Raw genomic sequence first — 115,343 nt, 5'->3', positions numbered from 1 at the left:
GCGCGCGGTGCGCGCCGCGTGGCGGAACGCCTCGTCGATGGCCGCGAGCAACGCGGCGCGCTCGAACGGCTTTTCGAGGAATTCCAGCGCCCCGGCCTTGATCGCCTGGACGGCCAGCGTCACGTCGCCGTGCCCGGTGAGCATGATCACCGGCAGCCCGATCCCCTGCGACGACAGCCGGCTCTGGACCTCGAGCCCGTCGATCCCGGGCATGCGGACGTCGAGCAGGATGCAGCCCTGCGTCTCGCGGTCGACCGTTCGCAGGAACTCGGTACCCGATGCATAGGTCTTCACGACATGGCCCGCCTTGCGCAGCAGGAAGCCGATCGACTGGCGGATGGCGTCGTCGTCGTCGACGATATGAACGATGGTGGGCGTATCGGTCATTGGTCTTCCCCAGCGAACGGAACGGTGAAGTGGAAGACGGTGCCCCCGGCCGGACCCGCCTCTGCCCATATCCGACCACCATGCGCCTCGATGATGGTCCTGCATATCGAGAGGCCAAGGCCCATGCCGCTCTCCTTGGTGGTCGCGAACGCCTCGAACAGCCGTTCGCGAACCGCGGCATCGATGCCGGCCCCGGTGTCGCCCACGCTAACCCGCGCACAGCCGTCGCGATCGGGCGCGGTGGCGATCGTCAGATGCCTGGTCGGTGCCGTCGCCATCGCCTGGATCGCGTTGCGGATCAGGTTGACCAGCACCTGCTGGATCTGGATGCGATCGACGAAGACCTGGCCCAGGCCCGCGTCGATCGTCATCGTGACGGATATCCCGGCCTCGCGTACCCCGAGCAGGCCGAGACTGGTCGCCTCGTTCACCAGCGCGTCGAGCCGTTCCAGCCGGAACCCGGTGTCGCCGCCGTCGACGAACGAGCGCAGCCGGCGGATGATCTCCCCGGCGCGCAGCGTCTGCGCCGCGGCAAGCTGCAGCGCCTCCGATATCTCGACGAGCAGGCCGTCCTTGCTGTCGCCGATCATGTCGCGCGTGGTCTCGAGATAGGCCGCGATCGCGGTCAGCGGCTGGTTGATCTCGTGCGCGAGCATCGACGCCATCGTTCCCATCGCACTGACGCGCGAGACGTGGACCAGCCTGGACTGAAGCTCGCGCATCTTGCGGTCGTCCTCGCGGCGCGAGGTCAGGTCGCGGATGAAGCCCGTGAAGATCCGCTCGCCCCCGATCGAGACCTCGCCGACGGCAAGCTCGATCGGGAATTCCTCGCCGTCAGAGCGCCGCGCCGTGGTCACGCGGATGCTGCCGATGACGTGGCGCACGCCGGTTTCCAGATAGGTGCGCAGGTGGCCGGCGTGCATCGCGCGTTCGGACTCCGGCATCAGCATGCCGACATTGCGACCGAGGACCTCGGCCTCGCGGTAGCCGAACATCGTCTCGGCGGTGCTGCTGAACGACGATATCGTGCCACTGCCGTTCATCACGATCATCGCCTCGGGCACGGTCGCGAGGATCGAGCGCAGGTGATGCTCGCGACGCGACACCGCCGCGGCGGCGGCCTTCTGGTCGGTGATGTCGCGGATCACCTTGCCGAAGCCGCGCAGCGCGCCATTGCCGCTGCGCAGCGCGGTGATCGTCACGCTGGCGAGGAATTCCGACCCATCCTTGCGGATCCGCCAGCTTTCCTCCTCGATGCTGCCCGCGAGGCTGGCACGCTCCAGGTCGCGCCGTGGCTTGCCCGCCGCGACGTCGCTGGGCGAATAGAAGATCGAGAAGTCCTGGCCGATGATCTCGGCTTCGTTCCAGCCCTTGATCTTCTGCGCGCCGCAGTTCCAGATCGTCACCCGGCCTTCGGGATCGAGCATGTAGATCGCGTAATTGGTGGCGCCGTCGATCAGCAGGCCAAGCTCTTCGAGCATCTCGGCATTCTTCCTGTCGGACTGCTCAGCGCTTGCCGGGGGCAGGGAAGCGTCCCCGGTCACCGGGGAAGGGCCCGGGATGGGCGCGATGCCCATGCGGGCGCGCCACAAGCGGAGTCCGATGGCGTTGCATTGCTGCAATGCTGCCCCGCGTGCCGCCTCGCCATTGTGGTTTCACACATCGGGAACTCCTTGTCGCTGGGATGAGCTGCGTAGTTCCCGAGCTTTGTCGCCGGTGGACCGCATCGATAAGACCGGCGTGGAGATCGCGGTCGGTCGTCGTGACGGACGGTCGCCTCGCTTATGCTCTGGAGATTTCCGTATGGTCCCATCGGCCGGACATTACGAGCGGCACGCGACGCAGGACGTCGGATGGCTGCGGGCGGCCGTGCTGGGCGCGAACGACGGGATCCTGTCCACCGCGAGCCTGATCCTGGGTGTGGCGGCCGCACACGGTACGCGCCAGGCCGTCCTGACCGCGGGAGCGGCAGGACTGGTCGCCGGCGCGATGTCGATGGCGGCGGGGGAATATGTCTCCGTCCATTCGCAGGCGGATGCCGAGAAGGCCGATCTGCGGCGGGAACGCGCCGAGCTTGCCGCGGACGCGGTCGGCGAACGGGGTGAACTCGCGGCGATCTATGTGGGCCGCGGCCTCGACCCGGTTCTGGCCGCGACGGTGGCGGATCAGTTGAGCGCGCACGACGCGCTCGGCGCGCATGCCCGCGACGAGCTCGGGCTCTCCGACGCGTTGCGCGCCCGGCCGATCCAGGCGGCGCTCGCCTCGGCGGCAAGCTTTGCGGCCGGGGCGGGGCTTCCCGTGCTGGTCGTTCACTTTGCCGCCGGCGCTAACCTCATCGCGTTCGTCGCGCTGACCTCGCTGCTGTCGCTGGCGCTGCTGGGCGCGCTGGCGGCGCAGGCCGGCGGCGCGCCGGTCGTGATCGGCGCCGTGCGGGTGACCTTCTGGGGGGCACTGGCGATGGCGGTGACCGCCGGCGTCGGCGCGCTGTTCGGAACAGCGGTCTGACGCGCACCCCCGGCCGGCGTGCCCGCACGAGCCGTACGTAGTTCCCGACGCTTCGCCCGGCACCTTATCCTCGTCACATGCGGCGACCCCGTGGTCGGCGACAGCGCGGCACGCAGGTCCCTCGTTCCGCGATCCTCCCTCCCGTCAGGTGCGTATCCCATGAGCCATTATTATTTCGTCGGCAGCGGCATCGCGGCGCTCGCGGGGGCGGTCTTCCTCATCCGGGACGGCGGCGTGTCGGGCAAGGACATCGTGATCTTCGAGGAGAGCCACGCATTCGGCGGCGCCTTCGACGCGCATGGCGATGCCGAGCACGGCTATTTCATGAGCGGCAGCCGCATGTTCGAATCGATGTACCAATGTACCTTCGACCTGCTGGCGTCGATCCCGTCGGCGACCAACCCGAACATCTCGGTCAAGGAGGAAACCGACCAGGCCAACGCCAAATGGCCGTGGCACAACAAGGTCCGGCTGGTCGACCGCGACGGTCGCGTCCCGGATTTCCACACGATGGGGTTCAGCGAACGCGACCGGATCCAGCTCGTCGCGCTCATCGCCGAGCCCGAGGCGCTGCTCGACGGCAAGCGTATCACCGACTGTTTCGGCGAGCATTTCTTCGAGACCAATTTCTGGTTCGAATGGTGCACGCTGTTCGCGTTCGAACGCTGGCACAGCGCGATCGAGTTCCGGCGGTATCTGCGGCGCTTCGTCCACCATTTCTCGACGATCGACACGCAGGACGGCATCTACCGGAGCCTCTACAATCAATATGACAGCTTTGCCGTACCGCTGAAGACCTGGCTGACCGATCGCGGCGTCCGCTTCCACTTCGGCGTGCGGGTCGACGACCTGGGCTTCGCGTCGGGAAGCGATGCGATCACCGTCACCGGGCTGGTCACCAGCCGGGGCGGCGTCACCGAGCGTATCCCGGTCAGGACCGGCGATCTGGTGTTCGTCACCAACGGCTCGATGACCGCGGACAAGCGGTTCGGTTCGATGACCGAAGCACCGGGTATCGAGCGATACGGGGCATCGGGCGCATGGCGTCTCTGGGAGAAGCTGGCGCAGGCGCGCCCGCAGTTCGGCAACCCCGCGGCGTTCAACGGCGTGATCGCGGAATCGTCCTGGATTTCCTACACGGTCACGGTCCGCGATCCGCTGTTCCTCGACCTGATGGAAGCCTTCAGCGGGCAGCCGGCCGGCATGGGCGGCCTGATCACGTTCAAGGATTCCAACTGGCTGATCACGATCTCGATCTACCACCAGCCGTTCTTCCCCGACCAACCGCAGGGCGTCGCGGTGTGGTGGGGCTATGGGCTGTTCCACGATCGTCCGGGCAATTTCGTCAGGAAACCGATGGCCGACTGTAGCGGCGCGGAGATCCTCGAGGAGGTGCTCGGCCATCTGCATTTCGCGCAGGCCGACCAGGACACCATCATCGCCGCGTCGACCTGCATCCCGTGCACCATGCCCTATATCACCAGCCAGTTCATGGTCCGGTCGGGCGGCGACCGGCCGCTGGTGGTACCCGACGGTTCGACCAATCTCGCCTTTCTCGGCCAATTTGCCGAACAGCCCGACGACGTGGTGTTCACGGTCGAATATTCGGTGCGGAGCGCGATGACCGCGGTCTACGGCTTGCTCAAGCTGAACAAGGCGCCCCCCCCCGTCTACCAGGGGCTGCACAGCCCGCAGGTGATCGTCGACGCGATCCGGACGCTGCACCGGTAGCGGCCGATCGCGCCCGATGCCCATCGGAAACTACGCAACTACACGGTGCGCGATGGGCGCTAACCGAGGCCGAGGCACAGCCGCATCCGCAGGGTCCCTTGCCGGGTGTTCGGGCGGGCAGACCGGGAAGACCCACATGGACGACTGGAACCGACACCTGACGACGCGCACCGGCTTCCGGATCCATGTCCGCCCCGCGCAGCCGGCGGACACCGCGACGGTCGCCGAGTTCTTCACGCACGTGACCCGAGAGGATCTCCGGTTCCGGTTCCTGACCGGGCTGAACGTCGTGGGTGAAAGCCAGATCACCGCGCTGACGCATGTCGACCATCGCCAGACCGAGGATTTCCTGGCCTTCACCGCGGACGGCGCGACGATGGTCGGGACCGCCATGCTCGCGTGCGATGCCGCGATGGCGCGCGGCGAAGTGGCGATCGCGCTCCACAAGGACTTCAAGAACAAGGGGCTGGGGTGGACCCTGCTCGACCATATCGCGCGCTATGCCGCGGCGAAGGGCATCCGGACGCTGCAATCGATCGAGAGCCGCGAGAACCACGGCGCGCTCGCGGTCGAGCGCGACATGGGGTTCACGGTATCGACCGACCCCGACGACCCCTCGAACGTCATCGTCACCCGCACCCTGACACCCGCCTCCGGATCCGATCCGGCCATTCCGGACTGGGCGTGAGGCCGGGGGCGGGACCGCGCGGAATCGCTTCGGAGTGGCCGAAACCGATCTTCCAAGGGGGAGCACGAGGTCGTCGGCCAACCCTCGCCTGACAAATCTCCGGGAAACGCCAAGCGTCCGGCGCGTTCGGTAGCATTACCCCTATCGCCGGAGATTTCATGAGCATCGCATCCGCCCTCGGGCTGACCAGGAAAGTCCGCTACGCCGTCGTTGGCGCCGGCGACATCGCGCAGCGGGCGATGATGCCGGGCATCGCGCACACGGGCAATTCGGAGCTGACCGCGATCGTCACCAGCGACCCCGAAAAGGCGCGCGTGCTGGGCAAGCGCTACGGCGTCGCGCACACCTATGCCTACGAGCAGTTCGACGCGTTGCTGGCGTCGGGCGAGATCGATGCGGTGTATCTCGCCACGCCCAACTGGCGCCACGCCGAGTTCGCGATCCCCGCGCTCGCCGCCGGGATCCATGTGCTGAGCGAGAAGCCGCTCGAGATCTCGGTCGCGCTGGCGGAGAAGATCCGCGTCGCGGCGGAGGCGTCGTCGGCCAAGCTGATGGTCGCGTACCGGCTGCACTTCGAACCCGGCACGCTCGACGCGATCGCGCGGATCCGCGCCGGCGAACTGGGCGAGCTGATCGCCTTCACCTCGTGCTTCACGCAGAAGGTCGATCCCGCCAACCACCGCGCGCAGAACGGCATCCAGGCCGGCCCGCTGTTCGACATGGCGCCGTACCCGATCAACGCGATCCGCTATCTGTTCGGCGCGGAGCCGCTCGCGGTCGAATCGGCGGTCGGCGTGCGGCACGCGGACTCGGGGCTGGGCGATTTCGACGACACCATCGCGGTGACGCTGCGGATGCCGGGCGACAAGCTGGCGCAGTTCACGGTCTCCTATTACGCCAACAATGTCGACAGCCTGACCATCGCGGGCACCAAGGGCAGCATCCACATGGACCCGGCCTACGGGTTCGGCGACGGCATCGCCCAGACCCGCCGGATCGGCGAGAAGACCTCGCAGGAGACGTTCAAGGCGACCGACCAGTTCGGCGGCGAGATGCGCTATTTCTCCGACTGCATCCTCGACGATCGCGACCCCGAGCCCGATGCGGAGGAAGGCGTCGCCGACCTGCGTGTGATCGAGGGGATCGTCCGCGCGCTGAAGAGCGGCACACGCGAGGCCTTGCCGCCGTTCGTCCGGACGCGCCGGATCGACCCTGACGCACAGCGCCAGACGCTGCGCGCGGTCTCGCCGCCCGACGACGTCAACGCCGCGAGCCCGACCGGAAAGTAGCACGCGTCAGCGGTCGTCGAGCCAGCGCTTGACGACCGCCAGGAACGCAGGCGCCGCATCGATCGCGCCTGCCATCTGCAGGAAGGCGTGGATCATCCCCGGCACGCGGTGATGCTCGACCGCGACTCCGGCCTCGCGCAGTCGCCGTGCGTAAAGCTCGCCCTCGTCGCGTAGCGGATCGTTCTCGCAGGTCGCGATCAGCGTAGGGGGCAGGTCCGCGAGCCTGTCCGCGAGCAGCGGCGAGGCGGCGGGATCGTCGCGGTCGGCAGGCGATCCGACATACAGCGCGATCTGCCGCTCGAGGTCGTCGCGCGCGATGATCCGTCCGTCCTCGCTGCGCCGCGACGGATAGTCCGCGCCGCGCCGCAGGTCGGTGTTCGGGTAGAACAGCAGCTGCCCGGCCAGCATTGATCCACCGGAGTCGCGCACGCGCATCGCCAGCGCAGTTGCAAGCGTCGCGCCGATGCTGTCCCCCGACACGACGATCCGCCGCGCCGGCACCTGTGCCTGCGCGGCGAGGAGGGCCGCGTGGCAATCGTCGAGCTGCGCCGGGAAGCGGTGCTCGGGCGCCAGCCGATAGTCGGGCGCCATGACGGTCCAGCCGGTCCGCGCCGCGAGCAGCCGCAGCATCGGGTCATGCCCGTCGAGCGACCCGGCGATCCCGCCCCCGCCATGGATGTGGAACAGCAGCCTGCCGTCGGCCGGGCCAGGGCGAAAGACGCGGACCGGCACCCCGCCGAGCGTGTCGAGCGTGATCGCGGCCATCGGCTCGGGCGCACCGCCGAAACCGCGCAGCAAGGCCGTCTGGTAGCGGAACGCGGCAAGCCACGCCGCGTCGTCGGCATCCGGCGTCGTCTCCGGCGCGAGCGCGTCGAGCGTGTCGAGTACAGAATGCGCCTGCTTGTCCATCGTCGCTCCTTGCCGCCTTGCCGTGGCTGCGCATGATAACGCCCATGTCCGGGCATGGCTGCGGAACCCCAGGCCGTGCCGGCTCTTCTTGTGCCGAACGCAGGAGACACGGCATGGATTTCGGCATCAAGGGGCGCATTGCGCTGATCAGCGGCGCGGATTCGGGTATGGGCAAGGAGACCGCGCGGCTGCTGCTCGCGGAAGGTGTGCGCGTCGCGATCACCGACAAGCCCGGCGGCGACCTGGCGAAGAGCCTCGCCGACCTGTCCTCGCTGGGCGAGGTGATCGCGATCGAGGCCGACGTGACCAAGCTCGACGACGTTCGCCGGCTGTTCGCCGAGCTCGAGGAGCGGATGGGCGCGCCCGACATCTACGTCAATTCCGCGGGCGTCACCGGCGCGACCGGCGATTTCCTCGAGGTCGACGATGCCGGCTGGCAGGAGACGCTCGACATCAACCTGATGGGCGCGGTGCGGATGTGCCGCGAGGCGATCCCGGCGATGCGCGCAAGGGGATGGGGGCGGATCGTGCTGCTGGCATCCGAGGACGCGGTGCAGCCCTATGTCGACGAGCTCGCCTATTGCGCCTCCAAGGCCGGGATCCTCAACCTCGCGAAGGGCCTGTCCAAGGCCTATGGCTGCGACAACGTGCTGGTCAACAGCGTCTCGCCGGCGTTCATCGAGACGCCGATGACCGATGCGATGATGGAAAAGCGCGCGGCGGAAAACGGCACGTCGATGGACGAGGCGATCGAAAGCTTTCTCGAGGAAGAGCGCCCCGGCATGACGCTCAAGCGCCGCGGCCGCGCGGACGAGGTCGCCGCCGCGATCGTGTTCCTGTGTTCGGAGCAGGCGAGCTTCATCAACGGCGCCGGGCTGCGCGTCGATTCGGGCTCGGTGATGACCGTCGCGACGTAAACTCGCGCCGTGCGCCGCTATCGCTTTGCCTTGCTCGGCTTGGGCAGCGGTAGCGCCGCGGCGGTGAGGCGGACGAGTTCGCCCAGCCAGTCGCTATCGTCCCATCGGTCGGGATCGATCACCAGGCACGGCTTCGCGCCGGGATAGGGCGATGCCTCCTCGACCGCGCCCGCAAACGCGCGCCCGGCGTCGGTCGGCTTGAGAAACAGCCGGTCGTCGCACACCATCGCGACCATCCGGCCGTCGCAATACAGGCCATATTCGCCGAACATCGGTTTTGCGGAAACGCCGGCCGATGCCAGCTGGTCGACGATGAAGCCGACGGTGCGCGTGTCCGATGCCATGCCACAGCATGCCGCATCCAGACGATGCTCGCCAGTCGAAGATTCAAGGGGGCGGGGCCGCGACAATCGCCGCGAAATTCAGCATCAGGCGGGCGCTGCGCGACCTGATGCAAATGGTGCCCGGAAGAGGACTCGAACCTCCACGACCTTGCGATCGCCAGCACCTGAAGCTGGTGCGTCTACCAATTCCGCCATCCGGGCACGGGGTAGGAGGGCGCCTCTAGGGGAGGGTCTCTATGCTTGTCAACACGCCGTTCGCTCGGCAAGGGAGCGAAACGGTCAAGGGACGGCCAAGAGGACGAGTACGATGAACGACAAGCTGGTGACGCTGATCGGTGGCGGAGGCTTTTTGGGCCGATACGTCGCACAGGCCCTGCTCAAGCGCGGCGCCCGCGTGCGGATCGCGCAGCGCGATCCCAGACAGGCGGTGTATCTCAAGCCGCTGGGTGGCCTGGGGCAGACGCAGTTCGTCGGCGTCGACGTGACCAAGCCCGATACGATCGCACGCGCGGTGCAGGGCTCCGACGCGGTCGTGAACCTCGTCGGCGTGCTCGCGGGCAATTTCCAGGGCGTCCATGTCGATGGCGCCGCCGCGGTGGCGAAGGCGGCCGCGGCGGCCGGCGTCGAGGCGCTCGTCCATATTTCCGCGATCGGTGCCGATTCGCGTTCGGCGTCGGCCTATGGCCGCTCCAAGGGCGACGGCGAGGCGGCGGTGCGCGCGGCGTTCCCCGCAGCGACGATCCTGCGCCCGTCGATCGTGTTCGGGCAGGAGGATGCGTTCCTCAACCGCTTCGCCGGGATGATCGCGAAATCGCCGGTCGTTCCCGTGCTGCGCGCCTCGGCGAAATTCCAGCCGGTGTTCGCCGCCGACGTCGCCGATGCGATTGCCGCCGCGATCGCCACGCCCGAGGCCTATGCGGGCGAGACCTTCGACCTCGGTGGTCCCGACGTCATCACCATGGGCGCGCTCAACCGCTGGCTCGCCAAGACGATCGGCCGCGACGTGTCGATCGTCGAGATCCCCGACGCGGTCGGCGCGCTGATCGCGCGCGCGGGCTTCCTGCCCGGCGCACCGATCACCTGGGACCAGTGGCAGATGCTGCAGGCCGACAATGTCGCGGCGCCCGGCGCGCGCGGGCTCGAGGCGTTCGGCATCACCGCGACACCGCTCGACGCGGTCGCGCCCGGCTGGCTGGTGCGGTTCCGCAAGGCCGGGCGGTTCGGCCGTCGCGCAGAGACGCACGCGGCGTGAGCGAACTCCTCACGATCATCCTGCTCGGCATCGTCGAGGGGGTGACCGAATTCCTGCCCGTCTCGTCGACCGGCCACCTGATCCTCGCGACGCGCCTGCTCGGCTATGACGCTGGGCGCTGGGAGGTGTTCAACGTCGTCATCCAGCTGGGTGCGATCCTCGCCATCGTCGTGCTCTACTGGCGGACCTTCTGGGCGGTCGCGATGGGGCTGGTGAAGCGCGAGCCCAAATCCTGGCTGTTCCTGCGCAACCTGGTCGTCGCGTTCATCCCCGCCGCGGTCATCGGCCTCGCGCTCCATAAATATATCGAGGCCTTGCTCGGCAATGCCGAGGTCGTCGCGATCGCGCTGGTCGTCGGCGGCTTCGCGATCCTCGCGGTCGAGCGGTTCGCGCCGCGCAGCGACGTCAGCGGCGTGGCGGACCTGCCGCTCAGGACCGTGGTCGGCATCGGTTTCCTGCAATGCCTGGCGATGGTCCCCGGCGTCAGCCGCTCGGGCGCGACGATCCTCGGCGCGCTGGCGCTCGGCGTCGAGCGGCGCACCGCGGCGGAATTCAGCTTCTTCCTCGCCATCCCGACGATGCTCGGGGCCAGTGCGCTCGAACTGATCAAGAACCGCGACACGCTCGCGAGCGGGCAGGGCGTCGGCGTCCTCGGCATCGCAGTCGGCTTCGCGGTCGCGTTCGTCGTCGCGCTGCTCGTGGTGAAATGGTTCGTGGGGATCGTGACGAAGCACGGGTTCGTACCGTTCGCCTGGTACCGAATTGCGGCCGGGTCGGCAGCCCTGGTCTGGCTCCTCACCAAGTAGGTCCGGCACGGTATCAATATAGTGGATCATATTTGGATCGAAGCAAGACCAACCCGCTTCACCAATTAAATATGTCAGTAATAGTTACGTAAATGCCGTTTTCCGCCGTGACAAAGCCTCCAGCGCGCAATATTGGCGCAGGTGGAGGCGCACATGGCGAACGAATCTATGTTGAAATTCGTCGGGCGGGAGCAATCCTACCCCGGCAAGCGGGAAGCTGAGATCCGGGCGGAGGATTTCCGCGAGATCGCCGATCGCTATGCCGTCGTGCAGGCGGAGGACCAGGCCGGGCGCTGTTCGCAATGCGGCGTCCCCTATTGCTCGGTGCACTGCCCGCTCCACAACCATATCCCCGACTGGCTCCGGCTCACCGCCGAAGGGCGCCTGCGCGAAGCCTATGAGCTGAGCAACGCGACCTCGACGATGCCCGAGATCTGCGGCCGCATCTGCCCGCAGGACCGGCTGTGCGAGGGCAATTGCGTCATCGAATTCACCGGCCACGGCGCGGTGACGATCGGATCGGTCGAGAAGTTCATCACCGACACCGCGTGGGAGAATGGCTGGGTCGAGCCGCTGGTCCCCGGCACCTCGCGCGGCCAGTCGGTCGGCGTGATCGGCGCGGGGCCTGCAGGCCTGACTGCGGCGGAATATCTGCGCGGGCATGGCTACGACGTCCATGTCTATGACCGCTACGACCGGGCGGGCGGGCTGCTCACTTATGGCATCCCCGGCTTCAAGCTCGAAAAGCCGATCGTCATGCGCCGCGTCGAGCGACTGAAGGCGGCGGGCATCGTCTTCCACGAAGGCTTCGCGGTCGGCGACGATGCCAGCCTCGACGATCTGCGCCAGCGCCACGATGCGATCCTGATCGCGACCGGCGTGTACAAGGCGCGCGCGATGGACCTGCCGGGTGCGGGCTCGAACGGCGTGGTCGCGGCGCTCGACTTCCTCGTCGCGTCGAACCGCAAGGGCTTCGGCGATGCCGTCCCCGCGTTCGACGACGGCAGCCTCAATGCCGAGGGCAAGGACGTTGTCGTGATCGGCGGCGGGGACACCGCGATGGACTGCGTCCGCACCGCGATCCGCCAGGGCGCCAAGTCGGTGAAATGCCTCTATCGCCGCGACCGCGCGAACATGCCCGGTTCGCAGCGCGAGGTCGCCAACGCCGAGGAAGAGGGCGTCGAGTTCGTCTGGCTGTCGGGCCCACAGAGCTTCGACGGTGGCGACACGGTGTCGAGCGTCACGGTCCGCAAGATGCGCCTCGGCGCCCCCGACGCCAGCGGCCGCCGCGCCCCCGAACCCGATCCCGCAGGCGACTACGCGGTCGATGCCGATCTGGTCATCAAGGCGCTCGGCTTCGACGCCGAGGACCTGCCGACGCTGTTCGCGACGCCCGAACTGGGTGTGAGCCGCTGGGGCACCGTGCTGGTCGACGGCAAGACGCTGATGACCTCGCTCGACGGCGTGTTCGCCGCCGGCGACATCGTCCGCGGCGCGAGCCTCGTCGTCTGGGCGATCCGCGACGGCCGCGACGTTGCGGCAACGATGCACAAATGGCTGAAGGCGAAGGCGGCGAGCGCAAGGCACGCGGCGTGAGGCTCAAACCCGAAGAGGTCGATGCGATCAAGGAGACCGCCGCGGAAACGTTCGGCGACTCTGCGGTCGTGCGCCTGTTCGGAAGCCGAATCGACGACGCCGGACGCGGCGGCGATATCGACCTCCACATCGAGGTCGATGCGATCGCCGACGAAGGGCATGTCCGTTGGCTATTCGAGCACAGGCTGTTCCAACGGATCGACCCGCAAAAGGTCGATGTCGTGCTCACGATCCGTGGCGGTACGCCGCGCGGGTTCGAACGGATCGCCTACCGTGACGGTATCGTGCTGTGACGACGCCCGAAGACGATATCCTGGCGGTCATCTGTGACCGCGTGCAGGCACTTACTGTCGCCCTCGACGAGGATATGCGGCTGCTCGGTACCGTGCCAACCGATCTGACCGCGTTCGAAGCTATGACGGAACACGGGCGTGTCGGATCACGCGCTTTGCTGAAAACGGTCGAGCAGCTCGAAGACCAGTTGATGCGGCTGTTCCGGACCATCCTTCAGGCGCGCGCCGTGAATACCAAGGACATGTACGCCCGCGATGTCGCCAACCGGATGGAATCGCTGCGGATCATCGACAGCGCCGACGACTGGATGATGGTCGTCAAACTCCGCAATCGTCTGGTCCATGATTATCCGCTGACCAGCGAAGCGCGGTTCGCCAAGCTGGTCGAGGCGGCCCATTCGACCCAGATTCTCCGCGCCGCCACACAGCGCGCGCTCCAATACGTCGACAAGAAGGAATGGTTGGCATGACCAACGAAACCGAACGCGCCCGTCTCGCCGAACACGGCATGTACCGCCCCGAATACGAGGGCGATGCGTGCGGCGTCGGCCTCGTCGCCGCCACCGACGGCCGCGCCTCGCGCCGCGTCGTGCAGTCGGCGGTCGATGCGTTGAAGGCGGTCTGGCATCGCGGCGCAGTCGATGCCGACGGCAAGACCGGCGACGGCGCCGGGCTCCATATCGACCTGCCCGTGCGTTTCTTCGACGATGCGATCGCGGCGTCGGGGCACAAGGTGCGTCAGAACCGCCTCGCGGTCGGCATGATCTTCCTGCCGCGCACCGATCTCGGCGCACAGGAGGCGTGCCGGACGATCGTCGAGAGCGCGATCATCGAGGAGGGGTACACCATCTATGGCTGGCGCCAGGTGCCGGTCGACGTGTCGGTGATCGGCCAGAAGGCGCAGGCGACGCGTCCCGAGATCGAGCAGATCATGATCGCCGGGCCGATGCCCGAGGAGCAGGACGCCGCCGAGTTCGAAAAGACGCTCTACCTCGTCCGCCGGCGGATCGAGAAGCGCGTGATCGCCGCGCAGATCCAGGGATTCTACATCTGCAGCCTGTCGTGCCGCTCGATCGTCTACAAGGGGCTGTTCCTCGCCGAATCGCTGTCGGTGTTCTTCCCCGACCTGACCGACCAGCGCTTCGAATCGCGCGTCGCGATCTTCCACCAGCGCTATTCGACCAACACCTTCCCGCAATGGTGGCTGGCGCAGCCGTTCCGCTGCCTCGCGCACAATGGCGAGATCAACACGATCCGCGGCAACAAGAACTGGATGCTCTCCCACGAGATCCGGATGGCGAGCCTCGCGTTCGGCGACAATTCGGAGGACATCAAGCCGGTGATCCCGGCGGGCGCGTCCGACACCGCCGCACTCGACGCGGTGTTCGAGGCGATCTGCCGGTCGGGCCGCGACGCGCCGACCGCCAAGCTGATGCTCGTCCCCGAGGCGGTGCAGCCCGGCGGCGACGCACAACATGCCGCGATGTACCAGTATCTCGCCAGCGTCATGGAGCCGTGGGACGGTCCCGCCGCGCTCGCAATGACCGACGGCCGCTGGGCGGTCGCCGGCATGGACCGCAACGCACTGCGTCCGCTCCGCTACACGCTGACCTCCGACAAGCTGCTGATCGTCGGCTCCGAGAGCGGGATGGTCGTCGTCCCCGAATCCACCATCGTCGCCAAGGGGCGTCTGGGACCCGGCGAGATGATCGCGGTCGACCTCGACGAGGGCGTCCTGCTCCAGGACCGCGCGGTCAAGGATCGCATCGCGGGCGAGGCCGACTATGCCGCGATGATCGGCGAATTCCACACGCTCGCCGACCTGCCGGTCGTCGAGGAAAGCGTCGTCCGCTACGACCGCGCCGAGCTCGCGCGCCGCCAGGTCGCCGCCGGCCAGACGCTCGAGGACATGGAGCTGATCCTGTCGCCGATGGTCGAGATGGCCAAGGAGGCGATCGGATCGATGGGCGACGACACCCCCCTCGCGGTCATCTCCGACAAGCCGCGCCTCATCAGCCAGTTCTTCCGCCAGAATTTCTCTCAGGTCACCAACCCGCCGATCGATCCGTTGCGCGAGCGTCACGTGATGTCGCTGCGCACCCGCTTCGGCAACCTCGCCAACATCCTCGACGTGCGCGACCAGCGCGAGCGCGTGCTCGTCCTCGATTCCCCCGTGCTCACCGGCGAGCATTGGTCGCGGCTGAAGGCGCATTTCGGGTCGGCGGTCGCCGAGATCGACTGCACCTTCGACGCCGGCGGTGGCCCGGAAAAGCTGCGCGCCGCGATCCAGCGGATCCGCAACGAGGCCGAGCAGGCCGTCCGCCAGGGCAAGAGCGAGATCTTCCTCACCGACGAGGCGATCAGCGAGGACCGCGTCGCCATCGCCGGCGTGCTCGCGGTCGCTGCCGTCCACACGCATCTCGTCCGCCGCGGCCTGCGCTCCTACGCGTCGATCAACGTGCGCACCGCCGAATGCCTCGACACGCATTATTACGCGGTGCTGATCGGCGTCGGCGCGACCACTGTGAACGCCTATCTGGCCGAAGCTGCAATCGTCGATCGTCAGGCGCGCGGGCTGTTCGGCGACCTCGACCTCGCCGAATGCCTGCGTCGCCACCGCACCGCGGTGGAGGAGGGGCTGCTCAAGATCATGTCGAAGATGGGCATCGCGGTCATCTCGTCCTACCGCGGCGGCTACAACTTCGAGGCGGTCGGCCTCAGCCGCAGCCTGGTCAACGACCTGTTCCCCGGCATGCCCGCGAAGATCTCGGGCGAGGGCTATGCCTCGCTCCACGTCAATGCGACGCAGCGCCACGAGGCGGCGTTCGACCATGCGCTCGTCACGCTGCCGATCGGCGGCTTCTACCGCCAGCGCCACACCGGCGAGACGCATGCCTATTCGGCGCAGCTGATGCACCTGCTGCAGACCGCGGTCGCGACCGACAGCTATACGAGCTATCTGCAATTCTCGCGCGGCGTCGCCGACCTGCCGCCGGTCTATCTGCGCGACCTGCTGCAGTTCAACTTCCCCGCAGAAGGCGTGCCGGTCGACCAGGTCGAGGCGATCACCGAGATCCGCAAGCGCTTCGTCACCCCGGGCATGTCCTTGGGCGCACTGTCGCCCGAAGCGCACGAGACGCTCGCGATCGCGATGAACCGCATCGGCGCGAAGGCGGTGTCGGGCGAGGGCGGCGAGGACAAGTCGCGTTTCAAGCCCTATGCGAACGGCGACAACGCCAACTCGACGATCAAGCAGATTGCGTCCGGCCGGTTCGGCGTCACCGCCGAATATCTGAATGCCTGCGAAGAGATCGAGGTCAAGGTCGCCCAGGGCGCCAAGCCCGGCGAGGGCGGTCAGCTGCCCGGCTTCAAGGTCACCGAATTCATCGCCAAGCTGCGCCACGCGACGCCCGGCGTGACGCTGATCTCGCCGCCGCCGCACCACGACATCTATTCGATCGAGGATCTCGCGCAGCTCATCTACGACCTCAAGCAGATCAATCCGCGTGCGCGCGTCTGCGTCAAGCTCGTCAGTTCGGCGGGCATCGGCACGGTCGCGGCAGGTGTGGCGAAGGCGCATGCCGACGTCATCCTGATCGCCGGCCATGTCGGCGGCACCGGGGCGTCCCCGCAGACCAGCATCAAATATGCCGGCACGCCGTGGGAAATGGGGCTGTCGGAGGTCAACCAGACGCTCACGCTCAACGGCCTGCGCGGCCGCATCAAGCTGCGCACCGACGGCGGGCTCAAGACCGGCCGTGACATCGTCATCGCCGCGATCCTCGGCGCGGAAGAGTTCGGGATCGGCACGCTCAGCCTCGTGGCGATGGGCTGCATCATGGTGCGCCAGTGCCATTCGAACACCTGTCCGGTCGGCATCTGCACGCAGAACGACGCGCTGCGGCAGAAATTCGTCGGCACTCCCGAAAAGGTCATCAACCTGATGACCTTCATCGCAGAGGAAGTCCGCGACATCCTCGCGCGCCTCGGGTTCAAGAGCCTCGACGAGGTGATCGGCCGCACCGAGCTGCTCCGCCAGGTCAGCCGCGGCGCCGAGCATCTCGACGATCTCGACCTCAACCCGATCCTCGCCAAGGTCGATGCGACCGATGCCGAGCGCCGCTTCTCGCTCTCGACCTTCCGGAACGAAGTCCCCGACAGCCTCGACGCGCAGGTCATCAAGGATGCCGCCGCCGTGTTCAGCCGCGGCGAGAAGATGCAGCTGACCTATTCGGTGCGCAACACGCACCGCGCGGTGGGCACGCGTCTGTCGTCCGAGATCACGCGGAAGTTCGGCATGTCGACGCTCGCCGACGGCCACGTCACGATCCGCCTGCGCGGCTCGGCTGGGCAGAGTCTCGGCGCGTTCCTGTGCAAGGGCATCACGCTCGAAGTGTTCGGCGACGCCAACGATTATGTCGGCAAGGGGCTGTCGGGCGGCATCATCGTCGTCCGCCCCGCGGTGTCGTCGCCGCTCGCGAGCCAGGACAACACGATCGTCGGCAACACCGTGCTCTACGGCGCGACCTCGGGCAAATTGCTCGCGGCGGGGCAGGCGGGCGAGCGGTTCGCGGTGCGCAATTCGGGCGCGACCGTGGTCGTCGAGGGCTGCGGCGCGAACGGCTGCGAATACATGACCAACGGTGTCGCGGTGATCCTCGGCGAGATCGGCACCAATTTCGGCGCGGGCATGACCGGAGGGATGGCGTTCGTCTACGATCCCGCGGGCGTCTTCCCGAGCAAGGCCAATCCGGAGAACATCACCTGGGCGCGCGTCCGCTCGCTGCACTGGGCCGACACGCTGCTCGACCTCGTCCGCGACCATGCCGATGCGACCGACAGCAAATGGTCGAAGGGCCTGCTCGAGGACTGGGACCGCGTCGCCGGCGATTTCTGGCAGATCGTGCCGAAGGAAATGCTCACCCGCTTGCCCCACCCCCTCGACGACAGCGCCGAACTGGTCGCCGCGGAATAACGACTGCTCCCCTCCCTGAAAGGGAGGGGCTGGGGGTGGGTTCGCCTGGGGCAGGCGCTAGGGATTCCAACGAGCCGACCCACCCCCGACCCCTCCCTTCCAGGGAGAGGAGGCGCATGGCACACTCCCACGTCGTCGTGCGGCCGTGAGCGTTGAGAGGGTTCACGCGGAGGCGCGGAGACGCGGAGGTGGCGCGCTCGTCGCGAAGCGACCTTCACCCAATGCACGTTGCAAGGAGGAACGCCCGTTCCGGGCGAACCCTCCTCCGCGTCTCCGCGCCTCCGCGTGAACCAAATCACCCCATCCGCGAACGCACCGCATGGACACCCGCACCCCCCACCGCCTAAACGTGCGCCATGTGGCAGCTCTATCAATTCCCCCTGTGTCCCTTCTCGCGCAAAGTCCGCCTGCTGCTCGGCGAGAAGGGCGTCGGCTATGAACTCGTCCGCGAATCGCCCTGGGAGCACCGCGACGAATTCCTCGACATGAACCCCGCCGGCCAGACCCCGGTGATGGTCGACAAGGCGCGCGGCGTAGCACCACTGATCGATTCGATGGCGATCTGCGAATTCTTCGAGGAAACCGTCGAAAAGGCGGCGATGATCAACGGCACCGCGACCAACCGCGCCGAGACGCGCCGTCTGGTCACCTGGTTCGACACCAATTTCTACCGCGACGTCACCGGGCCGCTGCTCCACGAACGGATGGTCAAGCGCCTCGCGCACCGCACCGCGCCCGACGCCAAGGGCCTGCGCGAGGCGATGAAGGCCGCGGTCGGCCATCTCGATTACATCGATTACCTGCTCGACCATCGCAACTGGCTGGGTGGCGCGACGATGACGCTCGCCGATCTCGCCGCGGCCGCACAGATCTCGGTCACCGACTATCTCGGCGGGATCGACTGGAAGGGGCACGAGCAGACCGCCCGCTGGTATCGCGGCCTGAAGAGCCGCCCGAGCTTCCGCCCTTTGCTCAGCGAGCGGATGGAGATGATCAACCCGCCGGCGCATTACGACAATGTCGATTTCTGAGGGGATCGCTGCGCAGATCGTCTTCGACGACTTCGCGCGCGTCGACATCCGCGTCGGCACGATCGTCGAGGCCGAACCCTTTCCAGAGGCGCGCAAGCCCGCGTTCAAGCTGCGGATCGATTTCGGCCCCGAGATCGGCGTGAAGCGATCCTCCGCGCAGATCACCGAGCATTACACGCCCGACACGCTGGTCGGCCGCCAGGTCGCCGCAGTGGTCAATTTCCCCCCGCGCCAGATCGGCCCGGTCAAGTCCGAGGTCCTGACGCTGGGGTTTCCGGACGAGAACGGCAAGGTGGTATTGATCGGGCCGAGCGTGCCCGTCCCGAACGGCGGAAGGTTGTTCTGATTCTGCTCCCCTCCCTGAAAGGGAGGGGCTGGGGGTGGGTAGGCTCGGGGCTGGCGCTGCGTTTTGCAACGGGCCAACCCACCCCCGACCCCTCCCTTCCAGGGAGGGGAGGTTTGCCTCGACGTGGCTACCCCTCCAGGCTCTTCGACGCCTGCTCGAACACATCCTTCGACAGCCCCGGCGTCGCCACGATCCGCTCCAGCTCGGCGCGCATCAGCCCCGACCGCGCCGCGTCGAACCTCCGCCGGCGCCCCAGCGGCGGCAACAGCTTCGCGGCGGTCTGCGGGTTGAGCCGGTCGAGCGCGATCAGCTGGTCCGCGAGCAGTCGGTACCCGCTGCCGTCGGCCGCATGGAAGGCGCGCTGGTTCGCCGAGAACGCCCCCACCAGCGCCCGCGCCCGGTTCGGGTTCGCCAGCGTGAAGTCCGGGTGCCGCGTCAGCGCCGCCACCACCGCGCCGGTGTCGTCGCGCGACGCCAGCGCCTGCACCTGGAACCATTTGTCGAGCACCAGCGCGTTGTCGCTGTACCGATTGTAGAAGATGTCGAGCGCCGCGATCCGCAGGTCCGACGTCCCGCTGACGAGCGTCGTCAGCGCCCCCTGGCGGTCGGTCATGTTGTCCGCCGCCTCGAACTGCGCGAAGGCGAGCTCGGCCGCGTCCGCCGCGCCGCTCGCCGCGATATAGCCGAGCGCCACGCTGCGCAGCCGCCGGAACCCCTTCGCCTCGGGCGTGTAGGCATAGGGCGCGACGCCCTGCGCCAGCGCGCGCCGCCACTGCGCATCGAGCCGCCGGCCGAGATCGCGGCGGAGTGCCTCGCGCGCGCGGAAGATCGCGTCGGGGTCGACCACCGCCATCTGGTCGCCGATGAAGCTCTCGGACGGCAACAGCACCGCCTCCGCGACGAACGCCGGATCGAGCCCGGCATCGTCGAGCGTGTTCGCGACCGCCGCGATCACGCCTTCGTGATCCGCGCGGCCGTGCACCGCGCTCGCCACCAGCGTGTCGAGCATCAGCTGCTGCATCGCCTCGTACCGCGCGAACGGATCGTCGTCATGCGCGCTCAGGAAGGCGAGGTCCGCCGCCGACCGGTCGCTCTCGACGATCACCGGCGCGGAGAAGCCGCGATTGATCGACAGCACCGGCCGCTCGGCCAGCCCCTCGAAAATGATCGTGTCGCGCGCGCGGTCGAACAGCACCAGCCGCTCCTCGGTCAGCGCGGTGCCGCTCTCCGCCCCGAACAGCTTGACGCGCAACGGGAGCACCATCGGCGCCTTGTCGCTCTGGCCCGGCGTCGGCGGCACGTGCTGCTCGAGCGTCAGCGTGGCGCGGCTGCCGACGGAATCGAGCGTCGCCGACACCCGCGGCGTCCCCGCCTGCGCATACCAGAGCCGGAACTGCGTCAGGTCGACGTCGCCCGCCTCCTCCATGCACGCGACATAATCCTCGCAGGTCGCCGCCGTCCCGTCGAACCGGTCGAAATACAGGTCGGTCGCCGCGCGGAATGTCTCCGGCCCCAGGATCGACGCCATCATCCGGATCAGCTCGGCGCCCTTGTTGTAGATCGTCGCGGTGTAGAAGTTCGAGATCTCCTGGTAGGATTCGGGTCGCACCGGGTGCGCGAGCGGCCCCGCATCCTCGGGGAACTGCGCCGCGCGCAGGCCCCGGACATCCTCGATCCGCTTGACCGCACGGCTGCCCTGGTCGGCGGAAAATCCCTGGTCGCGATAGACCGTGAAGCCTTCCTTGAGGCTCAGCTGGAACCAGTCGCGGCAGGTGATGCGGTTGCCCGACCAGTTGTGGAAATATTCGTGCGCGACCACCGCGGCAATCGCGTCGTAATCGTAATCGGTCGCGGTATCCGGGTCGGCCAGGATGTAGCGCGAGTTGAAGATGTTAAGCCCCTTGTTCTCCATCGCGCCGAAGTTGAAATCGTCCACCGCGACGATGTTGAACACGTCGAGGTCGTATTCGCGCCCATAGACGCGCTCGTCCCATTCCATCGCGAGTTTCAGCGCGTGGAGCGCATGATCGGTCTTGGCCAAATCGCTCTCGCGCACCCAGATGCCGAGCTCGACGACGCGCCCCGACATCGTCGTGAAGCTGCCGCGGTTGACCGCCAGGTTGCCCGCGACCAGCGCGAACAGATAGGAGGGCTTGGGGAACGGATCGTGCCACGTCGCCCAGTGCCGCCCGTCCGCCAGCTCGCCGCTCTCGACCGGGTCGCCGTTCGCCAGCAGCACCGGGTACAGCGCCTTGTCCGCGGTCATCCGCACCGAATAGACGCTCAGCACGTCGGGCCGGTCGGGGAAGAAGGTGATCCGCCGAAACCCCTCCGCCTCGCACTGCGTGCACAGGTTTCCGCCCGACGCGTACAGCCCCATCAGCTGCGTGTTGCGCTCGGGCGCGATCTCGACTTCGGTCTCGATCACATGCGCGGCGCCGGTCAGCGGCACGACCAGTTCCTCGCCCTCGATCCGCCAGTCGTTGACCGCGACCCCGTCGACGCTCACCGACAGCGGCCGCTGCCCCGCGCCGTCCAAGCGCAGCGGCCGGTCGTGCGCGCCGTTCCGCGTCACCGACAGCCGCGCCCGCACCCGCGTCGCGGCGGCGGCCAGCGCGAAATCGAGCGCGACCTCGGGGACCAGCCAGTCGGGCGCCGCATAGGCCTCGCGACGGATGACGATCGGCTGGGCGAGGCTGGTCTGGATATCGAGCATAGCGTCCGAATATAGGCGCGATTGCCGTTGTCGCCAGCAAAGCTTGCGGAGGCAGGCCGGTCTGCTAGTCCGCCCCCACTCCGCCATCCTGACGAACGTCAGGATCCAGAGCCACGAGCACCCCGCGGGGTAACCCTGGATCCTGGGTCGAGCCCAGGATGACGGAAAGACAAGGAACCGCCATGTCCCGACCCCGCGCCCGATGAGCCGGCTCCTCATCCTCGGCCTCGGCTACACCAGCGGGCGCCTCGCCGCGCGGCTGGCGGGCGAGGGCTGGCACGTCGTCGGCACCACGCGCGACGGTCGCGACGGCACGCTGCGCTTCGACGACGGCCCCGCCGTGCTCGCTGAGATCGCCGCGGCGACGCACATCCTGTCCTCGGTCCCTCCCGAGGGCGAGTCCGACCCCGTGCTGGCCCGCTACGGCCCGGCACTCCTGCGCAGCCGGGCATGGCGCGGCTATCTGTCCTCGACCGGCGTGTACGGCGACGCCGGCGGCGCGTGGATCGACGAGACCGCGCCGACCGGCGGCCGCCGCCCGCCGCGCACCCGCGCCGATGCCGACTGGCTGGCACTCGGCGCGCACGTCTTCCGCCTGCCCGGGATCTACGGCCCCGGCCGCTCCGCGCTCGACCGCGTCGCCGAGGGCAAGGCGCACCGCATCGACCTGCCCGACCAGGTGTTCAGCCGCGTCCATGTCGACGATATCGTCGCGGGCGTCATCGCCGCGTTCGATGTGCCTGCGGGCGCATACAATCTCGCCGACGACCGCCCCGCCTCGCAGAACGACGTCGCCGCGTTCGCCGCCTCGTTGCTGAAGCTGCCGCCGCCGCCGTTCGTCGCGCTCGAGACGCTGTCGCCGATGGGGCGCAGCTTCTATGCCGAGAACCGCCGCGTCGCGAACGGCAAGGCCAGGCGCGTGCTGCGCTGGACCCCCGCCTTCGCCGACTACCGCGCCGGCCTGCGCGCCCTCAGCGCGATGACCAGCCCGATCCCCGCCAGCACCGCGCCCGCCGCCGCCAGCGTCGACCAGCGATAGCCCTCGAACACCGTCGACAACAGCATCGCGATCACCGGGGTCAGCACGCCCGAATAGGCCGCCTTGGCGGGCCCGATCACGCGGATCACGCTGAAATACAGCGTGAACGCGATCGCCGACGCGAACACGCCGAGATACAGCACGCCGACGAGATAGCCGAGGCGCATCTCGATCACCGGCGGCCCCGCCGTGCCCCAGGCATAGGCCGCGTCCATCGCCGCGCCGATCAGCATCGCCACCGCCAGCATCGTCGCCATCGGGTAGCGCCGCGCGCTCTCGGTCCCCTGCATGACGTTGGCGGTCGACGCCGACAGCACCGCGCACAGCGTGAAGCCGATCCCGATCAGGGCTGAGGTCGATCCATGCGGATCCACCCGCGCCTCGTTAACGAACAGCAGCGCGACGCCGGCCATCGCCACGGTCGACCCGACGATGAACTGCCGCCCGACCTTCTGCGCCAGGAAGATCCGCCCGAAGATCGCGTTGGGCACCACCAGCAGCGCGAACACCACCGCGACGAGTCCCGAGGTCACATGCGCTTCGGCACGGTAGACGAAGTTGAAATTGCACACGAACTGCGCGGCGGCCAGGATCGCGGCGAAGCGCCAGCCGCGCGCATCCATCCGCAACCGCTCGCCCTTGGCCAGCGCGAAGGCGAGCATCGTCAGCCCCGCCACCAGGAAGCGATAGCTGACCGACCAGCTGGCCGGCACCACGCCGATCTGGTCGCGGATCACCAGCCAGGTCGACCCCCAGATCAGCGTCACGATCCCGAGCGGGATCAGGATCGCCGGGCGCGTCGAATTGGGCGCCCCATAGGCGGCCGGGCCCGGGGTCACGACCGGTCCGTCAAAGCGCGGCGATCGCATCCGCGAGCGCGTCGACCGCCTCGGCCGGGCTGTCCCACGCGGTCACCAGCCGGATTTCACCCTCGGCCCAGTCGTAGAAGTCGAACCCGCGCGCGCGCAACGTCGCGGCCTCTTCGGGCGTCGCGCGCAGGAAGACCTCGTTCGCCTCGACCGCATGGATCACGCGGTCGCCACCCGCCGCCGCGAGCTTGGCCGCCGCGGCATTGGCGGCACGGCCGTTCGCGATCCATAGATCATCGTCGAGCATCGCCAGGATCTGCGCCGCCAAATACCGCCCCTTCGACAGCAACAGCCCCGCGCGCTTGCGCCGATACTGCGTCACCGCGGCGAGTTCGGGCTTGAAGAACACCAGCGCCTCCGCGCTCATCGCGCCGTTCTTGACGAACCCGAAGCTCAGCGCGTCGACGCCCGCGCGCCAGGTGATGTCGGCGGGCGAGCAGCCCAGATGCGCGACCGCATTGGCGAACCGCGCACCGTCCATGTGTAGCCCGAGCCCGCGTGTCCGGGCGAGCGCCCCGATCGCCGCGACCTCGGCGACGGTGTAGACCCGGCCATATTCGGTCGCGTTGGTGATCGAGATCGCATGCGGCTGGACGCGGTGGACGTCGTTGGCGATCGCGTCGATGACGCCGCGGATGGTGTCCGGCGTCATCTTCGCGCCGTTGCCCTCCGCCAGGAACAGTTTCGCGCCATGCGTGTAGAATTCGGGCGCGCCGCCCTCGTCGTTCTGGATATGCGCGTCGCGGTGGCAGACGATCCCGCCATGCGGCGGACACAGCGCGGCGAGCGCCAGGCAGTTCGCCGCGGTGCCGGTCGGCACCCACAGCACCGCCACCTCGGTCTCGAACAGCGCCGACAATCGCGCGTCGAGCTGCTTCGACCATGCGTCGCCGGCATAGGCGGTATCGAGCACATCGGCGGCGGCGATCGCGGCCATCACCTGCGGGTGGACGCGTGCGGCATTGTCGGAGAAAAATCGCATGCCGGTTCAATGCTGCGCCGCGGTGCGGCGGTCAACCGACACGCGCCGACCAGCCACAACGAACGCCCCTTCCTGGAAGGGGGGGCAGGGGGTGGGTTCGCCCAGGGCAGGCGCAACGATCCCTCGCGGGCCAACCCACCCCCAACCCCTCCCTTCCAGGGAGGGGCGAGAGATTGCCGCGCCGCCACGCGCCCTCCATTCGTCACCCCAGCGCAGGCTGGGGTCTCCCGTTGGGAAGCGTTGCGCCCGCCCCGGGGAGATCCCAGCCTACGCTGGGATGACGAATTGGCGGGGGGCACTACCCCACCCGTCACCCCAGCAAGGCTGGGGTCTCCCCGTTGGGATACGCAGCACGCGCTCCGGGAAGATTCCAGTCTTCATTGAGGAACGGATCGGTGCCAGGATCCTCCCCCGCCAGGGGGAGGTGGCACGCGTAGCGTGACGGAGGGGGCGGATACGAGGCGGTCTTTTTTGGAGCGCGGCGCTTACCTCCCCCTCCGTCGCCTTCGGCGCCACCTCCCCCTTGCGGGTGAGGATTTGTCGCTGCCCCTAATTCTCCTCGCCCGGCCCTTCGTCCTCGGGCAGCCGCCGATCCTCGCGCTCCAGCGCCCGTCGGTCCTCGCGCTCGATCGGCGGGCGTTCCTCGCGGTCCCGCGACGGGCCGACTGTGATCGTCCCGTCCGGGCCCATCTTCAGGTTCAGCCCCATTCCGTCGATCTCGCCCTCGGGCAGCGCGAAATTGCCGTCCTCGCCCTCGGGGAGCGCATCGGGATCGACCGCCTCGACCACCGGCTCTGGCGCCACCACCGGTGCGATCCCCAGCGCCGACTGCATGAAGTCGCGCCAGATCCGCGCCGGGATGCCGCCACCCGACAGCCCCGGGTTCGAACTGTTGTCGTCGTTGCCGACCCAGACGCCCACCACCAGGTCCTTGGCGAACCCGACGAACAGCGCGTCCTTGTTGTTCGAGGTCGTGCCCGTCTTGCCGTACGCGTCGACCGTGATCCCCGCGCCGCGCCCGGTGCCGTGGATCGATGCGGACAACAGGTCGAGCATCTCGTCGTGCACGCTGTTCGGCATCTTGGTCGCGCCGCCGGTCAGCGACTGGTACCAGCCCTTCTCGCGCACATCGGCGAGACCGCGCGGCTGGACCGGATATTGCGCGCGGGAAATCGCCGCATAGGCCGCGGTCAGCTCGAGCAGCGACACCGTCGACGTCCCGAGCCCGATCGTCGCCTCGTTGGCGATCGGCGTCGATATCCCCAGGTCGCGCGCCGCCTTGATCACCGCCTTGACGCCGACCTGCTGCGTCAGCCGTGCCGCGGCGACGTTGGACGACCGCGCGAACGCTTGGCGCAGCGTGATCGTCCCCTGATAGCGGCCGTCGCTGTTCTTGGGCTTCCAGTCGCCGATCGTGACCGGCGTGTCCTCGATCGTCGAATCGGGCGTCATTCCCGCGCGCATTGCCGCGAGGTAGACGAACAGCTTGAACGTCGATCCCGGCTGGCGCCGTGCCTGCGTCGCGCGGTTGAACGGGCTCTTCGCATAGTTCTTGCCGCCGACCATCGCGACGACGCGGCCATCGGGCCGCATCGCCACCAGAGCGACCTGCGCCTGGCGCAGGCCGGCGCGCGCCACGACGCGCTCCGCCGCGCGCTGCAGGCGACGGTCGAGCGTGGTCTGCACGGTCGTCTCGGTCTTGACCTCGCCCGCCTGGTCGCGCGCCTCGGGCAGCACCCAGTCGGCGAAATAGGTGCCGTTCGGCAGTTGCGCGGGCGCGCTCGACAGCACGCGCTGCGGCTTGACCATGTCGCCCTCGCGCGGGGTCAGGAACCCGGCCGAGACCATCGCGCCGACCACCACCGCCTCGCGGCGCCGCGCACCGTCCAGGTTGCTCGTCGGGGCGAGCCGCGACGGCGCCTTGACCAGGCCCGCCAGCATCGCCGCCTGGCCGATGCTCAGGTCCTTGGGCTTGCGCCCGAAATAATGCTTCGACGCCGCGGTCAGGCCGTAGCAATTGTCGCCGAAATAGACGTTCGACAGATAGCGCGAGAGGATCTCGTCCTTCGACAGCCACGCCTCCAGCCACAGCGCGATCATCGCCTCGCGGATCTTCCGCGCGGCGGTGCGGTCCGAATCGAGGAACGCGTTCTTCGCGAGCTGCTGCGTGATCGTGCTGCCGCCCTGGCGCACGCCGCCCGATCCCATGTTCGCCCAGGCCGCGCGTGCGATCCCGCGCGGGTCGATGCCCCAATGCGAATAGAAGCGGCGGTCCTCGATCGCCAGGAACGCCTGCACGACATGCGGCGGCAGCGTGGCCGCATCGACCGGCGCGCCGATGATCGCGCCGCGCCGGGCGATCGGCGTGCCGTCGTCCGCGGTCAGCGTGATCGAGGGCGGGGTGGGCGGCAGCAGCGACTTCGACAGCGGCGCGGTGATCGCCAGCCACGCGATCGCGATTATCAGCAGCACGATTCCGACGCCCAGGCCGCGCACGATCCAGCGGCCGACGGACGTCTTCCGACGCGGTTTCGGCTCGGGCGCGAGGTCGTCGAGGTCCTGCGACACCAGCCGCTCGACACGGTCCGCGTCATACGCCGCGCGCAACCGGTCGCGTTCGCTCGATGACGCGGAAGGCGGGGCTGGATCGGAGGAGGGGCGGGGAGTCCAGCGGTCGGCCATCAGCTGTGTTACTTCACTAGAACAGTCGGTACAAGCCAGCGATAGCGCATCTTGCCGCAACCTTCACAATCTTTCGCGTCGCTGCCGGTTGTCATCGGCGCGCGAAACGGGAAAGAGCGTGCGGGCAGCAACCGGGGTATTCGCGTGGCACTTCCTCTCGTCGTCGGCATCGGCGGTACCATCGGCGGCGTCTCCTCGACCGAACGCGCACTGCGCATCACGCTCGATGCGGTCGAGGCCGAGGGCTATCGCACCCGGATGTTCGGCGGCGCCGACATGGCGCGGCTTCCGCTCTACGATCCCAAGGCGACGACGCGCACGCCCGACGAACGCGCCTTCGTCGATGCGATCCGCGAGGCCTCGGCGGTTATCATCGCGAGTCCCGGCTATCACGGCAGCATCTCGGGCGTGGTCAAAAACGCGCTCGACCTGCTCGAGGAGACCGCCCGCGACGAGGGGCGCGCCTATCTGGCGGACATGCCGGTCGGGCTGATCGCCACCGCCTATGGCTGGCAGGCGACCGGCAGCACGATCGCCGCGCTGCGCTCGATCGTCCACGCGCTGCGCGGCTGGCCGACGCCGTTCGCCGCCGCGATCAACACGCAGGTGACCAAGTTCGACGACGAAGGCGGCGCCAACGACCCCGCCGTGCTCGAACAGCTCCGCCTCGTCGGCCGCCAGGTCGCGCGATTCGCACCGCTCAGCGAACCCGCCAACTGACCCACTATCCTCCCCCGCCAGGGGGAGGTGGCAGGCGCAGCCTGACGGAGGGGGAGGAAGAGGCAACCGCGGTTCCGTGTCCTCCCCCTCCGTAACCTCCGGCGACACCTCCCCCTGGCGGGGGAGGATTTCGTCGGCGCCCTACTTCAACCCGCCGCCTAGCGCGCGGTACAGCTCCACCGCATTGGTATCGTGCGTCAGCCGCGTCGCGAGCAGGCTCTGCTGCGCGGTGTACAGCGACCGCTGCGAATCGAGCGTGTTGAGGAACGGGTCGATCCCGGCGCGGAAGCGCAGCTGCGACAGGTTGAACGCGCCTGCCGCATTGTCGCGCAGCGACGTCTGCGCGCTCAGCTGCGCGCCGATCGTGCCGCGCCGCGCCAGCGCATCGGCGACCTCGCGGAACCCCGTCTGCACGGTGCGCTCATAGGTCGCGACCAGTTCGTCGCGTTGTGCCTGCGCCAACCGCAGATTGCCCTTGTTGCGGCCGAAGTCGAACAGCGTCTGGCTGACCGACGGCGCCACCGACCAGGTCTGGCTGCCGCTGCCGAACAGGTTCGACAGCCCGAGGCTCAGCGTCCCGAACGCCGCGGTCAGCGAGATGTTCGGGAAGAACGCCGCGCGCGCCGCACCGATATTGGCGTTGGCACCCCTCAGCTGATGCTCGGCCGCCGCGATGTCCGGGCGCCGCAGCAGCACCTCGGACGGCAGGTTCGCCGGCAGCGTGTCGAGCGTCGCTGGCCGGTCGAGCGCCGCCGGCAGCACCGCGTCCTCCAGCGTCGTGCCCGCGAGCAGGTTGAGCGCGTTGCGATCCTGCGCGATCAGAGTCGTCGCGTCGGCGATGTCGGAGCGCGCCTGGTCATAGGTGGTGCGCGCCTGCCGCACCTCCAGCTCGGACGAGATGCCGACCCGGAAGCGCTGCTGGGTCAGCTCGACGGTCTGGCCGAACGCCGCGGCGGTATCGCGCGCGATCTTCAGCCGGTCCTGGTCCGCCGCCATCGTCAGCCACGCGGTCGCGACCTCGGCGATCAGCGCGACCTGCGCCGCGTTGCGGTTCTCCTGCGCGGCGAAATAGGATTCCTGCTGCGCCTGGGTCAGGTTGCGGACCCGACCGAACAGGTCGATCTCCCACGCCGAGATGCCGAGGTTTGCGGAGTAGATGTCGGTGCGGCCGCTGGCGACCGCGCCGCCCCCGACGCCGGTTCCGCCACCCGTCCCGGTGCCGCCCCCGCCGACGCCCCCGCCAACACCGCCCCCGGTGCCGGTCCCGCCGGTCACCTGGCCGAAGGGCGACTTCTGGTAGCTCGCGCTACCCGTGGCGCCGAGCGTCGGGAACAGGTCGGCACGCTGCACGCGGTACTGCGCGCGGGCCTGCGCGACGCGCGCGACCGAGATGCGCAGGTCGCGGTTGTTGGCGAGCGTGGTGCGGATCACACCGCGCAGCCGGTCGTCGGTGAAGAACGTCTCCCACGCGGTGTCGGCGGGGATGATCGCCCCCACCGCGTCGGTGGCGGCATAGGCCGGCCCCGACGGAGTCGCCGGCGGTACCGGCAGCTCGGGACGCACATATTTCGGCGCCAGGTTGCAACCGGCGAGCGTCAGCCCGGCCGCGAAGGTGAGGGCGATTTTCCGGGGGAACATTCTCAAGCCTCCTGCGGCCGCTGCGGGCCGGGCGCGTCGGTCTCGACGGCACGATTATGGTCGGTCGGGGCGTGCGCCTTGTCCTGCTTGAACAGGCGCTTCACCAGCAGGAAGAACATCGGCACGAAGAAGATCGCGAGGATCGTCGCCGTGAACATCCCGCCGACCACCGCGCGGCCGATGGCATTCTGTCCGCCGGCACCGGCCCCCGTCGAGATCGCCAGCGGGAACACGCCGAAGATGAACGCGAGGCTGGTCATCAGGATCGGCCGCAGTCTGAGCTTGGCCGCCGCGAGTGCCGCGTCGAACGCATTCATGCCCTCGGCCATCCGTTCCTCCGCGAACTCCACGATCAGGATCGCGTTCTTCGCCGACACGCCGATCGTCGTGATCAGCCCGACCTGCAGGTAGATGTCGTTGCCGAGCCCGGTCAGCATTGCGGCGAGCAGCGCGCCGACCACGCCCAGCGGCACCACCAGCAGCACCGACACCGGGATCGACCAGCTCTCGTACAGCGCGGCGAGGCACAGGAACACGATCAGCAGCGACAGCCCGTACAGCGCCGGCGCCTGACCACCCGACAGACGTTCCTCATAGCTGAGGCCGGTCCATTCGAGCTCGGTGCCCGGCGGCAGCTTCTTGTGGATCGCCTCCATCGCCGCCATCGCGTCGCCCGACGACACGCCCGCTGCGGGCGTCCCCAGGATTTCCATCGACGGCTGGCCGTTATAGCGCGTCAACTGCGTCGGCGCCTGCGCCCAGCTGAGCGTGGTGAAGGCGTTGTAGGGCGCCATCGTGCCGGTCGCACCGCGGACGAAGAAGTTGCCGATGTCCTCGGGCGCCTGGCGATAGGGCTCGTCCGCCTGGATATAGACGCGCTTGACGCGTCCGCGGTCGATGAAGTCGTTGATGTACGACCCACCCCAGGCGGTGCTGATCGTCTGGTTCACGCTGGCGAGGTCGAGACCGAGCGCCCGCGCCTTGTCCTGATCGACCGTCACCTTCAGCTGCGGCGCGTCGTCGAGCGAGTTGGGACGCACGCCCGCGAGCGACTTGTCCTGCGCCGCCATCCCCAGCATCATGTTGCGCGCCTCGAGCAGCTTGGCATGCCCGATCCCCGTGGTGTCGACGAGCTGGAGGTCGAAGCCGGTCGCATTGCCGAGCTCCGCCACCGCCGGCGGCACCACCGCGAAGATCATCGCATCCTTGAACTGCGACAGCGCACCCATCGCGCGGCCGGCGACCGCCTGGGCCTTGTTCTCGGCGCCCTTGCGGTCTTCCCAGTCCTTGAGCGGCATGAACGCGATGCCGCTGTTCTGGCCGGTGCCGGTGAAGCTGAAGCCGTTGATCGTGTAGACGCCCTTCACGTTCTTGCCCTCGGCGCCGAGGAAGTGGTCGCGAACCGCGTCGAGACCCTTTTGCGTGCGCGCGCTGGTCGAGCCCGCAGGCCCCTGGACCAGCGCGATCATGATGCCCTGGTCCTCGTCGGGCAGGAAGCCCGTCGGCAGCCGCACGAACAGCACGGCCATCCCGATCACGATCAGCGCATAGACCAGCACCGACCGCTTCCAGCCGTTGACGGTATGGCGCACGCCGTTCTCGTAGCGCGCCTGGCCACGGTCGAACTTGTCGTTGAACCAGCGGAAGAAGCGCGCGAACAGGCCGTTGCCCTCGGTCTTGTCCGGATTGTGCGGCTTGAGGATGGTCGCGCACAGCGCCGGCGTCAGGATCAACGCGACCAGCACCGAGAGCACCATCGCCGAGACGATCGTGATCGAGAACTGGCGATAGATCACGCCGGTCGAGCCGCCGAAGAACGCCATCGGCAGGAACACCGCGGACAGCACCAGGCCGATGCCAACCAGCGCGCCGCTGATCTCGGACATCGACTTGCGCGCGGCGTCCTTGGGACTGAGATGCTCGGTCTGGATCAGGCGTTCGACGTTCTCGACGACGACGATCGCGTCATCGACGAGCAACCCGATCGCCAGCACCATGCCGAACAGCGTCAGCGTGTTGATCGAATAGCCCGCGAGCGCGAGCACGCCGAACGTGCCGAGCAGCACGACCGGCACCGCGATCGTCGGGATCAGCGTGGCACGGAAGTTCTGCAGGAACAGGAACATCACCAGGAAGACGAGCACGACGGCCTCGACCAGCGTCTCGATCACCTGCGTGATCGACAGGCGCACGAACGGCGAGGTGTCGTACGGGAAGATGACCTTCACGTCGGGCGGGAACGTCTTGGCGATCTCGGTGACGCGCGCCTTGACCGCGGTCACGGTGTCGAGCGCGTTGGCACCCGGCGCCAGCTTGATGCCCAGGCCCGAACCCGGCTTGCCGTTCCACTGCGTCGAGAAGCCGTAGTTCTCGGCACCGATCTCGACCCGCGCGACGTCCTTCAGGCGGACGATCGAACCGTCCGCGTTGCTCTTGAGGCTGATATTGGCGAACTGGTCCGGGGTGGTCAGGCGCGACGAGACCGAGACGGTCGCGTTGAGCATCTGCTCCTTGGGAGCCGGCTGCGCGCCGATCTGCCCGGCGGAAACCTGTGCGTTCTGCGCGGTCACCGCCGCGGTGATGTCCGCCATCGTCAGCGCGTAGTTGTTGAGCTTCAGCGGATCGACCCAGATGCGCATCGCGTATTGCGACCCGATCACCAGCGTGTCGCCGACCCCGTTGACGCGGCTCAGCGGATCCTGGAGCTTCGACACGATATAGTCGGACAGGTCGTCGCCGTTATGCGCGCCGTTCTCCGAATACAGGCCGACGAACAGCAGGAAGTTGGCGGTCGCCTTGGCGACCTGGATGCCCTGCTGCTGGACTTCCTGCGGCAGCAGGGGCGTCGCCGCCTGCAGCTTGTTCTGGACCTGGACCTGCGCGATGTCGGGGTCGGTGCCCTGCTCGAAGGTCAGCGTGATCGTGACCGTGCCGGCCGAACTCGACGCCGCCGAGAAGTAGCGAAGGTGGTCGAGCCCCTTCATCTGCTGCTCGATCAGCTGCGTGGTGGTCGCCTCCAGCGTGGCGGCGTCCGCACCCGGATAGGTCGCGGTGATCGAGATGGAGGGCGGCGCGATCGCCGGGAACTGCGCGATCGGCAGCGTCCGGATCGCCAGGACGCCCGCGAGCATCAGGATGATCGCGATCACCCAGGCAAAGATCGGCCGTTCGATGAAATAGCGTGACATAAGCGGTTACTTACCCTGTGCCGGGGCGCTGGCGGCTGCCGGCTTCGCATTGGGGTTCCACGGGGTCGCCTTCACCACCGCGCCGGGACGCAGCATCATGCCGCCCTCGACGATGATCCTGTCGCCGGGCTTGACGCCGCTGGTGACGATCCAGTTGTCGCCCTGCGTTCGGTCGGTCTTCAGCACGCGCGGTGCGACCTTGTTGTCGGCACCGACGACCATCACGGTCGGGTTGCCGCGCTCGTCGCGGCTGACCGCGCGCTGCGGAACCAGGATCGCCTTGGACTGCGTACCCTCGACCAGCTTCGCGCGGACGTACATGCCCGGCAGCAACATGCCCGTGGGGTTGGGGAAGCTCGCGCGCAGCGTCACCGCGCCGGTGGTCTGGTCGACCGTGACTTCGGCGAACTGCAGGCGACCCTCGATCGGATAGGTCTGGCCGTTGGGCAGGATCAGCTGGACGCGTGCGCCCTGGCCGCCGCCGGTGACCTCGCCCGACTGCATCGCCGCCTTTAGGTCGAGCAGCTGGGCGGCCGACTGGGTGACGTCGACATAGACGGTGTCGGTGCGCTGGATCGTCGCCAGCGGGTCGGCCTGGCCGGTCTGGACCAGCGCGCCCGCGGTGAACAGCGATCGGCCGATGCGGCCCGAGATCGGCGCCTTGATCCGCGTGAAGTTCAGGTTGACGCGAGCAGCCTCGACCGCACTACGCTGCGCTGCAACATTGGCGCGCGCCTGTGCGGCGGAGCCGGTCGCGTTGTCCGCTTCCTGCTTCGACACCGCGTTCACGCGGACGAGTTCGCTATAGCGCTGGGCCTGCAGGCGGGTCGCGTTGATCTGGGCCTGCGCGGCGCCAAGCTGGCCCTGCGCGGTGCCGAGCGCGGCGCGATAGGGGGCGTCCTCGATCTCGTACAGCGTCTGTCCGGCGCGCACCATCGATCCCTCGGCGAACAGCCGGCGACGGATGACGCCGCTGATCTGCGGACGCACTTCGGACGTCTCCACCGCGGTAATCCGCCCCGGAAGCTCGCTCGACAGAGTCACCGACTGCTCGGTCACCTGGACCACCCCGACCTGCGGAGTCGGCGGCGGCGCCGGTGCCGGCTTGCTGCACGCGGCCACCAGGACGAACGCGCCCAGAGCCATGGATCCTGTGATGTCCGATCGACGCATAGTTTGCTTTCCAACGCCCCGCGGCCAAAGCGGCCGCGCGGAATGAACGTTCATTCCGCTTGCGCCGCCGCTACGAACGTGCAACCGGTCCGTCAACAAGAAACGTGTCTGGAGATGTATTTTGGCTGCAGTGCAGCATGACCTGTGCAGCCGCGATCGGATCGTCGCCACGGCTCGTCATCTCTTTTCGACTCAGGGGTTTCACAAGACCGCGATGTCCGAACTGGCGCAGTCGGCGGACGTCAGCGTCGGCCAGATCTATCGCCTGTTCACGGGCAAGGACGCGATCATCCAGGCGATCGTCCTCGAGGACGCCGCCGCCAAGGAACTGGAACTCAGCAAGATCTGCGAAGACGCGACCGCGGGGCGGATCACGATCGAGGTCGCGTTCGTCGAACTCGCGCGTCGCGCTTTGTCGAAGGGCGACGAGGCGCTGTCGTTCGAGATCATGGCAGAGGCGCATCGCAACCCCGGAGTCGCCGATTCCATCGGCGGGCTGTGCCAGGGGTTTCGCGACGTGATCAGCGAACTCGCCTGCGTCGCCAATCCCGACCTCACCGCGACTCAGCTGGAAGGCGCCGAGGAACTCGTCCTCGCCTTCATGTTCGGCCTCGGCCACCGCACGCTATCGCGCCCCCAACTCTCGGAGGACGAGACGGCGCGGCTGACCGGCCGGATGATGGTGGCGGCGGTACGGGCGCTCTGAGGGAAGGAACAATCCTCCCCCGCCAGGGGGAGGTGGCAGGCGCAGCCTGACGGAGGGGGCGGGAAGGGTAACGTCGGTTCCGTGTCGGCCCCCTCCGTCGCCTTCGGCGCCACCTCCCCCTGGCGGGGGAGGATCGGGTAGCGTCTACGCCGCTTTCCGCAACTCCAACCGGCCCCAGATCTCGACCAGCGCGTCGGTCAGCTCGCGCATCATCGCCTCGGTATGCGCCGGCCCCGGGGTGAAGCGCAGCCGCTCGGTCCCGCGCGGCACGGTCGGGTAGTTGATCGGCTGCACGTACACGCCGTATTCGGCGAGCAGCACGTCGGAAATCTTCTTCGCCTTGACGGGATCGCCGACCATCAGCGGCACGATATGCGTGTCGCCGATCATCACCGGCAGCCCGGCGTCCTTCAGCATCGCCTTGAGCATCGCGGCCGAGGCCTGCTGCCCGTCGCGCTCGACGCTCGACGCCTTGAGGTGGCGGACGCTCGCCAGCACGCCCGCGACCAGCACCGGCGACAGGCTCGTGGTGAAGATGAACCCCGGCGCGTAGCTGCGGATCACGTCGACGATCGTGCGGTCCGCGGCGATGTAGCCGCCCATCACGCCGAACGCCTTGCCGAGCGTCCCTTCGAGGATCGTGATCCGGTGCGCCACCTCGTCGCGCTCCGAAATCCCGCCGCCGCGCGCGCCGTACATCCCGACCGCATGGACTTCGTCGCAATAGGTCAGCGCGTTGTAGCGGTCGGCGAGGTCGCAGATGTCCGATATCGGCGCGATGTCGCCTTCCATCGAATAGACGCTCTCGAACGCGATCAGCTTCGGCGCGGTCGGGTCTTCGGCGGCCAGCAGTTCCTCGAGATGCGCGAGGTCGTTGTGGCGAAAGACGCGCTTCTCGCACCCCGAATTGCGGATCCCCGCGATCATCGACGCGTGGTTCAGCTCGTCCGAAAAGATGATGCACCCCGGCAGCACTTTCGCGAGCGTTGCCAGCGTCGCCTCGTTCGAGACGTAGCCGCTGGTGAACAGCAACGCGGCTTCCTTGCCGTGCAGGTCGGCGAGCTCGCCCTCCAGGTCGACATGGTAATGCGTGTTGCCGCCGATGTTGCGCGTGCCGCCCGAACCGGCGCCGACGTCGTGCAGCGCCTCTTCCATCGCCGCGATCACCTTGGGGTGCTGGCCCATCGCGAGATAGTCGTTCGAGCACCACACCGTGATCGGCTTGGGCCCGTTATGCCCGGCGAAGCAGCGCGCATTGGGGAACGCGCCCTTGTTGCGCAGGATGTCGATGAAGACGCGGTAGCGTCCCTCGGCGTGCAGCCGGTCGATCGCCTGCGTGAAGACGCGCGAATAATCGACTCGGGGTTGCAGGGTCTGGGGGCTGTCGGTGCCGTGCACCGGCATGGGGCCGTCCGTGTTCATGGGGTAGCCCACTACGCTTCGCTTCCACTTCATTCCAGCGCAATCCCGCGATGACGGTGATCGCTTCCCTCGTCCTGGCGCTACATTGCCACAGCGGGCGCAGCATTCAACCGGACAGATTGTCCCGGGGTCACAGCTGCTCGAGCTGCGCGAACCCGCGCGCGGCAAGCGCCGGCGCCAGCGCGCGCTCGTCCTCGCCCAGCCGCGTGAACACCGCGGTCCCCGGTGCCGGCGACTCGGGCCACACCGCGCCCGCGGTCAGGTGCGCGATTCGCCGCGCGATGCCGGGTCCGCCATCGACGAACCGCACGCCGGGCGCGGCGGCGGCAAGCTCGGCCTCGACCAGCGGGAAATGCGTGCAGGCGTTGACGATCACGTCGATCCGCTCGCCCCCCGGCTGCCCGAACAACCCCTCCAGCACCGCGGCGTAGCGCTCGGGCGCGACGTCGCGTCCGTGCAGCGCCGCCTCCGCCAGCTCGACCAGCTCGGCCGATCCGTGACGCAGCACGCTGCAGTCGCCCGCGAACCGCGCGGCGAGATCGTCGACATAGGCCTGCCGCACCGTCGCCTGCGTCCCCAGCACGCCGATCGTCCGCGTCCGCGACAGCAGCGCGGCGGGTCTGATCGCGGGCACCGTGCCGACCACCGGCAGGTCGAGCGCCGCGCGCACCACCGGCAGCGCGATCGTCGAGGCAGTGTTGCACGCGATCACGATCAGGCTCGGGCGATAGCGCTCGGCGAGCCGCCCCAGCAGCACCGGCACCCGCGCCGCGATCTCCGTCTCGGACTTGGTGCCATAGGGAAACCCCGCCGAGTCGGCCGCATAGACGAACGGCGCGGTCGGCAGCAGCGCGCGCGCCGGCGCGACGATCGACAGACCGCCCACGCCCGAATCGAAGAACAGGATCGGACCGGTCGTCATCGCACGGGCCTTAGCGCAGCCGGAAGGCAAATTGCACGGTCTCCCTCGTCCCTCCGGTCCGTCATCCTGACGAACGTCAGGATCCAGAGCCCAGCAGCGCTACGTCCGTAACCCTGGATCCTGACGTTCGTCAGGATGACGGAGATGAGGACGGGAGAGGGGAATGACGGGAGGGCACCCCGACACAGGTGTTGGCGCGCCCACCGCGACCGCGTATATCCGGTTCGAACGGGGGTATCTTGAAGACTGAAATTCTCTGGGTCGCGCCGACGCTGTCGCTCGTCCTCGGCTATCTGCTGGGGTCGATCCCGTTCGGCGTCATCCTGACGCGGCTCGCGGGTGCGGGCGACCTGCGCACGATCGGGTCGGGCAATATCGGCGCGACCAACGTGCTGCGCACCGGCCGCAAGGGCCTCGCCGCTGCGACGTTGCTGCTCGATCTCGCCAAGGGCGCGGTCGCGGTGCTGCTGGTCGACCGGCTGTTCCCGGGCAACGCGCCCCTCGCCGCCGCGGGGGCGTTCCTCGGCCATTGCTATCCGGTCTGGCTCGGCTTTCGCGGCGGCAAGGGCGTCGCGATCCTGATGGGAATCGTCCTCGCGCTCCACTGGCCGCTCGGTCTCGTCTTCGCGGTCGTGTGGCTCGGCCTGCTCGCCGGCCTGCGGATCTCGTCGGTCGCCGGCATGGCCGCCGCGGTCAGCGCCCCCGTCGGCGCCGCGTTGCTGGGCCGGTTCGACCTCGTCCTCCTGCTGCTCGCGCTCGCGCTGATCGTGCTGTGGAAGCACCGCGAGAACGTCGCCCGGCTGTTGTCGGGCACCGAGCCGCGCATCGGCCGATCGCGTGGCTGACCCCCTCTCGCGGCTGCGTCTGGTGCGCACCGCGGGAATCGGTCCGGTCACCTATCGCCAGTTGATCGCGCGCTTCGGCGACGCCGACGCCGCGCTCGCCGCGCTGCCGATGCTCGCCGCCCGCGGCGGGGGGCGCGCGCCGCCGGTCGCCGATCGCGCGATGATCGACCGAGAGATTGCCGCGACGGCCAGGATCGGCGGCCGCTATCTCTTCCTCGACGATGCCGGCTACCCGCCGTTGCTCGCCGCCACCGACACCGCACCGCCCGCGCTCATCCTGCGCGGCGACTCCGCGCATCTCCGCCGCCCCTGCGTCGCGATCGTCGGCGCGCGCAACGCCTCGGCCGCCGCCTGCCGCTTCGCGCGCCAGCTCGGGCTGGAGATGGCGGAGGCCGGGACCAGCGTCGTCTCGGGCCTGGCGCGCGGCATCGACACCGCCGCGCATGTCGGCGCGCTCGGTTCGCGGGGCGGCAGCAGCACGATCGGCGTGATCGCCAGCGGCATCGACATCGCCTTCCCCCCTGAAAACGCCGCGCTGCAGGAGGATATCGCACAGCGCGGCCTGCTGATCGCCGAACAGCCGCCCGGCACCGAGCCGCGCGCGCGCAACTTCCCGTCGCGCAACCGGATCATCGCCGGGCTCGCGATCGGCACCGTGGTGGTCGAGGCGGTGCCGCGCTCGGGCTCGCTGATCACCGCCAGGCTCGCCGCCGAGGCCGGGCGCGAGGTGATGGCGGTGCCCGGCAGCCCGCTCGATCCACGCGCCCAGGGTTGCAATTTGCTGATCCGGGACGGCGCGATCCTGGTCCAGTCCGCCGCCGACGTGCTCGAACAGATCCGCCCGTTCGACCCGCGCTCGGTCCGCGCGCCTATCGACCGCTTCGTCGGCCCGCCGCCGGAGGACGCGACCGACGGCGACCGCCGCCGGCTCGTCGCGCTGCTCGGCCCGGTCCCGGTCGGGATCGACGAACTCGTCCGCCAGTCCGACCTGCCGCCCGCGATCGTGCAGACCGTTCTGCTCGAACTGGAACTCGCCGGCCGGCTCGCTCGTCACGCCGGCGGCAGGGTGAGTCTCTAAGCCGTCATCCTGCCCCGCCAAGGGCAAGGATCACTCGGTCCTTTGCCCCAGCCGATTGCTTGACTAACGCGCTGCGACCCCGCCACCCTCGCATGCGTACACGTAAGGACCGACTTTCCCCATGCAGCTTGTCATCGTCGAATCGCCCGCCAAGGCGAAGACCATCGAGAAATATCTCGGCAGCGATTACCGCGTGCTGGCCAGCTACGGCCATGTCCGCGATCTGCCGCCCAAGGACGGCTCGGTCGATCCCGACGATGCGTTCGCGATGACGTGGGAGAATTACGCGGACAAGTCGAAGCAGCTGAAGGCGATCACCGATCTCGCCAAGACCGCCGACCGGCTGATCCTCGCGACCGATCCGGATCGCGAGGGCGAGGCGATCAGCTGGCACGTCCGCGAAGTGCTGCGTGCGCGCAAAGCGCTGCCGAAGGAGGTCGAGCGCGTCACCTTCAACGCGATCACCAAGGCGACGGTGACCGAGGCGATGAAGAACCCGCGCGAGCTCGACGACGACCTGATCGACGCCTATCGCGCCCGCCGCGCGCTCGATTACCTCGTCGGCTTCACGCTCTCGCCGGTGCTGTGGCGCAAGCTGCCCGGCGCCAAGTCGGCCGGCCGCGTCCAGTCCGTCTCGCTCCGTCTGATCGTCCAGCGCGAGCGCGAGATCGACGTCTTCAAGCCGCAGGAATATTGGTCGGTCACCGCCGACATGGAGCATGACGGCACTGCCTTCACCGCGCGGCTGACGCAGTTCGAGGGCGCCAAGCTCGACCGCCTGTCGATCGGCAACGAAGGCGATGCGCTGCGGGCGAAGCAGGCGGTGCTCGACGGCAATTTCTCGGTCCAGTCGGTCGAGACCAAGCCGGCCGGCCGCAACCCGCCGCCGCCGTTCACGACGTCCACCCTGCAGCAGGAGGCGTCGCGCAAACTGGGCTTCTCCGCCGACCACACGATGAGGATCGCGCAGGGCCTCTACGAGGACGGCGCGATCACCTACATGCGTACCGACGGCGTGCAGATGGATTCGAGCGCGATCTCGGCCGCGCGCCTCGCCGTCGCGAACCGCTTCGACGCGAGCTACGTCCCCGACAAGCCGCGCCAGTACCAGTCCAAGGCGAAGAATGCGCAGGAAGCGCACGAGGCGATCCGCCCCACCGACTTCTCGAAGGACAAGGCCGGCGGCGGCGATCACGCCCGCCTCTACGACCTGATCTTCAAGCGCGCGCTCGCCAGCCAGATGGCGTCGGCCCGCATGGAGCGCACCACGGTCGAGATGGCCGACGGTACCGGCCGCAACATCCTGCGCGCCACCGGCCAGGTCGTCCTCTTCCCCGGCTATCTCGCGCTCTACGAGGAAGGCTCGGACGATTCGGCCGACGAGGATTCGCGTCGCCTGCCGCGGATGCGCGAGGGCGATTCGCCTGCCAAGAAGAAGGTCGACGCCGAACAGCATTTCACCCAGCCGCCCCCGCGCTTCTCCGAAGCCTCGCTGGTCAAGCGGATGGAGGAACTCGGCATCGGCCGCCCGTCCACCTATGCCTCGATCATCAAGACGCTCAAGGACCGCGCGTACGTCCGGATCGAGAAGAACCGCTTCTTCGCCGAGGAATCCGGCCGCCTGGTGACCGCGTTCCTCGAACGCTTCTTCGAGAAATATGTCGGCTATGATTACACCGCCGAGCTCGAGGAGGAACTCGACGACGTCTCGGGCGGCCGCGCGCAGTGGCAGTCGGTGCTCGACGCGTTCTGGCGCGACTTTAAGCCGCGCACCTCCGAGGTGATGGAGCAGCAGCCATCGGCGATCACCGCCGAACTCGACACCTTCCTCGCGCCCTATCTCTTCCCCGAGCGCGCCGACGGCGGCGATCCCCGCCTCTGCCCCAATTGCGGCGAGGGCCAGCTCGCGCTGCGCGGCGGCAAGTTCGGCGCGTTCATCGCGTGCTCCAACTATCCCGAGTGCAAGTTCACGCGCCGCTTCGCGCAGCCGGGCGGGGAGGGCGACGACACGGGTCCCTCGACGCTCGGCGTCGATCCCGACACCAACCTGCCGGTCGAGCGCAAGTCGGGGCGGTTCGGCCCGTACATCCAGATCGGCGAGGGCGAGACCCGGAAGATGGCGTCGATCCCGAAGGACATCGGCGAGCTAGACCTCGAATGGGCGTTGAAACTGCTCAGCCTCCCGCGCACCGTTGGCACGCACCCCGAGACGGGCGAACCGATCCTCGCCGCGATCGGCAAGTTCGGGCCGTATCTGAAGCACGCCGGCAAATATGCGCGCCTCAGCTCGACGCAGGACGTGTTCGAGACGGGGATGAACGCCGCGGTCGTCAAGCTCGCCGAAGCCGCGGCCGGCGGCGGTCGCCAGCAGCGCGGCGCCCAGGCCCCGCTCAAGATCCTCGGCGCGCATCCGCGGACCGAGGCGGAAATCAAGCTGATGGAGGGCCGCTACGGTCCCTACGTCACCGACGGCACGACCAACGCGACGCTGCCCAAATCGATCGAGAAGGACCAGCTGACGCTCGAGGAAGCCGCCTCGCTGATCGACGCCCGGGCGGCGGCAGCGCCCGCGACGAAGAAGAAGAAGGCGGTCAAGAAGCCGGCCGCCAAGAAGGCCCCGGCCAAGGATGCGGCCGAGAAGGCACCGGCGAAAAAGGCCGCAGCGAAAAAGCCGGCGGCCAAGAAGCCCGCAGCAAAGAAGGCCCCCGCGGAAAAGGCCCCCGCGAAAAAGGCCGAAGCCTAATCCCCCCGTCATGCTGAACTCGTTTCAGCATCCACCGTGCCACAGGCGCCCCGCTCCCCCCGTGGGCGAAGCGTCTGCCGCACGGTGGATCCTGAACCAAGTTCAGGATGACGAAGAGGCGTTTAAGCCGGGCCCCCCGCAACCTCATTCCCGTCATGCTGAACTCGTTTCAGCATCCACCGTGCCGCAGACGCCCCGCTCCCCCCTGGGCGAAGCGTCTGCCGCGCGGTGGATCCTGAACCAAGTTCAGGATGACGAAGAGGCGGATAAGCCGCCCCGCCGCCTCACCCCCCCCCGTCATGCTGAACTCGTTTCAGCATCCACCGCGCCGCAAGCGCCCCGCTCCCCCCTTGGACGAAGCGTCTGCCGCACGGTGGATCCCGAACCAAGTTCAGGACGACGGCGAGTAGACGAAGCCGCGCCTACGCCGCCCTACGCTGCGTCATGCCGAGCCAGTCCCTGGCCGCCCGCTGCGCGACCGAGATCTCGCGTGCGGTCATGTCCTCCGCGATCTCCGCGCGGCATTCCTGCGCGGCGACGTTGCCCGCGACCGCGGCGAGGTTGAACCATTTGTGCGCCTCGATCAGGTCGACGCCGATCCCCGAGGCCCCGGTCGAATAGACCATCCCCAGATCGTAATAGGCCCGGTCGTCGCCCCGCGCTGCGGCTGCGAGCCGGCTCTCGACGACGAAATTTCCACTCTTCACTCTGCTTGCCATGGTCTGCCCCCAATGATCGTGGAGGCAGCCTGCACCGAGTCGGGCTACGAAATGGTTAATGGGTTAACGGCAGGTCAGACGGGGCCGACCGGGTCGATCGCGATATTGTCGATCAGCCGCGTGCCGCCCATCCGCGCTGCCGCCAGCAGGCGCCGCGGCCGATCCGCCGCCGGATGTTCGGTCAGCGTCTCGGCGTCGGCGAGCGCGACATAGTCGATCTCGAACCCCGCGGCCGCCAGCATGGTGCGCGCATCGTCGAGCACCGGCTCGACATCCTCGCCGCGCGCGATCGCCCGTGCCGCGACGCCCAGCGCGCGGGGCAGCGTGATCGCCTGGCGGCGCTGTTCGTCGTCGAGATAGATGTTGCGCGACGACATCGCGAGCCCGTCGTCGTCGCGCTGCGTCGGTACCCCGACGATATCGATCGCGAAGTTCAGGTCGGCGACGAAGCGGCGGACGACCGCGAGCTGCTGATAGTCCTTCTCGCCGAAATAGGCGGCATCGGGCTCGACCTGGCCGAACAGTTTCGAGACCACGGTCGCGACGCCGTCGAAATGCCCCGGTCGCGACGCGCCGTCGAAGCCGTCGCTGACGCCCGTCACGCGCACGCTCGTCGCGAAGCCGTCGGGGTACATCGTCTCGACCGACGGCAGCCAGAGCAGGTCGCAGCCCGCTTCGGTCAGCATCCGGATATCGGCCATCTCGCGCCGGGGATAGCGCGACAGGTCCTCGTTCGGTCCGAACTGCGTCGGGTTGACGAAGATCGACGCGACGACCCTGGTCCCCGGCCGCTTCGCCGCCTCGATCAGCGCGACATGGCCCGCGTGCAGCGCGCCCATCGTCGGCACCAGCGCGATGCGCGTGTCCCCGCCGCGCAGGGCGGCGACGCTTGCGCGCAAGGCATTCAGGTCCCGGACGACGTCCACGGCAAACTCCTACTCGATAAAGGCGGTCGCGGCTTCTATGAAGGGGGCAACCGACTATCAACCCATCTTCGTCGCAGAAGGAACCACGAATTGCCCACGGCTCCCGACCAGAGCTCTGCACAGAGTCCCGCCCAGGCGCCCCACGTCATCGTGTTCGCCAATGAAAAGGGTGGGACGGGCAAGTCGACGACTGCGGTCCACGTCGCGATCGCGCTCGCCGCGCGGGGCGCGCGCGTCGCCTGCCTCGACCTCGATCACCGCCAGCGCACCGTCGGCCGCTATCTCGACAACCGCGCCGAGACCGTCCGCCGCAACGGCGCGCCGCTGCCAATGCCGATCCACGCGACGTTGTCCGACCAGTCCGAGGACCAGTTCGAGGATCTGTGGCACGGGCTGTCCGAACAGGCCGATTTCCTGGTGGTGGACACCCCCGGCCGCGACGATCCGTTCGCGCGGACCGCGGCCGCGCTCGCCAACACGCTCGTCACGCCGATGAACGACAGCTTCGTCGATTTCGACCTGATCGGACAGGTCGATCCCGAGACCTATCAGGTGACGCGCCCCAGCTTCTATTCGGAGCTGATCTGGGATGCGCGCAAGCAGCGCGCGCGCGCCGACGGCACCACGATCGACTGGGTCGTGTTGCGCAACCGCCTCCAGCATATCGAGGCACGCAACATGCGCCGCGTCTCGGACGCGCTCGCGCAACTCGCCAAACGCGTCGGCTTCCGCATCATTCCAGGTCTGGGCGAACGCGTCATCTACCGCGAGATGTTCCCCGCCGGGCTGACGATGATCGATTCGAAGCAGTTCGGCGCGATGGGCCTGGGTCACGTCGCCGCGCGTCAGGAACTGCGCGAGATGATGGCTGCGCTTCAACTCCCCGAGATCGCCGCCGAGCAACCCGGCGTCGCCGCGTGAGGGCGGCTGCGTGAAGTGGATCGTCGCCGGCCTCTTCATCTGGCTCGCCTGGTATTATCTCCGCCCGAAACCGAAGCCCCGCGGCGTCACCGACGAGGCTGAGGCGCGCGCGATTCTCGGACTCGACCGCGGCGCCGACGCGGACGCGATCCGCACCGCGCACCGCCGGCTCGTGGCGAGCGTCCATCCCGATCGCGGCGGCTCGGCGGACCTCGCGCGGCGCGTCAACGCGGCGCGCGATCTGCTGCTGAAGCGGCTCTGACCCGTCCGCCCCCTTCCGTTCGTCCTGAGCGAAGTCGAAGGACAGGTTCGTGGCACTGTCCTTCGACTACGCTCAGGACGAACGGGGGGAGGGGCACGTTGAGATCTGAACACGGCGACGACAGCATGACCCATCACTTCGCCCCTGAAATCCTCCGCGAATACGACATCCGCGGCATCGTCGGTCCGTCGCTCGGCCCCGCCGACGCGCACGCGACCGGCCGCGGCTTCGCGACGCGCGTCCGCCGCGCGGGCGGGACCCGAGTCGCGGTCGGCTATGACGGCCGGCTCTCGTCCCCCGACCTCGAAGCCGCGCTGGTCGCCGGCCTCGTGGCGAGCGGCGTCGACGTCGTCCGGATCGGTCTCGGCCCGACCCCGATGCTCTATTTCGCCGAGGCGATCTTAGAGGTGGACGGCGGCATCCAGGTAACCGGCAGCCACAATCCCGGCGACTATAACGGCTTCAAGCTGGTGCACGCCCACGCGCCATTTTCGGGCGACGACATCCAGGACCTCGCCCGCCTCGCCGCCATCGGCGACTGGGAGGCGGGGGCAGGGGCCGTCACCGAAGCCGACGTCCAGGACGCCTATGTCGACCGGCTCATGCTCGGCTATGCGGGCGGGACCTACCGGATCGGCTGGGACACCGGCAACGGCGCGTCGGGCCCGGTCGTCGAGCAACTCGTCCAGCGCCTGCCGGGTGAGCATCACGTGATCTTCGCCGATGTCGACGGCCATTTTCCCAATCATCATCCCGATCCCAGCGTCGAGGCCAACCTGGCCGACCTGAAGCGCCTGGTCGTCGACAAGAACCTCCATTTCGGTATCGCCTTCGACGGCGATGGCGACCGGATCGGCGCGGTCGACGCGCAGGGGCGGGTGCTGTGGGGCGACCAGATCCTCTCCATTCTGGTCGAACCCCAGCTGCGTGAGACGCCGGGCGCGACGATCGTCGCCGACGTCAAGTCGAGCCAGGGCCTGTTCGACCGGATCGTCGCGCTCGGCGGCACCCCCAGCATGGCCGCGACGGGGCACAGCCTGATGAAGGCGCGGATGGTCGAGACCGGCGCTCCGCTCGGCGGCGAGCTCAGCGGGCATGTGTTTCTCGCCGGCGACTATTACGGGTTCGACGACGCGCATTATGCCGCGATCCGGCTGATCCGCGCGGTGCATCTGTCGGGCGGCACGCTGACCGACCTGCTCGACGCGATGCCGCGCTTCGTCAACACGCCCGACCTGCGCTTTCCGGTCGCGGAACAGCGGAAATTCGCGGTGGTCGACGAAGTGCTGGCGCGGCTCGTCGCGGAGGGAGCGACCGTCGACCATATCGACGGCGCGCGCGTCACCACGCCCGATGGCTGGTGGCTGCTCCGCGCCTCGAACACGCAGGCGATGCTGACAGCGCGGGCCGAGGCGCGCGACCAGGCCGGGCTCGACGCGCTGCTCGCACAGGTCGATGCGCAGCTCGCGCAAAGCGGCGTCGTGCGAGCCGATTGACAGCCCGACGGGCATGCGTACCGTGCCCGCTTTCCAAGGAGTTGTACGCGTGGAACGTCCCGTCGACGAGTTCCGGTCCAGCACCGCACGCTGGCTGCTCGGCAGCTTCGCCGGCTGGGGGACGTTGCTCACCTGTCTCGTTGGAATCGGCTTCGTGCTGATCGGCGTCCGCTGGCTCAAGAACCGCGCCGCCAGCTACGAGGTCACCGACCAGCGCCTGATCGTGAAGCGCGGCATCCTGTTCAAGACGATCGACGAGATCGAGCTCTACCGGATCAAGGACGTCCGGCTCGGCTATTCGTTGCTCAACCAGATGGTCGACATCGGCACCATCGTCCTGACCTCGAGCGACCGCACCACGATGGGCGGCGAGTTCGTGCTGCGCGACGTCCCCATGGCGCGCGACCGCCGCGAGGGCCTGCGCAAGCTCGTCGACCGCGCCCGCAGCCGCCGCGGCGTGCGCGAGATGGATGTCGACCACGAGGATGCGTATCTGGACTGACGCTGTCCCGCCGTCAGTCTTCCCCACCCCCCATCCCCCATCCCCCATCCGTCACCCCAGCGAAGGCTGGGGTCTCCCGTTGGGAAGCGCGGCACTCGCCCCGGGAAGATCCCAGCCTTCGCTGGGATGACGATGTGTGGCCAGGGTTGGGCGCGCCGCGTCGCGACGTCGAGCGGGCTCGGAAAAACTGGCAATTCTCCACCCGAACGCCCACCTAGCTCCCGATGCCTCCCAAGCCCCAGCCCCAGATCATCCGCGTCGTCGACCTCGAGACGACCGGGTCCGCCCCGCCCGCGCACGGGGTCTGCGAGATCGGCTGGCAGGACGTCGCGCTCGGCGAGGACGGCCGCTGGGAGCTGGACGGCGAGGGCGGCAGCATCCTCGTCAATCCGGGCCGGCCGATCCCGCCGGTGACGCAGGCGATCCACCATATCCTCGACGATCAGGTCGCCGACGCGCCGTTCTGGCACGACGTCGCACGCCGCGTGCTCGATCCCTGGCCGCGCCGCGTCGCGCTCGCCGCGCACCGCGCCGATTTCGAACAGCAATTCTGCACGCCCACGCTGACCAAGGGCGCCGACTGGATCTGCACCTGGAAGTGCGCGCTCCGGCTCTGGCCCGATTCGCCGAGCTTCTCCAACCAGGTGCTGCGCTACTGGCGCCGCCCGTACGGCATCGACCACGAACGCGGGCTGCCTGCGCACCGCGCGTTTCCCGACGCGTACGTCACGGCGTTCCACCTGCGCGACCAGCTCAACGAGGCGAGCGTCGCGCAGCTGATCGAATGGTCGACCAACCCCGGTCTGATCCCGCGCGTCCGCTACGGTCCCGACCGCGGCAAGGGCTGGCGCGAGATCGACCATGATTCGCTGATGGGCTTCCTCACCGACCGGGATCCCGACATCCGCTTCACTGCCAATGCCGAGATGGACCGTCGCAGCGGCGGCGGCGCGGTCGGGCGCCCCAGCGCCCAGGACCTGCTGCTCTAGCGCGCCTGCTGCATCGCCTGCGCCGATGCCCGGAACGAAATCCGAACACCGCTGGCAATCTCCCCGGCAGAGCGCTAGCACGCGCGGATGCGCCAGACCCGGATCAAGCTCGTCGCGAACACCCGGCCGATCGGTCGCGTCCTGCTCGCCTGCATGGTCCTCGGGTTCGCCAGCCTGATCGCTGCGGGCATCGCCGCCGCCTGGCTGACCGGCCGCAACCAGGAGCATGTCCGCTGGGTCAACCACACCTATGAGGTCGAGCTCGCGATCGCGCAGGCCAGCATTGCGATCGAGCAGGGCGAGACCCCGCGCCGCGGCTATCTGATCACCCGCGCGCCGATCTACCTCGACACCTACCTCGCAAACCGCGCGAAGCAGCCCGCGACGCTGGCCCGCGTCAGCACGCTGACCGCCGACAATCCGCGCCAACGTGCCAGCTACGCCAGGCTGGTCGCGCTCGTCGCCGATCTCCAGCGCCAGCGCGACCTGACCGTCTCGCTGGTCCGCGAAGGTCGCGGGCGCGAGGCAATCGCGCTGTTCTTCGCCGAAACCGATGCGAAGCGGATGATGACGATCCGCCGGCTCGCCGCGCACATGGCGCAAGAGGAACGCCGCCTGCTGAAGATCCGCGACGCCGACCAGGTCCGCAGCGTCCGCGCGTTCTACATCGTGCTCGGCATCGCCGGGCTGATCCTGCTGGTCGTCGCGATCCTCTCGGTGACGACGGTGATGCGCTACACCCGCGACCTCACCCGCTCGCGCGACAGCCTCAACACGCTCAACGAGACGCTCGAGGAGCAGGTCGCCGAACGCACTGCGGACCTCAGCCTGGCGAACGACGAGATCCAGCGCTTCGCCTATATCGTCAGCCACGACCTGCGCTCGCCCTTGGTCAACGTGATGGGCTTCACCGCCGAGCTCGCCGCTACCGTCGCCCCGCTCGAGGAACTGCTCGAACGCGCCGAGGCGACCGCGCCCGAGATCGTCACCGAGGATGCGCGGCTCGCGGTGCGCGAGGACCTGCCCGAGGCGGTCGGCTTCATCCGCACCTCGACGCAGAAGATGGACCGGCTGATCAACGCGATCCTCAAGCTGTCGCGCGAAGGCCGCCGCGTGATTGCGCCCGAGCGGCTCGACGTGGCCGAGATCGTCGCCAATATCTGCGGATCGATGCAGCACATCATCGACGATCGCGGGGCAACGGTCAGCGTCGAAGGCACGATCCCGGGGCTCGTCAGCGACCGCCTCGCGATCGAGCAGATCCTGTCGAACCTGATCGAGAATGCGACCAAGTATCTGAAGCCCGGCCGTCCCGGCGTCATTACCGTCTCGGGCCACGAAGAGCGCGGCCGCGTGGTGCTGTCGGTCGCCGACAATGGCCGCGGCATCGATACCCGCGACCATGCCCGCGTGTTCGACCTGTTCCGCCGCTCGGGCGCGCAGGACCAGCCGGGCGAGGGGATCGGGCTCGCGCATGTGCGTGCGCTGGCCTATCGCCTTGGCGGCACTATCGACCTGGCCTCCGAACTGGGCGAGGGTGCGACCTTCCGCCTCAACCTTCCCAAGACTTTGACCGTGCAGGACCCGAAAGCATGAGCGAACACCAGACCGTCGGCATCGTGATGATCGAGGATGACGAGGGCCATGCCCGCCTCATCGAGAAGAACATCCGCCGCGCGGGCATCTCCAACGCGATCCGCCATTTCACCGACGGCGGCACCGCGCTCGACTTCCTGTTCAACGCGCCCGACGGCCCCGCGCTCAACGGCCCGGCGCTCATCCTGCTCGACCTCAACCTGCCCGACATGAGCGGCACCGACATCCTGCTGCGGATCAAGGCGGAGGGCAGTCCGCTGCGCCGCACGCCCGTCGTCGTGCTGACCACGACCGACGACAAGGTCGAGATCCAGCGCTGCTACGATCTCGGCTGCAACGTCTACATCACCAAGCCGGTGAACTACGAAAGCTTCGCCACCGCGATTCGCCAGCTCGGGCTGTTCCTCTCGGTGATCCAGGTCCCCGAGATCGAGGCCTGACGCTAGGTGACCCGCGTCCTCTATATCGACGACGATGCGGGTATCCGCCGGCTGGCCGCGCGTGCGCTCGGCCGGCGCGGCTATGACGTGACCGTGGCCGAGGGCGGCGCGGAGGGCTGTGTGCGCGCTGCCGCCGACCATTTCGACCTGATCGCGGTCGATCACTACATGCCCGGTATGGACGGGCTGGAGACGATCGCCGAGCTGGCGAAACTGCCCGACACGCCGCCGATCGTCTATGTGACCGGATCGGAAGAGGGCCGCATCGCCGTCGCCGCGCTGAAAGCCGGGGCGGCCGACTATGTCGTGAAGACCGTCGGCAATGATTTCTTCGACCTGCTCGCCGCCGCGTTCGAACAGGTCCGCGCGCGCGCCACGCTGGAACAGGCCAAGGCGACCGCGGAGGCCGAACTGCGCGCGACCAATGCGCGGCTCGAGGCGCTGCTCAGCGAGGTCAACCACCGTGTCGCCAATTCGCTGCAGCTGGTCTCGGCGATGGTCCGGCTGCAGTCGACCGCGCTCGTCGACCCGGCGGCACGCGAGGCGCTGGAGGACACGCAGCGCCGGATCCAGGCGATCGCGCAGGTCCACCGCCGGCTCTACACCACCAACGACGTCGAGAGCGTCGACATGCGCGAATATCTCGGCGCGCTGGTCGAGGAACTGGCCGAGACCTGGTCGACCGACGCATTGCCGCGCGCGCTCAGCATCGTCGCCGAACCGATCCGGCTGTCGACCGATCGGGCGGTGTCGCTCGGCATCATCGTCACCGAACTCGTCACCAACGCGTGCAAATACGCCTATCCGCTCGGCGCCGGCGAAGTCCGCGTCGCGCTCCGGGCGGATGGCGATGCGTTCCTGCTCGCGGTCGAGGACGATGGCTGCGGCATGCCCGCCGACGCCACCCCGCGCGGCACCGGCCTCGGCACCAAGCTCATCCGCGCGATGGCGCAGAGCCTGCAGTCGATCGTCGAATACGACGCCACCCACACCGGCGTCCGCGCCACCCTGCGCGCCACGGTCCACTAGACCTGGCATCCGTCATCCCGGCGAAGGCTGGGGGTCACGCCTCCCCACCCGTCATCCCAGCGCAGGCTGGGATTTCCGTGGGGCGGACGCTCCGCTCACCAATCGGAAGACCCCAGCCTACGCTGGGGTGACGGCAAGGCGGCGGTACGCGCCCTTCTTCGTCATCCTGACGAAAGTCAGGACCCAGAGCCAAGCAGCGCAGCCCCTGTTACCCTGGATCCTGACGGTCGTCAGGATGACGGTCGTTGCAAGGCCAGCGGCCCCGCCTCAAACCCGCGCGAGCACACCCTTCGCGATCACCGGCCCCGTCGGCAGCCCGGTCGGCGAACCGCCCGTCGGCTCGACCGAAATCGCCAGCACCGCGCCCGCCACGATCCGCGCGCGATCCGCAGGCGTCAGCCTGAGCGTCGCTGGCGTCCGCGCCAGCAGCGCCAGCGGATGCGGCACTCCGTCGCCGCCGATCGCCCACAACTGCGCGACCTTGTCCGCGTCCACCGCCGGCGCCGCGGCGATCCGCAGCGACCCCGCGGCGGCGTCGAACGCTGCCGCCACCGGACCCGCCGCGTCGTCTCCATCGCCCGTCAGCGTCGCGATCAGCAAGCTCGTCGGGCGTGCGGCCGGCACCGGTTGCGACACCGGCGCGCTCGGCCGCGGATCGATCGCGATGAACAGCAACAGGCACGCCGCGATCGCGCTACTGACCGCGGCGAGCACCGGCCAAGGCCACCGCGTCCTCGCCGCGACCGGCGTGCCGTCCAGCGTCGCGGCGATCCGCGCGGCCACGTGCGGTCCCGCCGCGACCTCCGGCCACAGGTCGAACAACGCCGCGAACCGCTCGCGCCACCATTCCACCTCCGCTGCGAACCCGGGTTCGGCAAGCAGCCGGCGCAGCGCGGCGGCGCGCTCCTCGCCGTCCAGCAGGCCCAGCGCCAGTTCGGCCGCGGTCAGGTCGACATCGGGGTCAGCCACGCAGGCAATCCTTCAGCCGTGCGAGGCCGCGGCGGACCCAGCTCTTCATCGTGCCCAGCGGCACCGCACGCGCGATCGCCAGCTCGGCATAGGTCACGCCATCGAAGAACGCGGTGCGGATCGCGTCGCGCTGTTGCCCGTCCAACCCGTCCAGGCAGTCGAGCAACCGGCGGGTGTCCTCGTTCGCGAGCATCGCGCGCTCCGCACCCTCGCTGGGGTCGGCAATGTCGGGCGCGTCGTCGATCGAGCTGGTCCGGCGCACGCCCTGGGCCCGGCGCCAGTCGATCGCGCGGTTGCGCGCGATCGTCGCCAGCCAGGTGATCGGGCTCGCGCGCCCCGGCTCCCAGCCGCTCGCCCGTTTCCAGATCGTGATGTAGACCTCGTGCAGCACATCCTCCGCGGCCTGTCGTTCGCCACAGATACGCAGCGTGATCCCGAAAAGCTTCGCATTGGTCAGCCGGTAGAGTTCGTCAAAGGCCGCGCGGTCCTCGCCGCCGGTCCGTAACAGCATGTCGGCCAGATAGGCCCGGGCGGTATCCGCAGTGGATGGCGATGGCGTCACGAGGACCAACCTAGCGCGGGAATCAGTCGCGGCAATAGCCTTCGCCCGGCTTGACCGTCAGGCACTTTGTCTTGCCTGCCAGATATTTGAGACCGGTCTGCTCGCCGTCGGTGGGGCGCAGCGTCTCGCGCGTGCCGCGGCGCTCGAACACGATGGTGTCGCCGCGCGCGACACCTTCGAACTTGCCCGAATTGTCGAGGTCCCACTGCATGTCGAGCCGATAGCGCCCCGGCACGCTCGTGGGCGCAATATTGAGATACATGCCTTCGACACCGATCCAGCGCCCGGTATAGTCGATCGCCGCCGCAGCCGGCTCGGTGTTTCCGGCCGGGGCAGGGGCCTGAGCGGGGATCACGCTGTTGTCGATGGCACCGGCAGACGTCATGTTGCCGTCGCTGCGGGTCTCGGGCGCCGGGCCGGAGCACGCGGCGAGCCCGAGGGCGAGCAGCGCCGCCAGGCACCGCGTACGCGCAGGAACGGAAAAATCGGTCATCAGTCGGCACCACGCTGATCGAGGATAGAACCGACCAACCAATCGCGGCGCGTGTCCGTTCCCGGACGAACAGGTGTGGCAATCGCGCGCACCTGTCGGTAAAGCCGCGAGGGTCCCGATTGCCACAGGAACCTCCCCGATGCGCATCGCCATCGCGTCCGACCACGCCGCCGTCTCGCTCAAGGCCACGCTCGCCGCGTGGTTGCGCGAGGAGGGCCATGACGTGCTCGACCTCGGCACCGACGGCACCGCGAGCGTCGACTATCCCGATTACGGCTTCGCGATCGCCGCCGCGCTCGCCGACGGCCGCGTCGAGCGCGGGATCGCGCTGTGCGGCTCGGGCATCGGCATCGCGATCGCCGCCAATCGCAACCCGGCCTGCCGGTGCGCGCAGGTCTCCGAACCGCTGTCCGCCCGCCTTGCCCGATCGCATAACGACGCCAACGCCATCGCGCTCGGCGCCCGCCTGATCGGCGAGGAAATGGCCAAGGCGTGCGTCGAAGCCTTCCTCACCGCCGATTTCCTCGGCGGACGCCACCAGCACCGAGTCGACATGCTAAGGGAACCCGCATGAGCACCCAGCCCCAGACCCTTTCGCCCCAGACCCTCTCAGACGTCCAGCCGGACGGCTTCTTCACGCGCGGCCTGGCCGCAGCCGACCCCGCGATCTTCGCCGGGATCGAGCACGAACTCGACCGCGAACAGACGCAGATCGAGCTGATCGCGTCGGAGAACATCGTGTCGAAGGCGGTGCTCGAGGCGCAGGGCTCGGTGTTCACCAACAAATATGCCGAAGGCTATCCCGGCAAGCGCTATTACCAGGGCTGCGCACCGTCTGACGAGGTCGAGACGCTCGCGATCGAGCGCGCCAAGCAGATCTTCGGCTGCGGCTTCGCCAACGTCCAGCCGCATTCGGGCGCACAGGCGAACGGCGCGGTGATGCTCGCCCTGGTCAAGCCGGGCGACACCATCCTCGGCATGAGCCTCGACGCCGGTGGCCATCTGACGCACGGCGCGCGCGCCGCGATGTCGGGCAAGTGGTTCAACGCGGTCCAGTACGGCGTCGACCCCGTCACGCATCTGATCGATTACGACCAGGTCGAGGCACTCGCGGTCGAGCACCAGCCCAAACTCATCATCGCGGGCGGCTCGGCCTATCCGCGCGTGATCGACTTCGCGCGCTTCCGCGCCATCGCGGACAAGGTCGGCGCGTACTTCATGGTCGACATGGCGCATTTCGCCGGCATCGTCGCGGCGGGCCTCCACCCGACCCCGTTCGGCCATGCGCACGTCGTCACCACGACCACGCACAAGACGCTGCGCGGCCCCCGCGGCGGCATGATCATGACCAATGACGAGGCGATCGCGAAGAAGCTCAACTCGGCGGTGTTCCCCGGGCTCCAGGGCGGCCCGCTGATGCACGTCGTGGCCGCCAAGGCGGTGGCGTTCGGCGAGGCGCTGCAGCCCGACTTCAAGAGCTACATCGCCGCGGTCGTCGAGAACGCCAAGATCCTCGCTGCGACGCTCAAGGAGCGCGGCGCCGATCTCGTCTCGGGCGGCACCGACACGCATCTGGCGCTCGTCGACCTGACCCCGCTCGGCATCACCGGCCGCGACGCCGACGAGGCGCTCGAGCGCGCCGGGATCACCTGCAACAAGAACGGCATCCCCAACGACCCGCTGCCCCCGGTCAAGACCAGCGGCATCCGCGTCGGTTCCCCCGCTGGCACCACGCGTGGCTTCGGCCCCGCCGAGTTCCGCGAGATCGGCCACATGGTCGCCGACGTGCTCGACGGCCTGCGCGAAAAGGGCGAACACGGGGATCCGGCGGTCGAGGCGGACGTTCGGACCCGCGTACGCGCCCTGTGTGCGCGCTTCCCCATCTACGAAGGATGATCCTATGTCGAAGTTCGATGAAATCCAGAACGACGTGAAGAGCACGCCTGGCCTCGGCAAGAGCATGGCCAAGTGGAGCGCGCTCGGTGCGGTGGTAGCGATCCCGATTCCCGTGATCGGCCCGATCTTCGGTGCGCTCGCGGGTGCCGGCTATGCCTATTACAAGGGCAAGAAGACCCTCTGAATGCGCTGCCCCTTCTGCGGACATGAAGACAGCCAGGTAAAGGACAGCCGCCCCACCGAAGACGGGGCGGCGATCCGGCGCCGGCGCCAGTGCGAAGGCTGCGCCGCGCGTTTCACGACGTTCGAACGCATCCAGCTGCGTGACCTGTTCGTGCTGAAGAGCGCCGATTCAGCAGGCGGGGGCCGCCGCGAACCGTTCGACCGCGAGAAGCTGCTCCGCTCGCTCTCGATCGCGACCCGCAAGCGCGCGATCGAGCCGGTCCGCATCGAGAAACTCGTCAGCGGCATCCAGCGCCAGCTGGAGACGCTCGGCGAGAACGAGGTCACGTCGAAGCGGATCGGCGAGATGGTGATGGACGGGCTCAAGGGCCTCGATTCGGTCGCCTATATCCGCTTCGCCAGCGTCTACCGCGATTTCAGCGAGGCGAAGGACTTCGAGGCGTTCGCCGGGAGTGTCGAAGAGGTGGGGCGGGAATAGCGGCGCTCACGACCCTGTCCCTCGATACGCGCTCTCGACTTCGCTCGATCGCTACTCGGGACGAACGGTGTGATCGAACTCCTATACCCCCCCCTCCGTTCGTCCCGAGTAGGCATCGAGCTTGTCGAGATGCCGTATCGAGGGATAAGCCCGCCGCATGACATTCTGGGCCTATATCGTCCGCTGCGCCGACGACAGCTATTACACCGGTCACACCGATGACCTCGAACGCCGGATCGGCCAACACAATCTCGGTGAGGTCGCCGGCTACACGCAGAAGCGTCGCCCGGTGACGCTGATGTGGAGCCAGGAGTTCCCGTCGCGCCAGGAGGCGCTGGCAGCCGAGTTTCAGGTCAAGGACTGGTCGCGCAAGAAAAAGGAAGCGCTGTTCCGTGCGGACTGGGCAGCGCTGTCGGAGGCGGCAAGGAAACAGCCTCCTGCCCCTCGATACGATGCCTCGACAAGCTCGGCATCTACTCGGGACGAACGGGGTGAGACCCAAACGCCCCCCCCAATCATCATCCTCGTCCGCCCCCAACTCGGCGAGAACATCGGCAAAGCCGCCCGCGCGATGCTCAATTTCGGGCTCGTCGAGATGCGCCTCGTATCCCCGCGCGACGGCTGGCCCAACCCTACCGCCGGCCCCGCCGCCAGCGGCGCCGACATCGTCCTCCAGAACGCGCAGGTCTACGACACCGTCGCCGACGCGGTCGCCGACTGCGAGCATGTCTACGCCACCACGGTGCGCAAGCGCGGCGTCACCAAGCCCGTCGTCACCCCGGAAGTCGCCGGCACCGCGATCCACACAGGCCCCGGCCGCTCGGCGATTCTGTTTGGCCCCGAGCGCTCCGGCCTCGAGACCGACGACGTCGCGGTCGCGCGGACGATCATCACCGTGCCGATCAACCCCGAATTCGGCAGCCTCAACCTCGCCCAGGCGGTGATCCTGGTCGCGTACGAATGGTCGAAGGGCGTGGCTCTCGCCCAGCCGCCCGAGGTCGACATGCCGGTCCCGTCCTCGCAGGAGGAGCTCGATGGCATGATCGCGCAGCTCGACGGCATGCTCGTCGGCGCCGGCTATTTCTTCCCCGAAGACCGCGGCCCCGCGCTTCGCCGTACGCTGCGCACTTTGCTGACCAAGCCCGCCTGGTCCGGGATGGAGATCCGCACGCTGCGCGGCGTGCTGTCGGCGCTCGCGGGCAAGCGCCCCCGGCCAGCCCCCATCCGTCATCCCAACGAAAGTCAGGACCCAGAGTAACCCCCCTCCCGTTCGTCCTGAGCGCAGTCGAAGGACAGGCCCCAGGCGCAGGTGCTTCGACTACGCTCAGCACGAACGGGGAGGGGGCGCTACGCCATCACCGCCGGTCGAACGCCGCCAGCTCGTACGCGATCGACGCCTCGACCAGCCCCTCCCACAGGTCGCCGATCGCCGCCTCGGGCAGCCCCAGCCGCACCGCCTCGGCACGCGCATTGGCGATCACCTCGGCCTTGCGCGCCTCGTCGCGCACGGCCTCGCGCCCCGGCTTGATGCGCGCGGCGGCGTCCATATAGGCGAAGCGCCGGGCCAGCAGCGCGACGAGCTCGCGGTCGAGCGCATCGACGCCCGCGCGGACCTCGGTCATGGTTGTGCAGTCGGGGCCGGAAAGGATCATGCGGCGTCTCTAGGCGGGCGCCGGCGCGGCTGTCCAGCTTGACTCGCTGCGCCTCGGCGTCTAGGCGCCCGCACTTCGCAACAGGCTCCGCACCCCGGTGAAGCGGCGGCCCTGCCGATCCTAGGATCCAAGCAGGCGATACCGGGAGTGATCCGCGCCCGAAACGGCGCGGGTTCGTCACAGGCTACTGCAAGGATTATCTATGTCGAAGCGTCAAAGCGCGAAGTACAAACTCGACCGTCGCATGGGCGAGAACATCTGGGGTCGCCCCAAGAGCCCGGTCAACAAGCGTGAATACGGCCCCGGCCAGCACGGCCAGCGCCGCAAGGGCAAGGTCAGCGACTTCGGCATCCAGCTGCGCGCCAAGCAGAAGCTCAAGGGCTACTACGGCGACGTGACCGAGAAGCAGTTCCGCGCCTGCTATTTCGAGGCAGCCCGGATGAAGGGCGATACCAGCCAGAACCTGATCGGCCTGCTCGAGCAGCGTCTCGACATGCTCGTCTACCGCGCCAAGTTCGCGCCGACGATCTTCGCGGCCCGCCAGATCGTTTCGCACGGCCACATCCGCGTCAACGGCGTGAAGTGCAACGTCGCCTCGCGTCGCTGCTTCGTCGGCGACGAGATCACGCTGGGTTCGAAGGCGCAGGAAATGGCGCTGGTGCTCGAGGCACAGACGCTCGCCGAGCGCGAGATCCCCGATTACGTCTCGCCCGACGGCGCCGCCAAGATCACCTTCACGCGCGTGCCCACGCTCGACGAGGTGCCCTATCCGGTGAAGATGGAACCGAACCTCGTCGTCGAATTCTACTCGCGTTAAGTCGAGCGAGAGCGAGACCGGCCGGCGGTGCACCAGCACCGTCCGACGACGCGGCTTCGCCGCGGCGCGGTCCAAGACAAAAAAGGGCGGTCCCTCGCGGGGCCGCCCTTTTTCGTATCTGCCTACATTTTCCCCTTACATCTTCATCGTCGTCCGAAGGAACACGTCCGTCTTGTCGAGCAGGTCGGTCCGCGCGGCGTCGTCGTCGAGCTGGTGGTCCAGCCCCTTATATTCGACGAACTGCACCGGCTTGCCCGCCCCGCGCAGCCGCGACGCCATCAACTGGCTCTCCCGGATCGAGACGTTCTGGTCGCGGTCGCCGTGGAACAGCAGCACGGGCGCCGCGAACCGGTCGGCATGCCGCGCGGGCGATCCCTCCTCGGCGGTCACGCGTGTCCCGAACGTCTGGTCGAGCGAGGCCGGCGATGAATCGCCCTTCCATTCCTCGCGCAGCATCTCGAAATCGGTGACCGGCGCGACCGCGACGATCGCCTTGAACAGGGTGGGGTCGACCGCGCCCGACTGCAGCGCCGCATAGCCGCCATAGGACCAGCCGACGATCGCCATCTTGGCAGGGTCGGCGATGCCCTGTTTCACCAGCCAGCGGCCGCCATCGTCGATGTCTCCGACCGCTGTCTTCCACGACCGGAACCCGTTCTGCTGGAACCAGCTGTCGCCATAGCCTGTCGATCCGCGGTAATTGGGCTGCAGCACCGCATAGCCGCGATTGGCGAAGAACTGCGGCAGCCAGTCGAAATTCCACTCGTCGCGCGCCCATGGGCCACCATGCGGCAGGACGATCGCGGGCAGCCCCTTGCCGTCGCTGCCCGGCGGCAGCGTCAGATAGCCCGGGACCATCGTGCCGTCGGCGGCCGGGAAACTGATCGGCTTGACGCTCGCCAGCTTCACGCTCGCCAGCTGCGGACGGATCGGCAGGATCTCCGCCAGCTTCTTGCTCGCCCTGTCGAACAGGTAGAAGCGCCCGGGATCGGTATCGGCGCCCGCGAACATCACCAGCTTCTGTTCGTCCGCGCTCGCATCGACGAAGCTCGCCAGCGGTGCGCCGGGCAACGCCTTGGACAGCGAGGTGGCGAAGCTCTTCAGCGGCGGATCGAACATCGCGGTCTCGCGCTTGTCGGTGACCCAGCTGGCTCCCACTACCCGGCTCTGCCGGCCGACCTGCACGAGCTGGTCGACGTCTGCGTCGGGGCGTTCGAACACGAGTTTCTTGGTCATGCTGCCGTCAAGCGCGATGCTGTACACGCCGATCCGGCCGCCGGAGGAATCCAGCCCGTAGACGACGTCGAGATCGGGATCGACCGCCTCGGGCTCGAACCCCTTGGCGCGCCCGCCCGACACGGTCACCGTCGTCAGCGGCAGCCATTCGCGGCTGCCCTTGCGGCGATAGAGGAAATCGTACCGGTCCTTGCTCTGCCCGAGCGTGGTGGTCGGGCGCCGCGCCATGATCCGCACCACGCCGCGCCCGTCGGTGATGTACCCCGCGACCCCGCCGCGCGGTTGCTCGACCATCGTCCGCTCGAGCGTACGGGTGTCGACCCGTTCGACCGCCAGGCCTTCGCTCGTCTGCGCGGTCAGGTGCCCGGTCGTCATCTCGGGCAAGACATAGCGCTGCATCAGCGCGCTGCCGTCGCCCTTCTCGCCCAGCCAGTCGATCACGCCGCCGCCGCCCAGCGCGATGCCGAGCGAATATTGGTTGGCGCGTGCGCTCAGCAGCTTCTGGTCGCTGCCGTCCGAATTGAGCGAGAACAGCCGGGTAAAGCCGTAGAAGGACGTTCCGATCTGGTCGATCACGTACAGCCCGCACACCAGCCGCGTGTTGGTCGACCAGCGGCAATATTGCAGCCGCTCCGGATTGCCGCTCGACCGCAGGATCGGCTTCAGACCCGTACTGCCGTCCATCGCGACGACCGACAGCACCGCCCCGCGCCCCGCGGTCGGCTGGATCACCGCCAGCGACTTGCCGTCGGGGGATATCGTGACCCCGATCACATTGTCGCGTGCCCCGAACCGCTTCGCCGCGTCGCTCGGCTCCGCGGCCTGCGCGCCGTCCGTCACGACGATCGTCATCGCGGTCGCCAGCAACAACGCAGCCGGCGCCAACCAAGATCTAACCCTCACTGAATCCCCCTGTTTTCAATCCCCTGCGGACAGTATCGCAGCGCGCGCCGCTTGCAATCGCTTCGATCGGTTCTCGTTCCGGTTCGTGGACAAGTGCGAATCCCGATGCGAAAAGAGCGCATCATCCGACCGGAGACCGCCGATGCGTAGCCTCATGCTTGCCGCCCTGATCCTGCCCATCCCGCTTGCCGCCCAGACCCGATCGGCGGCCGCGCCCGCCATCTCCGTCGACACGCTGAAATCGGTCACGCAGGAGCTGTCGTCCGACGCCTATGAGGGCCGCGCGCCGACCACGCCCGCCGAGGACAAGACCGTCGCGTACATCGTCAAGCGCTTCCAGGCGGCGGGGCTGAAGCCGGGCAACAAGGGCTTGTGGACGCAGGACGTCCCGATGGTCGAGATCACCGCGGGCAACGTCGCGCCCTATGTCTTCACCGGCGGCAAGGCCCCCGTCAGCCTCGCCTATCGCACCGACATGGTCGCAGGCACCTACCGCGTGGCCCCCAAATCGGCGGTCGCGAACAGCGACGTCGTGTTCGTCGGTTACGGCGTCACCGCGCCGGAGCAGGGCTGGGACGACTATGCCGGCGTCGACGTGCGCGGCAAGACCGTCGTCATCCTGATCAACGACCCCGACTGGCAGACCATGACGCGCGAGGGCCCGTTCGAGGGCCGCGCGATGACCTGGTACGGGCGCTGGCCGTACAAGTTCGAGAACGCCGCCAAGCACGGTGCCTCCGCCGCGATCATCGTCCACGACACCGAGCCCGCCGCCTATCCCTGGGCGGTCGTCCAGTCGTCCTGGACCGGCCCGCAGCTGGAGCTCGACGAGAAGGGCGACCATCTCGACCAGAGCCAGGTGATCGGCTGGATGCAGCGGCCCGCCGCCGAGCGCGTCTTCGCCAGCGCGGGCAAGGATTACGCGGCCCTCGCCGCATCCGCCAAGGTCAAGGGTTTCAAGGCCGTCCCGCTCGGGCTGAAGATGAGCGCCTCGTTCGACAACAGCATCCGCCGCCAGGCGTCGAAGAACGTCATCGGCGTGCTGCCCGGCACCACCGCACCCGCCGATACCGTGCTCTACACCGCGCACTGGGACCATCTCGGCCGCTGCGACGCGGTCGACGGCGACGACATCTGCAACGGCGCGCTCGACAATGCGAGCGGCGTTGCCGGGCTCGTCGCGCTCGCCGAGGCGCAGGCCAAGGCCGGCCCCGCGAAGCGCTCGATCGCGTTCATGGCGGTGACCGCGGAGGAATCGGGGCTGCTCGGATCGCGCTATTACGCCGAACACCCGATCTACCCGCTCGCGCGCACGGTGGGCGGCGTCAACATGGACGGGCTCAACATCATCGGCCCCGCAAAGGACTTCGTGCTGGTCGGCGCGGGCAAGTCCGAGATCGAGGACCTGGCCAAGCCCTTCGTCACCGCGCAGGGCCGCGTGATCGGGACCGAGGCGAACCCCGAACGCGGCAGCTATTACCGCTCGGACCATTTCAGCTTCGCGAAACTCGGCGTGCCGATGCTCGACGGTGGCAGCGGCGAGGACCTCGTTACAGGCGGCACCGCGGCGGGCCATGCCGCGCGCGAGGACTATGTCGCGCACCGCTATCACAAGCCGCAGGACCAGTATGACGCCAACTGGAACTGGTCGGGCGCGGTTCAGGACCTCACCATCTATTATGGCTTGGGTCGCAAGCTCGCCGACGATACGGGGCTCTGGCCAAACTGGTACAAGACCGCGGAATTCCGCGCCATCCGCGACCGTGATCGCGCAGGAGCCAAGTAAGTGACGATATTCCCGCCCAAACCCCCTGCAGCCGAATGGGCGCATCACCAGGCCGTCTGGATCGGTTTCCCCAGCCACGCCGAGCTCTGGCTCGAGGATCTCGATCCCGCCCGCGAGGAGGTCGTTGCCTTCGCGCGCGCGGTCCATGCCGGAGGCAAGGGCGAGACCGTGATCCTCGTCGCCGCGGATGCCGAGGCGGGCACCGTCGCCGAGCGGCTCGCGCCGTTCGCACAGGTCGTCGTCGAACCGTTCGGCGACATCTGGCTGCGCGACACCGCGCCGATCATCGCCGGCGACGGCAGCGCGCGCGACTTCGAGTTCAACGGCTGGGGCGGCAAATACGACCTGCCCGGCGACGACAGCATCGGCCGCCGCCTCGCCGACACGCGCGACCTTGCGGTCCACGCCTGCGACTGGGTGCTCGAGGGCGGCGCGATCGACGGCGACGGCACCGGCGTGGTCGTGACCACCCGGCAGTGCCTGCTCAACGACAACCGCAACCCTACGCTGACCGAGGCGGAGATCGCCCAGCGGCTGCGCGACGATCTCGGTTTCACGCAGATCGTGTGGCTCGGCGACGGCCTGCTCAACGACCATACCGACGGCCATGTCGACAATCTCGCGCGCTTCGTCGGTGCGGGCCGCGTCGCGATTCCCGAGGCGACCGAGAACGATCCCAATTGGCTGGTCTACCAGCACGCGCGTCGCGATGCCGAGGCCGCCGGGCTCGAGGTCGTCGGCCTGCCGTCCCCCGGCCGCGTACTGCGCGACGACGAGGTCGTCCCCGCCAGCTACATGAACTTCTACATCGGCAACGCCGCCGTCGTCGTGCCGCTCTACGGCGCGGAGAACGACGCGGCCGCGGTGGCGGCGATCCAGGCGATCTTCCCCGACCGCCAGGTGGTGGGCCAGCGCGCCGACCACATCCTGACCGGCGGCGGCAGCTTCCACTGCATCTCGCAGCAGATCCCGGGGTAGCTTCTGCTCCCCTCCCTGAAAGGGAGGGGCCGGGGGTGGGTCGGCTTGGGGCAGGCGCAGCATTCCCACGAGACCAACCCACCCCCAACCCCTCCCTTCCAGGGAGGGGAGAGGGCTCGCACTCGGCGTCATCCCTCCTTATGTACGCGCCCATGACCCAGATCACCGTCGCCGCCATCCAGGCGGGCTTCACCCCCGACATCGACAAGAACATCGCGCACATTTCGCGGCTCGTCCGCGAGGCGGCGTCGCGCGGCGCGCAGGTGATCCTGCCGCCCGAACTCTTCGAGGGCGAATATTTCTGCCGCGTCGAGGACGAGGGCCTGTTCGCCAACGCCGCCCCGGTCGGCGAGCACAAGGCGGTGCTCGCGATGCAGGCGCTGGCCGAGGCGCTCAAGGTCACGATCCCGACCAGCTTCTTCGAAGCCGACGGCCCGCATCATTACAACAGCCTCGCGATGATCGGCCCCGACGGCGAAATCCAGGGCGTCTACCGCAAGAGCCACATCCCCGACGGGCCGGGCTACGAGGAAAAATTCTACTTCCGCCCCGGCAACACCGGGTTCAAGGTCTGGCCGCATCCCGCCGGCAAGCTCGGCGTCGGCGTCTGCTGGGACCAATGGTACCCGGAGACCGCGCGCGCGATGATGCTGATGGGCGCGGAAGTCCTCTTCTACCCGACCGCGATCGGCAGCGAGCCGCATGACACCTCGCTCGACACGGCGCGCCTATGGCGCCGTGCGATGGTCGGCCATGCAGTGTCGAACGTCGTCCCCGTGGTCGCCGCGAATCGCGTCGGCGTCGAGCACGGCCAGACCTTCTACGGCACCAGCTTCATCACCGACGAGCGCGGCGACATCCTCGCCGAGCTGGGCCGCGAGGACGAAGGCGTGATCACCGCGACGATCGACCTCGCCATCGTCAAGCGTCACCGCGCCGCGTTCGGCTTCTTCCGCGATCGCCGCCCGGACCTGTACGGGCGGCTGGTCCAGGACATCTGATCCCCGTCATCCTCCCCCGCCAGGGGGAGGTGGCAGGCGCAGCCTGACGGAGGGGGCGGAAAGGGCGACATCTGTTGTGTGTCCTCCCCCTCCGCCGCCTTCGGCGCCACCTCCCCCTGGCGGGGGAGGATCAGCCCTCGCGCAGCTCCAGCGCCCGTGCGAACACCGCGGCGAACATCTCCGCCGTCAGCACGCCGGTGGTCAAATTGTGGCGCGAACAGGCGTGGCTGTCGATCAGCACGCGCCCGTCGGGCATGCGGTGCTCCGCGCCATGCGCGAACCGCGCCTTGGGCAACCGTCCGCCGAGCATCTTCACCGCCGACTGGTGCGCGACCGGCCCCAGCGCGATCCACACGCGTGCGCTCGGCACCGCATCCGCCTGCGTCTCGAGGAACGGGCGGCAGGTGCGGAGCTCTTCGGGCGTGGGCTTGCCCTGCGGCGGCATGCAGCGCACCGCGTCGATCAGGATCGCACCGTGCAGCGTCACGTCGTCGGGCGGCGTGTTGGCATAGGTGCCGGTCGCCATGCCGACCGCGGCGAGCGCGTCGTACAGCACCGATCCGTTCGAATCGCCGGTAAAGACGCGTCCCGTCCGGTTGGCGCCGTGCTTGCCCGGTGCCAGCCCGACGATGCCGAGCCACGCCTCGGGATCGCCGAACGCGGGGACGGGGGCGTTCCACCAGTGCGGGAATTCCGCGCGCAGTTCTTCGCGCGCCGCGACCAGCCGCGGGCATAACGGGCAGTCGCGTGGTGGCTCGCTGTCGGGCAGCGGCAGCGGCGCCGGAACGGGTTGCGGGTCGGGCATCACTGCGTCGGGGGAAGAGGGTGCGAAGTCCATCGGCGTGCGGTAGGCGGACGGCATGGTCCCGACAAGCGCCCCGATACGCATCTCAAAGCGCGGAGTGACCGGCGACGCGGTCCTCTACGCGCCCCGCTACGCAATCGCGCTCGGCTCGAACCGCTGGAGCAGCCACGGCGCGCCCCCCGCGACGATCCGCGCCGCGCTGACCGCGGTCGGCGGAGTCGTCGCGGTCTCGCCGATCATCGCCAGCGCGCCGCTCGGCCCCTCGCTGCGCCGCTACGCCAACGCCGTCGCGTTGATCGAGACCACCGAGGACCCCGCCGCGCTGCTGATCCGGCTGAAGCGAATCGAACGCGCCTTCGGCCGCCGCCGCGGTCGACGCTGGGGCAGCCGCGTCATCGATCTCGACATCATCCTCTGGTCGGGCGGAGTCTGGACCTCGCCGGGCCTGACGGTCCCGCATGCCGCCTACCGCGACCGCGGCTTCGTCCTCCACCCGCTGGCGACCATCGCACCGCACTGGCGCGACCCCCGAACCGGCGAAACGATACGCCACCTCGCCGCGAAGGTTGACCGACCGCGACCGCGCACCTAGGTGCGGCGCACGGTGGGGCCCATAGCTCAGTTGGTAGAGCAACGGACTTTTAATCTGTAGGTCTCGGGTTCGAGTCCCGATGGGCCCACCATTCCCAGACGATAAGATTGGCGTCCCGGCGACGGCGCGGCTAACCGCCGGCCATGCGTCCGCCCCCGTCGATCCTGGTCGTCCTCCACGACTTCGCATTGGGCGGTACCGAGCGGGTCGCCGTCCGCCTCGCCGCCGCGATGGCGGGGCAGGGAGCTTCCGTCACCATCTTCGCCGGGTCCGGGTCCGGTCCGTTGCGCGCGCTCGCCGGCTCGCAGGTCGAGATCGTCGTCGCCGATCCGCCGATCCCCCGCGCGCGCGGGTCTCGCCGCAGGCTGGCGCTCGCAACGCGCACGTTCGTCGACCGGCGGCGGTTCGACGGCGTGTACGCGCCCGGCAATTTCCACTGGCCGGTCGCCGCCGCGCTCGGCGGCCGCGGCATCGCCGTCCTCGCGCAGGTCAGCGCCGCGCTCGACAAGCCGCAACGTGGCCGATGGCGGCAATGGGCGTTCGAGACACGGATGCGGTACCTGCTGCGCCGGGCCGATGCGGTCGTCGCACTGTCCGACGTCGCGCGCGACCAGGCGAACCGGATCCTGCGGCGCGACGTCGCCAGCGTGATCGCGCTGCCCGCGCTCGACGACGCCGTGGCGCCGCCGCTGCCCGTTCCCGACACCCGCCCGCCGGTCGTCCTCGCGGCAGGGCGGCTGGTCCCCGAAAAGGGCTTCGCGCGGCTGATCGCGGCGTTTGCCACGCTGCCCGAAGACGCCGCCCGGCTGGTGATCGTCGGCGACGGACCGCAAGCGGACACCTTGCGACGGCAGAGCGAGACGCTCGGCCTCGCCGACCGGGTCACCCTGGCAGGCTATGTCCCAGATATCCGTCCCGCGCTCGACGCGGCGCGGCTGCTCGTGCTGTCGTCCGATTTCGAGGGGTTCCCGGCGGTCCTGGTCGAGGCGCTTGCAGCCGGGCGACCGGTGGTCGCGACCGACTGCACCCCCGCCACGCGTCTGCTCGCCGACGGGGCCGGGATCGTCGTCCCGTTAGGCGACACGGCGGCGCTGTCGCACGCGATCGCGACGATGCTCGCGCAGCCGGCGCCGGATCCGGCGCGCCTCGCGGCTTCGGTCGCGCAGCACCGGATCGGCGCGGTCGCCGCCGCCTATCTCGCGCTGTTCGATCGGCTGCGGCGATGACCGCACGCCCGATGCGGATCGCCTATGTCATCAACTCGGTCGAAGGCGGCGGTGCGGCGTCGCCCGTCCCCGCGATCCTCGACGTGCTGCGGCAAGGCGGCGCCGAGGTCGCGGTGTTCGCGCTCACCCCGCGCGACCGTCGCGGCGAGCCGGCAATGCGCGCCGCTGGGATCGACGTCCGCGTCCGGGACGGCGGCGAAACCGACCACCTCGCCGCGCTGCGCTGGCTCGACGCGACGCTGCGCGACTGGGCGCCGACGCATCTCTGGACCTCGCTGACGCGCGCCACGCTGCTCGGCCAGCTCGTGGCCCTGCGACGCGGCTGGCCCGTCGTCAGCTGGCAGCATGCCGCCTCCCTCAAACCCGCCAACCGCATCCTCCTGCGCCGCCTGCAGCGACTATCCCGGCTCTGGGTCGGCGACTCCGCCACCGTGACCCGCCTCACCGCCGACCGGTTGCACGTCCCGCCCGAGCGCCTGACTCAGTGGTCGATCTTCCGCGCCGATCCTGTCGCGCGCCAGGCGACGCCTTGGCAGCCCGGCCAGCCCGTCCGCATCGGCAGCCTCGGCCGCCTTCATACGGTCAAGGGCTATGACGTCCTCGTCGCCGCGCTGGCACTGGTCGAGACGACCACGCCCTACGAGGTCGTGATCGCCGGCGACGGCGCGCAGCGGCGCGCACTCGAAGACCAGGCGCAAACCCTCGGCGTCGAGACCCTGCGCTTCGCCGGCTATGCCAAAGACCCCGGAGCGTTCCTCGCCGGCTGCCACCTCTACGTCCAGCCGTCGCGCTCCGAAGGGCTGTGCGTCGCGGTGCACGAGGCGATGCAGGCCGGGCTGCCGGTCGTCGCCTCCGCGGTCGGCGAGATTTCCGCCAGCGTGGTCGAGGGCGAAAGCGGCATGACCGTCCCGCCCGGCGATCCCGCAGCCCTCGCGGCGGCGCTGTCGGCACTGCTCGAGGATCCCGCGCGGCTGGCGGAGATGGGGCAGGCGGCACGCACGCGCGTGCTCGCGCTGTTCGGCCCCGAGCGGTTCGCCGCGACGGGGCTCGCTATCCTCGCGCGGATGCGCGGCTTCGGATCCGGCGACCCAGCTTCCTGAGTTCGCGTACCGCTTCGATCGACAGCCCGTGCGGCGACAATTCGGTCCGCTTCATGTCCACCAGCGTCACCGGCCCCGCCGCCGACAACGTGTGGAGCCCCTCGACGAACGGCTGCGCCGACGGCGGCGCGACGATCGCGTCGCCGATCTCCGCGACGAACCGGTCGCGCGTCAGCGTCGTGATCGTCAGCGCCCGGATCGCGCCGCCATAGGTGCGGCTGCAATCCTGCACCGGCAGCACGATCCGCCCGTCGATCGTCACCGCCCGGCCACCCGGACGCGCGCTCGCGACGTCGACGCGGACCGGGTTGGCGGGGTGCGGCGTCCACGGCCCTGCGAGGCGTTCGGCGAAGGCGACGTGCAGCGCGCTCATCTTGTCCGCCTCGCGGTCGGCAGACGTGTAGAACAGCCACCACACACCGTCCTGGAACACCGGGGTGGCATCGACCGCGACGTGATCGAGCTCGATGACATGCGCCGCCTCCCACCGGTCCGGAAAGTCGACCGCGCGGTACAGCGTCAGCCGCTTCGACCGATGCGATTCGGGCAGCATCCACGTCTCGCCCTCGGCTTCGAACACCAGCGGATAGGACAGGTGCCAGGGCTCGTTCAGCACCGGCCGGCGATCGACCAAAGTGAACGCGGCATCATAGACCAGCACCTCGATCGCGCCGATCCGGACGCGGTAGTCATAGGTCTCGACGAACACGTACAGCCGCCCGTCGCGCCACAGCCCGAACGGGTCGGCGAGAAACCGGAAGCTGCCCATCGGCGGCAGCCAGACGCGCGCGAACCCCTCGATCGTGCCGCGCGCGACGATCTGCTCGACGGTCGCCATCACGATGGCGGGGCGCCAGATATCCTTGCGTAGAGCCACGGTACGTGTCGATCCCGGAAAGGCGGTGCGGGGGCGCCGCGATGGCCGGCCTTGTCGCGTCGCGTCAGGCGACGCGCAAGTCCTGCGTGGCGCTTGCCGCCTCCGGCTCGCGATCGGGCAGCGCGCTCGGCGTGGCGGTGCCGAGCACGCTCATCACCGCGCGTGCGGCACGGACCGCGGAGCGTTCGGCGGTCAGCTCGAAGCTGCGCTGGAACAGCGCGCGCTGCACCGGGCGATAGCGGTCGTGCGTCGCCACCGCGCGGTCGAGCGCATCGCCGAGCTGCGCGGTATCGGCGATCACGTCGCCCGCCTGCCAATGCGCATAGTTCGCATCGCCCTCCCAGCGCGTCGCATGCGCGTCGAGGAACAGGCAGGGCCGCGGCCGGTGGAGGAACTCGTACACCTGGCTGCTGACGTCGCCGAGATAGAGGTCCGCCGCCGCGGTATAGGTCATGTCGGTGGACGCCGCGCTGCCCAGGTCGATATGGATGTTCGGCGCGTCGTGATAGCGCCGGTCGATCGTCCCCGCGCGGTCGATCCGGACCTTGTCGATCGTCAGCACGAACTTGCGGTGGAACAGCATGACGTGCGGCGCGAAGATCAGGTTGTAGCGATCATTGTGCAGGAAATGGTCGAGCACCGCGCGCCCCTGCGCGTACCAGGACGACAGATGCGGCGACGGGTGCGGGTTGTAGAGCACCGTGGGCTTCCCGTTCGCCTGGAACGGCAGCCGCGGCGCAGGGTCGGGCATCAGGTCGAACTTGGGATAGCCGATCAGGCTCATCCGGTCGGGCGCCACCCCCGCCTCGCTGATCAGCCGCTGGCGGATCTTGCTGCCCGACACCAGCACATGGTCGAACGTCGCGCTGTGCCGGTTGAAGCCGATCGCGCGGTCGCCGGCCCCGTGGCGCGTATGGATGATCTTGAGATCGTCGAGCCCGTAGCGCGTCTTGAGCAGCAGCGAGGTCTTCTCGGCGACCACCAGCGCGTCGAGCGAGCGGAAGAAGTCGAGATTGTCGCGGTACACGCCGATCTTGGTGACCGGCACGCCCCATTCGAGCGCCCCCGCCAGCATCCGCGTCAGCGGCCGGCGCAGCCCCAGCTGGACCAGCGGCACCGCGACGTTCAGCCGCGCGCACAGCCGGCGGACTTCGGCGGTCAGCCGGTCGTTGGTCGTCGCGACGACGATCTCGGAATCGGGATAGCCCTCCACCATCGCCAGCGCGGTGGGAAGGGCGTGCGCGACCTGGTGGACCTGGTCGTGGTTGAACAGAAAGCCGATCTTCATGGCCGGTAGACGTCGAGCCCGTCGGCGATCCCCATTAAATATTTTGTCATCCGCGCAAATCGCGGGAACTTTCCGGTCGTCGTCCATACGGCGGGTGCGTAAGGGGCCGTGATGGCATCGTTCCTCCGCCGTTTTTCCCCACCGCGCGACCATCGCGACCCCGCCGGCCGTTCGGGGCTGCGGCTGGTGCTGGCCAATCTCGGGCATCTGCTCGGCGGCAAGGTCGCGGCCGGGTTGATGAGCCTCGTCTATCTCGTCCTCGTGACGCACCGGCTCGGCGCGGCGGACTACGGCGTGCTCGTACTGGTCAACGCCTATGCGGTGCTGCTCGGCAGCGTGGTCGCGTTTTCCGGATTCCACGGCGTCGTTCGGTTCGGCGGCCTCGCGCTGGAGGCGGGCGACCGCGCCGGCTTCGCGCGGATCGTGCGGTGCATGGCGGTCGTCGAGCTCGCCTGCGGCCTCGTCGCCATCCTCGTCGCTGCGGCGTTCGTGCCGCTGGTCGGCGCACGGCTCGGCTGGTCGCCCGACACGATCCGCATCGCCATCCCTTACAGCCTCGCGATCATCGCGACGGTCCGCGCGACGCCGCAGGGGCTGTTGCAGATCGCCGGGCGGTTCGACCTGATCGGACTGCACCATGCGGTCTCGCCATTGATCCGATTGATCGGCGCGACGGGGATCTGGTTTGCGGGCGGCGGGCTGACCGGGTTCATCGCGGTCTGGCTGGTCGCGGCGATCGCCGAGGGGCTGGCGATGTGGGGCCTCGCGCTGGTCGCCTGGCGCCGCCTCGCGCCCGACCAGCCGCTGCGCGGTCCCTGGCGCGGGGCGCTGCGCGACACGCCCGGCATGACTCGGTTCGTGCTGATCACCAATTTCGACATCACGATCCGCGAACTCGCACCCAACCTCGCGCCGCTGACGGTCGGCTGGCTGCTCGGCCCCGCCGCCGCTGGGCTGCTCGCGCTGGCCCAGCGCGCGACCTCGCTGCTCGCACAGCCGACCGCATTGCTCAGCCAGGCGAGCTATGCGGTGCTCGCGGCCCAGGTGGCGCGCGGCGACCTTTCGGGCTTGCGCCACACCGTCTGGCGCAGCGCGGGGGTGGCGCTCACAGTGGCGATCCCGATCGTGCTCGTGCTGGCGATCGGCGGCGACAGGCTACTCGTGCTGCTGGGTGGCGCGAGCTTTGCCGGCGGCACGATGCTGCTGATCCTGATCGCGACCGCGCGCGCCGCCGGGCTCGCCAGCGCGCCGCTCGCCGCCGGGCTCACCGCACTCGGTCTGCCAGGCCGCTCGATGACCGTGGGGCTGGTGACCAGCCTCGCGCTCTACCCCGCGCTGCCGCTGCTGCTGTGGATGCTCGGCACCGATGGCGCCGGCTGGCACGCGCTGCTCCAGAGCGTCGTCGCGGCGGTCGCGCTGGCGGCGATGGTCCGCACCGACGCGCGCGACCGCCCGGCATGACGGTCGGCGGCCTGCGCGCGGTTTTCCTCGCCGAACGCGCGATGCTGCTGCGGCTGCTGGCCGCGCGGCTCGGCAGCGTCGACGAGGCGGAGGACGCGCTGCACGACCTCTGGCTCAAGCTCGACACGGTGACCGGCGGGCCGATCGCCGAACCGATCGGCTATCTCTGCCGGATGGCGAGCAACATCGCGGTCGATCGCCGCCGCCGGGCTGCACGCCGCACCGATCGCGACACCGGCTGGCTGCAGGCGCAGGCGGGCGCGGGCGAACAGCCCGATGCCGAACGCGCACTGATCGCGCGCGAACGCCTCGACCGGGTCGAACGGACGCTCGCAGGCCTGCCCGACCGCGTCGCCACCGCGTTCCGCCTCTACCGGTTCGAGGACCTGCCCCAGAAGGTGATCGCCGAGCGGATGGGCATCAGCATCAGCGGCGTCGAGAAGCTGTTGCACCGCGCCTATCGCCGAATACACATGCAGCGACCGGTTTCTGGTGGGGAAAAGCCGCAGGCAGGACGTCTCGGTTCTGAGGAGGGCCAGCGCGATGGTCGATGACTGGGCCGGCAAGACGATCGACGGGGCCAAAGGCCGCGACCGCGTGGCCGCGCAGGCGGTCGCGTGGCACCTGCGCCTGCCGACTGCGGACGCCGCCGACTGGCGCGCCTTCACCGCCTGGCTGGAGGCCGACCCCGCGCACGCGGACGCCTATGACGCGCTCGCCATCGCCGATGCCGAGTTGCAGGATGCGTTGACCCCGCGCGACTGGACCAACCCGCCGCTTCCGGTCGCTGCCAACGACGATCGCCCCGCGCCGCGGCGCTGGCGGATCGCGGCGGGCGCGACGGGCATACTCGCCGCCGCCGCGGTCGCCGGCGTGCTGCTGCCGTGGGACGACCAGGCTACCGCGGCGATGCGGATCGTCGAGACGCCGGCGGGGGTCCGCCGCACGGTGACGCTCGCCGATGGCAGCCGGATCGACCTCAACGGCGGCACCCGGCTCGCGATCGACGAGGGCCGATCGCGGCTCGTGTCGCTGGAGCACGGCGAGGCGGTGTTCCGCGTCACCCACGATCCTGCGCACCCGTTCGTCGTACGCTCGGGGACGATGCGGCTGGAGGATGTCGGCACGGTCTTCAACGTCGCGCGCGTCGGGTCGCATCTCGGCGTCCAGGTCGCGGAGGGCGCGGTGATGTTCCAGCCCGACCGCGACCGCATCATGCTGACCGCGGGCGCGGCGCTGTCGCATGTCGATGGCGAGACGCCGCGGATGTCGGGTGTCGCGCCGGGCGACGTCGGCAGCTGGCGCACCGGCCGGCTCGTGTTCCGCCAGGCCCCGGTACGGCTGGTCGCCGCCGCGCTCGAGCGCAGCACCGGCGCCGCCCTGACGGTCGCACCGGGACTCGCCGACACGCCGTTCACGGGATCGATCGCGGTGAACGGCGGGCCCGCGCGGATGATCCCGCATTTCGCGGCGCTGATCGGTGCCCGGGCCGAACGGGCGAGCGGGCGCTGGACGCTCGTCGGAGGCCATGCCGGTCCCTAGACTCCGATTCGCCGTCTCGCTGCTCGCCGCGACCGCGTTCGCATGCGTCCCGTCCGCGTCGGCACGGGCGGCGGAGCGACGCGCCATCGCGGTGGCGGCGGCACCGCTCGACCGTGCGATTGCGGTGCTCGCAGAGCAGGCCGGGGTCGATATCGGCAGCGCGGAGCCCGGGCTCGCGCGTGTCCGGACCCGTGGCGTACAGGGCCGGCTGACCCCCGCCGCGGCGCTCGACCGGCTGCTCGCGGGCACGCCGTACACCGCGCAGCGGGTCGATGCCGCCAGCTTCCGGATCGTCCGCCGTCCGGTCGCGCGCGCCGTCCGTCATATAGCGCCGTCGCCACCCCCGCCGCCCGAGGGCCCGCCGCCCGAGATCGTCGTGACCGCGACCAAGCGCGAGACCTCCCGGCTTCGCTTCCCCGGCGCGCTCACCATCCTGCGATCGGGCGCCACGCGGCTGTCCGGTGCCGACCCCGCGAGCACGATGGACCAGGCGATCGCCGCCTCCCCGATCCTGCAGGGCACCGCGCTCGGCACCGGGCGCAACAAGCTGTTCATCCGCGGCGTCGCCGACAGCAGCTTCACTGGCCCGACCCAGTCGACCGCGGCAGTCTATTTCGGCGAGGTGCCGGTCGCCTATAACGGCCCCGACCCGGGGCTGAACCTCTACGACATGCAGCAGGTCGAGGTGCTCGAAGGACCGCAGGGCACGCTGTACGGCGCAGGCGCGATCGGCGGCATCGTCCGGCTCGTGCCGCAGCCGGTCGATCTCTCGGCGGTCGCGGCGACCGTGTCCGCCGGCGCGAGCGCGACGCAAGACGGCGATCCGGGCGGCGACCTGGCGGGCATGGTCAACCTGCCGCTGCTGGACGGTGCGCTCGGCCTGCGCGCGGTCGGCTATCACGTCGCGGAAGGCGGCTATATCAACGATGTCCGGCGCGGGCTGCGCGACGTCAACCGGACGACCACGACCGGCGGGCGCCTCGACCTCCGCGCCGCGCCCGCGCACGGGTGGACGATCGATGCGGGACTCGTCGCGCAATCGATCGCGGCGCCCGACCTGCAATATGCCGAACGCAGCATGCGCGGGCTGTCGCGCGCGTCGGTGCTCGCCCAGCCGTTCGACCAGCGCTATCTGCTCGGCCGCGTCGTCGTCGACAAGCGGTGGGACGACGGCCTGCATCTGGTGTCCGCAACGGGCCTCGTCCGCCGCGATGCCGCCAGCCGGTTCGACGCCAGCCGCCAGGCCGCGGTGCCGCCCGTCCCGCTCGCCTACGACACCGACGAACGCAGCCGCTTGTTCTCGCACGAGACCCGGCTGTCGCGCAGCGGGGCGAACGGCGCGGGCTGGCTGGTCGGTGTCGCGCTGATCCGCGCGCGCGACGCCTATGCGCGGCAATATGGTCGGCCCGATCGGCTGCGCGACATCGTCGGCGTCACCAACCGGACGCGCGACGTCGCGCTGTTCGGCGAGGCCGGGGTCGCGCTGTCGCCCGCGCTGACGATCACGGTGGGCGGGCGGTTGACGCACCAGCGCACCGACGGCGATCCGATCGCCAGCCTGCGCACCACCAACTATATCCGGGGACGAAGCACGACGCGGCTCGATCCGACGCTCGGCGCCTCGTGGCTGCTGGCGCCGCGGCTGGCCGCCTATGCCCGGTACCAGTCGGCGTTCCGGACCGGCGGGATCACCGTCGCGCAGGGGGTCGGCCGCGTCGCCGATCTGCTTCCCGACACGATCCGCGTTGCCGAGATCGGCCTCCGCCGGGACCGCCACGGCCCGATCGGGCTTGCAGGCTCGATCGGGCTGTCGCTGACCGACTGGCGTCACGTCCAGGCGGATCTGGTCGACCGCCTGGGCTTTCCCTACACCGCCAATCTCGGCACCACACGGTTCCGCGGGCTGGAGGGCAATCTCGACTGGGTCCCGCTGTCGGGGCTGCGGTTCGCGACGGCGGTGTTTCTCAACGACACGCGCGTGCCCGTCGGTTCGGGGCCCAGCCGCCGCCCTGGCGACAGCGTGCCCAACACCCCGCGTGTCGCGGCGTCGGGCAGCGTCGGCTATGACTGGACGCTCGGCACCGACTCCAGCGCCGGTATCGACGCGGGATGGCGCTATGTCGGCCGCTCGACGGTCGGCACGCAGGCGCCGCTCGACGTGTCGCAGGGGGATTACGGCGTCGCCCATCTCGGTGCGTCCTGGACCCGGGACCGGATCCGACTGACGGCGACGATCGACAATCTGTTCGACGGCAAGGGGGACCGCTTCGCCGGCGGCAACCCGTTCGGGCTCGCGATGCGCAGCGAATACACCCCGCTACGACCGCGGACGATCAGGCTGGGCGGCACGGTCGCCTGGTAGGGCGCCGTGCGTGGGTTTCCGCGCTCAGTGTACCGCGTGCACGGCCGCAGTCGGGGCCGACGACGTAGCCGAAGACGTAGCCGAAGTCCGGGCCGAGGATTCGCTCGCACCGCTGACGAACGCCATCAGCAACAATCCCGTCACCAGCACCGATGCGCTGATCAGGCCGGTCAGTCGGTGCGTATTCGACACGGTTTCGGTCGGGTTTGCCATGCATCACTCTCCACGACGGCAGGTGATCCTGCTCGACGATTCGCAGTACATCATGGATCGACGGCGCTGCCTAGACCAAACATCGCGGCCGATCCGACGCAACCGGACACCATGGTTGCGATCAATAGGGATCCCAGTCGTCCGCCACCCGGCTGCGACGAAAATAGCGAACACCCGGCGGCACTGCGGCGGCCATCACGAGCACGAAGTCCAACATCAGATGCATCACGCTCTCCAGCGGCTCTTGCGGCCGTTCGAGGGAGGATACGCGGACAAGGGACGAGTGCAATGCAATTGTAAGAATTATGTCATCGGCTCGCCCGATTTCAGGACATGCCGCACCCGATATCCTTACGACCCGCCCCTGCGGGGGGGCAGAGGCGGGCCGAGCCGCGGAACAAGGAAACCGCGGCTCTTCTACATATACGACGACCGACGCCGTTGAGCTTCAAAACCGGGTCAAAAACATCCGGTGTCGCCGCGATCGACAGCGAGAAAGCGAGCGGCAGGACGCCGGGACGGGTCTCGTCATCCTCCCCGGTCGGTGGCATGGGGCGCGGCATGACGGCGTTTCGCGGAGCTTCACTGGGCATCGGCACCTATGCCGGGGGTGGGGGTGCCGGCGTCTATGCCGTCGCCGACGGCTGGACGCTCGGCGCGGCCTGTCCCGCGGCGCTCAACGCCTCGTTCGGGGCGTATGCGCCGCGCTTCGGGCTGCATTATCTCGTCGACGAGCGCGATGCGGGCGCAGTCGGCGCCTATCGTTCGGGCGAATCCGGATGGCAGCGGCTGGCCTGTGCGGCGGTCGCAGGCGCCGCGCCCTGCCACGTCGCCCTGAACCACGCGCAGACCGCGCTCGCGGTCGCGAACTACGCCAGCGGCAGCGTCTCGCTGTTCCGGCTCGACGACGACGGACTGCCGCTCCCGCCGCCGCAGGTCCACGCCAATACAGGCCGCGGCCCCAATCCCGACCGGCAGGAGGCGCCGCACGCGCACTGGGTCGGGTTCAGCCCCGACGATCGCTGGCTGTTCCAGACCGATCTCGGCACCGACCAGGTCCTCGCCTATCCGGTCGTCGACGGCCGGCTCGGCACCGCGCGCATCGCCTACGTCGCGCCGCCCGGATCTGGGCCGCGGCACATGCTGCTCCACCCGCGCCAGCCCGGCCGCGCCTATCTCGTCGGCGAGCTCGCCAATACGCTGACCCTGCTCGACCGGACCGACGACCGCCTTACTGCCCGCACCACGCGATCGACGCTTCCCGCGGACTGGCACGGCGACAGCATCGTCGCGCATCTCGCGGCCAACCGCGCGGGCGACCGCCTCTACGTCTCCAACCGGGGGCATGACAGCATCGCGGTGTTCGCGCTCGCTGCCGACGGCGAACCCACGCTGATCCAGCATGCCCCCGCCGGCGGCGACTATCCCCGCCACTTCGCTCTGCTCGAGGACCAGGGCTGCATGGTGATCGCCAACGAGAAGGCGCAGACCGTGACCGTGCTGCATCTTCGCGCCGACGGCACGCTCGCGCCCACCGGGATCAGCCTGGCGGTACCCGGCGCCGCCTATGTGTTCGATACGGAGCCGCCCCGATGACCCGCCGCCACGTCCCGCCGGTCCTGACCGGCGCCTCGGTCGCCGCGGTCGCGCTCGGCGTCATCCTGCTGGTCGGGCTCGCGGTCGGTCACTGGCCGTTCGCGTTCGACCGCTCGATCATCCTGGGCCTGCGCGCCTGGGGCGGCCCCGCCTGGCTGCCGAAAGTCGCCGCCGACGTGACAGCGCTCGGCGGCGGGATCGTCCTCACGATCGTCGTCGTGATCGTTGCCGGCCTGCTGCTGGTCCAGCGACTGTGGCTGACCGCCGCGGCGATCGTCGCGGCCAGCGTCAGCGGCAATCTCGTGGTCGAACTGGTCAAGCTGCAGATCGGCCGGCCCCGGCCCGACATCGTCGCGCATCTCGTCACCGTGAAGCATATGAGCTTCCCCAGCGGGCATTCGGCGAACAGCGCGATCGTCTATCTGACGCTCGCCGGGCTCGCCTCGCAGGTGACTGCGGACCGCGCGACGCGCGCCTATCTGCTCGTCGTCGCGATCCTGCTGGTCGGCGCGATCGGCTGCAGCCGCGTCTATCTCGGCGTCCACTGGCCGAGCGACGTGCTGGCAGGCTGGAGCTTCGGCACGCTCTGGGCGCTCGGCTGGTGGCTCGCCACCGCCCGGGCGCGCGAGTCACTCGGCGGCGAACGCTGAGTCACCCTTGTCCTCCCCCGCCAGGGGGGGGCAGCGAAGCTGACGGAGGGGGAGGACACGAAACGGCAGTTCTCGGTACCGCCCCCTCCGTCACGCTACGCGCGCCACCTCCCCCTGGCGGGGGAGGATCGCGTCAAAGCCCCAGCACCGCGCGCGCCGCCTTCAGGTGCGGCGCATCGACCATCCGCCCGTCGAGCTGCAGCGCGCCCGCCCCCGGGTTCGCCGCGAACAGATCCACCACCGCCTGCGCGCGCGCGATCTCGTCCGCGCTCGGCGTGAACGCTGTGTTGATCGTCGCCAGCTGGCTCGGATGGATCGCCATCATCCCCGTGAACCCGTCGCGCCGCCCGCGCGCCGCATAGGCCGCAAGGCCGTCCAGGTCGCGGAAATCGGGATACACCGTCTCGATCGCCGGCACCCCCGCCGCATGCGCGCCGAACAGCGTCAGCGACCGCGCGAGCTGGTACGGCGCGGTATACGACCCGTCCTCCTCGCGCGAGGTCGCCGCACCGATCGCGGCGGGCAGGTCCTCCGCCCCCCAGGTCAGCCCGCACAATCGCGACGTCACCCCGCCATAGCTGCCGAGCGCGAAGATCGCCGCCGGCGTCTCGGTCGCGATCGGCAGGATGGCGATGTCGCCCTCGAGCATCGCGTCGAGCGCGGCGAGGCTCGCCGCCCCCTCGGCCTTGGGCAGCACGATCCCGTCGGGCCGCCCCGACAGCACCGCCGCCAGATCGTCCTCGGCCAGCCCCGAATCGAGCGGATTGATCCGAACGAACAGCGCGCGCGACCGCGGCTCGCGCAGGAACCCGGCCACCGCCTCCCGCGCACGAGCCTTCGCGCCCGGCGTGACCGAATCCTCCAAGTCGAGGATCAGCGCATCGACGTCGAGCGCCGCCGCCTTCGCCATCCGCTCGGGCCGATCGCCCGGCACGAACAGCAGGGACCGCAGCCTCCCGGGAAACGTCAACGCCCGCGCTCCGCCAGCACGCGCTCCCACCCCAGCGCATCGCGCACGATCCCGTCCAGATCGGCATGTTTGGGCGTCCAGTCTAGCGTCGCCAGGATCGCGCGGTTGTCCGCGATCAGCGCGGCGGGGTCACCCGCACGCCGCCCCTCGAACCGCCGCTCGATCGTCCGGTTGGTGATCCGGTCGACCGCGTCGAGCACTTCGAGCACCGAGAACCCCTGGCCGTACCCCGCATTGAGCGTATGGCTGGCCGCCGGGTTCGCGATCAGCAGGTCGAGCGCCGCGACATGCGCGGCGGCCAGGTCGCTGACATGGATATAGTCGCGCACCCCGGTGCCGTCGGGCGTGTCGAAATCGGTCCCATAGACGCCGACCGCGTCGCGCTTGCCGGTCGCCGCCTCGACCGCGATCTTGATCAGGTGAGTCGCGCCGACCGTCGACTGCCCGCTGCGCCCCTGCGGATCCGCGCCCGCGACGTTGAAATAGCGCAGCGCCGCATAGTTCATCGGATGCGCCGCCGCGACGTCGCGCAGCATCGCCTCGGTCATCAGCTTGGACATGCCGTACGGGTTGATCGGCACGGTCGGATCGCCCTCGGCGACCGGCACCTTCTCGGGCGTGCCATAGGTCGCCGCGGTCGACGAGAAGATGAAGTGCGCCACGCCCTCGGCCACTGCGCTCTCGATCAGCGACCGGCTCGCGGCGGTGTTGTTGCGGTAATATTTGAGCGGATCGCTGACCGATTCGGGCACCACCACCGACCCCGCGAAATGCAGGATCGCGCGCACCTTGTGGTCGCGGATCGCCGCGCGGACCTTCGCATCGTCGGCGACGTTCGCCTGGACCAGGGTGGCGCGCGGATCGACCGCCCAGTCGAACCCGGTGACCAGATTGTCGACCACGACGACCTCGTGGCCTGCGTCCAGCAGTGCCAGCACCGCATGGCTGCCGATATAGCCGGCCCCGCCGGTCACCATCACCTTGCCGTCGATCACGCGTCTCTCCCTACCAATTGCGCGGCGTTAGCGGCTTCCTATCTTGGGAGAAAGCTGGAGACACATGATGACTATCGAATATGCCACGCTTGCCGGCGGCTGCTTCTGGTGCACCGAGGCAGTGTTCAAGGACGTGATCGGCGTGCAGTCGGTCGAGAGCGGCTATATCGGCGGCACCGTTCCCGACCCGACCTACAAGCAGGTCTGCGGCGGCGACACCGGCCATGCCGAGGCGATCCGGATCGGCTTCGACACCGACCAGCTGGCGCTCGGCGACCTGCTCGACATCTTCTTCGCGACGCACGACGCGACCACGCTCAACCGCCAGGGCAACGACGTCGGCACGCAGTATCGCTCGGCGATGTTCCCGGCCAACGACGCGCAGCAGGCCGAGATGAAGGCCGCGCTCGACCGCGCGCAGGCCGCGAGCGACAAGCCGATCGTCACCACGATCGAACCGATGGACGTCTGGTACCCGGCGGAAATCTACCACCAGGATTACTGGGAAACCTCGGGCCGCTCGAACCCCTATTGCATGGCGGTGATCCCCCCCAAGCTCCAGAAGCTGCGCAAGAGCTTCGCGGCGCGGTCGAAGGCGGCGGTGAGCGCGTAACACCGTCCCGAAAGCCGTTCCCCCGCGGATGCGGGGGCCCAGCTAAGTACCGTAGTCCGGCCTCACTCCTGGACCCCCGCCTTCGCGGGGGAACAGGGGCTACCGATGCGCGGCGCGCCGCAGCCGGTCGTTGATAGCCTCGCCGATACCGTCGGCAGGCACCGGCGCGACCGCGATCCGCGCCGCCGCATTCGCATCCGCCGCATGCAGCAGATCGAACAGCCGCGCCGCCGCCTCGATCAGGTCCCCCGACGCGGAGAGCGACACGTCGCCCGCCACCGCCCCGAACCCGATCAGCCACTCGCCCGCCTCGGCCTCGACCGCGCTCAACCGGAGTAATTTCCTCGGCGCATAATGGCTGTCGAGCTGCCCCGGCGCCACGACGGGCGCGTTCCCCGGCGAAGGCCGGGGCCCAGTTGGGGGACGATCGTGAGGCCCGTCGTCCTCCGTTACAACGACTTCCCCACCTGGGCCCCGGCCTCCGCCGGGGAACGCCAGCGCCAGCGCCTCCGCCGTCACCGGCCCCGGCCGCAGCACCGTCCGTCCCATCACGATCGTCGACTCCACCCCAGCCTCGGTCGCCCCATCGTCGATGATCAGCGCCACCCTATCCCCCAGGCTCGCCGCGACGTGCGCGGCCCGCGTCGGCGAGATCCCCCCGCTCGCATTCGCCGACGGCGCCGCCAGCGGCCTGCCCGACGCCGCGATCAGATCCTGCATCGCGCGGTGCCGCGGCACCCGGATCGCGATCGTGTCCAGCCCCGCGGTCACCAGCGCCGCGATCCCCGACTCGGGCCGCAGCGGCAGCACCAGGGTCAGCGGCCCCGGCCAGAACGCCGCCGCCAGCGCGCGCGCATCCGCATCGAACACCGCGATCCGCTCGGCCGCGGCCAGATCCGCGACATGGACGATCAGCGGATTGAAGCTCGGGCGCCCCTTGGCCGCATAGATTCGCGCCACCGCCGCCGCATCGGTTGCGTCCGCCGCGAGCCCGTACACCGTCTCGGTCGGCACCGCGACGAGGCCGCCTGCGCGAATCACATTCGCGGCCTCGGTGGTCGCGGCCTTGCCGTAGGGTAAAATCACAGGGTGTGGACGAGCCATGGTGGAGGGCTATAGCGGGCGCACAGCATAGCGATAAGAGGATGCGATGGCCTTCACTCCGGCAACCCGCGAACAGCGTTTCGTGCTCGACCATATCGTCCGTATCGGCGACCTCGCCGATACGGAACGCTTCGCCGCCGCCAGCGACGACGTTGTCGACGCGGTCCTCGAAGGCGTCGGCCAGTTCGCCGCCGGCGAATGGGCCCCGCTCAACCGCGCGGGCGACACCGTCGGCGCGAAATGGACTGAACGCGGCGTCGTCATGCCGGACGGCTTCGCGCAGGCGTACAAGGATTATGTCGAGGGCGGCTGGGGCACGATCGGTGTCGACGAGGCATGGGGCGGGCAGGGGCTTCCCTTCGCGATCCAGACCGCGGTGCTCGACACCTTGGGCTCGGCGAACATGGGCTTCGCGCTCTGCCCGACGCTGACCGTCGGCGCAATCGAGGCGCTCGCGCACCACGGGTCCCCTGAGCAGCAGGCGCTCTATCTGCCCCATCTCGCCACCGGCGAATGGACCGGCACGATGAACCTGACCGAGCCGCAGGCCGGCTCCGACGTCGGCGCGCTCCGCGCTACCGCCACCCCGCTCGGTGACGGCAAGTGGAGCATCAAGGGCACCAAGATCTACATCTCGTTCGGCGACCACGACATGGCGCCCAACATCGTCCACCTCGTGCTCGCGCGCACCCCCGGCGCCCCCGCCGGCACGCGCGGCATCTCGCTGTTCCTCGTTCCCAAATACCGCCTGAACGCCGATGGCACGCCGGGCGACTTCAACGACGTCCGCGTCATCTCGATCGAGCACAAGATGGGCCTCCACGCCTCGCCGACCTGCGTGCTGAGCTTCGGCGACAACGACGACTGCGTCGGCGAGCTGATCGGTGCCGAACTGGGCGGCATCCGCGCGATGTTCACGATGATGAACAACGCCCGCCTCAACGTCGGCCTCCAGGGCGTGCAGGTCGCGGAGGGCGCGACGCAGGGCGCGGTCGCCTACGCGCTCGACCGCGTCCAGTCCGCGCGCGCCGGCTCGCCCGACAAGGCACCGGTCCGCATCGTCGAGCATCCCGACGTGCGCCGCATGCTGATGCGGATGAAGGCGCAGACCCAGGCCGCGCGCGCGCTCGTCTATTACGCGGCGGGGCAGGTCGATCGTGCGAACATGGGCGACGCCGCCGCGCGCAACCGGCTCGAAATCATGACCCCGCTCGCCAAGGCGCACGGCACCGATCTCGGCAACGAGGTCGCGTCGCTCGGCATCCAGGTGTTCGGCGGCATGGGCTATGTCGAGGAAACCGGCGCCGCGCAGTATTTCCGCGATGCGCGCATCACGCCGATCTACGAAGGCACCAACGGCATCCAGGCCGCCGACCTCGTCGGCCGGAAACTCGCGCTCGACAATGGCGGCGCGTTCGCCACGCTGATCGCCGACATCCGCGCCGAGACGACCGACACCGGCCTCATCGCGCTCGTCGACGCGTGCGACGCAATCGGCCGCCGCCTCGCCACCGCGGACGCCGACGACAAGCTCGCGGCGAGCTACCCGTTCCTCACCATGCTCTCGGTCGCGACCTGCGGCTGGCTGATGGAACGCCAGGGCCGCATCGCCGCCGAGGGATCGGACGATTTCTCCGCCATGAAGACCGCCACCGCGCGCTTCTACCTCGATCAGATCGTTCCCGAGGCGATGGGCCTGAAAGCCGCGGCGACCGCCAGCGCGGCCATCCTCTACGCCATCTCGCCCGAGGCCTTCGCCGCCTGAGCGCCCTCCGGAAGGGGGGCGGCGCTCCCCCCTTCCGTCATCCCGGGCTCGTCCCGGGATCCAGGGTTACGAGCGCTGCGCCCGGGGCTCTGGATCCCGGGACGAGCCCGGGATGACGGGGGCAGGGTCGGATCACGCTCCCGGCGTGAAAATCTCCTCGATCCGACACCCGAACACCCCGCGATCCGCTCGCGGGCCCACAGCCATGCCTGATCCGGTGTGACCTTCGCGACCTTCGAGGCAGCTCAGATGATGTAGTCGACCGTCTTCATCTGCGCGCGGTCGGCGCTGACCGCGCCGCGCTTGGCGACCATCTGGCGGTGGAGCTCGCGCACCGTGTCGCTGCCGCGAGTCTTGCAGAACGCCGGCACGACCGCATGGACCAGCGCGCCGATCCCGCCCGCGATCATCGTGCACCCGAAGCGGCTGGCGACGCCGAAATGCTGGGCATAGCTCTCGCCGACGGTTTCGGGGTGGTCGAGGAACAGGCGGCGGAACATCGGCGGTCTCCTTGGGCGTGTCTTATCAGCGTGCGCGCAGGGCGTCGACCATTCCCGCCGCCAGCGCGCTCAGGCTGTCGTCGCGCGCGCCCATCACCACGATCCGGTCGCCCACTTTCGCCTCCGCCACCAGCAAAGCCGCCGCCTCGGCCCGGTCCGCGACATGGCGCGCGTCGCGCCCCAACGCGGCGACCCGTGCCGTGATGTCCGCGCTCGTCACCTCGCGGCTGACCGTCCCGCCATGATAGACCGGGTCGGGCAGCACCAGCAGATCACCGTCGCGCATCCGCTCGACGAACGTCGCGACCAGCGCCTCGCCCATGACCTTGAGCGGCCCATAGCCATGCGGCTGGAACAACAGCAGCAGCCGGCCCGGAAACGCGTGCAGCGTATCCAGCGTCGCTGCGATCTTGTCGGGGTTGTGCCCGAAATCGTCGATCACCGCGACGCCGCCGGCCTCTCCGACCAGGTCGAACCGCCGCCTGAGCCCGACGAACCCGCCAATCGCCGCGACCGCCTCGGCCAGCGGAACGCCGCTCGCCACCGCCGCCGCGATCGCCGCCAGCGCGTTCGACACATTGTGTCTTCCCGGCACCTGCAGCGTGACGGGCACCGCCGGATTGCCGCCCACGACCAGCGCGAAATCGACCCCGAACGGCCGCTCCACCACGTCGCGCGCGCAGAAATCCGCGTCGCGGTTCACCGCGAACGTCGTCACGCGGCGGCGGGGCAGGGCGGCGGCGAGTGCGGCCGCATCGTCATTGTCGATATTGACGATCGCGGTCTCCGCCTTGCCGATGAAGTCCGCGAACAATATCCGCAGCTCGTCGAGCGCCTTGTGATCGAGGCTGACATTGTTGAGCACCGCGATCCGCGGCGCATAGCCCGCGATCGACCCGTCGCTCTCGTCCACCTCGCTGACGAACGCGTCTCCAGCCCCGACCAGCGCGCTCGCGAACGGCGCATCGGGCCCGGCGAAATTCTTCATCACCGCGCCGTTCATCACGGTCGGATCGCGCCCGCACGCATACAGGATCCACCCGATCATCCCCGTCACGGTCGACTTGCCGCTGGTCCCCGCGATCCCGATCGGCAGGCTGCTCGCATTGAACAGCGACGCGAGCATCGCGGCCCGCGTGATCCGTTCGCACCCCAGCCGCTCGGCGGTCACCATGTCGGGCACGCTCGCCTCGATCGCGGCGGAGGCGATCACGATCTGCTCGGCCGATACGATCCCGCTGCCGTCCTGCGGGAACAGCGCGACGCCGCGGGCGCGCAAGTCGTCGAACTTGGTCGGCACGCGCCCCTGGTCGAGCCCGCGGTCCGATCCCGCGACGCTCGCGCCGCGGCCTGCCAGGATCATCGCCAGGGGCATCATGCCCGAACCGCCGATACCGACGAAAAAGAAGGATTTGCCGTGTCGCATGCCCCCGCGCTATCGGCGGAAGCCGCATGGGGCAAGGGCCGGGGAGACGGACAATCAGGATCGGAGTCCTCGCCGCGTCGAGCCGCGCCAGCGCCGAGGCGATCCCGAAGATGATCGCCTATGCCGCGACCGCCTTCCCCGAGGTCGAACTCGTCTTCCACCCGCAGTGCACGGCGACCGACGGCCATTTCGCCGGCTCCGACTTCGCCCGCGCCGCCGCCTTCCTCGAATATGCCAACGACCCCGCGTTCGACGCGATCTGGTTCCTGCGCGGCGGCTACGGCGCCAACCGCATCCTCGCGATGGTCATGCCGCATCTGACGCGCGCCGCGCATCACAAGGCCTATGTCGGCTATTCGGACGTAGGCTTCCTGCTCGGCGCGCTCTACGCCCGGCGCATCGGCCGCCCGGTCCACGGCCCGATGGTCAGCGACATCAACCGCCAGGACGGCGAGGCGACCGTCGCGCGCACGCTCGGCTGGCTCGCGCGCCGCGACCGCGCCGGGCTCGAGCCGGGGCTGAACGGCCACCCGTCCGCGGCGTTCAACCTGACGATCCTCACCTCGCTGATCGGCACGCCCTGGCTGCCCGACCTCACCGATCACGTGCTGATCGTCGAGGAAGTGTCGGAACCGATGTACAATGTCGACCGCATGCTCTTCAAACTCGCCAACGCCACGCAGCTGAAGGGCATCGCCGGCCTGCGCCTCGGCGCGGTGACCGCGCAGAAGCCCAACGATCCCCCCTGGGGCGAGACGCTCGACTACATGATGGTCCGCTGGAGCCGCGACATGGACGTGCCCTATCTGGGGCGCGCCGAGATCGGCCATACGCAGACCAACCACGTCGTGCCCTTCGGGATCGCGTAAAGCCCCGCCCCCCAAACCGTCACCCCAGCGAAGGCTGGGGTCTCGCCGTTGGCGACCACAGCACCCGCCCCAGGAAGATCCCAGCCTTCGCTGGGATGACGAGTGGGGGACGATGAGGGTACGCCCCCTCCGTCATGCCGGGCTCGTCCCGGCATCCAGAGCCACGAACGCCGCCCCCCGTGACCCTGGATCCCGGGACAACCCCGCGAGGACGGGACTGCAGACGCGTGCGCATGACACGCGCCTTGCCTATATACCCCTTGCGACGGCATAAGCCCGCCTCCACCCGACCAGAAAGCCTTCCCATGTCCGCCATGTTCCGCATCACGCTGCCCGACGGTTCCGTCCGCGAGGTTGCGCCCGGGACTACCCCGGCAGACGTGGCCGCCGCGATCGGCCCCGGCCTCGCCAAGGCGGCGCTCGCCGCGCGGATCGACGGCCAGGTCCGCGACCTCAACCGCCCGTTCGAGGGCGACACGCAGCTCGCGCTCGTCACCGCGCGCGACGAGGCCGATGCGCTCGAACTCGTCCGTCACGATCTCGCGCACGTCATGGCCGAGGCGGTGCAGAACCTGTTCCCCGGTACCGAGATCACCTTCGGCCCCGCCACCGACGACGGCTTCTACTACGACTTCGCGCCCCCCAAGATTAATGGGAAGGACCGCCAGTTCACCGACGACGACCTCCCCACCATCGAGGCCGAGATGCGCGCGATCATCGCCCGCAACGAGCCGTTCACGCGCGAGGTCTGGAGCCGCCAGCAGCTCATCGACCGCTGGAACAGCCAAGGCGAGCGTTTCAAGGCCGAATGGGCCGCCGAACTCCCCGAGGGTGAGGAACTGACGATCTATCGCCAGGGCGAGTGGCTCGACATGTGCCGCGGGCCCCACATGGTCTCGACCGGCAAGCTCGATCCCAGCGCGTTCAAGCTGACGCGCGTCTCGGGCGCATACTGGCGCGGCGATCAGAAGAACGCGATGCTCAGCCGCATCTACGGCACCGGCTGGCTCAACAAGAAGCAGCTCGACGCGTACCTCTTCCGCCTCGAGGAAGCCGCCAAGCGCGACCACCGGAAGATCGGCGCGGAGATGGACCTGTTCCACCTCCAGTCCGAGGCGCAAGGGTCCGTGTTCTGGCACCCCAAGGGCTTCCTGCTCTGGCGCCAGCTCGAGGCCTATATGCGCCGCCGCCTCGACGCCGCGGGCTATGAGGAGGTGAAGACCCCCCAGCTGATGGACGCGCGCCAGTGGGAGCAGTCCGGCCACTGGGGCAAGTACCGCGAGAACATGTTCGTGGTCCCCGACGAGATCCCGGGGACCGAGGACGACGCCGCGATCTTCAGCGGCACCGCCGACCTGATGGCGCTCAAGCCGATGAACTGCCCCGCGCACGTCCTGATCTTCCGCCAGGGGATCAAGTCGTACCGCGACCTGCCGATGCGCATGGCCGAGTTCGGCTGCTGCCACCGCAACGAGCCGCACGGCGCGCTGCACGGCATCATGCGCGTCCGCCAGTTCACGCAGGACGACGCGCACATCTTCGTCCGCGAGGACCAGCTGATCGACGAGGTCCGCGCCTTCTGCGAACTGCTCGACACCGTCTACCGCGACCTCGGCTTCGAGGATTACGCGGTGAAACTCGCGCTGCGCCCCGACAAGCGCTTCGGCGACGACGCGATGTGGGACAAGGCGGAAGCCGAACTGCGCGAGGCCGTGCTCGGCTCCGCTCTGTCCGAGTCGATCAAGGCGAAGTTCGAGGAACTCCCGGGCGAGGGGGCGTTCTATGCGCCGAAGCTCGAATTCCACCTGACCGACGCGATCGGCCGCACCTGGCAGGTCGGCACGATCCAGTCCGACCGAGTCCTCCCCGAGCGACTCGATGCGAGCTATGTCGGCCAGGACGGCGAGCGCCACCGCCCGGTGATGCTCCACCGCGCGATCCTCGGCACGTTCGAGCGCTTCATCGGCATCCTGATCGAGCATCACGCCGGACGCTTCCCGCTCTGGCTCGCGCCGACCCAGGTGGTGGTCGCGACGATCGTGTCCGACGCCGACGACTATGCGGAAACCGTCGCCGCGACGCTGCGCAAGGCGGGGCTGCGCGTCGAGACCGACCTGCGCAACGAGAAGATCAACTACAAGGTCCGCGAACACAGCCTCGCCAAGGTCCCCAACCTCCTCGTCGTCGGCAAGCGCGAGGCCGAAGAGGGCAAGGTCGCGCTCCGCACGCTCGGCAGCCAGGCGCAGACCATCCTCACGCTCGACGAAGTGGTCGAGCGGCTGAAGGGGGAAGCGACGCCGCCGGACATGTGATAAGGCGGGGGACATGACGATCTTCCAGAACATCAGGAACGGTCTGATCCCCGCCCGACTGACGGTCGCGGACGTCTATGCGTTGCAGGAAGCCGGTGTGATCGACGACCGCGACAGCTTCGAACTGATCGACGGAAAGATCGTGCCGATGGCCGCCGCCAAGTTCAGTGATCACGAGCGCATGAAGTCCCGCCTGAACGAGGCCCTGATTCTTGCCAAGCCGGCCGAAATTGGCCTGTTCGTCGAGCCGTCGGTGGCGTTCAGCGAGACAACGATGCTGGAGCCGGACATCGCGCTATGGCCACGCGAGATCGACTCGCAGGACGTGCGCGGCCCCGATCTGTTGCTGGTCGTCGAAGTCGCGGTGTCGTCGCTGGGCTTCGACCTGCATGTGAAGGCAGACAAATACGCGCTGCACGGCGTGCGCGAATATTGGGTCGTCGATGCCATCCGCAAGACGATCCGTGTGCACCGCACGCCTGCCGGCGGGGCCTATACAGATGTCGAGGAATATGAGGCGCATGACGATGTTCGCGCGCTGCTTCTGCCCGATATCGTCGTCCGTCTGGACGTCATCGACGGACCACCTTCAAAAAGACTGTGAGATGCGCTATATGGCAGGATAGCAGAACCACAGGAGCAAACCCCATACGTCCTCCCACGATGCGCCGGCCGATGCAGGCGCCGCCGATGAACGGCCCCCGATTCAACGAATTCATCGTCAGCCCCAAGGTTCGCGTGATCGACCATGAGGGCGAGAACCTCGGCGTCATGTTCACGCGCGAGGCGATGGAGCAGGCGGCCGAGCACGGCCTGGACCTGGTCGAGGTCTCCCCCAACGCCGATCCGCCCGTCGCCAAGTTCCTCGACGTCGGCAAGTTCAAGTACGAGGCGCAGAAAAAGGCCAATCTCGCGCGCAAGTCGCAGAAGACGCAGGAGATCAAGGAGATCAAGATGCGTCCGAACATCGACGACCATGACTATGACACGAAGATGAAGAAGGTGAACGACTTCATCGGCGAGGGCGACAAGGTCAAGATCACGCTGCGCTTCCGCGGTCGCGAGCTGAGCCACGGCCAGCTCGGCATGAACCTGCTCAAGCGCGTGCAGGACGACGTCGCGGAGGTCGCGAAGGTCGAGGCCTATCCGCGCATGGAAGGTCGCCAGATGCTGATGGTGCTCGCGCCCAAGTAACGCGCGCGCCTTTGCTGGCAAACGAAACGGCCGGTCCGATGCTCTGCGTCGGGCCGGCCGTTTCGCGTCCGGCTGCCGTTACGGCAGGGCCGGTTCCGGCTGTTGCCGGTTCGTCGCGATCGACGGTTCCGACGCCCCGGCGGGCCATCGAACGGGCCGGAAAAGCGGCATGGATATTTACGTAATCGAGTGTTGCGTACGAGACACAATCTTCAAAAAACGCTTTCCCCATACGGAAATATATAGACGTTTACGCCTGCACCTCTCTAGCTTTCGAACAAACCATAAGTTCGAAACAATTCGAATGTACCAGGAGGGAATGCCGATGCGCTCGATCGCATATCTGTTGTCCGCAGCCGCCACCGCGGCGCTGGCCGTTCCGGCGTTCGCACAGGACCTGCCGACCCCGCAGGCCCAGGCGCAGACCGCCGGCACCTCGACCTCCGGCACCGCGCAGGGGTCGGTCGCCGCCGAGGAAGACACCGGCAACGTCGGTGACATCGTGATCACCGCGACCCGCCGCGCCGAACGGCTGTCGAACGTCCCCGTCGCGGTTTCCGCGGTCGGCTCGGCCGCGCTCGAGAACACCGGCGCCACAGACATCCGCCAGGCGACGCAGCTCGTTCCCTCGCTGCTCGTCTCCTCGACCGGCAGCGAAGCCAACGCCTCCGCCCGTATCCGCGGCATCGGTACCGTCGGCGACAATCCGGGCCTCGAAAGCTCGGTCGCGGTCTTCATCGACGGCGTCTATCGCAGCCGCACCGGCTCGGGCCTCAACGACCTCGGTGAAGTCGACCGGATCGAGGTCCTGCGTGGGCCGCAGGGCACGCTGGCCGGCCGCAACGCGTCGGCGGGCACGATCAATATCCTGACCAAGCTGCCCGAATACACCTTCGGGGGCTATGCCGAGGGCACCTATGGCAACTACGACAACATCCGTATCGCCGGCGGCCTGACCGGCCCGATCATCAAGGACATGCTGGCCTTCCGCCTCGACGGCGTGTTCGGCAAGCGCGACGGCTTCTACCGCGACGTCATCAACAACACCGACTATAACGACCGCAACCGCTATTTCGTCCGCGGCCAGCTGCTGTTCGAGCCGTCGGCCGACGTGTCCGTCCGCCTGATCGGCGACTATACCCGCCGCAACGAGAAATGCTGCGGCGCGGTCTACATCAACACCGCCGAGAAGATCGATCCGACCCCCGGCGTCCCCGGCGACTTCGCGATCAACCCGGCCGGCAACCGCATCGTCCAGGTCATGCAGAGCATGGGCGGCGTGTTCCCCAGCGCGGGTGATCCGTTCGGCCGCCGCATCGCCAACTCGCTCGGCAAGGCCTATGCGAACATCACCAAGGATTATGGCGGCTCGGCGCAGATCGACGCCAATCTCGGCTTCGCGCAGCTGACCTCGATCACCGCGTACCGCGAATACAAGTCGGGCAACGCCGCCGACATCGACTATGGCAATCTCGACATCGGCTACCGCGCCGACGACGGCAACGCCTATCGCCAGTTCCACACCTTCACGCAGGAACTCCGCCTCAACGGATCGCTGTTCGACGACAAGCTCGACTGGCTGATCGGCGGCTATTTCTCGAAGGAAGACCTGGTCGTCGCCGACAACCTCAAGTTCGGCACGCAGTATGGCGCGTTCGCCGCCTGCCGCATCGTCGCGACGGTCAGCCCGGTCGCCGCGCTGCGCAACCCCGCCGCCCCCGGCTGTCTCGGCACCACGCCGGTTGCCGCGTTCGGCGGTGCGACCGGGCGCCAGGCATTCGGTGCGAACTTCGGGGCGCTCGCCCCCGCGATCCTGGGCGGGCTCGATCGCCTGTCGACGCTCAACAACCTCGGCGACCAGCGCGCGAACTATTACCAGGACAGCAAGAACTACGCGTTCTTCACGCACAACATCTTCAAGCTGACCGACAAGCTGTCGCTCACCGGCGGCCTTCGCTACACGCACGAGCAGAAGGACTTCCGCGGCGATTTCGCCAACAACAACACGGTCTGCCCCGCGCAGCAGGCAGCGCTCAGCCCGCTGCTCGCGAACCCCGCCGTGCCCGCCGCGCTGCTGCCCGTCGTCGGCGGCATCATCACGCTGACCTGCACGGGCAATTCGACCTCGGCGCTCAACAACTTGAACCTGCGCGACGGGTTCAAGGAAGGCGAGTTCAGCGGCACCGGCATCGTCTCGTACAAGCCGCGCACCGACACGCTGGTCTACGCGTCCTATTCGCGCGGCTACAAGGCGGGCGGCTACAACCTCGATCGCTCGGATCTGACCGCCAACGTGTTCAGCAGCCCGACCAACGCCAGCGCCAGCCGGCTGCGGTTCGATCCCGAAACCGTCAACGCCTATGAAGCCGGCGTGAAATACACCTCGCGCAACTTCACCCTGAACGTCGCGGGCTTCCGGCAGGACTTCAAGAACTTCCAGCTGAACACCTTCAACGGCACCAACTTCATCGTCCAGAACATCAGTTCGTGCGAAACCAGCCTCAATGGCGGCGACCGCGATGCCAGCGCCGTCACCGGGGCCTGCACCGGCAAGGTCGGGTACGGCGTGCGCTCGCAGGGCTTCGAGATCGAAAGCGGGCTGTTCCCGGTCCGCAACTTCCAGGTCGGGCTCGGCTACACCTACGTCGAGACCAAGTTCAAGAACAACCTGGTCGGCTCGGAACGCGGCGAGGCGCTCGACCCCGCGCTGTTCCTGCTCTCGGGCAACACCATGTCGAACGCGCCGAAGCACACCGTCACGGGCTCGACCACCTGGACGCCGTCGATCGGATCGGGCGGGATCACCGGCCTCGTCTACATCGATGGCCGCATGACCAGCGACTACAACACCGGCTCGGATCTGTTCGGCGAGAAGGCGCAGGACGGCTTCTTCCTGATGAACGCGCGCGTCGGCATCCGCGGGCCCGAGCAGCGCTGGGCGCTCGAGCTCTGGGCGCAGAACCTGCTCGACACCAACTACCAGCAGGTCGCCTTCAGCGCGCCGTTCCAGGGCGCCGGCAGCCAGTCGCAGGTCCAGGCGTTCGGCGGCGTGGGGAACCAGATCTTCACATCCTACCTCGCCGAACCCCGCACCTACGGCGTCACGCTCCGCTCGCGGTTCTGAGGCTTGAACCCCGTTCGTCCTGAGTAGGGGCCGAGTGACGTCGAAAGTCCCTGTCGACGTCGCTCGACGGCTACGCAGGACGAACGAAAATACCCCGTCACCCTGAACTCGGTTCAGGGTCCACCGCTCCCCGGACGCTTTCGCATGGGGAGTGGTGGATGCTGAAACGAGTTCAGCATGACGGAGAAAGAGGGAAGGCCCTCAGCCCGTCCCAACTTCCGTTCGCCTTGAGCGAAGTCGAAGGGCATGTCCCGAACGCGCCGGCGCCGGCGTCGCGCGGCGTCAATCGAAACCCGCTCACGCCGCCAAGTCGATGCCCTCATCCTTCGATAGGGCTCGTCAGCGTCTCTCTACAGCTACCCCAGGACGAAAGGTATCTCGTCACCCTGAACTCGTTTCAGGGTCCACCGCTCCTCAAACGCTATCGCTCAAAGAGAGGTGGATGCTGAAACAAGTTCAGCATGACGGGAACTGGGGAGGGCTCGCCCACCCACCCCCGACGCATCACCTCACGCAGCCAGGTCGATCTCCTCGCCCGCGGCCGCCGCCAGCAACCGCCGTTCCAGCGTCTTCAACCGCGCCGACGCCACGATCCGGTCGCCGGTCAGGTCCGTCACGTAGAACGTATCCACCGCGCGCTCGCCATATGTCGCGACATGCGCCGAATGGATCGTCACCTTCGACTGAAACAGCGCATGCGCGAGCTGGTTGAGCAATGCCGGCCGGTCGCGCGCGTTCACCTCGACCACGGTGAACCGGTTCGACGCCTTGTTGTCGATCAGCGCGTTGGGGACGATCTCGAACGCCTCCGCGCGGACGCGCGGCAGTGCCTTCGCCACCAGCCGGTCGGCCAGCTTGCCGCGATTGGCCAGCGCATCCTCGATCGCGGTCCGCAGCCGCGCCAGCTGGCCCTCATCGTCGAACGGCCGCCCGAACGGATCCTGGACGAGGAAATTGTCCACCGCCATGCCGTCGCGCGTCGTGTGGATCCGCGCGTCGATGATGTTGCCGCCCGCGACATGGATCGCGCCCGCGATGCGGTAGAACAGCCCGGGATGGTCGGCCGCATAGATCGTCACCAACGTCGCGCCGCGCCCCGGATAGACATGCGCGTCGATCGCCAGCCGGGCATCGCCCGCGCCCGCGATGAACCGCGCATTGTGCGCCAGCACGTCGTCGGGCTCGGCCACCCAATAGGCCTCGGGCATCCGCCGCACGAAGTCGGCGAACACCCCCTCGTCCCAGCCCAGGTCCGCCTGCAGCGTCTCCTGCTTGGCGGCGATCCGGTCCGCGCGGCCCTTCTGCTTGTGGCCCAGCCGCAGCACTTCCTCCGCCGACTCGTACAGGTCGGACAGCAATTGCCGCTTCCACCCGTTCCACACCCCCGGGCCCACCGCGCGGATATCGACCACCGTCAGCGCCAGCAGCAACCGCAGCCGCTCCGGGCTCTGCACCACCTCGCAGAAATCGAGGATCGTCTTGAAATCCGACAGGTCGCGCTTGAACGCGGTCGCCGACATCAGCAGGTGCTTCTCGACCAGCCACGCCACCGTCTCGGTCTCCGCCGCGGTCAGGCCGAAGCGCGGGCACAGCCGCCGCGCGACCTCCGCGCCCAGGATCGAATGATCGCCGCCGCGCCCCTTGGCGATGTCGTGCAGTAGCACCGCGACGTACAGCGCGCGGCGCGACACGATCTGGTCGAAGATCCCGGTGACCAGCGGGTGATCCTCGCGCAGGGCGCCTCGCTCGATCTGCGCCAGCAACCCGATCGCGCGGATCGTGTGCTCGTCGACGGTATAATGATGGTACATGTCGAACTGCATCTGCGCGACGACGCGCGCGAAATCGGGTGCGAACCGGCCGAACACGCCCGCTTCGTTCATCCAGCGCAGCACCAGTTCGGGATCGCGCGGGGAGGTCAGCACGTCGAGGAACAGCGCGTTCGCGCTCGGGCTGTCGCGGACCTCGTCGACCAGCTTGGCATCGCGCGCCGCCGCCCGCATCGCCAGCGGATGGATCTCCAGCCCGTGCTTGTCGGCCAGCTGGAACAGCTCGATCAGCCGCGCCGGGTCGGCGCGAAAGAAATCGTCCTCGGGCAACGCCAGCCGCCCGCGATCGAGCACGAAGCCGTGCATCTTGCGGGGGCTGCGTCGCAGCGTCGGCAGCCCGAACCGGCGGCCCCGCGCGGCGAATTTCTCGTCGAGATGCGCCAGGAACACCCCGCTCAGGCTGCCGACGATCTTCACCTGCAGGAAATAGAACTGCATGAAGCGCTCGACCCTCGACTTGCCCGGCCGGTCGGAGAACCGCATCCGCTCGGCGATCTCGCGCTGCACGTCGAACGTCAGCCGGTCCTCGGCGCGCCCGGTGATGCTGTGGAGGTGGCACCGCACCGCCTGCAGGAAATTGTCGGCGCGGTGGAACAGCCGGTATTCCGCCTTGGTGAACAGCCCGACCTCGACTAGCTCGGCGGCGCGCTGGACATCGTAGATATATTTCCCGATCCAGAACAGCGCGTGCAGGTCGCGCAGGCCGCCCTTGCCCTCCTTGACGTTGGGTTCGACGACGTAGCGCGTGTCGCCCATCTTCTTGTGGCGCAGGTCGCGTTCGGCAAGCTTCTCGGCGATGAAGATGCGTGCGGTGTCCGCCTGCACCTCGGCCTTGAAGCGTCGCGACGCCTCTTCGTACAGCGCGGTGTCGCCGCACACGAAGCGCGCCTCGAGCAAGGCGGTGCGCACCGTGATGTCGGCCTTGGCCTGGCGGATCATCTCGTCGAGCGACCGGCTCGAATGGCCGATCTTCAGCCCCAGGTCCCACAGCGCGTACAGCATCGTCTCGATGATCTGCTCCGCCCAAGCGGTCTGTTTCAGCGGCGTCAGGAACCCGATATCGACGTCCGAATGCGGCGCCATCTCGGTCCGGCCATAGCCGCCGACCGCGATCAGCGTCAGCTGCTCGGCCGCGGTCGGGTTGGCGCGCTGGTACAGCCGCTCGACGGTGAACGCGAACAGCAGCCGCAGGATCTGGTCGACCAGATAGGCCTGCGCGCTGGTCGCCTCCAGCCCGCGCGAGGGATGTTCGATCAGTCGCCGCTCGACCTCGCGCCGTCCCGCGTCCAGCGCGTCCTTCAGCACGGCCGTCGCCGCGTGGCGCAGGATCGTGCGATCCTCCGCCTCCAGGGCGGCGAGGGTATCGGCAAGCGCACGGCGATCGATGATCGCGCGGCGGTTGGGCAAATGGTCGAAGCGGCCGGTCATGCGTCGCAGATAGGGCGTGCGAACGATAACGTCACGGGCATTGCAGTGCGCGGGCGCGATCCTTAGTCGAAGCCCTGAGCGGAGGAATTTTATGACAGACCCATTGCGCGTAGCCCTTGCCGGCCTCGGAACCGTCGGTGGCGGGGTGATTCGCCTGCTCGACGCCAATCGCGACCTGATTGCCAGGCGGGCCGGGCGCGCGATCGAGATCGTCGCGGTGTCCGCGCGTGACCGCAGCAAGGATCGCGGCGTCGACCTGTCGCGCTTCGACTGGGTCGACGACACCACCGCGCTCGCGCGCTCCGACGCCGATGTCGTGGTCGAACTGATCGGCGGGTCGGACGGTCCAGCGCTGACGCTCGCACGCGCCACGCTCGGTGCGGGCAAGGCGTTCGTCACCGCGAACAAGGCGATGCTCGCGCATCACGGCCTCGAACTCGGCGAAGCGGCCGAGGCGGCGGGCGTCGCGCTCAAGTTCGAAGCCGCGGTCGCTGGCGGCATTCCGGTCATCAAGGGCCTGCGCGAAGGCGCCGCGGCGAACGAGATCGCGCGCGTCTACGGCATCCTCAACGGCACGTGCAATTTCATCCTGTCGAAGATGGAAGCGGAGGGCCGCGACTTCGCCGAGGTGCTCGCCGAGGCGCAGGCGCTCGGCTACGCAGAAGCCGATCCCAGCTTCGACATCGACGGCGTCGACGCCGCGCACAAATTGTCGATCCTCGCCTCGATCGCGTTCGGTACGCGCCCTGCGTTCGGCGACGTCGCCGCCAGCGGCATCCGCCATCTGCTCGGCGCCGACATCGCGGAGGCCGCCGCGCTCGGCTACCGCGTCCGCCTGCTCGGCCTTGCGGAAGCCGGCCCGAACGGCCTGTTCCAGCGCGTCCACCCGCATCTCGTGCCGCTCGACCACCCGCTCGCACACGTCACCGGCTCGCTCAACGCCGTGGTCGCGGAGGGCAATTTCGTCGGCCGGCTGCTGTTCCAGGGTGCAGGCGCCGGCGACGGCCCGACCGCGAGCGCGGTGGTCGCCGACCTGATCGACATCGCGCGCGGCGAATTCGGCCCGCCCTTCGCGATGCCGGTCGCCTCGCTGGCCGCGGCGCCGAAAGCCGACAGCGGCGAACGCCGCGGCCGCGCCTATCTGCGCTTCACCGTCGCGGACAAGGTCGGCGTGCTCGCCGAGATCGCAGCGGCCATGCGCGACGCCGGCGTCTCGATCGAAAGCCTGATCCAGCGCGGCGCCAGCGGCGAGGGCAGCGTCCTCGTCGCGATCGTCACGCACGAGGGCCCCGAACGCAGCGTCGCACAGGCACTGGAAAAGCTGCGCGGGTCGCAGAGCCTGATCGGCCAGCCGATGTGGATGCATATCCTGGGGTAAGCCCCCTACGTCATCCCGGGCTCGTCCCGGGATCCAGGGTTACAGGGTGGAGCGCTTGGGGCCCTGGATCCCGGGACAAGCCCGGGATGACGAAGATTATGCTTTCTTCCGTCATCCTGACGAAAGTCAGGATCCAGGGCCCCAAGCGCCGCGCCTGTTAACCCCGAATCCCGGGACAAGCCCGGGATGACGGGGTAGAATTCCCCCCCCCGTTCGTGCTGAGCGAAGTCGAAGCACACCTTCCTACCGGGAGGTCCGTGCCTTGGGACAGTTGCCCTTCGACTACGCTCAGGGCGAACGGCAGGGGAGGGGGGCCTGCTACCCCCGCACCACCCCGACCTCCACAAACGGCCGAGGCTCGACCGGCGGCACCGCAGGCGCGTTCAGCGCACACTGCCAATACCCCACGTCGATCCACCGCCCGAACTTATACCCGACCGCGTGGTACATCCCGGCCGCCCGGAACCCGATCGCCTCGTGCAACGCCACCGACCCCACATTCGGCAGCGCGATCGCGCCGATCGCCTGCGTGAACCCCTGCGCCCGCAGCGTCTCGATCAGCGCCGCGTATACCAGCCGCCCCGCCCCCCGACGCTGCGCGGCGTCAGCGACATACACCGTCGTCTCGACCACGAACCGATACGCGGCGCGGTCCCGGAACCGCGTGGCATAGGCATAGGCCATGACCTCACCCGAGTCCGCTATCGCGACCAGCCAGGGATACAGCCCGTCGCTCGCCGCCATCCGCGCGGCGATGCCGTCGGCATCAGGCGCCTCGGTCTCGAACGACGCGATCCCGGCGAGCACGTGCGGCGCATAGATCGCCGCGATCGCCTCCGCGTCAGCCGGCGTGGCTGCGCGGACCCGGGTCACAGCCCGATTCGCGCCATCACGAAGTCGAGCAGCTTCGCATCGCCGACATCGCCCGCACTCGGGCCGATCCCGCCGCATTCGAGGCACCGCACCTGCACCGACCCCGACGACGCCAGCCGCTTCATGTCACCCAACGCGCGCGCCAGCATCTGCCGGCGCTCGGCGGCGATCCGCGCGAACGCATCGCCGCCGGTGGCATCGTCGTCGTCGTCGCTCGACAGGCCCTCGGCGAGCTTGGCGAGAAACCCCGGCTCCTTTTCGAGATATTCGGCATGGACCTTGGCCGGATCGAGCTTCGCGCGCTTGGCGGCCTCGTCGATCGCGTCCTGCAGATTGCCGAACCGGTCGACCAGCCCCAGCTGCCGCGCGGTGCCGCCGTCCCAGACGCGGCCCTGGCCGATTGCGTCGACCCGCGCCGGCGTCATCTTCCGGGACTGCGCGACGCGGCCGATGAACTGGCGATAGCCGTTCTCGATGCCCGCCTGCATGATCGCGTCGAACATCGGCGTCGTGCCGCCGACCACGTCGGGCTGGCCCGAGAGCGCGGTCGTCTTCACGCCGTCGGTGGTGACGCCGATCTTGGCGAGCGCGGTCTCGAAGCTCGGGATGATCCCGAAGATCCCGATCGACCCCGTGATCGTCCCCGGCTCGGCGAAGATCGCGTCCGCCGGCGTCGACACCCAGTATCCGCCGCTGGCCGCAACGCCGCCCATCGAGACGACGACGGGCAGGCCCTTCTTCTTGGCCTCGAGGATCGCGAGCCGGATCTGCTCCGACGCCATCACCGACCCGCCGCCCGAATCGACGCGGACGACCAGCGCCTTCAGCTTCTTCTTGGCGAGCCCGGTCAGCATCGCCTTCTCGATCGTGTTGCCCGCGGCGGTCCCCATGCCGCCGTCGCCGTCGACGATGTCGCCCGCGACGGTCAGCACGCCGATCGCGTCGCCTGCGGTCGGCAACGGGTTCGCCTTCACCCAGGACTCATAGGTGATCGCGTTGAAATTGCCCGCCGGCTTGCTGGTGTCGGTCCCGGCGATCTCGGCGACGCGGCGGCCGAACGCGGTGCGGTCGCCCAGCTTGTCGACCAGCCCGCTGCGCAGGTTCGACTCGGCGATGTTGCCGTTCGCCGCGATCACCACCTTGTCGGGCGCGGTCAGCAGCTCGGCGATCTGCGCCTTGGGCCGTGCCTTGGCGACGGCCTCCTTCCACTGCGCGAACAGCGTGCCGTACAGTGCCTGGCTCGCCGCCCTGGCGTCCTCGCTCTGGTCGGCGCGCGTGTACGGCTCGACGAACGACTTGTACCGCCCGACCCGGTAGACGTGCGTGGTGACGCCCAACTTGTCGATCAGCCCCTTGTAGAACAGTTGGTTGCCGCCCGGTCCCAGGAACAGCGTGCCGCCCAGCGGATTGACCCAGATCTCGCTCGCATTCGCCGCGAGGCGATAGCTGCCGTCGGTATAGGCGGTCGCATAGGCCAGCACCGGCTTCTTCGCCGCGCGCACCCGCGCCAGCGCGTCGCCGATCTCGCCGAGCGCCGCGGGATAGGCGCCGCCGAAGCGGTCCAGGTCGAGCACCAGCGCCTTCACGCGCCCGTCGGTCCGTGCGGTGTCGATCGCGCGCACGACGTCGCGCAGGCGGAACTGCTTGGGCTGCGCGCTGCCCGACAAGGCCGCGAACGCCGCCGGCTCCGCGGGCTGTTCGACGACCGAGCCGTTCAGCTCGAGCACCAGCGCGCCGTCCTTGATCGCCTTTGTGCCGGCGCGCGCGTTGAGCGCGGCGAACAACAGGCCGAAGAACAGCAGCATTGCGATCAGGACGAGCGCATCCTTGATCGCGACCAGCAGCTTCCACACCCCGCGCACCAGCCGCCATTTCCGCCGCGGCGGTCTGGCCGGGTCGACATAGGACGGGGGCGGGGGGGCGTAAGGCGCAGCGCTGTCGGTCATGCCGCATGGCTAGAGCAAGCGCAGGCGTGCGTAAATGGCCCGTGTTAGGCGGCCAATACGCCCCGTTCTCGTAATCCTCCCCCGCCAGGGGGAGGTGGCGCCAAAGGCGACGGAGGGGGCGGGCACGAAACAGCCGTTACTCCTGCCGCCCCCTCCGTCAGGCTACGCCTGCCACCTCCCCCTGGCGGGGGAGGATGCAGAGACCGCACGTCCCTCCGTCAGAACGACGGAATTTTCCGTCCAAACCCGTTCAAAAATCCTGCCACCCCCTTTGACATGTAGGACCCGCAGGCACATATCCGCTCCGTTGGCACTCGCCCCAAGTGAGTGCCAGAAATCTGTCACAAACCTAAAGGACATGGGCCCCATGAACTTTCGTCCCCTGCACGACCGCGTGCTCGTCAAGCGCGTCGAAGCCGAAGAGAAGACCGCGGGCGGGATCATCATCCCCGATACCGCCAAGGAAAAGCCGCAGGAAGGCGAAGTCGTCGCCGTCGGCACCGGGACCCGCGCCGAGAACGGCACGATCACCCCGCTCGACGTCAAGGCCGGCGACAAGATCCTGTTCGGCAAGTGGTCGGGCACCGAGGTCAAGGTCGACGGTGAAGACCTGCTGATCATGAAAGAGTCCGACATCCTCGGAATCGTCGGCTGAGCACGCACCGGGGTCGATTCCGGCCCTGACGTAGCGTGAACTTCCCCAACTTCCACCATTCGAAAGGGCAGCTAGCATGGCTTCCAAAGACGTAAAATTCGGCCGCGACGCGCGTGAGCGCATCCTCCGCGGCGTCGACATCCTCGCCGACGCGGTCAAGGTGACCCTGGGGCCCAAGGGCCGCAACGTCGTCATCGACAAGAGCTTCGGCGCACCGCGCATCACCAAGGACGGCGTCACCGTCGCCAAGGAGATCGAGCTCAAGGACAAGTTCGAGAACATGGGTGCGCAGATGCTGCGCGAAGTGGCCTCGAAGACCAACGACATCGCCGGTGACGGCACCACCACCGCGACGGTCCTGGCGCAGGCCATCGTCCGCGAGGGCATGAAGTCGGTCGCAGCGGGCATGAACCCGATGGACCTCAAGCGCGGCATCGACCTCGCCGTGGTCAAGGTCGTCGACGACGTGAAGGCGCGTTCGAAGCCGGTTTCGGGTTCGAAGGAAGTGGCGCAGGTCGGCATCATCTCGGCAAACGGCGACCGTGAAGTCGGCGAGAAGATCGCCGAAGCGATGGAAAAGGTCGGCAAGGAAGGCGTGATCACCGTCGAGGAAGCGAAGGGTCTCGAATTCGAGCTCGACGTCGTCGAGGGCATGCAGTTCGACCGCGGTTATCTGTCGCCCTACTTCATCACCAACCCCGAGAAGATGACGGTCGAGCTCGCCGATCCGTACATCCTCATCCACGAGAAGAAGCTCAGCAACCTGCAGGCGATGCTCCCGATCCTGGAAGCCGTCGTCCAGTCGGGTCGTCCGCTGCTGATCATCGCCGAGGACATCGAGGGTGAGGCGCTCGCCACGCTCGTCGTCAACAAGCTGCGCGGCGGCCTCAAGGTCGCAGCGGTCAAGGCGCCCGGCTTCGGCGATCGTCGCAAGGCGATGCTCGAGGACATCGCGATCCTGACCAAGGGCGAGATGATCTCGGAAGACCTCGGCATCAAGCTCGAGACCGTCACGCTCGGCATGCTCGGCACCGCCAAGCGCGTCACCATCGACAAGGACAACACCGTCATCGTCGACGGTGCCGGCGATCACGAGTCGATCAAGGGCCGCACCGAAGCGATCCGTCAGCAGATCGAGAACACGACGAGCGACTATGACAAGGAGAAGCTCCAGGAGCGTCTTGCCAAGCTCGCCGGCGGCGTTGCCGTGATCAAGGTCGGCGGCTCGTCGGAAGTCGAAGTCAAGGAGCGCAAGGACCGCGTCGACGACGCGCTGCACGCAACCCGCGCAGCCGTTGAAGAGGGCATTGTTCCCGGTGGCGGCACGGCTCTGCTGTATGCGACCAAGGCACTCGACGGCCTGACCGGTGCGAACGAGGACCAGACGCGCGGTATCGACATCGTCCGCAAGTCGCTGACGGCCCTGGTTCGCCAGATCGCCAGCAACGCAGGTCATGACGGTGCGGTGGTTTCGGGCAAGCTGCTCGATGGCAACGACACGTCGATCGGCTTCAACGCCGCGACCGACACGTACGAGAACCTGGTGGAAGCCGGTGTGATCGACCCGACCAAGGTTGTCCGCACCGCGCTGCAGAACGCGGCATCGGTCGCAGGCCTGCTCATCACGACCGAAGCGGCCGTGAGCGAGATGGCCGAAGACAAGCCCGCCATGCCCATGGGCGGCGGCGGCGGCATGGGCGGCATGGGCGGCATGGACTTCTGATCCGCAGGGCGGCCTGGACCATGCTGGCTCAGGACTCGCCCAAGGACGGACGGCGAGCCGGCGGTTCAAACCGCCGGTCTCGTCCGACGAAGAGGATCGGCTTTGCCGGTCCTCCGCCCCAAGCCTACCGAACCACCCAAGAGAAAGGGGTCGTGGACGCAAGTCCCGGCCCCTTTTTTTGTCGGGTTCGAAGGCGTACAATGCCGGCATGGCAACGGACCCGCACTACCGCCTGCTGACCGCGGAGGAGTTCCTCCGGATCGATTTCGGCCCCGACATGAAGGCCGAACTCGACAACGGTGTCATCCGCATGATGACCGGCGGAACACGCGACCATTCGCGTGTCCAGATGAACCTCGCCATCGCAGTAGGAAACGCCCTGCGCGGTTCAGGCTGCCGCCCCTATGGCTCCGACATGGCGGTGCGCACGCACGATCGCTCGGTCCGCTATCCCGACCTCACGATCGACTGTGGCACCCCCGGCGACCAGCCCGACGATCTGACGCTGTCCGACCCCCGCGTCGTGATCGAGGTCCTTTCCCCCTCGACCCGCTCTTCCGACCTGACCGTCAAGAAGGACGAGTATCGCGCGATCGCTAGCGTCGATACGATCGCCTTCATCGATGTGGACAAGCAGGCGCTGGCGATTCATCAGCGCATTGAGAACGGCTGGACCGAGACGCTTTTCTCGCCCGCAATCGATCTGGTGTTGCCATCGCTCGGCATCACCATCCCGCACGCCGAGATTTTCACGGACGACTAGCCCGCTTTGCTATTCGGGACCCTGCGCCATCTGCACTGCGTTAAGCGGCCTTGAGAGAACAAGGACCGCCCATGAAACTCTATTACTCGCCCGGCGCCTGCAGCCTCGCCGACCACATCGCGCTCCACGAAGCAGGGCTCGACTTCGAACACGAGAAGGTCGACCTGAAGACCAAGCGCACCGAGCATGACGGCGACTATGCCGCGATCAATCCCAAGGGCTATGTGCCTGCGCTGACGCTCGACAGCGGCGAGACGCTCAGCGAGAACATCGCGATCCTCGACTGGATCGCGCAGCAGGCGCCGGCCCTCGCGCCCGGCGGTACGATGGGCCGAACGCACCTGCTCGAGGCGCTCGCGTTCATCTCGACCGAAATCCACAAGAGCTTCAAGCCGTTCTTCTCGGGCGCTTCCGACGCGGACAAGGCCAAGGCCGCAGAGGTGATCGCCAAGCGGCTCGGCTATCTGTCCGATACGATGGTCGGCGACTATCTGTTCGGCCCCGACGTCAGCGTCGCCGACTGCTATCTGTTCGTGATGCTGCTCTGGTCGAAGAAGATGGGCGTCGAGGCGCCATCCTACCTGATCGCGTTCCGCGACCGCATGATGGCCCGCCCCGCGGTCGTCGAGGCCATGACGCACGAGGGACTGATCTGACCGTCCGTCATCCCGGGGCTCGCCCCGCGATGACGCGGTCGATCGTCAGGCCGCGGGCTTCGCCTTCATCGCCTCGATCAGCTTCTTGACCTCCTGGCTGCGCCCGCGCGGCAGGATCAGCACGTCGTTGCCGCTCGCGACCACGATCAGGTCCTCGACGCCGACCAGCGACACCCGAACCCCGTCGCTGCGCACGAAGCAGTTCTTGGTATCGATCGCCAGCACCGTGCCGCCACCGTCGCCGCGGTGCATGTTGCCGTCGGCGTCACGTTCGCTGATCGCGTGCAGCGCGTCCCAGCTGCCGACGTCGTTCCAGCCCATCGCCACCGGCACCACCGCGACGCGCTCGGCCTTCTCCATCACGGCATAGTCGATCGAATCGTCGGGCGAGGCCGCGAACGCGGTCGCATCCGGGTAGATCCGGACACCCTCGTGCCGTGCCTTCTCCATCGCCTCCTCGGTCGCGACCAGCATGCCCGGCGCGAACTGCGCCAGAGCCTCCAGATAGCGGTCGGCCCGGAACAGGAAGATCCCGCCGTTCCACGCATGGTCGCCGCTCGCGAGCATCGCCTCCGCGGCATCCAGCGGTGGCTTCTCGACGAACCGCGCGACGCGGTGGACACCCTCGGCCATCTCCTCGCCGATCTGGATCCAGCCATAGCCGGTCTCGGGCGCATCGGGCGCAATCCCGAACGTCACCAGCCAGCCCTGCGACACCATCGGCAACGCGCGCTCGATCGCGGCGTGGAACGCGGCGACGTCGGCGATGACATGGTCGGACGGCATCACCAGCAGCGCCTCGCGGCCGCGCCCCGCCGCGATCGCGGCGAGCGCGATCGCGGGCGCGGTGTTGCGCCCGGCAGGCTCCAGGATCAGCGCCTGCGGCCGCGCGCCGGCAGCGGCCAGCTGCTGCTCGACCAGGTCGGCATGGCGCGCATTGGCAACGACGATCGGTGCCGCGAACACGTCGCCCATCGCGCGCCCCGCCGTCAGCTGCAGCATCGTCTCGGCGGCGGTCAGGGCCAGCATCTGCTTGGGCATTTCGGGCCGGGACATCGGCCACAGGCGCGTGCCGGAACCGCCTGACAAAATTACCGGAACGATCGTCTTAACGCTCATGCATCCTCCACTTGGCCTCGGGCCTACAGCGGACGCACGAGCGGTGCAATGGACCCGTGATTCGGTTGAAATCCGACGATTTCGCAATCTTCAGGCTTTGTTGGCATATTTCTGCCAGAGCGGTCCTGGGTGTCGGTGCGTTTTACACCGGCGTGTCGGGATAGCGCAAAACATGGTCCGGCTGTTCAAGCATTATGTGCCCTATGCCGTGCTGTTGCTCGGCCTCGTCGATGCGATGCTGCTGATCGCGTCCGCAGAGATCGGCTGGGTGGTGCGCGCGCATCAGATCAACATGCAGGTCGATCCGATCGTCACGCGTCTGCCGCAGCTGATCAGCTTCGCCGCCGCGCTCCAGATTTCGCTGGTGGCGGTCGGTGCGTACGGCGTCGGATCGTTCCTCTCGCTGCGCTTCGCCGCCGCGCGACTGTCGGTCGCGATCGCGCTCGGCGTGATCTTCCTGTCGCTGATCTTCTTCCTCGTGCCGGCGCTCACCTTCTGGCGATCGAACCTGCTCTATTCGACCGTGATCGCCACCGTCCTGCTCGTCACCGTTCGCGCGCTGCTGGGGCGGACGCTCGGTGGCGAGACGTTCAAGCGGCGGATCGTCGTGCTCGGCGCCGGCAGCCGCGCCGCGCGCATCCGCGACCTGGCGGCGCAGCCGGGCATAAACTTCGTGGTCGCGGGCTTCGTCGCGATGGGCGAACCCGTTCCGGCGATACAGGACGCGGTCCCGCGCGGCGAGATCCCCAATTTGTCCGCGCACATCGTCGATCTCAATGCGAGTGAAGTCGTGCTGGCGCTGGAGGAACGTCGCAACGCACTGCCGTTGAAGGACCTGCTGCGTGTCCGCACCACCGGCGTGCAGGTCAGCGAGATTTCGAGCTTCCTCGAACGCGAGACCGGCCGGATCGACCTCAACAGCGTCAACCCGTCCTGGCTGATCTTCTCCGACGGCTTCGCCTCGACGCGGATGCTGTCGAGCGTCTTCAAGCGCGCGTTCGACATCATTGCCAGCGGGCTGCTGCTCGCGATCACGCTCCCCGTGATCCTGCTGACCGCGCTCGCGATCAAGATCGAATCGCGCGGTCCTGCCTTCTACCGCCAGCGCCGCGTCGGGCTGTACAACGAGAGCTTCGACATCCTGAAGCTGCGCTCGATGCGCCAGGACGCCGAGGTCGCGGGCAAGGCGGTCTGGGCCGCCGAGCAGGATCCGCGCATCACCCGCATCGGCCGCTTCATCCGGAAGGTCCGGATCGACGAACTGCCGCAGACCTGGACCGTGCTGAAGGGCGAGATGAGCTTCGTCGGGCCCCGCCCCGAACGCCCGCAATTCGTCGAGCAGCTCGAGGACCAGCTGCCTTATTACGCCGAACGCCACATGGTGAAGCCGGGCATCACCGGCTGGGCGCAGATCAACTATCCCTATGGCGCGTCGATCGAGGACGCGCGGCACAAGCTCGAATACGACCTCTATTACGCGAAGAACTATTCGCCGTTCCTCGACATGCTGATCCTGCTCCAGACGCTCCGCGTCGTGCTGTGGCCGGCCGGCGCGCGGTAAGGGCATGGTCGCGGCCTTGATCCTCTGGGGGCATGCGCTGGCGGCGTTCGTGTTCGCGGCACTCGCGCTCGCGCAGCTTCGGCGACCGCGCGGGCAGTGGCCGCACCGTGCGTTCGTCACCGCGTTGCTGCTGACCGCGCTCTGGGCGCTGGCGGTGGCGGGCATCGACGCACGCGACGTCAGTACGCGGCTGGCCGAGAGTGCGCGCAACATCGCCTGGCTCGGCTTCATGCTCGCCTTGGTCCGCCGCGACCGCACCGGCAACGTCGCGATCGGCGCCGTCTATATCGTCGTCATGGGCGTGGTCGCGGCGGGCGCGGTGTTCGCCATCGCCGGCCTGGTGAAGACCGACGACGAGGCCTTCCGCGCGATCGATTCGGCGCGGCTCGTCTTCCGGATGATGGCGGCGGTCAGCGCGCTCGTCCTCGTCCATCACCTGCACCAGGCGGCGCCGGCGACCCGCGGCGGTATCCGCCTCGTCGTGATCGCGCTGGCGGCGCTCTGGAGCATCGACCTGCTGGTCTTCACCACGGGCTACTTGCAGACGGGATGGCCGCAGGGGCTGATCGCGATGCGCGGGTTCGCGATGGCCGGGGTCGGGCTGCTGCTGATCGTGGCGGTGCACCGCAGCGGCGACTGGACGCTGTCGCTGTCGCGGCCGATCGCGGTGCGCGCGCTGTCGACCGTCGTGCTGGTCGTCTATGCCGGCCTGACCGCGCTCGCGACCAATCTCGCCGACAGCTATGCCGGCGACTATGCGCGCATCGTCCAGACCGCGATCGTGTTCGGCGCGACGACCGCGCTCATCACCTTGCTGTCGACGCCGTGGCTGCGTGCCTGGACCAAGGTGAAGGTCGCCAAGCACCTGTTCCGCCATCGCTACGACTATCGTGCCGAGTGGCAGCGTTTCACCGCCACGCTCGGCACGCCCGGCGACGACCCACTCGCGGAGCGCGTGGTCAAGGCGGTCGCCGACCTCACCGATTCACCGGGTGGCCTGCTGCTCGTTCCCGACGGCGCCGGACTGAGCCCGGGGCCTGCGTGGAACTGGACCGACCCGCCGCACGGACGGGACGAGCCGCTGGCGCACCACCTCGCCGACGGGATCCGCATCGTCGAGCTCGACCGCGTCCGTGCCGGCCAGGCGCCCGCGGACGAGATCGCCAGCGTTCCCGGCTGGCTTATCGACCGTCACGACGCCTGGGCGATCGTGCCGCTGGTCCATGGCGGCAGCCTGATCGGCGCGATCGTGCTGGCGCGTCCCCCGGTCGACCGCGCGCTCGACTGGGAGGATTTCGACCTGCTCCGCGTCGCCGGGCGCCAGGCCGCCAGCTACCTCGCCGAGGATCGCGCGCACTCAGCCCTCGCCGATGCCGCGCGGTTCGACGAATTTAACCGGCGTTTCGCGTTCATCCTGCACGACATCAAGAATCTGGTCAGCCAGTTGACACTGGTGGCGCGCAACGCCGAACGTCACGCAGACAACCCCGATTTCCGCGCCGACATGGTCGCGACCCTGAAGGACTCGTCCGACCGCATGACCACGCTCCTCGGCCGGCTCTCGCACCATAGCGGCACCCGCGACGAACCATTGACGGCCGTCGATGTCGCAGAGCTGATCGAACGCGTCGCCCAACGTCGCCGCGCCCAGCATGCGATCGTCGCGACCGCAGGTCCCGCGCTTGCCCGCGCGCATGCCGCACGCCTCGAACAGGTGCTCGGCCATCTCGTCCAGAACGGCATCGAGGCGAGTGCGCCGGATGCCCCGCTTCGCATCATTGCGGAGACCCGGGACGGCCATGTCGTGATCGACGTCGTCGACCATGGCTGCGGCATGTCCCCGGCGTTCGTCCGCGACCAGCTGTTCCGCCCGTTCGTCTCGACCAAGCCCGCCGGCTTCGGCGTCGGCGCGTTCGAGGCCCGGCAGCTGGTCGGCGCGATGGGCGGCACGCTCACGGTCGACAGCCGCGAGGGCGAGGGGACGCGGTTCCGCATCGTCCTGCCCGCCGCGGATGCGCTGGAGGCGGCCGCATGACCGGCATGCCCGACAAGGACCGGCCCGTCCTGCTGATCGTCGAGGACGATCTCGGCCTGCAGCGCCAGCTCCGCTGGGCCTATGAAGGCTATGAGATCGTCGTCGCGAGCGACCGTGCCCAGGCGCTGGATGCGGTACGCGCGCACGAGCCCGCGGTCGTCACGCTCGATCTCGGCCTGCCGCCCGATCCCGACGGCGTCACCGAAGGCTTCGCGACGCTGCGCGACATCCTGTCGATGAAACCGGACACGAAGGTCATCGTCGCGTCCGGCCACGGCGCGCGCGACAGCGCGCTGCGCGCGATCGCCGACGGCGCCTGGGATTTCTATGCCAAGCCGATCGACATCGACGCGCTGGGCCTGATCGTCGCGCGTGCCTTCCACGTCCACGCCCTCGAAGCCGAGAACCGCCGCCTTGCCGCGCGGGGTGGCGCCGGCGGGTTCGGCGGCCTGATCACCGCCTCGCCCGAAATGGCGCTGGTCACGCGCACGCTCGAACGCGTCGCGCCTGCCAATGTCTCGGTGATGCTGCTCGGCGCCAGCGGCACCGGCAAGGAACTGCTCGCGCGCGGGCTCCACGACGCATCGCCGCGCCGGAAAGGCGCGTTCGTCGCGATCAACTGCGCGGCGATCCCCGAGACATTGCTCGAATCCGAGCTGTTCGGTCACGAAAAGGGCGCGTTCACCGGCGCGGTCAAGACCACCGAAGGCAAGATCGAACAGGCCGCCGGCGGCACGCTGTTCCTCGACGAGATCGGCGACGTGCCGCTCGCGCTGCAGGTGAAGCTGCTGCGATTCCTGCAGGAACGCGTGATCGAACGCATCGGCGGCCGGAAAGCGATTCCCGTCGACACGCGGATCGTCTGCGCCACGCACCAGAATGTCGACGCGATGGTCGCCGACGGCCGCTTCCGCGAGGATCTCTATTACCGCCTCGCCGAGATCGTCGTCCGCATCCCCGCGCTGTCCGAGCGTACCGGCGACGCCACGTTGCTCGCGCGCCATTTCGTGACGCGATACGCAAAGGCGATGAACCCCGGCGTCACCGGCCTCGCCCCCGACGCGCGCGCCGCGATCGACGCCTGGTCCTGGCCCGGCAACGTCCGCGAGCTCGAGAACCGGATCAAGCGCGCGGTGATCATGGCGGACGGCAAGCTCGTCACCGCGGCGGACCTGGACATCGACGGCAAGGCGGCGGACGGCGCCGCGCTCAACCTCCGCGCGGTCCGCGAAATTGCCGACCGCAAGGCGATCCGCCACGCGCTTGCCCGCGCCGACGGCAATATCTCCGGCGCCTCGCGCCTGCTCGGCATCAGCCGGCCGACGCTGTACGACCTCCTGAAAAGCTATGATCTCCATGTCTAGCGCCACCTATCCGCTGCTCCGTCCGCGTCGGAAGCGCCGCCTGCCGCGCGTCTCGATCGGGCGCCGTGGCCGTATCGCCGCTATCCTCGTGCTGTGCGCGGCCGTGCTCGTCGGTGGCTTCGCGCTGCTCCACCGGCAAGCCCCGCCCGATGCGCGCCGCTCGCTGCTCGCCAGCCTGACGACGCTGCGTGCGGGCAACTACAGCGCCGCGCGTACCAACGCGCAGGCGGCGATCGCCGCCGACCCCGGGCTCGGCATCGCGCACGCCGTGCTCGCTCGCGCCTATCTCGAGCTCGGCGATGGCCTGGCCGCCGAAGCCGAACTGACGCGTGCGCGCGATGCCGGGGTACCCGCCGCGCGCCTCCACCAGCTCCAGGCGCATGCCCGCCTGCTGCAGGGCGATCCCGACGGCGCGATCGACGAAGCCGCGAAGGCGACGCCGCGCTACGCCGGGTACGCCACGCGCATCCGCGCCCGCGCGCTCGCCGTGCAAGGCGACACCGCTGCTGCGCAGGCGACGCTCGCGACATTGCTCGATGCGGACCCACAAGACGCTGCCGCCTGGACCGATCTCGGCCGCATCCGCATTAGCGCGGGCGATGTCGGGGGCGCGACGCAGGCCGCCGCGCGCGCCGTCGCGCTCGCACCCGGCGACCCCGCCGCGCTGACCCTGCAGGGCGAAGTGTTGCGCAGTCGCTACGGGCTCGTCGCCGCGCTCCCCTGGTTCGAACAGGCGCTCGCCCGCGACGCCTATTACCACCGCGCGCTGATCCAGTACGCCGCCACGCTCGGCGATGCCGGGCGGTATGCGGACATGCTCTCGGCCACCCGGCGCGCGCTGCAGGCGAAACCCGGCAGCCCGCAGGCGCTGTATCTGCAGGCGGTCCTCGCCGCGCGCGCCGGTCGGACCGACCTCGCCCGCGGCCTGCTCCAGCATGTCGGCCGTACGCTCGACGGCCTGCCCGCCGCGCTGCTGTTGGGTGGATCGCTGGACTACGCCGACGGCAAGTTCGAACAGGCCGCCGCGACCTGGCGCCAGCTCGTTGCCGCACAGCCGATGAACGTCGCCGCCCGCCGGTTGCTCGGCGCCGCGCTGCTGCGTTCGGGCGACCCGCGCGCCGCACTCGAGACGCTCCGTCCGATCGGCGTGCGCGCGGATGCCGATGGCTATGCGCTCGATCTCATCGCGCGCGGGTTCGCGGCAGTCGGCGATCCCGGCGTTTCCGCCCAGTTCCTCGATCGCGCGAACATGGGCGTGGGGGCAGGGGGCCCCGCCGCCAGCTTCGCGACGACCGACGTCGTCGGCGCGCTCCAGGCCGCCGCGACCGACGCCGCCAACGACCCCACCTACGCGGTCGGCGTGATCCGCGGGTTGATCGGCAGCGGTGACACCGCCGGCGCGGTCGCGCGCGCGCAGGCGCTCGTCGCGGCTACGCCCGGCGCCCCCGCCGCGCAGCTCGCGCTCGGCGATGCCTTTGCCGCCGCCAACCGCTATCCCGACGCCGCTACCGTCTATGCCCGCGCCGCCGACCTGGCGTTCGACGAACCGACGATGCTCCGTCTCGTTGACGCGCTCGGCCGTACCGGGCGGGCGCAGGACGCTGCCACCTCGCTGGCGCTGTATCTGTCGCAGAATCCGCAGAGCCTCACCGGCCAGCGGATGCTCGGCCATCTCCAGGTCGCGACGGGAGACTGGGGCGCCGCGATCGAAACGCTGGAAGGCATCCGCCGCCGCATCGGCAACCGCGACGCCGGACTGCTCACCGACCTGTCGCTGGCCTATGCCGGCGACAATGATGAAGCGGTATCGCTCCGCTATGCGCGCGCCGCCTATGCGCTCGCGCCGATGAACGCCGCGGCGGCGGATGCTTACGGCGTGGCGCTCGCCGCCAATGGCGATGTCGCCGGGGCGCGGCAGCTGCTGGTCAAGGCGACGAAGCTCGCGCCGGGCGACACGGCCATCGCCAGCCACCTGAAACAACTGGGCTGAGCGCTGCGGGGGCGACGAAGAAGGATTGTCGGCCCGCCGTCATCCCGTCATGACCCGCTCCCATGACCGACCCGCTGGACCGTATCGCCGCCGCGCTCGAGCGCCTCTCGCCGCCGCCGCCGCCGGTGGCGGACCCGTGCGCGCATCCCGCCTATCTCTGGCGCTCCGGGTCGCTGATCCCGGCGCGCGCGTTCGCGCCGCTGCCGCTCGACATGCTGCTCGGCATCGACCGCCAGAAGGGCACGCTGCTGACGAACCTGCGCCATCTCGCCGCCGGCCACGCCGCGCAGGACGTGCTGCTCTGGGGCGCGCGCGGTACCGGCAAGTCGGCTTTGGTCAAGAGCGCGGTCGCCGCAGTCCAGGGCGAGGGGGCAGATGTGGCGTTGGTCGAGGTGATCGATCTCGACGGCCTGCCCGATCTCTTCGCGCAACTTGCCGGCGTTCGCCGCGCGTTCGTGCTGTTCGTCGACGATCTCGGCTTCGATGCGCCTGCGGAAGCGCGCACGTTGCGCTCGATGCTGGAGGGCGGCGCCGAGCCGCGCCCTGCGAACGTCCGCCTGCTCGTCACCGCCAACCGCCGCCATCTGCAGCCGCGCGACATCGCCGAACAGGACAGCGCGATCAACCCGCGCGATTCGGCCGACGACCATCTCGCGCTCGCCGACCGCTTCGGCCTCAGCCTGGGGTTCCACGCGCTCGATCAGGACGGCTATGTCGCGATCGTCGCGGCGTATGCGAAGGCGCACGACCTGGACTTCGACCCCGCCGAGGCGATCAATTGGGCGACCCGGCGCGGGAGCCGCTCGGGCCGCGTCGCCTGGCAATATGTCGTCGACCTCGCGGGCCGGGCAGGGCGCGCGCTGTAGCGTCCGTCACCCTGAACTGGGTTCAGGGTCCACCGCGCCAGGAACGCTGGCGCCAATGGTGTCGTGGGTGCTGAACCGGGGGTTATCCCAGCCCCTCGACCATCTCCGCCAGCTCCATCCACCGCAGCTCCGCCGCGTCCTTCTCCGCCCGCGCCGCCTCGATCGCCTTGGTCAGCTTCGCGAACGTCGCATGGTCGCGGGTATAGAGATCGGGCTTCGCCAGCGCGGTCTCGTCGCGGGCGATCTGCGCGTCGAGTGCCTCGATCCGTGCGGGCAGCTGGTCGAAGTCGCGCTGGTCCTTGTAGGTCAGCTTGACCTTGGGTGCTGCGGGCGCGGTCGGTGCGACCTTGGTCGAGGCGCGCTTGCCGCTGGTCTGCGGCTTGCGGCGCTTTTCCCAGTCCTCGTAACCGCCGGCGACGACGTCGACCGTCCCCGAGCCGTCTAGCCCCAGCGTGATCGTCACGGTGCGGTCTAGGAAGTCGCGGTCGTGGCTGACGATCAGCACGGTGCCGTCGTAATCGCCGATCACCTCCTGCAGCAGGTCGAGCGTCTCGAGATCGAGGTCGTTGGTCGGCTCGTCGAGCACGAGCAGGTTCGATTTCCGCGCAAACTCGCGCGCCAGCAGGAGACGCGAGCGCTCGCCGCCCGAAAGCGACCCGACCTTCGCATCGACCATGTTGGGGTCGAACAGGAAGTCCTTCAGGTATCCGTGGATGTGCTTGCGCACCCCCAGCACGTCGATCCAGTCGCCGCCATCGGCGACGACTTCGCGCACCGTCTTCTCGGGCGCCATCAGGCTGCGCTGCTGGTCGATCACCACCGCGTCCAGCGTCTTGGCCAGCTTGATCGATCCCGAATCCGGTTCGATCTCGCCCGTCAGCAGCTTGAGAAGAGTCGACTTGCCCGCGCCGTTGCGGCCGACGATCCCGATCCGGTCGCCGCGCGTCACGCGCAGCGTCAGGTCGTCGATGATCGTGCGCAGGCCATAGCCCTTGGACACGCCCTTCGCGTCGATCACCACCTTCGAGCGCGCGTCGTCGGTCCCGGTGACGAGGTTCGCCGAGCCCTGCGGCCCCAGCATCGCCGCGCGTTCGGCGCGCATCTCGTGCAGCTTGGTGAGGCGCCCCTGGTTGCGCTTGCGCCGCCCGGTCACGCCGCGCAGCAGCCAATGCTCCTCGAGCTTCAGCTTCGCGTCGAGCCGCTCGGCGTTGCGCTGCTCGTCGGCATAGACCGCCTCGGTCCACGCATCGAACCCGCCGAAACCGATCTCCGCGCGCCGGATCGCCCCGCGATCGAGCCACAGCGTCTGCTTGGTCAGCCGCGTCAGGAAGGTACGATCATGCGAGATCACCACGAACGCGCCGCGGAACCGCTTGAGCCAATCCTCGATCCATTCGATCGCGCCGATGTCGAGATGGTTGGTCGGCTCGTCGAGCAGCAGCACGTCGGGGTCCTGCGCCAGCGCGCGGACGATCGCCGCGCGCCGCCGCTCGCCGCCGGACGCCGACGCCGCCTCGCGCGTCAGGTCGATCCCGAGCTGGTCGGCGATCGCATCCGCCTCGTAGGACAAGGGCGCATCGTCGCCCGCCATCACATAGTCGGCGAGCGTCGCGAACCCGCGCAGGTCGGGTTCCTGCTCGAGCACGACGACGCGCGTGCCCGGCACGATCGTCCGCCGCCCCTCGTCACCCTGGACCGACCCGCCGAGCAGCTTGAGCAGGGTCGTCTTGCCTGCGCCGTTGCGGCCGATCAGCGCGAGCCGGTCGCGCGGCCCGATATGGATGTCGAGGTGACGAAAAAGCCACCCCGACCCCTGGATGATGCCGAGGTCTTCGAATGCGAGTATCGGTGCTGCCATGCCGCGCAGGTAGGGCCGGCATGTGATGCAAGCAAGCCACGCTCGCCTTTCGTCGTGCGCACGGCTCCATTCACAGGCTGTTCAACGCAACAGGCCTATGCCACCGCCATGAAGATGTTGCTTCTCCTGGCCTTGGCCGCGACGCCCATACCGGCTCTCGCACTGGCAGCGGTGCCCGATCAGCGCCGCGGCGACCAGATGTCGGCGTTCGAGGCGCGGCGTCAGGGCCGCTCGATGTCGCTCCGCGAGATCGAGGCGCGCGTGATCCCGACGATGAAGGGCGCGCAATATATCGGGTTCGACTATGATTCCGGTGCCGCGATCTACACGCTGAAATTCCTGCGCGACGGCAACGTGATCTGGGTCGACGTCGATGGTCGGTCGGGGCAGGTCGTCGGCCGCACCGGGCCCTGAATTGCCGATCGTAACCCCCACCCCGTCATGCCGGAGGTGTTCCAGCATCCATCGTTCCACAAATCGGGTGGCTTGGAGTATGCGGCACCATGGACCCCGGGCCACGTCCGGGGTGACGACATCGAGGAGACTATCATGCGCGTTCTGATCGTAGAGGACGAGCCGAATCTCGGCGCACAGCTCAAGAACACGCTGGAAGGCGCAGGCTATGCGATCGACCTCGCGGTCGACGGCGAAGAGGGCCATTTCCTCGGCAGCACCGAGAATTACGACGCCGTCGTGCTCGACCTCGGCCTGCCCGAGATCGACGGGCTGACCGTGCTCGACCGCTGGCGCAAGGAGGGCAAGGTGATGCCCGTCCTCGTCCTCACCGCGCGCGACAGCTGGTCGGACAAGGTCGCCGGGCTCGACGCGGGTGCCGACGATTACGTCGCCAAGCCGTTCCAGAGCGAGGAACTGATCGCCCGCCTGCGCGCGCTGATCCGCCGCGCGAGCGGCAACGCCTCGTCCGAACTGACCGCAGGCGACATCCGCCTCGACACGCGCAGCGGCAAGGTCACGCGCGCCGGCGAGCCGGTCAAGCTGACCGCGCAGGAATACAAGCTGCTCAGCTACCTGCTCCACCACAAGGGCAAGGTCGTCAGCCGCACCGAACTGATCGAGCATATCTACGAC

Annotated in this window: 98 protein-coding genes and 2 tRNA genes (2 of these 100 cut by a window edge); 65 read left to right on the top strand and 35 right to left on the bottom strand. The window is 68.8% G+C overall.

The genetic code is table 11. From position 1 onward, the window contains the following. Positions 1-387, bottom strand: partial view of a response regulator transcription factor gene (locus FSB78_RS14225; protein ID WP_147083258.1) — the 5' portion only. The gene continues 237 nt to the left of window position 1, outside the view; only the first 387 of its 624 coding nucleotides appear in the window; the start codon lies at positions 385-387; the stop codon falls past the left edge of the window. Continuing rightward, positions 384-1,868, bottom strand: coding sequence for a PAS domain-containing sensor histidine kinase (locus FSB78_RS14220; protein ID WP_147083257.1), 1,485 nt, complete (start codon positions 1,866-1,868; stop codon positions 384-386). The genes FSB78_RS14225 and FSB78_RS14220 overlap by 4 nt, the downstream gene beginning before the upstream one ends. A 322-nt stretch (positions 1,869-2,190) precedes the next feature. Between FSB78_RS14220 and FSB78_RS14215 the strand changes: the two genes are divergently transcribed. The 4 genes from FSB78_RS14215 to FSB78_RS14200 all read left to right on the top strand — a co-directional run bounded on the left by FSB78_RS14215 (position 2,191) and on the right by FSB78_RS14200 (position 6,600). Continuing rightward, entirely contained in the window at positions 2,191-2,892 is a 702-nt protein-coding gene (locus tag FSB78_RS14215) for a VIT1/CCC1 transporter family protein (RefSeq protein WP_147083256.1), read from the top strand. Between the two features lie 159 nt (positions 2,893-3,051). After that, positions 3,052-4,623: an oleate hydratase gene (locus FSB78_RS14210; protein WP_147083255.1), complete on the top strand. Its 1,572-nt coding sequence runs from the start codon at positions 3,052-3,054 to the stop codon at positions 4,621-4,623. A 136-nt stretch (positions 4,624-4,759) separates the two neighbouring features. Continuing rightward, on the top strand, positions 4,760-5,311 hold the full coding sequence (locus FSB78_RS14205; protein ID WP_147083254.1) for a GNAT family N-acetyltransferase: 552 nt from the start codon (positions 4,760-4,762) through the stop codon (positions 5,309-5,311). Positions 5,312-5,469: 158 nt separating this feature from the next. Further along, positions 5,470-6,600, top strand: coding sequence for a Gfo/Idh/MocA family protein (locus tag FSB78_RS14200; protein ID WP_147083253.1), 1,131 nt, complete (start codon positions 5,470-5,472; stop codon positions 6,598-6,600). 6 nt (positions 6,601-6,606) lie between these two features. Here the strand turns inward: FSB78_RS14200 and FSB78_RS14195 are convergent, their stop codons facing one another. Further along, complete coding sequence (locus tag FSB78_RS14195) at positions 6,607-7,509, bottom strand: alpha/beta hydrolase (RefSeq protein ID WP_147083252.1); 903 nt, start codon at positions 7,507-7,509, stop codon at positions 6,607-6,609. A 113-nt stretch (positions 7,510-7,622) separates the two neighbouring features. Between FSB78_RS14195 and FSB78_RS14190 the strand changes: the two genes are divergently transcribed. Continuing rightward, entirely contained in the window at positions 7,623-8,426 is an 804-nt protein-coding gene (locus tag FSB78_RS14190; RefSeq protein WP_147083251.1) for an SDR family NAD(P)-dependent oxidoreductase, read from the top strand. 17 nt (positions 8,427-8,443) lie between these two features. Here the strand turns inward: FSB78_RS14190 and FSB78_RS14185 are convergent, their stop codons facing one another. Continuing rightward, positions 8,444-8,770, bottom strand: a complete 327-nt coding sequence (locus FSB78_RS14185) for a TfoX/Sxy family protein (RefSeq protein ID WP_147083250.1) — start codon at positions 8,768-8,770, stop codon at positions 8,444-8,446. Positions 8,771-8,884: 114 nt separating this feature from the next. Beyond that, a tRNA-Leu gene (locus FSB78_RS14180) sits at positions 8,885-8,971 on the bottom strand. Between the two features lie 106 nt (positions 8,972-9,077). On the opposite strand from FSB78_RS14180, the gene FSB78_RS14175 reads away from it, so the two are divergent. The 8 genes from FSB78_RS14175 (at position 9,078) to FSB78_RS14140 (ending at position 19,069) form a co-directional block, all read left to right on the top strand. Then, on the top strand, positions 9,078-10,022 hold the full coding sequence (locus FSB78_RS14175; RefSeq protein WP_147083249.1) for a complex I NDUFA9 subunit family protein: 945 nt from the start codon (positions 9,078-9,080) through the stop codon (positions 10,020-10,022). Next, a complete protein-coding gene (locus FSB78_RS14170; protein WP_147083248.1) occupies positions 10,019-10,828 on the top strand; it encodes an undecaprenyl-diphosphate phosphatase in 810 nt (269 codons plus the stop codon). The genes FSB78_RS14175 and FSB78_RS14170 overlap by 4 nt, the downstream gene beginning before the upstream one ends. Before the next feature lie 153 nt (positions 10,829-10,981). Then, positions 10,982-12,424: an NAD(P)-dependent oxidoreductase gene (locus tag FSB78_RS14165; RefSeq protein WP_147083247.1), complete on the top strand. Its 1,443-nt coding sequence runs from the start codon at positions 10,982-10,984 to the stop codon at positions 12,422-12,424. Then, positions 12,382-12,717 (top strand): hypothetical protein, encoded by a 336-nt coding sequence (locus tag FSB78_RS14160; protein ID WP_242008303.1) that lies wholly within the window; start codon positions 12,382-12,384, stop codon positions 12,715-12,717. The genes FSB78_RS14165 and FSB78_RS14160 overlap by 43 nt, the downstream gene beginning before the upstream one ends. Then, the gene (locus FSB78_RS14155; RefSeq protein WP_147083246.1) at positions 12,714-13,187 is read left to right on the top strand and encodes a HepT-like ribonuclease domain-containing protein; all 474 of its coding nucleotides are present in this window, start codon (positions 12,714-12,716) and stop codon (positions 13,185-13,187) included. Before FSB78_RS14160 ends, FSB78_RS14155 begins: the two co-directional genes overlap by 4 nt. Beyond that, a complete protein-coding gene (gene gltB / locus FSB78_RS14150) occupies positions 13,184-17,692 on the top strand; it encodes a glutamate synthase large subunit (RefSeq protein ID WP_147083245.1) in 4,509 nt (1,502 codons plus the stop codon). The genes FSB78_RS14155 and gltB overlap by 4 nt, the downstream gene beginning before the upstream one ends. Before the next feature lie 356 nt (positions 17,693-18,048). Continuing rightward, positions 18,049-18,723, top strand: a complete 675-nt coding sequence (locus FSB78_RS14145) for a glutathione S-transferase family protein (protein WP_147083244.1) — start codon at positions 18,049-18,051, stop codon at positions 18,721-18,723. Beyond that, positions 18,710-19,069 carry a tRNA-binding protein gene (locus FSB78_RS14140; RefSeq protein WP_147083243.1) on the top strand — a complete coding sequence of 120 codons (360 nt, stop codon included), beginning with the start codon at positions 18,710-18,712 and terminating at the stop codon, positions 19,067-19,069. The genes FSB78_RS14145 and FSB78_RS14140 overlap by 14 nt, the downstream gene beginning before the upstream one ends. A gap of 127 nt (positions 19,070-19,196) precedes the next feature. Here FSB78_RS14140 and pepN read toward each other — a convergent pair whose 3' ends face one another. Then, the gene (pepN, locus tag FSB78_RS14135; protein ID WP_147083242.1) at positions 19,197-21,785 is read right to left on the bottom strand and encodes an aminopeptidase N; all 2,589 of its coding nucleotides are present in this window, start codon (positions 21,783-21,785) and stop codon (positions 19,197-19,199) included. Positions 21,786-21,987: 202 nt separating this feature from the next. Between pepN and FSB78_RS14130 the strand changes: the two genes are divergently transcribed. Beyond that, complete coding sequence (locus FSB78_RS14130; protein WP_147083241.1) at positions 21,988-22,824, top strand: Rossmann-fold NAD(P)-binding domain-containing protein; 837 nt, start codon at positions 21,988-21,990, stop codon at positions 22,822-22,824. On the opposite strand, the gene FSB78_RS14125 is transcribed toward FSB78_RS14130, so the two are convergent. From FSB78_RS14125 to FSB78_RS14115, 3 genes are all read right to left on the bottom strand, one after another. After that, a complete protein-coding gene (locus FSB78_RS14125) occupies positions 22,734-23,663 on the bottom strand; it encodes a DMT family transporter (RefSeq protein ID WP_242008301.1) in 930 nt (309 codons plus the stop codon). The two genes, FSB78_RS14130 and FSB78_RS14125, sit on opposite strands and share 91 nt — an antisense overlap. Before the next feature lie 10 nt (positions 23,664-23,673). Then, complete coding sequence (locus tag FSB78_RS14120) at positions 23,674-24,675, bottom strand: threonine aldolase family protein (RefSeq protein ID WP_147083239.1); 1,002 nt, start codon at positions 24,673-24,675, stop codon at positions 23,674-23,676. 549 nt (positions 24,676-25,224) lie between these two features. Continuing rightward, the gene (locus tag FSB78_RS14115) at positions 25,225-27,357 is read right to left on the bottom strand and encodes a transglycosylase domain-containing protein (protein WP_147083238.1); all 2,133 of its coding nucleotides are present in this window, start codon (positions 27,355-27,357) and stop codon (positions 25,225-25,227) included. A 144-nt stretch (positions 27,358-27,501) separates the two neighbouring features. On the opposite strand from FSB78_RS14115, the gene FSB78_RS14110 reads away from it, so the two are divergent. Beyond that, positions 27,502-28,077: an NADPH-dependent FMN reductase gene (locus FSB78_RS14110; protein ID WP_199743183.1), complete on the top strand. Its 576-nt coding sequence runs from the start codon at positions 27,502-27,504 to the stop codon at positions 28,075-28,077. A gap of 141 nt (positions 28,078-28,218) precedes the next feature. On the opposite strand, the gene FSB78_RS14105 is transcribed toward FSB78_RS14110, so the two are convergent. The 3 genes from FSB78_RS14105 to FSB78_RS14095 are packed head-to-tail and all read right to left on the bottom strand — an operon-like array spanning position 28,219 to position 34,049. After that, the gene (locus FSB78_RS14105) at positions 28,219-29,715 is read right to left on the bottom strand and encodes an efflux transporter outer membrane subunit (protein WP_147083237.1); all 1,497 of its coding nucleotides are present in this window, start codon (positions 29,713-29,715) and stop codon (positions 28,219-28,221) included. A 2-nt stretch (positions 29,716-29,717) separates the two neighbouring features. After that, positions 29,718-32,903 (bottom strand): efflux RND transporter permease subunit, encoded by a 3,186-nt coding sequence (locus tag FSB78_RS14100; protein ID WP_147083236.1) that lies wholly within the window; start codon positions 32,901-32,903, stop codon positions 29,718-29,720. A gap of 6 nt (positions 32,904-32,909) precedes the next feature. Next, complete coding sequence (locus FSB78_RS14095) at positions 32,910-34,049, bottom strand: efflux RND transporter periplasmic adaptor subunit (RefSeq protein WP_242008300.1); 1,140 nt, start codon at positions 34,047-34,049, stop codon at positions 32,910-32,912. A gap of 157 nt (positions 34,050-34,206) precedes the next feature. Here FSB78_RS14095 and FSB78_RS14090 point away from each other — a divergent pair, with 157 nt between their 5' ends. Continuing rightward, positions 34,207-34,782 carry a TetR/AcrR family transcriptional regulator gene (locus FSB78_RS14090; RefSeq protein WP_338419989.1) on the top strand — a complete coding sequence of 192 codons (576 nt, stop codon included), beginning with the start codon at positions 34,207-34,209 and terminating at the stop codon, positions 34,780-34,782. A gap of 144 nt (positions 34,783-34,926) precedes the next feature. Here the strand turns inward: FSB78_RS14090 and hemA are convergent, their stop codons facing one another. Both hemA and murI read right to left on the bottom strand, forming a co-directional pair. Continuing rightward, the gene (hemA, locus tag FSB78_RS14085; RefSeq protein WP_147084223.1) at positions 34,927-36,186 is read right to left on the bottom strand and encodes a 5-aminolevulinate synthase; all 1,260 of its coding nucleotides are present in this window, start codon (positions 36,184-36,186) and stop codon (positions 34,927-34,929) included. A 148-nt stretch (positions 36,187-36,334) separates the two neighbouring features. Continuing rightward, positions 36,335-37,126, bottom strand: coding sequence for a glutamate racemase (murI, locus tag FSB78_RS14080; protein ID WP_147083233.1), 792 nt, complete (start codon positions 37,124-37,126; stop codon positions 36,335-36,337). 239 nt (positions 37,127-37,365) lie between these two features. Here murI and plsY point away from each other — a divergent pair, with 239 nt between their 5' ends. The 3 genes from plsY (at position 37,366) to topA (ending at position 41,792) form a co-directional block, all read left to right on the top strand. After that, positions 37,366-37,971 (top strand): glycerol-3-phosphate 1-O-acyltransferase PlsY, encoded by a 606-nt coding sequence (gene plsY / locus FSB78_RS14075; RefSeq protein ID WP_147083232.1) that lies wholly within the window; start codon positions 37,366-37,368, stop codon positions 37,969-37,971. Next, positions 37,964-39,049, top strand: a complete 1,086-nt coding sequence (gene dprA, locus FSB78_RS14070) for a DNA-processing protein DprA (RefSeq protein WP_147083231.1) — start codon at positions 37,964-37,966, stop codon at positions 39,047-39,049. Before plsY ends, dprA begins: the two co-directional genes overlap by 8 nt. A gap of 121 nt (positions 39,050-39,170) precedes the next feature. Further along, entirely contained in the window at positions 39,171-41,792 is a 2,622-nt protein-coding gene (gene topA, locus FSB78_RS14065; protein ID WP_147083230.1) for a type I DNA topoisomerase, read from the top strand. A gap of 422 nt (positions 41,793-42,214) precedes the next feature. On the opposite strand, the gene FSB78_RS14060 is transcribed toward topA, so the two are convergent. Both FSB78_RS14060 and panC read right to left on the bottom strand, forming a co-directional pair. Continuing rightward, positions 42,215-42,511 (bottom strand): hypothetical protein, encoded by a 297-nt coding sequence (locus tag FSB78_RS14060; RefSeq protein ID WP_147083229.1) that lies wholly within the window; start codon positions 42,509-42,511, stop codon positions 42,215-42,217. Positions 42,512-42,585: 74 nt separating this feature from the next. Then, positions 42,586-43,437 (bottom strand): pantoate--beta-alanine ligase, encoded by an 852-nt coding sequence (panC, locus tag FSB78_RS14055; RefSeq protein WP_147083228.1) that lies wholly within the window; start codon positions 43,435-43,437, stop codon positions 42,586-42,588. A 90-nt stretch (positions 43,438-43,527) separates the two neighbouring features. On the opposite strand from panC, the gene FSB78_RS14050 reads away from it, so the two are divergent. The 8 genes from FSB78_RS14050 to FSB78_RS14015 all read left to right on the top strand — a co-directional run bounded on the left by FSB78_RS14050 (position 43,528) and on the right by FSB78_RS14015 (position 50,672). Continuing rightward, complete coding sequence (locus tag FSB78_RS14050) at positions 43,528-44,358, top strand: division plane positioning ATPase MipZ (protein WP_147083227.1); 831 nt, start codon at positions 43,528-43,530, stop codon at positions 44,356-44,358. Between the two features lie 10 nt (positions 44,359-44,368). After that, positions 44,369-44,620 (top strand): DnaJ domain-containing protein, encoded by a 252-nt coding sequence (locus FSB78_RS14045; protein WP_147083226.1) that lies wholly within the window; start codon positions 44,369-44,371, stop codon positions 44,618-44,620. Positions 44,621-44,745: 125 nt separating this feature from the next. Continuing rightward, the gene (gene pgmG, locus FSB78_RS14040) at positions 44,746-46,116 is read left to right on the top strand and encodes a phosphoglucomutase/phosphomannomutase PgmG (protein ID WP_147083225.1); all 1,371 of its coding nucleotides are present in this window, start codon (positions 44,746-44,748) and stop codon (positions 46,114-46,116) included. 49 nt (positions 46,117-46,165) lie between these two features. After that, complete coding sequence (locus tag FSB78_RS14035) at positions 46,166-46,618, top strand: PH domain-containing protein (protein ID WP_242008299.1); 453 nt, start codon at positions 46,166-46,168, stop codon at positions 46,616-46,618. A gap of 224 nt (positions 46,619-46,842) precedes the next feature. Beyond that, positions 46,843-47,607: a 3'-5' exonuclease gene (locus FSB78_RS14030; protein WP_147083223.1), complete on the top strand. Its 765-nt coding sequence runs from the start codon at positions 46,843-46,845 to the stop codon at positions 47,605-47,607. A gap of 87 nt (positions 47,608-47,694) precedes the next feature. Then, complete coding sequence (locus tag FSB78_RS14025) at positions 47,695-49,203, top strand: sensor histidine kinase (RefSeq protein WP_147083222.1); 1,509 nt, start codon at positions 47,695-47,697, stop codon at positions 49,201-49,203. Next, a complete protein-coding gene (locus tag FSB78_RS14020) occupies positions 49,200-49,643 on the top strand; it encodes a response regulator (RefSeq protein WP_147083221.1) in 444 nt (147 codons plus the stop codon). Before FSB78_RS14025 ends, FSB78_RS14020 begins: the two co-directional genes overlap by 4 nt. A gap of 6 nt (positions 49,644-49,649) precedes the next feature. Beyond that, a complete protein-coding gene (locus FSB78_RS14015) occupies positions 49,650-50,672 on the top strand; it encodes a sensor histidine kinase (protein WP_147083220.1) in 1,023 nt (340 codons plus the stop codon). Positions 50,673-50,939: 267 nt separating this feature from the next. Here FSB78_RS14015 and FSB78_RS14010 read toward each other — a convergent pair whose 3' ends face one another. From FSB78_RS14010 to FSB78_RS14000, 3 genes are all read right to left on the bottom strand, one after another. Then, a complete protein-coding gene (locus FSB78_RS14010; RefSeq protein ID WP_242008296.1) occupies positions 50,940-51,641 on the bottom strand; it encodes an anti-sigma factor in 702 nt (233 codons plus the stop codon). Next, a complete protein-coding gene (locus FSB78_RS14005) occupies positions 51,634-52,152 on the bottom strand; it encodes a sigma-70 family RNA polymerase sigma factor (protein ID WP_147083218.1) in 519 nt (172 codons plus the stop codon). The genes FSB78_RS14010 and FSB78_RS14005 overlap by 8 nt, the downstream gene beginning before the upstream one ends. A gap of 73 nt (positions 52,153-52,225) precedes the next feature. After that, positions 52,226-52,696 carry a hypothetical protein gene (locus FSB78_RS14000; protein ID WP_147083217.1) on the bottom strand — a complete coding sequence of 157 codons (471 nt, stop codon included), beginning with the start codon at positions 52,694-52,696 and terminating at the stop codon, positions 52,226-52,228. A 139-nt stretch (positions 52,697-52,835) separates the two neighbouring features. Between FSB78_RS14000 and rpiB the strand changes: the two genes are divergently transcribed. The 5 genes from rpiB (at position 52,836) to FSB78_RS13975 (ending at position 56,511) form a co-directional block, all read left to right on the top strand. Beyond that, positions 52,836-53,270 (top strand): ribose 5-phosphate isomerase B, encoded by a 435-nt coding sequence (gene rpiB / locus FSB78_RS13995; protein WP_147083216.1) that lies wholly within the window; start codon positions 52,836-52,838, stop codon positions 53,268-53,270. Then, positions 53,267-54,592, top strand: a complete 1,326-nt coding sequence (glyA, locus tag FSB78_RS13990) for a serine hydroxymethyltransferase (protein ID WP_147083215.1) — start codon at positions 53,267-53,269, stop codon at positions 54,590-54,592. Before rpiB ends, glyA begins: the two co-directional genes overlap by 4 nt. Before the next feature lie 4 nt (positions 54,593-54,596). After that, positions 54,597-54,776, top strand: coding sequence for a hypothetical protein (locus tag FSB78_RS13985; RefSeq protein WP_147083214.1), 180 nt, complete (start codon positions 54,597-54,599; stop codon positions 54,774-54,776). Beyond that, positions 54,777-55,253 (top strand): transcriptional regulator NrdR, encoded by a 477-nt coding sequence (gene nrdR / locus FSB78_RS13980; protein ID WP_147083213.1) that lies wholly within the window; start codon positions 54,777-54,779, stop codon positions 55,251-55,253. Positions 55,254-55,410: 157 nt separating this feature from the next. Then, positions 55,411-56,511 (top strand): TrmH family RNA methyltransferase, encoded by a 1,101-nt coding sequence (locus tag FSB78_RS13975; protein WP_147083212.1) that lies wholly within the window; start codon positions 55,411-55,413, stop codon positions 56,509-56,511. Between the two features lie 97 nt (positions 56,512-56,608). Here the strand turns inward: FSB78_RS13975 and FSB78_RS13970 are convergent, their stop codons facing one another. Further along, the gene (locus FSB78_RS13970; protein WP_147083211.1) at positions 56,609-56,905 is read right to left on the bottom strand and encodes a chorismate mutase; all 297 of its coding nucleotides are present in this window, start codon (positions 56,903-56,905) and stop codon (positions 56,609-56,611) included. Positions 56,906-57,107: 202 nt separating this feature from the next. Between FSB78_RS13970 and rpsD the strand changes: the two genes are divergently transcribed. Then, positions 57,108-57,722, top strand: coding sequence for a 30S ribosomal protein S4 (gene rpsD / locus FSB78_RS13965; RefSeq protein WP_147083210.1), 615 nt, complete (start codon positions 57,108-57,110; stop codon positions 57,720-57,722). Between the two features lie 135 nt (positions 57,723-57,857). On the opposite strand, the gene FSB78_RS13960 is transcribed toward rpsD, so the two are convergent. Beyond that, entirely contained in the window at positions 57,858-59,861 is a 2,004-nt protein-coding gene (locus FSB78_RS13960) for an alpha/beta hydrolase family protein (protein ID WP_242008294.1), read from the bottom strand. 142 nt (positions 59,862-60,003) lie between these two features. Here FSB78_RS13960 and FSB78_RS13955 point away from each other — a divergent pair, with 142 nt between their 5' ends. The 3 genes from FSB78_RS13955 (at position 60,004) to aguB (ending at position 63,626) form a co-directional block, all read left to right on the top strand. Then, positions 60,004-61,647, top strand: a complete 1,644-nt coding sequence (locus tag FSB78_RS13955) for a M28 family metallopeptidase (RefSeq protein ID WP_147083209.1) — start codon at positions 60,004-60,006, stop codon at positions 61,645-61,647. A gap of 6 nt (positions 61,648-61,653) precedes the next feature. Then, positions 61,654-62,625 carry an agmatine deiminase family protein gene (locus tag FSB78_RS13950; RefSeq protein WP_147084219.1) on the top strand — a complete coding sequence of 324 codons (972 nt, stop codon included), beginning with the start codon at positions 61,654-61,656 and terminating at the stop codon, positions 62,623-62,625. Positions 62,626-62,777: 152 nt separating this feature from the next. Next, positions 62,778-63,626 carry an N-carbamoylputrescine amidase gene (aguB, locus tag FSB78_RS13945; RefSeq protein WP_147083208.1) on the top strand — a complete coding sequence of 283 codons (849 nt, stop codon included), beginning with the start codon at positions 62,778-62,780 and terminating at the stop codon, positions 63,624-63,626. A gap of 130 nt (positions 63,627-63,756) precedes the next feature. On the opposite strand, the gene FSB78_RS13940 is transcribed toward aguB, so the two are convergent. Then, positions 63,757-64,431, bottom strand: a complete 675-nt coding sequence (locus tag FSB78_RS13940) for a uracil-DNA glycosylase (protein ID WP_147084218.1) — start codon at positions 64,429-64,431, stop codon at positions 63,757-63,759. 97 nt (positions 64,432-64,528) lie between these two features. Between FSB78_RS13940 and folK the strand changes: the two genes are divergently transcribed. From folK to FSB78_RS13920, 4 genes are all read left to right on the top strand, one after another. Continuing rightward, entirely contained in the window at positions 64,529-65,023 is a 495-nt protein-coding gene (folK, locus tag FSB78_RS13935; RefSeq protein ID WP_242008292.1) for a 2-amino-4-hydroxy-6-hydroxymethyldihydropteridine diphosphokinase, read from the top strand. Between the two features lie 15 nt (positions 65,024-65,038). Further along, a tRNA-Lys gene (locus tag FSB78_RS13930) sits at positions 65,039-65,114 on the top strand. 52 nt (positions 65,115-65,166) lie between these two features. Further along, complete coding sequence (locus tag FSB78_RS13925) at positions 65,167-66,249, top strand: glycosyltransferase (protein WP_147083206.1); 1,083 nt, start codon at positions 65,167-65,169, stop codon at positions 66,247-66,249. Next, a complete protein-coding gene (locus FSB78_RS13920; RefSeq protein WP_242008290.1) occupies positions 66,246-67,349 on the top strand; it encodes a glycosyltransferase in 1,104 nt (367 codons plus the stop codon). The genes FSB78_RS13925 and FSB78_RS13920 overlap by 4 nt, the downstream gene beginning before the upstream one ends. Here FSB78_RS13920 and FSB78_RS13915 read toward each other — a convergent pair. Then, positions 67,300-68,226: a glucosamine inositolphosphorylceramide transferase family protein gene (locus tag FSB78_RS13915; protein ID WP_147083205.1), complete on the bottom strand. Its 927-nt coding sequence runs from the start codon at positions 68,224-68,226 to the stop codon at positions 67,300-67,302. The two genes, FSB78_RS13920 and FSB78_RS13915, sit on opposite strands and share 50 nt — an antisense overlap. A gap of 64 nt (positions 68,227-68,290) precedes the next feature. Beyond that, complete coding sequence (locus FSB78_RS13910; protein WP_147083204.1) at positions 68,291-69,514, bottom strand: hypothetical protein; 1,224 nt, start codon at positions 69,512-69,514, stop codon at positions 68,291-68,293. Positions 69,515-69,625: 111 nt separating this feature from the next. Between FSB78_RS13910 and FSB78_RS13905 the strand changes: the two genes are divergently transcribed. Genes FSB78_RS13905 through FSB78_RS13890 form a run of 4 tightly spaced genes read left to right on the top strand, consistent with a single transcriptional unit; the run spans position 69,626 to position 74,879 of the window. Next, positions 69,626-70,975, top strand: a complete 1,350-nt coding sequence (locus FSB78_RS13905) for a lipopolysaccharide biosynthesis protein (RefSeq protein ID WP_242008288.1) — start codon at positions 69,626-69,628, stop codon at positions 70,973-70,975. Then, complete coding sequence (locus FSB78_RS13900) at positions 70,972-71,529, top strand: RNA polymerase sigma factor (RefSeq protein ID WP_242008286.1); 558 nt, start codon at positions 70,972-70,974, stop codon at positions 71,527-71,529. Before FSB78_RS13905 ends, FSB78_RS13900 begins: the two co-directional genes overlap by 4 nt. Further along, positions 71,519-72,517, top strand: coding sequence for a FecR family protein (locus FSB78_RS13895; RefSeq protein ID WP_147083203.1), 999 nt, complete (start codon positions 71,519-71,521; stop codon positions 72,515-72,517). The genes FSB78_RS13900 and FSB78_RS13895 overlap by 11 nt, the downstream gene beginning before the upstream one ends. Further along, positions 72,504-74,879: a TonB-dependent receptor gene (locus FSB78_RS13890; protein ID WP_147083202.1), complete on the top strand. Its 2,376-nt coding sequence runs from the start codon at positions 72,504-72,506 to the stop codon at positions 74,877-74,879. Before FSB78_RS13895 ends, FSB78_RS13890 begins: the two co-directional genes overlap by 14 nt. A 24-nt stretch (positions 74,880-74,903) precedes the next feature. Here the strand turns inward: FSB78_RS13890 and FSB78_RS13885 are convergent, their stop codons facing one another. Further along, on the bottom strand, positions 74,904-75,092 hold the full coding sequence (locus tag FSB78_RS13885; RefSeq protein ID WP_147083201.1) for a hypothetical protein: 189 nt from the start codon (positions 75,090-75,092) through the stop codon (positions 74,904-74,906). A gap of 561 nt (positions 75,093-75,653) precedes the next feature. Between FSB78_RS13885 and FSB78_RS13880 the strand changes: the two genes are divergently transcribed. Together FSB78_RS13880 and FSB78_RS13875 are read left to right on the top strand one after the other, a co-directional pair. Then, complete coding sequence (locus FSB78_RS13880; RefSeq protein ID WP_147083200.1) at positions 75,654-76,688, top strand: lactonase family protein; 1,035 nt, start codon at positions 75,654-75,656, stop codon at positions 76,686-76,688. Next, a complete protein-coding gene (locus FSB78_RS13875) occupies positions 76,685-77,338 on the top strand; it encodes a phosphatase PAP2 family protein (protein WP_147083199.1) in 654 nt (217 codons plus the stop codon). The genes FSB78_RS13880 and FSB78_RS13875 overlap by 4 nt, the downstream gene beginning before the upstream one ends. 133 nt (positions 77,339-77,471) lie before the next feature. Here FSB78_RS13875 and FSB78_RS13870 read toward each other — a convergent pair whose 3' ends face one another. Both FSB78_RS13870 and galE read right to left on the bottom strand, forming a co-directional pair. Then, positions 77,472-78,308, bottom strand: coding sequence for an HpcH/HpaI aldolase/citrate lyase family protein (locus FSB78_RS13870; protein ID WP_277872719.1), 837 nt, complete (start codon positions 78,306-78,308; stop codon positions 77,472-77,474). Beyond that, a complete protein-coding gene (gene galE / locus FSB78_RS13865; RefSeq protein ID WP_147083198.1) occupies positions 78,305-79,303 on the bottom strand; it encodes a UDP-glucose 4-epimerase GalE in 999 nt (332 codons plus the stop codon). The genes FSB78_RS13870 and galE overlap by 4 nt, the downstream gene beginning before the upstream one ends. 67 nt (positions 79,304-79,370) lie before the next feature. Here galE and msrA point away from each other — a divergent pair, with 67 nt between their 5' ends. Beyond that, positions 79,371-79,916 (top strand): peptide-methionine (S)-S-oxide reductase MsrA, encoded by a 546-nt coding sequence (gene msrA, locus FSB78_RS13860; RefSeq protein ID WP_147083197.1) that lies wholly within the window; start codon positions 79,371-79,373, stop codon positions 79,914-79,916. 99 nt (positions 79,917-80,015) lie between these two features. Here msrA and FSB78_RS13855 read toward each other — a convergent pair whose 3' ends face one another. Beyond that, the gene (locus tag FSB78_RS13855) at positions 80,016-81,020 is read right to left on the bottom strand and encodes an L-threonylcarbamoyladenylate synthase (RefSeq protein ID WP_147083196.1); all 1,005 of its coding nucleotides are present in this window, start codon (positions 81,018-81,020) and stop codon (positions 80,016-80,018) included. A 46-nt stretch (positions 81,021-81,066) separates the two neighbouring features. Between FSB78_RS13855 and FSB78_RS13850 the strand changes: the two genes are divergently transcribed. Continuing rightward, positions 81,067-82,785 (top strand): acyl-CoA dehydrogenase family protein, encoded by a 1,719-nt coding sequence (locus tag FSB78_RS13850; RefSeq protein WP_147083195.1) that lies wholly within the window; start codon positions 81,067-81,069, stop codon positions 82,783-82,785. A gap of 245 nt (positions 82,786-83,030) precedes the next feature. On the opposite strand, the gene FSB78_RS13845 is transcribed toward FSB78_RS13850, so the two are convergent. Beyond that, positions 83,031-83,285: a DUF6356 family protein gene (locus tag FSB78_RS13845; RefSeq protein ID WP_147083194.1), complete on the bottom strand. Its 255-nt coding sequence runs from the start codon at positions 83,283-83,285 to the stop codon at positions 83,031-83,033. A 25-nt stretch (positions 83,286-83,310) separates the two neighbouring features. After that, positions 83,311-84,711, bottom strand: coding sequence for a Mur ligase family protein (locus tag FSB78_RS13840; RefSeq protein ID WP_147083193.1), 1,401 nt, complete (start codon positions 84,709-84,711; stop codon positions 83,311-83,313). 53 nt (positions 84,712-84,764) lie between these two features. Here FSB78_RS13840 and FSB78_RS13835 point away from each other — a divergent pair, with 53 nt between their 5' ends. The 5 genes from FSB78_RS13835 (at position 84,765) to FSB78_RS13815 (ending at position 92,210) form a co-directional block, all read left to right on the top strand. Continuing rightward, complete coding sequence (locus FSB78_RS13835; protein WP_422396732.1) at positions 84,765-85,580, top strand: LD-carboxypeptidase; 816 nt, start codon at positions 84,765-84,767, stop codon at positions 85,578-85,580. A gap of 305 nt (positions 85,581-85,885) precedes the next feature. After that, positions 85,886-87,892, top strand: a complete 2,007-nt coding sequence (gene thrS, locus FSB78_RS13830; RefSeq protein ID WP_147083191.1) for a threonine--tRNA ligase — start codon at positions 85,886-85,888, stop codon at positions 87,890-87,892. A 13-nt stretch (positions 87,893-87,905) separates the two neighbouring features. Next, a complete protein-coding gene (locus FSB78_RS13825) occupies positions 87,906-88,496 on the top strand; it encodes a Uma2 family endonuclease (protein ID WP_147083190.1) in 591 nt (196 codons plus the stop codon). 59 nt (positions 88,497-88,555) lie between these two features. Next, complete coding sequence (gene infC / locus FSB78_RS13820) at positions 88,556-89,086, top strand: translation initiation factor IF-3 (protein WP_147083189.1); 531 nt, start codon at positions 88,556-88,558, stop codon at positions 89,084-89,086. Positions 89,087-89,411: 325 nt separating this feature from the next. Continuing rightward, the gene (locus FSB78_RS13815) at positions 89,412-92,210 is read left to right on the top strand and encodes a TonB-dependent receptor (protein WP_147083188.1); all 2,799 of its coding nucleotides are present in this window, start codon (positions 89,412-89,414) and stop codon (positions 92,208-92,210) included. A gap of 509 nt (positions 92,211-92,719) precedes the next feature. On the opposite strand, the gene FSB78_RS13810 is transcribed toward FSB78_RS13815, so the two are convergent. Beyond that, entirely contained in the window at positions 92,720-95,467 is a 2,748-nt protein-coding gene (locus tag FSB78_RS13810; RefSeq protein WP_147083187.1) for a [protein-PII] uridylyltransferase, read from the bottom strand. Between the two features lie 91 nt (positions 95,468-95,558). Here FSB78_RS13810 and FSB78_RS13805 point away from each other — a divergent pair, with 91 nt between their 5' ends. After that, complete coding sequence (locus tag FSB78_RS13805; protein ID WP_147083186.1) at positions 95,559-96,845, top strand: homoserine dehydrogenase; 1,287 nt, start codon at positions 95,559-95,561, stop codon at positions 96,843-96,845. 318 nt (positions 96,846-97,163) lie between these two features. Here FSB78_RS13805 and FSB78_RS13800 read toward each other — a convergent pair whose 3' ends face one another. Together FSB78_RS13800 and sppA are read right to left on the bottom strand one after the other, a co-directional pair. Then, entirely contained in the window at positions 97,164-97,718 is a 555-nt protein-coding gene (locus tag FSB78_RS13800) for a GNAT family N-acetyltransferase (protein ID WP_147083185.1), read from the bottom strand. Beyond that, the gene (sppA, locus tag FSB78_RS13795; RefSeq protein ID WP_147083184.1) at positions 97,715-99,664 is read right to left on the bottom strand and encodes a signal peptide peptidase SppA; all 1,950 of its coding nucleotides are present in this window, start codon (positions 99,662-99,664) and stop codon (positions 97,715-97,717) included. Before sppA ends, FSB78_RS13800 begins: the two co-directional genes overlap by 4 nt. 367 nt (positions 99,665-100,031) lie before the next feature. On the opposite strand from sppA, the gene groES reads away from it, so the two are divergent. The 4 genes from groES to FSB78_RS13775 all read left to right on the top strand — a co-directional run bounded on the left by groES (position 100,032) and on the right by FSB78_RS13775 (position 103,461). Then, positions 100,032-100,319: a co-chaperone GroES gene (gene groES / locus FSB78_RS13790; protein WP_147083183.1), complete on the top strand. Its 288-nt coding sequence runs from the start codon at positions 100,032-100,034 to the stop codon at positions 100,317-100,319. A 76-nt stretch (positions 100,320-100,395) separates the two neighbouring features. Further along, positions 100,396-102,042 carry a chaperonin GroEL gene (gene groL / locus FSB78_RS13785; protein ID WP_147083182.1) on the top strand — a complete coding sequence of 549 codons (1,647 nt, stop codon included), beginning with the start codon at positions 100,396-100,398 and terminating at the stop codon, positions 102,040-102,042. A gap of 208 nt (positions 102,043-102,250) precedes the next feature. After that, positions 102,251-102,805, top strand: a complete 555-nt coding sequence (locus FSB78_RS13780) for a Uma2 family endonuclease (protein WP_147083181.1) — start codon at positions 102,251-102,253, stop codon at positions 102,803-102,805. A 71-nt stretch (positions 102,806-102,876) separates the two neighbouring features. Further along, the gene (locus FSB78_RS13775) at positions 102,877-103,461 is read left to right on the top strand and encodes a glutathione S-transferase N-terminal domain-containing protein (RefSeq protein WP_147083180.1); all 585 of its coding nucleotides are present in this window, start codon (positions 102,877-102,879) and stop codon (positions 103,459-103,461) included. Positions 103,462-103,506: 45 nt separating this feature from the next. On the opposite strand, the gene FSB78_RS13770 is transcribed toward FSB78_RS13775, so the two are convergent. After that, on the bottom strand, positions 103,507-104,580 hold the full coding sequence (locus tag FSB78_RS13770) for a mannose-1-phosphate guanylyltransferase/mannose-6-phosphate isomerase (RefSeq protein ID WP_147083179.1): 1,074 nt from the start codon (positions 104,578-104,580) through the stop codon (positions 103,507-103,509). Between the two features lie 172 nt (positions 104,581-104,752). Here FSB78_RS13770 and FSB78_RS13765 point away from each other — a divergent pair, with 172 nt between their 5' ends. The 5 genes from FSB78_RS13765 to FSB78_RS13745 all read left to right on the top strand — a co-directional run bounded on the left by FSB78_RS13765 (position 104,753) and on the right by FSB78_RS13745 (position 112,396). Beyond that, positions 104,753-106,141 carry a TIGR03013 family XrtA/PEP-CTERM system glycosyltransferase gene (locus FSB78_RS13765; RefSeq protein ID WP_147083178.1) on the top strand — a complete coding sequence of 463 codons (1,389 nt, stop codon included), beginning with the start codon at positions 104,753-104,755 and terminating at the stop codon, positions 106,139-106,141. A gap of 4 nt (positions 106,142-106,145) precedes the next feature. Then, positions 106,146-108,176 carry an XrtA/PEP-CTERM system histidine kinase PrsK gene (gene prsK, locus FSB78_RS13760; RefSeq protein WP_147083177.1) on the top strand — a complete coding sequence of 677 codons (2,031 nt, stop codon included), beginning with the start codon at positions 106,146-106,148 and terminating at the stop codon, positions 108,174-108,176. Then, positions 108,173-109,540, top strand: coding sequence for a PEP-CTERM-box response regulator transcription factor (prsR, locus tag FSB78_RS13755; RefSeq protein WP_422396700.1), 1,368 nt, complete (start codon positions 108,173-108,175; stop codon positions 109,538-109,540). Before prsK ends, prsR begins: the two co-directional genes overlap by 4 nt. Then, positions 109,533-111,530, top strand: a complete 1,998-nt coding sequence (locus FSB78_RS13750) for a tetratricopeptide repeat protein (protein WP_147083176.1) — start codon at positions 109,533-109,535, stop codon at positions 111,528-111,530. Before prsR ends, FSB78_RS13750 begins: the two co-directional genes overlap by 8 nt. A 62-nt stretch (positions 111,531-111,592) precedes the next feature. Continuing rightward, entirely contained in the window at positions 111,593-112,396 is an 804-nt protein-coding gene (locus tag FSB78_RS13745) for an ATP-binding protein (RefSeq protein ID WP_147083175.1), read from the top strand. A gap of 82 nt (positions 112,397-112,478) precedes the next feature. Here FSB78_RS13745 and FSB78_RS13740 read toward each other — a convergent pair whose 3' ends face one another. Further along, a complete protein-coding gene (locus FSB78_RS13740) occupies positions 112,479-114,254 on the bottom strand; it encodes an ABC-F family ATP-binding cassette domain-containing protein (RefSeq protein ID WP_147083174.1) in 1,776 nt (591 codons plus the stop codon). A 108-nt stretch (positions 114,255-114,362) separates the two neighbouring features. Between FSB78_RS13740 and FSB78_RS13735 the strand changes: the two genes are divergently transcribed. Together FSB78_RS13735 and FSB78_RS13730 are read left to right on the top strand one after the other, a co-directional pair. Next, complete coding sequence (locus FSB78_RS13735; RefSeq protein ID WP_147083173.1) at positions 114,363-114,668, top strand: hypothetical protein; 306 nt, start codon at positions 114,363-114,365, stop codon at positions 114,666-114,668. Between the two features lie 135 nt (positions 114,669-114,803). Then, positions 114,804-115,343, top strand: the 5' portion of a protein-coding gene (locus FSB78_RS13730; protein ID WP_031393490.1) for a response regulator transcription factor. Its footprint extends 126 nt past the window's final position; the window shows 540 of its 666 coding nt (coding positions 1-540); it begins with the start codon at positions 114,804-114,806; its stop codon lies beyond the right edge, outside the window.

The sequence above is a fragment of the Sphingomonas ginsenosidivorax genome (assembly GCF_007995065.1).
Lineage (GTDB): Bacteria > Pseudomonadota > Alphaproteobacteria > Sphingomonadales > Sphingomonadaceae > Sphingomonas > Sphingomonas ginsenosidivorax.
This window is presented reverse-complemented; position numbering and strand designations above follow the sequence as displayed.

Excerpts from the sequence above, each read along its gene's own strand:
- FSB78_RS13745 (WP_147083175.1), top strand. The coding sequence starts at position 111,593 with ATGACCGACCCGCTGGACCGTATCGCCGCCGCGCTCGAGCGCCTCTCG.
- prsK (WP_147083177.1), top strand. The coding sequence starts at position 106,146 with ATGGTCGCGGCCTTGATCCTCTGGGGGCATGCGCTGGCGGCGTTCGTG.
- FSB78_RS13815 (WP_147083188.1), top strand. The coding sequence starts at position 89,412 with ATGCGCTCGATCGCATATCTGTTGTCCGCAGCCGCCACCGCGGCGCTG.
- FSB78_RS13765 (WP_147083178.1), top strand. The coding sequence starts at position 104,753 with ATGGTCCGGCTGTTCAAGCATTATGTGCCCTATGCCGTGCTGTTGCTC.
- FSB78_RS14200 (WP_147083253.1), top strand. The coding sequence starts at position 5,470 with ATGAGCATCGCATCCGCCCTCGGGCTGACCAGGAAAGTCCGCTACGCC.
- pepN (WP_147083242.1), bottom strand. The coding sequence starts at position 21,785 with ATGCTCGATATCCAGACCAGCCTCGCCCAGCCGATCGTCATCCGTCGC.
- FSB78_RS13975 (WP_147083212.1), top strand. The coding sequence starts at position 55,411 with ATGACATTCTGGGCCTATATCGTCCGCTGCGCCGACGACAGCTATTAC.
- FSB78_RS13845 (WP_147083194.1), bottom strand. The coding sequence starts at position 83,285 with ATGTTCCGCCGCCTGTTCCTCGACCACCCCGAAACCGTCGGCGAGAGC.
- FSB78_RS14025 (WP_147083222.1), top strand. The coding sequence starts at position 47,695 with ATGCGCCAGACCCGGATCAAGCTCGTCGCGAACACCCGGCCGATCGGT.
- FSB78_RS13805 (WP_147083186.1), top strand. The coding sequence starts at position 95,559 with ATGACAGACCCATTGCGCGTAGCCCTTGCCGGCCTCGGAACCGTCGGT.
- FSB78_RS13970 (WP_147083211.1), bottom strand. The coding sequence starts at position 56,905 with ATGATCCTTTCCGGCCCCGACTGCACAACCATGACCGAGGTCCGCGCG.
- FSB78_RS13955 (WP_147083209.1), top strand. The coding sequence starts at position 60,004 with ATGCGTAGCCTCATGCTTGCCGCCCTGATCCTGCCCATCCCGCTTGCC.
- FSB78_RS13780 (WP_147083181.1), top strand. The coding sequence starts at position 102,251 with ATGGCAACGGACCCGCACTACCGCCTGCTGACCGCGGAGGAGTTCCTC.
- FSB78_RS13885 (WP_147083201.1), bottom strand. The coding sequence starts at position 75,092 with ATGGCAAACCCGACCGAAACCGTGTCGAATACGCACCGACTGACCGGC.
- FSB78_RS14140 (WP_147083243.1), top strand. The coding sequence starts at position 18,710 with ATGTCGATTTCTGAGGGGATCGCTGCGCAGATCGTCTTCGACGACTTC.
- FSB78_RS14205 (WP_147083254.1), top strand. The coding sequence starts at position 4,760 with ATGGACGACTGGAACCGACACCTGACGACGCGCACCGGCTTCCGGATC.
- FSB78_RS13890 (WP_147083202.1), top strand. The coding sequence starts at position 72,504 with ATGCCGGTCCCTAGACTCCGATTCGCCGTCTCGCTGCTCGCCGCGACC.
- FSB78_RS13925 (WP_147083206.1), top strand. The coding sequence starts at position 65,167 with ATGCGTCCGCCCCCGTCGATCCTGGTCGTCCTCCACGACTTCGCATTG.
- FSB78_RS13735 (WP_147083173.1), top strand. The coding sequence starts at position 114,363 with ATGAAGATGTTGCTTCTCCTGGCCTTGGCCGCGACGCCCATACCGGCT.
- thrS (WP_147083191.1), top strand. The coding sequence starts at position 85,886 with ATGTCCGCCATGTTCCGCATCACGCTGCCCGACGGTTCCGTCCGCGAG.
- aguB (WP_147083208.1), top strand. The coding sequence starts at position 62,778 with ATGACCCAGATCACCGTCGCCGCCATCCAGGCGGGCTTCACCCCCGAC.
- FSB78_RS13985 (WP_147083214.1), top strand. The coding sequence starts at position 54,597 with ATGTCGAAGTTCGATGAAATCCAGAACGACGTGAAGAGCACGCCTGGC.
- FSB78_RS13895 (WP_147083203.1), top strand. The coding sequence starts at position 71,519 with ATGGTCGATGACTGGGCCGGCAAGACGATCGACGGGGCCAAAGGCCGC.
- rpiB (WP_147083216.1), top strand. The coding sequence starts at position 52,836 with ATGCGCATCGCCATCGCGTCCGACCACGCCGCCGTCTCGCTCAAGGCC.
- nrdR (WP_147083213.1), top strand. The coding sequence starts at position 54,777 with ATGCGCTGCCCCTTCTGCGGACATGAAGACAGCCAGGTAAAGGACAGC.
- sppA (WP_147083184.1), bottom strand. The coding sequence starts at position 99,664 with ATGACCGACAGCGCTGCGCCTTACGCCCCCCCGCCCCCGTCCTATGTC.
- FSB78_RS14165 (WP_147083247.1), top strand. The coding sequence starts at position 10,982 with ATGGCGAACGAATCTATGTTGAAATTCGTCGGGCGGGAGCAATCCTAC.
- FSB78_RS13875 (WP_147083199.1), top strand. The coding sequence starts at position 76,685 with ATGACCCGCCGCCACGTCCCGCCGGTCCTGACCGGCGCCTCGGTCGCC.
- rpsD (WP_147083210.1), top strand. The coding sequence starts at position 57,108 with ATGTCGAAGCGTCAAAGCGCGAAGTACAAACTCGACCGTCGCATGGGC.
- FSB78_RS14020 (WP_147083221.1), top strand. The coding sequence starts at position 49,200 with ATGAGCGAACACCAGACCGTCGGCATCGTGATGATCGAGGATGACGAG.
- FSB78_RS13775 (WP_147083180.1), top strand. The coding sequence starts at position 102,877 with ATGAAACTCTATTACTCGCCCGGCGCCTGCAGCCTCGCCGACCACATC.
- FSB78_RS14190 (WP_147083251.1), top strand. The coding sequence starts at position 7,623 with ATGGATTTCGGCATCAAGGGGCGCATTGCGCTGATCAGCGGCGCGGAT.
- FSB78_RS14115 (WP_147083238.1), bottom strand. The coding sequence starts at position 27,357 with ATGGCCGACCGCTGGACTCCCCGCCCCTCCTCCGATCCAGCCCCGCCT.
- FSB78_RS13750 (WP_147083176.1), top strand. The coding sequence starts at position 109,533 with ATGTCTAGCGCCACCTATCCGCTGCTCCGTCCGCGTCGGAAGCGCCGC.
- FSB78_RS14210 (WP_147083255.1), top strand. The coding sequence starts at position 3,052 with ATGAGCCATTATTATTTCGTCGGCAGCGGCATCGCGGCGCTCGCGGGG.
- msrA (WP_147083197.1), top strand. The coding sequence starts at position 79,371 with ATGACTATCGAATATGCCACGCTTGCCGGCGGCTGCTTCTGGTGCACC.
- pgmG (WP_147083225.1), top strand. The coding sequence starts at position 44,746 with ATGACCCATCACTTCGCCCCTGAAATCCTCCGCGAATACGACATCCGC.
- FSB78_RS13850 (WP_147083195.1), top strand. The coding sequence starts at position 81,067 with ATGGCCTTCACTCCGGCAACCCGCGAACAGCGTTTCGTGCTCGACCAT.
- FSB78_RS14060 (WP_147083229.1), bottom strand. The coding sequence starts at position 42,511 with ATGGCAAGCAGAGTGAAGAGTGGAAATTTCGTCGTCGAGAGCCGGCTC.
- FSB78_RS13810 (WP_147083187.1), bottom strand. The coding sequence starts at position 95,467 with ATGACCGGCCGCTTCGACCATTTGCCCAACCGCCGCGCGATCATCGAT.
- FSB78_RS13910 (WP_147083204.1), bottom strand. The coding sequence starts at position 69,514 with ATGAAGATCGGCTTTCTGTTCAACCACGACCAGGTCCACCAGGTCGCG.
- FSB78_RS14105 (WP_147083237.1), bottom strand. The coding sequence starts at position 29,715 with ATGTTCCCCCGGAAAATCGCCCTCACCTTCGCGGCCGGGCTGACGCTC.
- FSB78_RS13905 (WP_242008288.1), top strand. The coding sequence starts at position 69,626 with ATGGCATCGTTCCTCCGCCGTTTTTCCCCACCGCGCGACCATCGCGAC.
- FSB78_RS14175 (WP_147083249.1), top strand. The coding sequence starts at position 9,078 with ATGAACGACAAGCTGGTGACGCTGATCGGTGGCGGAGGCTTTTTGGGC.
- groL (WP_147083182.1), top strand. The coding sequence starts at position 100,396 with ATGGCTTCCAAAGACGTAAAATTCGGCCGCGACGCGCGTGAGCGCATC.
- FSB78_RS14095 (WP_242008300.1), bottom strand. The coding sequence starts at position 34,049 with ATGGCTCTGGGCGCGTTCGTCCTGGTGGCCGCGTGCAGCAAGCCGGCA.
- FSB78_RS14005 (WP_147083218.1), bottom strand. The coding sequence starts at position 52,152 with ATGCTGTTACGGACCGGCGGCGAGGACCGCGCGGCCTTTGACGAACTC.
- FSB78_RS14100 (WP_147083236.1), bottom strand. The coding sequence starts at position 32,903 with ATGTCACGCTATTTCATCGAACGGCCGATCTTTGCCTGGGTGATCGCG.
- prsR (WP_422396700.1), top strand. The coding sequence starts at position 108,173 with ATGACCGGCATGCCCGACAAGGACCGGCCCGTCCTGCTGATCGTCGAG.
- groES (WP_147083183.1), top strand. The coding sequence starts at position 100,032 with ATGAACTTTCGTCCCCTGCACGACCGCGTGCTCGTCAAGCGCGTCGAA.
- FSB78_RS13740 (WP_147083174.1), bottom strand. The coding sequence starts at position 114,254 with ATGGCAGCACCGATACTCGCATTCGAAGACCTCGGCATCATCCAGGGG.
- FSB78_RS13855 (WP_147083196.1), bottom strand. The coding sequence starts at position 81,020 with ATGGCTCGTCCACACCCTGTGATTTTACCCTACGGCAAGGCCGCGACC.
- gltB (WP_147083245.1), top strand. The coding sequence starts at position 13,184 with ATGACCAACGAAACCGAACGCGCCCGTCTCGCCGAACACGGCATGTAC.
- topA (WP_147083230.1), top strand. The coding sequence starts at position 39,171 with ATGCAGCTTGTCATCGTCGAATCGCCCGCCAAGGCGAAGACCATCGAG.
- FSB78_RS13880 (WP_147083200.1), top strand. The coding sequence starts at position 75,654 with ATGACGGCGTTTCGCGGAGCTTCACTGGGCATCGGCACCTATGCCGGG.
- FSB78_RS13940 (WP_147084218.1), bottom strand. The coding sequence starts at position 64,431 with ATGCCCGACCCGCAACCCGTTCCGGCGCCGCTGCCGCTGCCCGACAGC.
- FSB78_RS14030 (WP_147083223.1), top strand. The coding sequence starts at position 46,843 with ATGCCTCCCAAGCCCCAGCCCCAGATCATCCGCGTCGTCGACCTCGAG.
- FSB78_RS14195 (WP_147083252.1), bottom strand. The coding sequence starts at position 7,509 with ATGGACAAGCAGGCGCATTCTGTACTCGACACGCTCGACGCGCTCGCG.
- FSB78_RS14220 (WP_147083257.1), bottom strand. The coding sequence starts at position 1,868 with ATGCTCGAAGAGCTTGGCCTGCTGATCGACGGCGCCACCAATTACGCG.
- FSB78_RS13920 (WP_242008290.1), top strand. The coding sequence starts at position 66,246 with ATGACCGCACGCCCGATGCGGATCGCCTATGTCATCAACTCGGTCGAA.
- FSB78_RS13770 (WP_147083179.1), bottom strand. The coding sequence starts at position 104,580 with ATGAGCGTTAAGACGATCGTTCCGGTAATTTTGTCAGGCGGTTCCGGC.
- FSB78_RS13840 (WP_147083193.1), bottom strand. The coding sequence starts at position 84,711 with ATGCGACACGGCAAATCCTTCTTTTTCGTCGGTATCGGCGGTTCGGGC.
- murI (WP_147083233.1), bottom strand. The coding sequence starts at position 37,126 with ATGACGACCGGTCCGATCCTGTTCTTCGATTCGGGCGTGGGCGGTCTG.
- FSB78_RS14120 (WP_147083239.1), bottom strand. The coding sequence starts at position 24,675 with ATGCGATTTTTCTCCGACAATGCCGCACGCGTCCACCCGCAGGTGATG.
- FSB78_RS13900 (WP_242008286.1), top strand. The coding sequence starts at position 70,972 with ATGACGGTCGGCGGCCTGCGCGCGGTTTTCCTCGCCGAACGCGCGATG.
- FSB78_RS14185 (WP_147083250.1), bottom strand. The coding sequence starts at position 8,770 with ATGGCATCGGACACGCGCACCGTCGGCTTCATCGTCGACCAGCTGGCA.
- glyA (WP_147083215.1), top strand. The coding sequence starts at position 53,267 with ATGAGCACCCAGCCCCAGACCCTTTCGCCCCAGACCCTCTCAGACGTC.
- FSB78_RS14000 (WP_147083217.1), bottom strand. The coding sequence starts at position 52,696 with ATGACCGATTTTTCCGTTCCTGCGCGTACGCGGTGCCTGGCGGCGCTG.
- FSB78_RS13825 (WP_147083190.1), top strand. The coding sequence starts at position 87,906 with ATGACGATCTTCCAGAACATCAGGAACGGTCTGATCCCCGCCCGACTG.
- infC (WP_147083189.1), top strand. The coding sequence starts at position 88,556 with ATGCGCCGGCCGATGCAGGCGCCGCCGATGAACGGCCCCCGATTCAAC.
- FSB78_RS14130 (WP_147083241.1), top strand. The coding sequence starts at position 21,988 with ATGAGCCGGCTCCTCATCCTCGGCCTCGGCTACACCAGCGGGCGCCTC.
- hemA (WP_147084223.1), bottom strand. The coding sequence starts at position 36,186 with ATGCCGGTGCACGGCACCGACAGCCCCCAGACCCTGCAACCCCGAGTC.
- FSB78_RS14215 (WP_147083256.1), top strand. The coding sequence starts at position 2,191 with ATGGTCCCATCGGCCGGACATTACGAGCGGCACGCGACGCAGGACGTC.
- FSB78_RS14145 (WP_147083244.1), top strand. The coding sequence starts at position 18,049 with ATGTGGCAGCTCTATCAATTCCCCCTGTGTCCCTTCTCGCGCAAAGTC.
- FSB78_RS14160 (WP_242008303.1), top strand. The coding sequence starts at position 12,382 with ATGGCTGAAGGCGAAGGCGGCGAGCGCAAGGCACGCGGCGTGAGGCTC.